106 protein-coding genes, 4 pseudogenes and 1 riboswitch (2 of these 111 cut by a window edge) are annotated in these 113,149 nt (G+C 71.7%); of the genes and pseudogenes, 62 read left to right on the top strand and 48 right to left on the bottom strand.

Annotation, left to right across the window (positions count from 1 at the left end; all coding sequences use genetic code 11):
- From FB157_RS00850 to FB157_RS00835, 4 genes are all read right to left on the bottom strand, one after another.
- Positions 1-953 carry the 5' portion of a heme A synthase gene (locus FB157_RS00850; RefSeq protein ID WP_145874914.1) on the bottom strand. 67 nt of this gene lie to the left of the window's left edge, so 953 of the gene's 1,020 nt are visible here — the first part of the coding sequence; the start codon lies at positions 951-953; its stop codon lies off the left edge, out of view.
- A gap of 47 nt (positions 954-1,000) precedes the next feature.
- The gene (locus FB157_RS00845; protein ID WP_261386139.1) at positions 1,001-1,717 is read right to left on the bottom strand and encodes an ABC transporter permease; all 717 of its coding nucleotides are present in this window, start codon (positions 1,715-1,717) and stop codon (positions 1,001-1,003) included.
- 145 nt (positions 1,718-1,862) lie between these two features.
- A complete protein-coding gene (locus FB157_RS00840; protein ID WP_261386119.1) occupies positions 1,863-2,840 on the bottom strand; it encodes an ABC transporter ATP-binding protein in 978 nt (325 codons plus the stop codon).
- Between the two features lie 31 nt (positions 2,841-2,871).
- Positions 2,872-3,687, bottom strand: coding sequence for an aminoglycoside N(3)-acetyltransferase (locus FB157_RS00835; protein WP_145874912.1), 816 nt, complete (start codon positions 3,685-3,687; stop codon positions 2,872-2,874).
- A gap of 206 nt (positions 3,688-3,893) precedes the next feature.
- Between FB157_RS00835 and FB157_RS00830 the strand changes: the two genes are divergently transcribed.
- The 8 genes from FB157_RS00830 to FB157_RS00795 are packed head-to-tail and all read left to right on the top strand — an operon-like array spanning position 3,894 to position 10,490.
- Complete coding sequence (locus FB157_RS00830; RefSeq protein ID WP_145874910.1) at positions 3,894-4,637, top strand: metalloregulator ArsR/SmtB family transcription factor; 744 nt, start codon at positions 3,894-3,896, stop codon at positions 4,635-4,637.
- Positions 4,634-6,055 (top strand): Fe-S cluster assembly protein SufB, encoded by a 1,422-nt coding sequence (gene sufB / locus FB157_RS00825; RefSeq protein WP_145874908.1) that lies wholly within the window; start codon positions 4,634-4,636, stop codon positions 6,053-6,055. The genes FB157_RS00830 and sufB overlap by 4 nt, the downstream gene beginning before the upstream one ends.
- A 59-nt stretch (positions 6,056-6,114) precedes the next feature.
- On the top strand, positions 6,115-7,338 hold the full coding sequence (sufD, locus tag FB157_RS00820) for a Fe-S cluster assembly protein SufD (protein WP_145874906.1): 1,224 nt from the start codon (positions 6,115-6,117) through the stop codon (positions 7,336-7,338).
- Positions 7,335-7,652: a non-heme iron oxygenase ferredoxin subunit gene (locus FB157_RS00815; protein ID WP_145874904.1), complete on the top strand. Its 318-nt coding sequence runs from the start codon at positions 7,335-7,337 to the stop codon at positions 7,650-7,652. Before sufD ends, FB157_RS00815 begins: the two co-directional genes overlap by 4 nt.
- A gap of 7 nt (positions 7,653-7,659) precedes the next feature.
- On the top strand, positions 7,660-8,424 hold the full coding sequence (sufC, locus tag FB157_RS00810) for a Fe-S cluster assembly ATPase SufC (protein ID WP_145874902.1): 765 nt from the start codon (positions 7,660-7,662) through the stop codon (positions 8,422-8,424).
- A complete protein-coding gene (locus tag FB157_RS00805) occupies positions 8,421-9,677 on the top strand; it encodes a cysteine desulfurase (RefSeq protein WP_145874900.1) in 1,257 nt (418 codons plus the stop codon). Before sufC ends, FB157_RS00805 begins: the two co-directional genes overlap by 4 nt.
- A gap of 16 nt (positions 9,678-9,693) precedes the next feature.
- On the top strand, positions 9,694-10,161 hold the full coding sequence (gene sufU, locus FB157_RS00800; protein WP_145874898.1) for a Fe-S cluster assembly sulfur transfer protein SufU: 468 nt from the start codon (positions 9,694-9,696) through the stop codon (positions 10,159-10,161).
- A complete protein-coding gene (locus tag FB157_RS00795; protein ID WP_145874896.1) occupies positions 10,158-10,490 on the top strand; it encodes a metal-sulfur cluster assembly factor in 333 nt (110 codons plus the stop codon). Before sufU ends, FB157_RS00795 begins: the two co-directional genes overlap by 4 nt.
- A 55-nt stretch (positions 10,491-10,545) precedes the next feature.
- On the opposite strand, the gene FB157_RS00790 is transcribed toward FB157_RS00795, so the two are convergent.
- Positions 10,546-11,361, bottom strand: coding sequence for an AbfB domain-containing protein (locus FB157_RS00790; RefSeq protein WP_145874895.1), 816 nt, complete (start codon positions 11,359-11,361; stop codon positions 10,546-10,548).
- Between the two features lie 187 nt (positions 11,362-11,548).
- Here FB157_RS00790 and FB157_RS00785 point away from each other — a divergent pair, with 187 nt between their 5' ends.
- The 5 genes from FB157_RS00785 to dapD all read left to right on the top strand — a co-directional run bounded on the left by FB157_RS00785 (position 11,549) and on the right by dapD (position 15,232).
- Positions 11,549-11,869, top strand: coding sequence for a multidrug efflux SMR transporter (locus FB157_RS00785; protein WP_145874893.1), 321 nt, complete (start codon positions 11,549-11,551; stop codon positions 11,867-11,869).
- Positions 11,869-12,405 (top strand): TetR/AcrR family transcriptional regulator, encoded by a 537-nt coding sequence (locus FB157_RS00780; protein ID WP_145874891.1) that lies wholly within the window; start codon positions 11,869-11,871, stop codon positions 12,403-12,405. The genes FB157_RS00785 and FB157_RS00780 overlap by 1 nt, the downstream gene beginning before the upstream one ends.
- Positions 12,406-12,517: 112 nt before the next feature.
- On the top strand, positions 12,518-13,123 hold the full coding sequence (locus FB157_RS00775) for an RNA polymerase sigma factor (protein ID WP_145874889.1): 606 nt from the start codon (positions 12,518-12,520) through the stop codon (positions 13,121-13,123).
- Positions 13,124-13,125: 2 nt separating this feature from the next.
- Complete coding sequence (locus FB157_RS00770) at positions 13,126-14,088, top strand: CU044_5270 family protein (RefSeq protein ID WP_145874887.1); 963 nt, start codon at positions 13,126-13,128, stop codon at positions 14,086-14,088.
- A gap of 157 nt (positions 14,089-14,245) precedes the next feature.
- Complete coding sequence (dapD, locus tag FB157_RS00765; RefSeq protein WP_145874885.1) at positions 14,246-15,232, top strand: 2,3,4,5-tetrahydropyridine-2,6-dicarboxylate N-succinyltransferase; 987 nt, start codon at positions 14,246-14,248, stop codon at positions 15,230-15,232.
- Between the two features lie 66 nt (positions 15,233-15,298).
- Here the strand turns inward: dapD and FB157_RS00760 are convergent, their stop codons facing one another.
- A complete protein-coding gene (locus tag FB157_RS00760) occupies positions 15,299-15,529 on the bottom strand; it encodes a response regulator transcription factor (RefSeq protein WP_145874883.1) in 231 nt (76 codons plus the stop codon).
- Positions 15,530-15,665: 136 nt separating this feature from the next.
- Positions 15,666-16,174 (bottom strand): annotated as a pseudogene (locus FB157_RS00755) (hypothetical protein).
- Between the two features lie 138 nt (positions 16,175-16,312).
- Here FB157_RS00755 and FB157_RS00750 point away from each other — a divergent pair.
- Positions 16,313-16,870: a SigE family RNA polymerase sigma factor gene (locus tag FB157_RS00750; RefSeq protein WP_145874881.1), complete on the top strand. Its 558-nt coding sequence runs from the start codon at positions 16,313-16,315 to the stop codon at positions 16,868-16,870.
- Positions 16,867-18,078, top strand: a complete 1,212-nt coding sequence (locus FB157_RS00745; protein WP_145874879.1) for a PD40 domain-containing protein — start codon at positions 16,867-16,869, stop codon at positions 18,076-18,078. The genes FB157_RS00750 and FB157_RS00745 overlap by 4 nt, the downstream gene beginning before the upstream one ends.
- On the opposite strand, the gene dapA is transcribed toward FB157_RS00745, so the two are convergent.
- Positions 18,065-18,961, bottom strand: coding sequence for a 4-hydroxy-tetrahydrodipicolinate synthase (gene dapA / locus FB157_RS00740; RefSeq protein WP_145874877.1), 897 nt, complete (start codon positions 18,959-18,961; stop codon positions 18,065-18,067). The genes FB157_RS00745 and dapA overlap by 14 nt on opposite strands.
- Before the next feature lie 161 nt (positions 18,962-19,122).
- Between dapA and FB157_RS47040 the strand changes: the two genes are divergently transcribed.
- The 5 genes from FB157_RS47040 to FB157_RS00720 all read left to right on the top strand — a co-directional run bounded on the left by FB157_RS47040 (position 19,123) and on the right by FB157_RS00720 (position 21,810).
- On the top strand, positions 19,123-19,275 hold the full coding sequence (locus FB157_RS47040) for a hypothetical protein (RefSeq protein ID WP_186581322.1): 153 nt from the start codon (positions 19,123-19,125) through the stop codon (positions 19,273-19,275).
- Entirely contained in the window at positions 19,272-19,970 is a 699-nt protein-coding gene (locus FB157_RS00735; protein ID WP_145874876.1) for a hypothetical protein, read from the top strand. Before FB157_RS47040 ends, FB157_RS00735 begins: the two co-directional genes overlap by 4 nt.
- 87 nt (positions 19,971-20,057) lie before the next feature.
- Positions 20,058-20,348 carry a DUF3618 domain-containing protein gene (locus tag FB157_RS00730; protein ID WP_145874874.1) on the top strand — a complete coding sequence of 97 codons (291 nt, stop codon included), beginning with the start codon at positions 20,058-20,060 and terminating at the stop codon, positions 20,346-20,348.
- Between the two features lie 98 nt (positions 20,349-20,446).
- Entirely contained in the window at positions 20,447-21,055 is a 609-nt protein-coding gene (locus FB157_RS00725; protein ID WP_145874872.1) for a winged helix-turn-helix domain-containing protein, read from the top strand.
- A 17-nt stretch (positions 21,056-21,072) separates the two neighbouring features.
- The gene (locus FB157_RS00720) at positions 21,073-21,810 is read left to right on the top strand and encodes an SRPBCC domain-containing protein (RefSeq protein WP_145874870.1); all 738 of its coding nucleotides are present in this window, start codon (positions 21,073-21,075) and stop codon (positions 21,808-21,810) included.
- A 15-nt stretch (positions 21,811-21,825) separates the two neighbouring features.
- On the opposite strand, the gene FB157_RS00715 is transcribed toward FB157_RS00720, so the two are convergent.
- Positions 21,826-23,652, bottom strand: a complete 1,827-nt coding sequence (locus tag FB157_RS00715; protein WP_145874868.1) for an endonuclease/exonuclease/phosphatase family protein — start codon at positions 23,650-23,652, stop codon at positions 21,826-21,828.
- 266 nt (positions 23,653-23,918) lie between these two features.
- Here FB157_RS00715 and FB157_RS00710 point away from each other — a divergent pair, with 266 nt between their 5' ends.
- The 8 genes and pseudogenes from FB157_RS00710 (at position 23,919) to FB157_RS00675 (ending at position 32,096) form a co-directional block, all read left to right on the top strand.
- Positions 23,919-25,346 (top strand): hypothetical protein, encoded by a 1,428-nt coding sequence (locus FB157_RS00710; RefSeq protein WP_145874866.1) that lies wholly within the window; start codon positions 23,919-23,921, stop codon positions 25,344-25,346.
- A 223-nt stretch (positions 25,347-25,569) separates the two neighbouring features.
- Positions 25,570-27,018, top strand: a complete 1,449-nt coding sequence (locus FB157_RS00705; protein WP_145874864.1) for an alkaline phosphatase PhoX — start codon at positions 25,570-25,572, stop codon at positions 27,016-27,018.
- Between the two features lie 76 nt (positions 27,019-27,094).
- The gene (locus FB157_RS00700) at positions 27,095-28,231 is read left to right on the top strand and encodes an LAGLIDADG family homing endonuclease (protein ID WP_145874862.1); all 1,137 of its coding nucleotides are present in this window, start codon (positions 27,095-27,097) and stop codon (positions 28,229-28,231) included.
- A 5-nt stretch (positions 28,232-28,236) separates the two neighbouring features.
- A pseudogene (locus FB157_RS00695) lies at positions 28,237-28,980 on the top strand (TROVE domain-containing protein); the annotation flags it as partial.
- A gap of 88 nt (positions 28,981-29,068) precedes the next feature.
- Positions 29,069-29,716 carry a GntR family transcriptional regulator gene (locus FB157_RS00690; protein WP_145874860.1) on the top strand — a complete coding sequence of 216 codons (648 nt, stop codon included), beginning with the start codon at positions 29,069-29,071 and terminating at the stop codon, positions 29,714-29,716.
- Between the two features lie 13 nt (positions 29,717-29,729).
- A complete protein-coding gene (locus tag FB157_RS00685; protein ID WP_145874858.1) occupies positions 29,730-30,737 on the top strand; it encodes a 1-aminocyclopropane-1-carboxylate deaminase in 1,008 nt (335 codons plus the stop codon).
- A 68-nt stretch (positions 30,738-30,805) separates the two neighbouring features.
- Positions 30,806-31,444 carry a 2'-5' RNA ligase family protein gene (locus FB157_RS00680; RefSeq protein ID WP_145874857.1) on the top strand — a complete coding sequence of 213 codons (639 nt, stop codon included), beginning with the start codon at positions 30,806-30,808 and terminating at the stop codon, positions 31,442-31,444.
- A gap of 73 nt (positions 31,445-31,517) precedes the next feature.
- Complete coding sequence (locus FB157_RS00675; RefSeq protein WP_145874855.1) at positions 31,518-32,096, top strand: TetR/AcrR family transcriptional regulator; 579 nt, start codon at positions 31,518-31,520, stop codon at positions 32,094-32,096.
- Between the two features lie 54 nt (positions 32,097-32,150).
- On the opposite strand, the gene FB157_RS00670 is transcribed toward FB157_RS00675, so the two are convergent.
- The 3 genes from FB157_RS00670 to FB157_RS00660 form a co-directional block, all read right to left on the bottom strand.
- Positions 32,151-33,338, bottom strand: a complete 1,188-nt coding sequence (locus tag FB157_RS00670; RefSeq protein WP_145874854.1) for a TerD family protein — start codon at positions 33,336-33,338, stop codon at positions 32,151-32,153.
- A 65-nt stretch (positions 33,339-33,403) separates the two neighbouring features.
- Positions 33,404-34,540, bottom strand: coding sequence for a KamA family radical SAM protein (locus FB157_RS00665; protein WP_145874852.1), 1,137 nt, complete (start codon positions 34,538-34,540; stop codon positions 33,404-33,406).
- On the bottom strand, positions 34,530-35,312 hold the full coding sequence (locus FB157_RS00660) for a DUF6338 family protein (protein WP_145874850.1): 783 nt from the start codon (positions 35,310-35,312) through the stop codon (positions 34,530-34,532). Before FB157_RS00660 ends, FB157_RS00665 begins: the two co-directional genes overlap by 11 nt.
- 186 nt (positions 35,313-35,498) lie before the next feature.
- Here FB157_RS00660 and FB157_RS00655 point away from each other — a divergent pair, with 186 nt between their 5' ends.
- Positions 35,499-35,702 carry a hypothetical protein gene (locus FB157_RS00655; protein WP_145874849.1) on the top strand — a complete coding sequence of 68 codons (204 nt, stop codon included), beginning with the start codon at positions 35,499-35,501 and terminating at the stop codon, positions 35,700-35,702.
- A gap of 12 nt (positions 35,703-35,714) precedes the next feature.
- A complete protein-coding gene (locus tag FB157_RS00650; RefSeq protein WP_145874847.1) occupies positions 35,715-38,867 on the top strand; it encodes a CHAT domain-containing protein in 3,153 nt (1,050 codons plus the stop codon).
- A gap of 207 nt (positions 38,868-39,074) precedes the next feature.
- On the opposite strand, the gene FB157_RS00640 is transcribed toward FB157_RS00650, so the two are convergent.
- The 6 genes from FB157_RS00640 to FB157_RS00615 form a co-directional block, all read right to left on the bottom strand.
- Positions 39,075-40,064, bottom strand: a complete 990-nt coding sequence (locus tag FB157_RS00640) for a zinc-dependent alcohol dehydrogenase family protein (RefSeq protein WP_145874845.1) — start codon at positions 40,062-40,064, stop codon at positions 39,075-39,077.
- On the bottom strand, positions 40,061-40,906 hold the full coding sequence (locus FB157_RS00635) for a carbohydrate ABC transporter permease (RefSeq protein ID WP_145874843.1): 846 nt from the start codon (positions 40,904-40,906) through the stop codon (positions 40,061-40,063). The genes FB157_RS00640 and FB157_RS00635 overlap by 4 nt, the downstream gene beginning before the upstream one ends.
- Positions 40,903-41,844 (bottom strand): carbohydrate ABC transporter permease, encoded by a 942-nt coding sequence (locus FB157_RS00630; RefSeq protein ID WP_145874841.1) that lies wholly within the window; start codon positions 41,842-41,844, stop codon positions 40,903-40,905. The genes FB157_RS00635 and FB157_RS00630 overlap by 4 nt, the downstream gene beginning before the upstream one ends.
- On the bottom strand, positions 41,841-43,214 hold the full coding sequence (locus FB157_RS00625; RefSeq protein WP_145874840.1) for a sugar ABC transporter substrate-binding protein: 1,374 nt from the start codon (positions 43,212-43,214) through the stop codon (positions 41,841-41,843). Before FB157_RS00625 ends, FB157_RS00630 begins: the two co-directional genes overlap by 4 nt.
- A 77-nt stretch (positions 43,215-43,291) precedes the next feature.
- Positions 43,292-44,062, bottom strand: coding sequence for a DeoR/GlpR family DNA-binding transcription regulator (locus FB157_RS00620; RefSeq protein ID WP_145874838.1), 771 nt, complete (start codon positions 44,060-44,062; stop codon positions 43,292-43,294).
- Positions 44,063-44,345: 283 nt separating this feature from the next.
- Entirely contained in the window at positions 44,346-45,170 is an 825-nt protein-coding gene (locus FB157_RS00615; RefSeq protein WP_145874836.1) for an NAD(P)-dependent oxidoreductase, read from the bottom strand.
- A gap of 222 nt (positions 45,171-45,392) precedes the next feature.
- Between FB157_RS00615 and FB157_RS00610 the strand changes: the two genes are divergently transcribed.
- Both FB157_RS00610 and FB157_RS00605 read left to right on the top strand, forming a co-directional pair.
- On the top strand, positions 45,393-46,334 hold the full coding sequence (locus FB157_RS00610; RefSeq protein WP_145874834.1) for a 5-dehydro-4-deoxyglucarate dehydratase: 942 nt from the start codon (positions 45,393-45,395) through the stop codon (positions 46,332-46,334).
- On the top strand, positions 46,331-47,494 hold the full coding sequence (locus FB157_RS00605) for a hypothetical protein (RefSeq protein WP_145874832.1): 1,164 nt from the start codon (positions 46,331-46,333) through the stop codon (positions 47,492-47,494). Before FB157_RS00610 ends, FB157_RS00605 begins: the two co-directional genes overlap by 4 nt.
- Here the strand turns inward: FB157_RS00605 and FB157_RS00600 are convergent.
- On the bottom strand, positions 47,431-48,666 hold the full coding sequence (locus tag FB157_RS00600; protein WP_145874830.1) for an MFS transporter: 1,236 nt from the start codon (positions 48,664-48,666) through the stop codon (positions 47,431-47,433). The two genes, FB157_RS00605 and FB157_RS00600, sit on opposite strands and share 64 nt — an antisense overlap.
- Before the next feature lie 223 nt (positions 48,667-48,889).
- Here FB157_RS00600 and FB157_RS00595 point away from each other — a divergent pair, with 223 nt between their 5' ends.
- The 10 genes from FB157_RS00595 (at position 48,890) to FB157_RS00540 (ending at position 60,628) form a co-directional block, all read left to right on the top strand.
- The gene (locus FB157_RS00595; protein WP_145874828.1) at positions 48,890-49,477 is read left to right on the top strand and encodes a TIGR03086 family metal-binding protein; all 588 of its coding nucleotides are present in this window, start codon (positions 48,890-48,892) and stop codon (positions 49,475-49,477) included.
- A gap of 278 nt (positions 49,478-49,755) precedes the next feature.
- The gene (locus FB157_RS00585) at positions 49,756-50,061 is read left to right on the top strand and encodes an antibiotic biosynthesis monooxygenase (protein WP_145874826.1); all 306 of its coding nucleotides are present in this window, start codon (positions 49,756-49,758) and stop codon (positions 50,059-50,061) included.
- Between the two features lie 11 nt (positions 50,062-50,072).
- Complete coding sequence (locus tag FB157_RS00580; RefSeq protein WP_145874824.1) at positions 50,073-50,354, top strand: hypothetical protein; 282 nt, start codon at positions 50,073-50,075, stop codon at positions 50,352-50,354.
- Positions 50,355-50,501: 147 nt separating this feature from the next.
- A complete protein-coding gene (locus tag FB157_RS00575; RefSeq protein ID WP_145874822.1) occupies positions 50,502-51,263 on the top strand; it encodes an MBL fold metallo-hydrolase in 762 nt (253 codons plus the stop codon).
- A gap of 130 nt (positions 51,264-51,393) precedes the next feature.
- Positions 51,394-52,059 carry a GntR family transcriptional regulator gene (locus tag FB157_RS00570; RefSeq protein ID WP_145874821.1) on the top strand — a complete coding sequence of 222 codons (666 nt, stop codon included), beginning with the start codon at positions 51,394-51,396 and terminating at the stop codon, positions 52,057-52,059.
- A complete protein-coding gene (locus tag FB157_RS00565) occupies positions 52,056-52,967 on the top strand; it encodes a dihydrodipicolinate synthase family protein (RefSeq protein WP_145874819.1) in 912 nt (303 codons plus the stop codon). The genes FB157_RS00570 and FB157_RS00565 overlap by 4 nt, the downstream gene beginning before the upstream one ends.
- Positions 52,955-54,685, top strand: a complete 1,731-nt coding sequence (gene araD, locus FB157_RS00560) for an L-arabinonate dehydratase (RefSeq protein WP_145874817.1) — start codon at positions 52,955-52,957, stop codon at positions 54,683-54,685. Before FB157_RS00565 ends, araD begins: the two co-directional genes overlap by 13 nt.
- Before the next feature lie 161 nt (positions 54,686-54,846).
- Positions 54,847-55,254 (top strand): effector-associated constant component EACC1, encoded by a 408-nt coding sequence (locus tag FB157_RS00555; RefSeq protein WP_186581271.1) that lies wholly within the window; start codon positions 54,847-54,849, stop codon positions 55,252-55,254.
- A 951-nt stretch (positions 55,255-56,205) separates the two neighbouring features.
- Positions 56,206-59,745, top strand: a complete 3,540-nt coding sequence (locus tag FB157_RS49360) for a WD40 repeat domain-containing protein (protein ID WP_145874812.1) — start codon at positions 56,206-56,208, stop codon at positions 59,743-59,745.
- 85 nt (positions 59,746-59,830) lie between these two features.
- Positions 59,831-60,628, top strand: coding sequence for an HAD family acid phosphatase (locus FB157_RS00540; protein ID WP_145874810.1), 798 nt, complete (start codon positions 59,831-59,833; stop codon positions 60,626-60,628).
- A gap of 9 nt (positions 60,629-60,637) precedes the next feature.
- Here FB157_RS00540 and FB157_RS00535 read toward each other — a convergent pair.
- Positions 60,638-61,681: pseudogene (locus tag FB157_RS00535) on the bottom strand (glycoside hydrolase family 43 protein); the annotation flags it as partial.
- Between the two features lie 201 nt (positions 61,682-61,882).
- Here FB157_RS00535 and FB157_RS00530 point away from each other — a divergent pair.
- Together FB157_RS00530 and FB157_RS00525 are read left to right on the top strand one after the other, a co-directional pair.
- Positions 61,883-62,023, top strand: a pseudogene (locus FB157_RS00530) (pectate lyase); the annotation flags it as partial.
- Between the two features lie 505 nt (positions 62,024-62,528).
- On the top strand, positions 62,529-63,980 hold the full coding sequence (locus FB157_RS00525) for an NCS2 family permease (protein WP_145874808.1): 1,452 nt from the start codon (positions 62,529-62,531) through the stop codon (positions 63,978-63,980).
- Between the two features lie 45 nt (positions 63,981-64,025).
- Here FB157_RS00525 and FB157_RS00520 read toward each other — a convergent pair whose 3' ends face one another.
- The 5 genes from FB157_RS00520 to FB157_RS00500 all read right to left on the bottom strand — a co-directional run bounded on the left by FB157_RS00520 (position 64,026) and on the right by FB157_RS00500 (position 69,258).
- On the bottom strand, positions 64,026-65,480 hold the full coding sequence (locus tag FB157_RS00520) for a penicillin-binding protein 2 (RefSeq protein WP_145874806.1): 1,455 nt from the start codon (positions 65,478-65,480) through the stop codon (positions 64,026-64,028).
- A gap of 55 nt (positions 65,481-65,535) precedes the next feature.
- On the bottom strand, positions 65,536-66,195 hold the full coding sequence (locus tag FB157_RS00515) for a response regulator transcription factor (RefSeq protein WP_145875658.1): 660 nt from the start codon (positions 66,193-66,195) through the stop codon (positions 65,536-65,538).
- 17 nt (positions 66,196-66,212) lie between these two features.
- Positions 66,213-67,457 carry a sensor histidine kinase gene (locus tag FB157_RS00510; RefSeq protein ID WP_261386118.1) on the bottom strand — a complete coding sequence of 415 codons (1,245 nt, stop codon included), beginning with the start codon at positions 67,455-67,457 and terminating at the stop codon, positions 66,213-66,215.
- Entirely contained in the window at positions 67,454-68,401 is a 948-nt protein-coding gene (locus FB157_RS00505) for a hypothetical protein (RefSeq protein ID WP_145874804.1), read from the bottom strand. Before FB157_RS00505 ends, FB157_RS00510 begins: the two co-directional genes overlap by 4 nt.
- 86 nt (positions 68,402-68,487) lie before the next feature.
- Entirely contained in the window at positions 68,488-69,258 is a 771-nt protein-coding gene (locus tag FB157_RS00500; RefSeq protein WP_145874802.1) for an IclR family transcriptional regulator, read from the bottom strand.
- A gap of 140 nt (positions 69,259-69,398) precedes the next feature.
- Here FB157_RS00500 and FB157_RS00495 point away from each other — a divergent pair, with 140 nt between their 5' ends.
- The 5 genes from FB157_RS00495 (at position 69,399) to FB157_RS00475 (ending at position 74,094) form a co-directional block, all read left to right on the top strand.
- Positions 69,399-70,928, top strand: a complete 1,530-nt coding sequence (locus tag FB157_RS00495) for an aldehyde dehydrogenase (NADP(+)) (RefSeq protein WP_145874801.1) — start codon at positions 69,399-69,401, stop codon at positions 70,926-70,928.
- A 45-nt stretch (positions 70,929-70,973) separates the two neighbouring features.
- A complete protein-coding gene (locus FB157_RS00490; protein WP_145874799.1) occupies positions 70,974-71,582 on the top strand; it encodes a DUF1349 domain-containing protein in 609 nt (202 codons plus the stop codon).
- A gap of 57 nt (positions 71,583-71,639) precedes the next feature.
- Complete coding sequence (locus FB157_RS00485) at positions 71,640-72,143, top strand: GNAT family N-acetyltransferase (RefSeq protein ID WP_186581270.1); 504 nt, start codon at positions 71,640-71,642, stop codon at positions 72,141-72,143.
- Between the two features lie 75 nt (positions 72,144-72,218).
- Positions 72,219-72,935: a DsbA family oxidoreductase gene (locus tag FB157_RS00480; RefSeq protein WP_145874798.1), complete on the top strand. Its 717-nt coding sequence runs from the start codon at positions 72,219-72,221 to the stop codon at positions 72,933-72,935.
- 97 nt (positions 72,936-73,032) lie between these two features.
- Complete coding sequence (locus FB157_RS00475) at positions 73,033-74,094, top strand: aminotransferase class V-fold PLP-dependent enzyme (RefSeq protein ID WP_145874796.1); 1,062 nt, start codon at positions 73,033-73,035, stop codon at positions 74,092-74,094.
- A gap of 61 nt (positions 74,095-74,155) precedes the next feature.
- Here FB157_RS00475 and thpD read toward each other — a convergent pair whose 3' ends face one another.
- The 5 genes from thpD to FB157_RS00450 form a co-directional block, all read right to left on the bottom strand.
- Entirely contained in the window at positions 74,156-75,043 is an 888-nt protein-coding gene (thpD, locus tag FB157_RS00470) for an ectoine hydroxylase (RefSeq protein ID WP_145874794.1), read from the bottom strand.
- 5 nt (positions 75,044-75,048) lie between these two features.
- Positions 75,049-75,453 (bottom strand): ectoine synthase, encoded by a 405-nt coding sequence (locus tag FB157_RS00465; RefSeq protein ID WP_145874792.1) that lies wholly within the window; start codon positions 75,451-75,453, stop codon positions 75,049-75,051.
- A gap of 20 nt (positions 75,454-75,473) precedes the next feature.
- Complete coding sequence (gene ectB / locus FB157_RS00460; protein ID WP_145874790.1) at positions 75,474-76,745, bottom strand: diaminobutyrate--2-oxoglutarate transaminase; 1,272 nt, start codon at positions 76,743-76,745, stop codon at positions 75,474-75,476.
- A gap of 13 nt (positions 76,746-76,758) precedes the next feature.
- Complete coding sequence (gene ectA / locus FB157_RS00455) at positions 76,759-77,274, bottom strand: diaminobutyrate acetyltransferase (RefSeq protein ID WP_145874789.1); 516 nt, start codon at positions 77,272-77,274, stop codon at positions 76,759-76,761.
- Between the two features lie 329 nt (positions 77,275-77,603).
- The gene (locus FB157_RS00450; RefSeq protein ID WP_145875653.1) at positions 77,604-78,710 is read right to left on the bottom strand and encodes an alanine--glyoxylate aminotransferase family protein; all 1,107 of its coding nucleotides are present in this window, start codon (positions 78,708-78,710) and stop codon (positions 77,604-77,606) included.
- Between the two features lie 149 nt (positions 78,711-78,859).
- On the opposite strand from FB157_RS00450, the gene FB157_RS00445 reads away from it, so the two are divergent.
- From FB157_RS00445 to FB157_RS00420, 6 genes are all read left to right on the top strand, one after another.
- Positions 78,860-79,705 carry a transporter substrate-binding domain-containing protein gene (locus FB157_RS00445; protein WP_145874787.1) on the top strand — a complete coding sequence of 282 codons (846 nt, stop codon included), beginning with the start codon at positions 78,860-78,862 and terminating at the stop codon, positions 79,703-79,705.
- A 4-nt stretch (positions 79,706-79,709) separates the two neighbouring features.
- On the top strand, positions 79,710-80,543 hold the full coding sequence (locus FB157_RS00440; RefSeq protein WP_145874785.1) for an amino acid ABC transporter permease: 834 nt from the start codon (positions 79,710-79,712) through the stop codon (positions 80,541-80,543).
- A complete protein-coding gene (locus FB157_RS00435) occupies positions 80,540-81,334 on the top strand; it encodes an amino acid ABC transporter ATP-binding protein (RefSeq protein WP_145874784.1) in 795 nt (264 codons plus the stop codon). Before FB157_RS00440 ends, FB157_RS00435 begins: the two co-directional genes overlap by 4 nt.
- A 42-nt stretch (positions 81,335-81,376) precedes the next feature.
- Positions 81,377-82,468 carry an amidohydrolase family protein gene (locus tag FB157_RS00430; RefSeq protein ID WP_145874783.1) on the top strand — a complete coding sequence of 364 codons (1,092 nt, stop codon included), beginning with the start codon at positions 81,377-81,379 and terminating at the stop codon, positions 82,466-82,468.
- 143 nt (positions 82,469-82,611) lie between these two features.
- A complete protein-coding gene (locus tag FB157_RS00425) occupies positions 82,612-83,514 on the top strand; it encodes an SCO1860 family LAETG-anchored protein (RefSeq protein ID WP_145874781.1) in 903 nt (300 codons plus the stop codon).
- Between the two features lie 180 nt (positions 83,515-83,694).
- Positions 83,695-83,961 carry a hypothetical protein gene (locus tag FB157_RS00420; protein WP_222440911.1) on the top strand — a complete coding sequence of 89 codons (267 nt, stop codon included), beginning with the start codon at positions 83,695-83,697 and terminating at the stop codon, positions 83,959-83,961.
- A 42-nt stretch (positions 83,962-84,003) separates the two neighbouring features.
- On the opposite strand, the gene cobC is transcribed toward FB157_RS00420, so the two are convergent.
- The 6 genes from cobC to cobM form a co-directional block, all read right to left on the bottom strand.
- Complete coding sequence (gene cobC / locus FB157_RS00415; protein ID WP_145874778.1) at positions 84,004-85,059, bottom strand: Rv2231c family pyridoxal phosphate-dependent protein CobC; 1,056 nt, start codon at positions 85,057-85,059, stop codon at positions 84,004-84,006.
- On the bottom strand, positions 85,049-85,984 hold the full coding sequence (locus FB157_RS00410; protein WP_145874776.1) for a sirohydrochlorin chelatase: 936 nt from the start codon (positions 85,982-85,984) through the stop codon (positions 85,049-85,051). The genes cobC and FB157_RS00410 overlap by 11 nt, the downstream gene beginning before the upstream one ends.
- Positions 85,981-86,568 carry a precorrin-8X methylmutase gene (locus tag FB157_RS00405; RefSeq protein WP_145875651.1) on the bottom strand — a complete coding sequence of 196 codons (588 nt, stop codon included), beginning with the start codon at positions 86,566-86,568 and terminating at the stop codon, positions 85,981-85,983. Before FB157_RS00405 ends, FB157_RS00410 begins: the two co-directional genes overlap by 4 nt.
- A gap of 5 nt (positions 86,569-86,573) precedes the next feature.
- A complete protein-coding gene (cobJ, locus tag FB157_RS00400) occupies positions 86,574-88,289 on the bottom strand; it encodes a precorrin-3B C(17)-methyltransferase (protein ID WP_145874775.1) in 1,716 nt (571 codons plus the stop codon).
- Between the two features lie 196 nt (positions 88,290-88,485).
- The gene (gene cbiE, locus FB157_RS00395) at positions 88,486-89,718 is read right to left on the bottom strand and encodes a precorrin-6y C5,15-methyltransferase (decarboxylating) subunit CbiE (protein WP_145874774.1); all 1,233 of its coding nucleotides are present in this window, start codon (positions 89,716-89,718) and stop codon (positions 88,486-88,488) included.
- On the bottom strand, positions 89,715-90,533 hold the full coding sequence (gene cobM / locus FB157_RS00390) for a precorrin-4 C(11)-methyltransferase (protein WP_145874772.1): 819 nt from the start codon (positions 90,531-90,533) through the stop codon (positions 89,715-89,717). The genes cbiE and cobM overlap by 4 nt, the downstream gene beginning before the upstream one ends.
- A gap of 118 nt (positions 90,534-90,651) precedes the next feature.
- On the opposite strand from cobM, the gene FB157_RS00385 reads away from it, so the two are divergent.
- Positions 90,652-91,383, top strand: coding sequence for a ZIP family metal transporter (locus tag FB157_RS00385; RefSeq protein WP_145874770.1), 732 nt, complete (start codon positions 90,652-90,654; stop codon positions 91,381-91,383).
- Positions 91,384-91,394: 11 nt separating this feature from the next.
- Here FB157_RS00385 and cobI read toward each other — a convergent pair whose 3' ends face one another.
- The 10 genes from cobI to FB157_RS00335 form a co-directional block, all read right to left on the bottom strand.
- A complete protein-coding gene (gene cobI, locus FB157_RS00380) occupies positions 91,395-92,144 on the bottom strand; it encodes a precorrin-2 C(20)-methyltransferase (protein WP_145874768.1) in 750 nt (249 codons plus the stop codon).
- On the bottom strand, positions 92,141-93,520 hold the full coding sequence (locus FB157_RS00375) for a cobyrinate a,c-diamide synthase (protein ID WP_145874767.1): 1,380 nt from the start codon (positions 93,518-93,520) through the stop codon (positions 92,141-92,143). Before FB157_RS00375 ends, cobI begins: the two co-directional genes overlap by 4 nt.
- Positions 93,514-94,113, bottom strand: coding sequence for a cob(I)yrinic acid a,c-diamide adenosyltransferase (gene cobO, locus FB157_RS00370; RefSeq protein ID WP_145874765.1), 600 nt, complete (start codon positions 94,111-94,113; stop codon positions 93,514-93,516). Before cobO ends, FB157_RS00375 begins: the two co-directional genes overlap by 7 nt.
- Positions 94,113-96,125, bottom strand: a complete 2,013-nt coding sequence (locus FB157_RS00365; protein ID WP_145874763.1) for a putative cobaltochelatase — start codon at positions 96,123-96,125, stop codon at positions 94,113-94,115. The genes cobO and FB157_RS00365 overlap by 1 nt, the downstream gene beginning before the upstream one ends.
- A complete protein-coding gene (gene cobN, locus FB157_RS00360) occupies positions 96,122-99,775 on the bottom strand; it encodes a cobaltochelatase subunit CobN (RefSeq protein ID WP_145874761.1) in 3,654 nt (1,217 codons plus the stop codon). The genes FB157_RS00365 and cobN overlap by 4 nt, the downstream gene beginning before the upstream one ends.
- Positions 99,772-101,280, bottom strand: coding sequence for a cobyric acid synthase (locus tag FB157_RS00355; protein WP_145874760.1), 1,509 nt, complete (start codon positions 101,278-101,280; stop codon positions 99,772-99,774). The genes cobN and FB157_RS00355 overlap by 4 nt, the downstream gene beginning before the upstream one ends.
- Positions 101,277-102,221 (bottom strand): cobalamin biosynthesis protein, encoded by a 945-nt coding sequence (locus FB157_RS00350; protein ID WP_145874758.1) that lies wholly within the window; start codon positions 102,219-102,221, stop codon positions 101,277-101,279. The genes FB157_RS00355 and FB157_RS00350 overlap by 4 nt, the downstream gene beginning before the upstream one ends.
- A gap of 100 nt (positions 102,222-102,321) precedes the next feature.
- A riboswitch (cobalamin riboswitch) is annotated at positions 102,322-102,461 on the bottom strand.
- A gap of 341 nt (positions 102,462-102,802) precedes the next feature.
- A complete protein-coding gene (locus FB157_RS00345) occupies positions 102,803-103,030 on the bottom strand; it encodes a hypothetical protein (protein WP_145874756.1) in 228 nt (75 codons plus the stop codon).
- A gap of 28 nt (positions 103,031-103,058) precedes the next feature.
- Positions 103,059-104,306 (bottom strand): inorganic phosphate transporter, encoded by a 1,248-nt coding sequence (locus FB157_RS00340; RefSeq protein WP_145874755.1) that lies wholly within the window; start codon positions 104,304-104,306, stop codon positions 103,059-103,061.
- A gap of 143 nt (positions 104,307-104,449) precedes the next feature.
- Positions 104,450-105,211, bottom strand: coding sequence for a lysozyme (locus tag FB157_RS00335; RefSeq protein ID WP_145874753.1), 762 nt, complete (start codon positions 105,209-105,211; stop codon positions 104,450-104,452).
- 187 nt (positions 105,212-105,398) lie between these two features.
- Here FB157_RS00335 and FB157_RS00330 point away from each other — a divergent pair, with 187 nt between their 5' ends.
- The 3 genes from FB157_RS00330 (at position 105,399) to FB157_RS00320 (ending at position 109,044) form a co-directional block, all read left to right on the top strand.
- On the top strand, positions 105,399-106,073 hold the full coding sequence (locus FB157_RS00330) for a class II aldolase/adducin family protein (protein WP_145874751.1): 675 nt from the start codon (positions 105,399-105,401) through the stop codon (positions 106,071-106,073).
- A gap of 245 nt (positions 106,074-106,318) precedes the next feature.
- On the top strand, positions 106,319-107,446 hold the full coding sequence (locus FB157_RS00325) for an alpha/beta hydrolase (protein WP_145874749.1): 1,128 nt from the start codon (positions 106,319-106,321) through the stop codon (positions 107,444-107,446).
- A 179-nt stretch (positions 107,447-107,625) separates the two neighbouring features.
- A complete protein-coding gene (locus FB157_RS00320) occupies positions 107,626-109,044 on the top strand; it encodes a hypothetical protein (protein ID WP_186581269.1) in 1,419 nt (472 codons plus the stop codon).
- A 30-nt stretch (positions 109,045-109,074) separates the two neighbouring features.
- Here the strand turns inward: FB157_RS00320 and FB157_RS00315 are convergent, their stop codons facing one another.
- Entirely contained in the window at positions 109,075-109,485 is a 411-nt protein-coding gene (locus FB157_RS00315; protein WP_145874747.1) for a VOC family protein, read from the bottom strand.
- A 282-nt stretch (positions 109,486-109,767) separates the two neighbouring features.
- Here FB157_RS00315 and FB157_RS00310 point away from each other — a divergent pair, with 282 nt between their 5' ends.
- The 3 genes from FB157_RS00310 to FB157_RS00300 all read left to right on the top strand — a co-directional run bounded on the left by FB157_RS00310 (position 109,768) and on the right by FB157_RS00300 (position 112,856).
- Positions 109,768-111,366 (top strand): ABC-F family ATP-binding cassette domain-containing protein, encoded by a 1,599-nt coding sequence (locus tag FB157_RS00310; protein WP_145874745.1) that lies wholly within the window; start codon positions 109,768-109,770, stop codon positions 111,364-111,366.
- 335 nt (positions 111,367-111,701) lie between these two features.
- The gene (locus FB157_RS00305) at positions 111,702-111,923 is read left to right on the top strand and encodes a helix-turn-helix domain-containing protein (RefSeq protein ID WP_004002281.1); all 222 of its coding nucleotides are present in this window, start codon (positions 111,702-111,704) and stop codon (positions 111,921-111,923) included.
- Between the two features lie 129 nt (positions 111,924-112,052).
- Positions 112,053-112,856, top strand: coding sequence for an enoyl-CoA hydratase/isomerase family protein (locus tag FB157_RS00300; protein ID WP_145874743.1), 804 nt, complete (start codon positions 112,053-112,055; stop codon positions 112,854-112,856).
- A 13-nt stretch (positions 112,857-112,869) separates the two neighbouring features.
- On the opposite strand, the gene FB157_RS00295 is transcribed toward FB157_RS00300, so the two are convergent.
- Positions 112,870-113,149, bottom strand: partial view of a nucleopolyhedrovirus P10 family protein gene (locus FB157_RS00295; RefSeq protein WP_145874741.1) — the 3' portion only. Its footprint extends 446 nt past the window's final position; the window shows 280 of its 726 coding nt (coding positions 447-726); the start codon falls outside the window, past its right edge — the gene reads right to left on this strand; the stop codon is at positions 112,870-112,872.

The following is a 113,149-nucleotide window of genomic DNA, read 5'->3' as shown; positions in this document are numbered from 1 at the left end:
CCGGGACGTTCCCGCAGCGACAGCAGGACGCGCAGGACACCGATCCACACCAGGCACGAGCCGAACATGTGCAGACCGACGAGCACCTCGGGCAGGTGCGTGAAGTACTGGACGTAGCCGATCACACCCTGCGAGAGCAGGATCAGGAACAGCTCGCGGGTGCGGTCCAGGGGGCCCTTGGGGGCGTCGACCGCCTTGAGCACGAACCACAGGGCGAAGGTGAGGGTCACCACGATCCAGGCGAGCACGGCGTGCAGCTTGCTGACCGTCTCCCAGTCGATCGGGATCCGGTTGATCTCCTTGGAGTCGCCCGCGTGCGGCCCGGCGCCGGTCACCACCGTGCCGACCGCGATGAGCAGCACGGACGCGGCCACCAGGAACCAGACCAGTTGCTGCACGGCCTTGCCGACCAGCGGCCGCGGCGCCGCGTCCCCCTCGCGGGTGCGCTGCCACATCACGGTGGCGACGGTGATCAGGCCCGTCGAGAGCAGGAAGTGCGCGGCGACCGTGTAGGGGTTCAGGCCCACCAGGACCACGATGCCGCCGAGCACCGCGTTGCCCATGACCACCCAGAACTGCGTCCAGCCGAGCCGGGTGAGGCTGCGCCGGTACGGCTTCTCGGAGCGTGCCGCGATGATCGCCCAGCCGATGGCGGCGCACAGCACGTACGTCAGCATCCGGTTGCCGAACTCGATGGCACCGTGGAAGCCCATCGCGCTGGTGGTGGTCAGCGAGTCCTCGGTGCACGTGGGCCAGGTCGGGCAGCCCAGGCCCGAGCCGGTCAGGCGTACGGCACCGCCGGTGACGACGATGACGACCGACATCACGAGCGCGGCGAGCGCCGCCCGCCGGACCGTCCGGGGATCCGGGGTCCAGCGTGCGGCGATGAGGGCGAGCGGGTTGCGCAGGGCCGCTACGGCGTCGGCGCGGGTCAGCTTTGGCACGTGCACCATCGTAGGCCGCCGCTTGTGCACGCTTTCACGAGGGTCCCGTCCCGCGACTACTCCCAGCGGAAGAAACGCCCGGCCGCCGCGAGCCCCACGACCGCCCACACCGCGAGGATGCCCAGGTCGCCCCACGGCATCCCGGCACCGTGCTGGAGCACGTCCCGCAGGCCGTCCGAGAGGGCCGAGATGGGCAGCAGGCCGAGGACGTGCTGACCGGCCGAGCCGAACTTGTCCAGCGGCACGATCACGCCGCCGCCGACGAGCAGCAGCAGGAAGACCAGGTTGGCGGCGGCCAGCGTCGCCTCCGCCTTGAGGGTGCCCGCCATCAGCAGGCCGAGCCCCGAGAAGGCGGCCGTACCGAGGACCAGCAGGAGCACGACGGCGAGTGGGCCGCCCTGCGGGGACCAGCCCAGCGCGAAGGCGATCACCGTCAGCAGGATCACCTGGAGGACCTCGGTGACCAGGACGGACGCCGTCTTCGCCGTCATCAGGCCCCAGCGCGGCAACGGGGAGGAGGCGAGCCGCTTCAGCACGCCGTAGCGGCGCTCGAAGCCGGTCGCGATGGCCTGCCCGGTGAACGCCGTCGACATCACGGCGAGGGCCAGGATGCCCGGGGCGAGGAAGTCCACCGCCTTGCCCTTGCCGGTGTCGACGACGTCCACGGAGCTGAAGAGCACCAGCAGCAGGGTCGGGATCACGACCGTCAGCAGCAGCTGCTCGCCGTTGCGCAGCAGCATCTTCGTCTCCAGCGCCGCCTGGGCCGCGATCATGCGGGGGAGGGGCGCCGCACCCGGCTTCGGGGCGTACGTACCGGTCGCGGTCGTCACGAGCGCAGCTCCTTGCCTGTGAGCTCCAGGCTGTGCGTTTCCGGGGGACAACCCCCGGACCCCCGGCCGATCTCGGCGTGACCCGGACTCATGAGCGCAGCTCCTTGCCTGTGAGCTCCAGAAAAACGTCTTCCAAAGTGTGCCGTTCGACCGAGATCCGGTCCGGCATCACCCCGTGCTGGGCGCACCACGAGGTCACCGTGGCCAGCAGCTGCGGGTCGACCTTGCCGACGACCCGGTAGCTGCCCGGGGTCAGCTCGGCGGCCGTGCAGTCGGCCGGGAGCGCCTTGAGCAGGGAGGCCACGTCGAGGCCGGGACGGCCGGTGAAGCGCAGGGTGTTCTCGGCGCCGCCCTTGCACAGCTCCTCCGGGGAGCCCTGGGCTATGACCCGGCCGCCGTCGATGATCGCGACGTCGTCGGCGAGCTGCTCGGCCTCGTCCATGTAGTGCGTGGTGAGGATCACGGAGACGCCGTCGGCGCGCAGGTCCTTGACCAGGTCCCAGGTGGCGCGGCGGGCCTGCGGGTCGAGGCCGGCGGTCGGCTCGTCCAGGAAGACCAGCTCCGGGCGTCCGACGACGGCCATGGCGAGCGCCAGGCGCTGCTGCTGGCCGCCGGACAGCCGCCGGTAGCTCGTGCGGCCGCACGAGCCGAGCCCGAGGCGCTCCATCAGTGCGTCCACGTCCAGCGGCTGCGCGTGCAGCCTGGCCACGTGGCGCAGCATCTCGTCCGCCCGGGCGCCGGAGTACACGCCCCCGGACTGGAGCATCACGCCGATCCGCGGACGCAGCTCGGCGGCCTGCCGCACCGGGTCGAGGCCCAGGACGCGCACCGTGCCGGAATCCGGCCTCCGGTACCCCTCGCAGGTCTCGATCGTGGTCGTCTTCCCCGCCCCGTTGGGGCCGAGTACGGCGGTCACCCCCGCCTGGGCCGCCAGGTCGAGGCCGTTCACCGCGGTCTTCGTGCCGTACCGCTTCACCAGGGCCCGGACCTCGATGAGCGGGTGCGGCGCGAAGCGTCTCGTCGAGGAGTGGTGGTCGGGAGACGGGCGGGCGGGCTCACTTCGCATGGGTCCAGAGTCTAGGGAGGCGCCGCACCGCTCAGGTGCGGGGGTGCGGGAACTCCTCCTCACGGGGGCGGTGAAGGGCCAGCCACCGCTCGGCGTAGGCCACCGCGTCCGCCACCGGGAACAGCCGGGCGTCGGCCGCGCCGACCCGGCCGCGTACGACGGGACGGTCCCGTTCGAAGTCGTGGCCCAGCTCGTCGAAGCGGTCCGAGGTGATCGACACCTCGGTCACCGTCTCCCAGCCCCCGCCCGGTGCCGGCCGGCCGACCGGCACCAGCGGGGACGGTATGCGGTACTCGGCCAGGTGGAAGCTGGTGCAGGCGTCGTAGCCCGCGCCGAGCAGCAGGACCCGGGCGCCCAGCCGCTCCAGCCGGGCCAGCGGACTGCGCTCGCCCAGCCGGCAGTCGGGGGCGTGAGCGTCGACGATCTCCGCGGCGCGGGGCCCGAGCGCGGCGAAGGAGGTCTGCGGGTGGGCGCTGCGCAGGGCACCCGGCCAGGTGCGGACGGTCTCCGGGATCACCCCGACCCCGCGCGACGGGGTGATCAGCGGGTCGTAGGCGGGCATCGTGGCCCGGATCCTGTCCCACCACTCGTCGGGCACCGGAGGATTGCCCCACACGGCCGGGTCGGACAGGTCGCCCGACTGGGTGGGCACGACGAGTGTGCCGGCTGGTCCGAGCGCGTCGAGGAGTCCCTGGACGGCCGCGACGGCGCCTCCGTTGACCCAGCCGAGGGAACTCAGCGAGGAATGCACGAGGAGGGTCTCGCCGGTCTCGACGCCCAGCAGACGCAGCTGCGTGGAAACCGTGTCGCGAGTGACAAGAGGGCCGGTCGGAGGGGGTGTGGGCATGGTTCGGGAGTCTTCCCGACGGGCGTGCGGGACGCCACCTCTTTGCTGTTCCGGCCCTGCTCGGCCGATCACCGGGCGGTCGGTGAATGATCGATCAGAAGATCATTTCCGCAGGTCAGATTAGGTATGCCTAAGTGACGCAGGGCACCGCCCGATGATCCGGACCGCGCTTGTCAGGCTCTGAAGAATTACGCAACAATGGCGTTGTGAAAAACGTCGGTGAGGCTCGGGAGACCCCGATGGGTACCCCGCAGGAGGAGCTCGCGACCGGAGAGCGCTCCACGCGCAACCGGGTCGCGCGGTCCATCCTGGACCACGGCCCGTCGACCGTCACCGAACTCGCCGGGCGCCTGGGCCTGACCCAGGCGGCCGTACGGCGGCACCTGGACGCGCTGGTCGCGGACGACGTCGTGGAGGCGCGCGAGCAGCGGGTGTACGGCACGCGCACGCGCGGTCGGCCCGCGAAGGTCTTTGCGCTGACGGACTGCGGCCGGGACGCCTTCGACCAGTCGTACGACAAGCTCGCCGCCGACGCCCTGCGCTGGATCGCGGAGCGGGAGGGCGGGGCCGAGGCGGTCGCCGCCTTCGCCCGCGCCCGGATCGCCGCCCAGGCGGGCGCGTACCGCAAGGCGATCGAGAGCGTCAGCCCCGACGAGCGCACCGAAGCGCTGGCCAAGGCCCTGAGCGTGGACGGGTACGCTGCTACGGCGCGCAGCGCACCGGTCGGCGAGCAGCTGTGCCAGCACCACTGCCCGGTCGCCCACGTGGCGGAACAGTTCCCGCAGCTGTGCGAGGCGGAGACGGAGATCTTCGCCGAGCTGCTCGGGACCCACGTCCAGCGACTGGCGACGATCGCGCACGGCGACGGCGTCTGCACGACGTTCATCCCCAAGATTTCCAAGACCAGCGACAACGCATCTGCAAGCACGGCCGGGAGGAACCCCGCATGACTCTCCCCACGGAGACTGCCCACCCCGAACTCGAGGGTCTGGGCAAGTACGAATACGGTTGGGCCGACTCCGACGAGGCCGGCGCCTCTGCGAAGCGTGGTCTGAACGAGGACGTGGTCCGGGACATCTCGGCGAAGAAGTCCGAGCCGGAGTGGATGACCAAGCTCCGCCTCAAGGGCCTGCGCCTCTTCGAGAAGAAGCCCATGCCGAACTGGGGCTCGGACCTCTCGGGCATCGACTTCGACAACATCAAGTACTTCGTGCGCTCCACGGAGAAGCAGGCGGAGTCCTGGGAGGACCTGCCCGAGGACATCAAGAACACCTACGACAAGCTGGGCATCCCGGAGGCCGAGAAGCAGCGCCTCGTCGCCGGTGTCGCCGCCCAGTACGAGTCGGAGGTCGTCTACCACCAGATCCGCGAGGACCTGGAGGAGCAGGGCGTCATCTTCCTCGACACCGACACCGCTCTGAAGGAGCACCCGGAGCTCTTCAAGGAGTACTTCGGCACGGTCATCCCGGTCGGTGACAACAAGTTCGCCTCCCTGAACACCGCCGTGTGGTCGGGCGGCTCCTTCATCTACGTCCCGCCGGGCGTCCACGTGGAGATCCCGCTCCAGGCCTACTTCCGTATCAACACGGAGAACATGGGCCAGTTCGAGCGGACCCTGATCATCGTCGACGAGGGTGCCTACGTGCACTACGTCGAGGGCTGCACCGCCCCGATCTACAAGTCGGACTCGCTGCACTCCGCGGTCGTCGAGATCATCGTCAAGAAGAACGCCCGCTGCCGCTACACGACCATCCAGAACTGGTCGAACAACGTCTACAACCTGGTCACCAAGCGCGCCGTGGCGTACGAGGGCGCGACCATGGAGTGGATCGACGGCAACATCGGCTCCAAGGTGACGATGAAGTACCCGGCCGTCTACCTGATGGGCGAGCACGCCAAGGGCGAGACCCTGTCCATCGCCTTCGCGGGCGAGGGCCAGCACCAGGACGCCGGTTCCAAGATGGTCCACATGGCGCCGAACACCTCGTCCAACATCGTCTCCAAGTCGGTGGCGCGCGGTGGCGGCCGTACCTCATACCGCGGCCTGGTCGAGATCGGCGAGGGCGCCGCCGGCTCCAAGTCGAACGTGCTCTGCGACGCGCTGCTGGTCGACACGATCTCCCGCTCCGACACCTACCCCTACGTGGACGTCCGCGAGGACGACGTGTCCATGGGCCACGAGGCGACGGTCTCCAAGGTCTCCGAGGACCAGCTCTTCTACCTGATGAGCCGCGGTCTGACCGAGTTCGAGGCGATGGCGATGATCGTGCGCGGCTTCGTCGAGCCGATCGCCAAGGAACTGCCGATGGAGTACGCGCTGGAGCTCAACCGGCTGATCGAGCTGCAGATGGAGGGCTCGGTCGGTTGATCACCGGCCCGTAGTCCCCGTCAAGCCACTTACGCAAGAAAGCGAGCATTACGACAGCCATGGCTGAGGCTCAGAACTCCCCCAAGCCCTCGACTCCGCTCGGGCAGGGGGGATCCCCACCGTTGGGCTCGACCACCGCGGGCCAGATCGCGGTGGCCGCCGAGTCGACCGTCGCCACGCGCATGAGCGCGCCCCCGTCCTTCGACGTCGCGGACTTCCCGGTCCCGCACGGCCGCGAGGAGGAGTGGCGGTTCACCCCGCTGGAGCGCCTGCGCGGGCTGCACGACGGCACCGCCGTCGCGAACGGCGAGGGCGTGAAGGTCACCGTCGAGGCCCCCGAGGGCGTCACCGTCGAGACCGTCGGCCGCGACGACGCGCGCGTCGGCAAGGCGGGCACCCCGGTGGACCGCGTGGCCGCCCAGGCGTTCTCGGCGTTCGAGCAGGCCGGCGTGGTCACCGTCCCCAAGGAGACCGTGCTCGCCGAGCCGATCCGCATCGCCGTGCACGGTGCGGGCGGGGTCGCCTTCGGCCACCAGGTCGTCGAGCTGGGCGCCTTCGCCGAGGCCGTCGTCGTCATCGACCACACCGGTGACGCGGTGCTCGCCGCCAACGTCGACTACATCCTGGGCGACGGCGCCAAGCTGACCGTCGTCTCCGTCCAGGACTGGGACGACAAGGCCGTGCACGTGGCCCAGCACAACGCCCTGATCGGCCGCGACGCGTCCTTCAAGTCGGTCGTCGTGACCTTCGGCGGCGACCTGGTCCGCCTGCACCCGCGCGTCAGCTACGCGGGCACCGGAGGCGAGGCCGAGCTGCTCGGCCTGTACTTCACCGACGCCGGGCAGCACCAGGAGCACCGCCTCCTGGTCGACCACAACACCCCGCACTGCAAGTCGAACGTCGTCTACAAGGGCGCGCTCCAGGGCGACGCGGCGCACGCGGTGTGGATCGGTGACGTGCTCATCGAGGCCAAGGCCGAGGGCACCGACACCTACGAGATGAACCGCAACCTGGTGCTGACCGACGGCGCGCGGGTCGACTCGGTGCCGAACCTGGAGATCGAGACCGGCGAGATCGTCGGCGCCGGCCACGCCTCCGCGACCGGCCGCTTCGACGACGAGCAGCTCTTCTACCTGATGGCCCGCGGCATTCCGGAGCACGAGGCCCGCCGTCTCGTCGTCCGCGGCTTCTTCGCCGGGCTGGTCCAGCAGATCGGTGTCCCGGACATCGAGGAGCGCCTGCTGGCGAAGATCGAGGAGGAGCTGGAGGCTTCGGTCGCATGACCTTCGTACGCGCCTGTGGGCTGAGCGAGCTGGCCGAGGACACCCCGAAGCGGGTGGAACTCGACGGCACGCCCGTGTCCATCGTGCAGACCGAGGGCGAGGTCTTCGCGATCCACGACATCTGCTCCCACGCGAACGTCTCGCTCTCCGAGGGCGAGGTGGAGGACTGTCAGATCGAGTGCTGGCTGCACGGCTCCAGCTTCGACCTCCGCACCGGCAAGCCGTCCGGCCTTCCCGCGACGCGCCCCGTCCCCGTTTACCCCGTAAAGATCGAAGGGGACGACGTGCTCGTCTCCCTCACCCAGGAGTCCTGAGGCACCCATGGCAACGCTTGAAATCCGAGACCTGCACGTCACCGTCGAGGCCGACAACGCCACGAAGGAGATCCTCAAGGGCGTCGACCTCACCGTGAAGCAGGGCGAGACGCACGCCATCATGGGCCCCAACGGCTCCGGCAAGTCGACCCTCGCCTACTCGCTCGCGGGTCACCCGAAGTACACGATCACCGGCGGCACCGTGCTGCTCGACGGCGAGGACGTCCTGGAGATGTCCGTCGACGAGCGCGCCCGCGCGGGCCTGTTCCTGGCGATGCAGTACCCCGTCGAGGTCCCCGGCGTCTCGGTCTCCAACTTCCTGCGCACCTCCGCCACCGCCGTCCGCGGCGAGGCCCCCAAGCTGCGCACCTGGGTGAAGGAGGTCAAGGAGGCCATGGAGCGCCTCAACATGGACCCGTCCTTCGCCGAGCGCAACGTCAACGAGGGCTTCTCCGGCGGTGAGAAGAAGCGCCACGAGATCCTCCAGCTCGAGCTGCTCAAGCCGAAGGTCGCGATCCTCGACGAGACCGACTCCGGCCTCGACGTCGACGCGCTCCGCATCGTCTCCGAGGGCGTCAACCGCGTCCGCGAGACCGGCGAGGTCGGCACCCTGCTGATCACGCACTACACGCGCATCCTGCGCTACATCAAGCCCGACTTCGTCCACGTCTTCTCCGCCGGCCGGATCGTCGAGTCCGGCGGCGCCGAGCTTGCCGACAAGCTGGAGGACGAGGGCTACGAGGCATACACGAAGGGTGGCGTATCCGCGTGACACAGCTGCCGGGCCTCCTCGACACCGAGGCGATCCGCAAGGACTTCCCCGTCCTGGACCGACTGATCCACGACGGCAAGAAGCTCGTGTACCTGGACAACGCGGCGACCTCGCAGAAGCCGCGCCAGGTGCTGGACGCCCTGAGCGAGTACTACGAGCGCTACAACGCCAACGTCCACCGCGGTGTGCATGTGCTCGCCGAGGAGGCCACGGCGCTGTACGAGGGCGCGCGCGACAAGGTCGCGGCGTTCGTCAACGCGCCGAGCCGCGACGAGGTGATCTTCACCAAGAACGCCTCCGAGTCGCTGAACCTCGTGGCGAACATGCTGGGCTGGGCCGACGAGCCCTACCGCGTGGACCACGAGACCGAGATCGTCATCACGGAGATGGAGCACCACTCCAACATCGTGCCGTGGCAGCTGCTGGCGCAGCGCACGGGCGCGAAGCTGAAGTGGTTCGGCCTCACCGACGACGGCCGGCTGGACCTGTCCAACATCGACGAGATCATCACCGAGAAGACGAAGATCGTCTCCTTCGTGCTGGTGTCGAACATCCTGGGCACGGTCAACCCGGTCGACGCGATAGTCCGTCGCGCCCAGGAGGTCGGTGCGCTGGTCTGCATCGACGCCTCGCAGGCCGCCCCGCACATGCCGCTGGACGTGCAGGCCCTGCAGGCCGACTTCGTGGCCTTCACCGGCCACAAGATGTGCGGCCCGACCGGCATCGGCGTTCTCTGGGGCCGCCAGGAGCTGCTGGAGGACCTGCCTCCCTTCCTGGGCGGTGGCGAGATGATCGAGACGGTGTCGATGCACTCCTCGACGTACGCCCCGGCTCCGCACAAGTTCGAGGCGGGCACGCCCCCGATCGCCCAGGCGGTCGGTCTCGGTGCCGCGATCGACTATCTGGACTCGATCGGCATGGAGAAGATCCTCGCCCACGAGCACGCGCTCACCGAGTACGCGGTGAAGCGCCTGGCAGAGGTCCCGGACCTGCGGATCATCGGCCCGACCACGGCCGAGGACCGCGGGGCGGCGATCTCGTTCACGCTGGGCGACATCCACCCGCACGACGTGGGCCAGGTTCTCGACGAGCAGGGCATCGCGGTCCGCGTCGGCCACCACTGCGCGCGGCCCGTCTGCCTCCGCTACGGAATTCCTGCGACCACGCGAGCGTCGTTCTATCTGTACTCCACGCCGGCCGAGATCGACGCACTGGTCGACGGCCTGGAGCACGTACGGAACTTCTTCGGCTGAAGGGCGTGCTGAAAAGGTGAAGCTGGACTCCATGTACCAGGAAGTCATCCTGGACCACTACAAGAACCCGCACGGGCGTGGTCTGAGGGATGGCGACGCCGAGGTGCACCATGTGAACCCGACGTGCGGCGACGAGATCACCCTTCGCGTGAAGTACGACGGAACCACGATCAGGGACGTCTCGTACGAGGGCCAGGGCTGCTCCATCAGCCAGGCCTCGGCCTCCGTGCTGAACGAGCTCCTCGTCGGCAAGGAACTGGCCGACGCGCAGAAGATCCAGGAGACCTTCCTGGAGCTGATGCAGTCCAAGGGGAAGCTCGAGCCCGACGACACGATGGAGGAGGTGCTGGAGGACGCGGTCGCGTTCGCCGGTGTCTCCAAGTACCCGGCCCGGGTCAAGTGCGCCCTCCTCAGCTGGATGGCGTGGAAGGACGCGACGGCCCAGGCCCTGGGCGGGGCCGACGCCGAAAGGAAGACGGCATGAGCGACACCGTGGAGACGAAGCCGGCCTCGGAGGAGGAACTCCGCGAGGCCCTGTACGACGTCGTGGACCCCGAGCTGGGCATCGACGTCGTCAACCTCGGCCTGATCTACGGCATCCACATCGACGACGCGAACATCGCGACGATCGACATGACCCTGACCTCGGCGGCCTGCCCGCTGACCGATGTCATCGAGGACCAGGCCAAGTCCGCCACCGACGGCCTGGTGAACGAGCTGCGCATCAACTGGGTCTGGATGCCCCCGTGGGGCCCCGACAAGATCACGGACGACGGCCGGGAGCAGCTTCGGGCGCTCGGGTTCAACGTCTGAGACAAGCGCGTACGTGAAGCGGCGGCACCTGCGGGGTGCCGCCGCTTTCGTGTGTTCAGGCGAGCCCGTCCACCAGCAGGAACGCCGAGTCGGCCCGGTACAGGTCGGTGTTCTGGTACGGGTCCAGCCTCAGCTGGAAGTTCTGGTGGCGCAGGAAGCGGCCCGGGTAGTTGACCGACTCCAGCATGGTCGCGCCGGTGAAGGGCGATGTGCGGGGGCAGAACGTGGCGTCCTGCTCGAACAGGCGGGAGCCGTCGTCGTGTTCGGCTCGCAGGAGGAAGTTGCGGTGGCGCAGGTAGCCGCCGTCCGCCGTGGCGAAGGAGTAACAGCGGGCGTCGGACAGGCCCTTGACGAGTTCGAAGGTTGCGGCGCGGCGGGCGGCGGGTGAGCCGGCCGGATCGAGCTTCACGTAGTCGCCGACGACGTGCCAGTAGCGGTCGGGGTAGTTCAGGGCGCGGACGGAGCGCCGGTCGGTGGTCGGCTTCGGGGAACTTCCCTGGTGGACGGGGGACTTGCGGGGGGCGGGCTTCGAGCCGGCCGGTCGGGTGGGTGCGGGGGACCCGGTCGTGGCGGGCGAAGCCGAGGCCATGCTCGTCCTGCCCTTCGGCGCGGCGGGCGTACTCGCCGAAGGGGAGGAGAAGGTGAGCAGGCCGGGGCCGCTGTCCGTGGAGGCTCCGGCCGCAGGCCGGGCGGCCCGCGGCTCGCGGGTCTGGCCGGTCACGGCTGTCGCCGTCACACAGGCCGCGATGGTGGCCACGACAAGTGCGCCTGCCAGCCAGAGTCTTCGGGTGCCGGGGGCCCGGGAGGAGTCCGGGTTCCAGCCGTTCTCCCAGGACTGGCGCTGCGGGGGGTGGGGGGTGTTCTCAGGCATGCGGTTCTCCACCGCCGCCCGGGGCGGCGGCCGGGGTGTGTGTGGGTGAGGTGGGTGAAGCGTGAAGACGAAGTGGTGCCGAGGGGCTGCACATTAGTGGAGCGCGGTGCCGTGGTGAGCGGTTTCTATGAAACTGAAACTTTCTCGTTGTGTACGGCCGTACACAACGCTGGGTACGCTTGTCCTCATGGGATACCTGTTGCTCGCCGGCGCCATCGCCGCCGAGGTCGCCGCCACGACGGCGATGAAGTACAGCGAGGGCTTCAGCAGGCTCGGGCCCTCGCTCGTGACGGCTCTGGGCTACCTCGTCTCCTTCGCGCTGCTCGCCCGGACGCTGAAGACCGTGTCGATCGGCACGGCGTACGCGATCTGGGCCGGGGTGGGCACCGCGACCATCGCCGTCATCGGCCTGATGCTCTTCGGGGAGGGGCTGAGCGTGACCAAGGCCGCCGGGATCCTGCTGATCGTCGGGGGAGTGGTGGTGCTGAACCTGGGCGGGGCGCACTGATGCCCCGCCGCTACGACCCCGAGCGGCGGCAGCGGATCATCGACGCGGCGATCCGGGTCGTGGGGGACAAGGGCATCGCCGGGCTGAGCCACCGCACGGTCGCCGCCGAGGCGGACGTGCCGCTCGGCTCCACGACCTACCACTTCGCCACCCTGGACGACCTCCTGGTGGCCGCCCTGTGCCAGGCCAACGAGGGCTTCGCCAAGGTGCTCGACGCCAGTGAGGTGCTGGCCGACGCCGACGGTGATCTCGCGGCGGGCCTCGCCCGGATCCTCGGCGAGTGGCTGGGCGGCGACCGGCCGGGCGTCGAGCTGGAGTACGAGCTGTATCTCGCGGCCCTCAGGCGCCCCGCGCTGCGTCCCGTCGCCGCCCAGTGGACCGAGGAGACGGCCGCGCGGCTCGGCGCACGCACCGATCCGGTGACGGCGCGGGCGCTGCTCGCGCTGATGGACGGAATCTGTCTGCAGGTGCTGCTGACGGGCGGTTCGTACGACGAGGAGTACGCGCGCGAGGTGCTGAAGCGGGTGATTCCCTGATCACCCGCGTATTCAGCGGTCGAACGAAGACTTCCGGAAAACCGTGAACTCTCCGATGCCCATCGGGGAACAGGAGGTGACACGCACTCACCGACGAATCAGGGGGAGCCTTGTGAGCGGACCACCGCCGTCCACGATACGGACGGAGGACGACGCGGACGTGGTCGCGCAGTCGCTGGAGCAGCCGGAGCTGTTCGCCCTGCTCTACGACCGCTACGCCCCCGACATCCACCGCTACGCGGCTCGCCGCCTGGGCGACGCCGCTGCCGACGACATCACTGCCGACACCTTCCTGGTCGCGTTCCGGATCCGGTCCCGCTACGACCCTACGCGCCCCAACGCGCGTCCCTGGCTGTACGGCATCGCCGGAAACCTCATCGGCAAGCAGCGCCGCGCCGAGGTGCGGGCGCTCAGGGCACTCGCCCGCACCGGCCACGACCCGGTCGCCGCGTCCTGGGGCGAGTCCTGGGTCGAGGACACCGACAGCCGGATCGCGGCGCAGGGCCCGCTGGCCGGCGCCCTCGCCGGGCTGTCGGCGCCCGACCGGCACGTCCTGCTGCTCGTCGCCTGGGCCGAACTCACGTACCAGGAGGTCGCGGAGGCATTGGACATACCGGTGGGCACAGTTCGCTCGCGGCTCAACCGGGCGCGACGCAAGGTACGTACGGCGCTGGGCGCCGATCCCGCATTCGTGACCGACGCGGCGGAGGTGGCGTAGCTATGGACGAGATGACCGAGGTGCGTGAGCTGCGCGCCCACGCGCCGGTGCCCGACCGGGCCCGGCTCGCGCCGGGACGGGCGCGGCTCACCGAGGCCGCGCGGGCCGGGGAGCTGCGCCGCGCGTTGTGGCGACGGCGGGAGTTCGTGATCGTCGCGGTCGTGGCCGCGGTGACGGCCGTCGCCGTCACCGCCACCCTGCTGGTGGGCGGGACGGGCACGGGACGCAAGGTGCGGCCCGCGGCCACGCCGAGCGTGCGCTTCAAGGGGGTGAGCGCCGCCGAGTTCCTGCGGCAGGCTGCCGACGCGGTCGAGGCACAGCCGGACGGCTCCGTCCCGACGGCGAAGCAGTGGATCTACACCAAGTCGGCGCAGGAGCCCGAGGACAAGTCCCACAGCTTCCCGGGCGAGCAGGAGGTCTGGATGCGCTACGACGGCTCCGCCAGGGCCTCCCGGATGCGGGACGAACCGCTCCACATCGCCAAGCTGCACCTGGAGAACGGCGGCGAGGGCGACGACCGCTCGCCGCGCGAGATGTACCGGGTCCTCGTCGCCCTGCCGGCCGACGGCGAGGGGGCGCTGAAGGCGCTCCGTGCGCAGAACGCCATCGCCGACAGCAAGGGAGTCTCCCAGGCGCGCAACGACTACGTCGAGATCAGCGTCCTGCTGTCGGCCGACGTGATGCCGGCCAAGGGCCTGGCCTCTCTCTACCGCGCCCTCGCGCTCGTGCCGGGCGGGAAGGTCGTCGGCCACCTCGTCGAGACCGCCGCCGGACGCCGGGTGATCGCCCTGGACTACGGCCGCGAGGACAACCCCAAGACCGGTGGGTCGATGCGTGACCAGTGGCTGATCGACCCGAATACCTACCGGATCGTCGGCATGCGGCTGGTAGGCGGCGGCAAGGTCATGGGCGGCAACTCGGTCGTCACGACGGCTGTGGTGGACCGGGCGGGCGACCGCGGCTGACCACCCGCGATCCCGGGCGGCCCGCACCACAGGGGAGTGCGGGCCGCCCGGGACCCGTCCCGGCGGGAGAGACACCGCAGAGACGATTCCGCCCGGCACATGAGACGCCCTGGGCACGGGTTCGCCCGCACGACCTCCCCCACGTTAGGTTTCCTACATGACCGACACTGCTTCCCGCACCACCGGCGCCGTCGCCGCCGGCCTCGCCACCCTCGCCTCCGACGGCACCGTTCTCGACACCTGGTTCCCGGCCCCCGAGCTCGTCGCCGAGCCCGGCCCCGCCGGCACCGAGCGGCTCTCCGCCGAGCAGGCCGTGGAGCTGCTCGGCAGCGGCGCCGCCGCGGCGATCGGCCCGGACGCCCGCCGGGGCGTCGAGGTGGTCGCGGTCCGTACGGTCATCGCCTCCCTCGACGACAAGCCGCTCGACGCGCACGACGTCTACCTGCGCCTCCACCTGCTCTCGCACCGCCTGGTCAAGCCGCACGGCCAGAACCTGGAGGGCATCTTCGGGCACCTCGCCAACGTCGCCTGGACCTCGCTCGGCCCGGTCGCCGTGGACGACGTCGAGAAGGTGCGGCTGAACGCCCGCGCCGAGGGCCAGCACCTCCAGGTGACCTCGATCGACAAGTTCCCGCGCATGACGGACTACGTCGCCCCCAAGGGTGTCCGTATCGCCGACGCCGACCGGGTCCGGCTCGGCGCGCACCTCGCCGAGGGCACCACGGTCATGCACGAGGGCTTCGTGAACTTCAACGCCGGCACGCTCGGTACCTCCATGGTCGAGGGCCGTATCTCCGCGGGGGTCGTGGTCGGCAACGGTTCGGACATCGGCGGCGGCGCCTCCACGATGGGCACGCTGTCCGGCGGCGGCAACGTGATCATCTCCATCGGCGAGCGCTGCCTGATCGGCGCCGAGGCGGGTGTCGGCATCGCGCTGGGAGACGAGTGCGTGATCGAGGCCGGCCTGTACGTCACCGCGGGCACCCGGGTGACGATGCCCGACGGCCAGATCGTCAAGGCCCGCGAGCTCAACGGCGCCTCCAACATCCTCTTCCGCCGCAACTCGGTCACCGGTGTCGTCGAGGCCCGTCCGAACAACGCGGTCTGGGGCGGTCTGAACGACATCCTGCACAGCCACAACTGACGCAGACGACAGGAACGGGAGACGGCGGCCGCGGATGCGGCCGCCGTCGCTGTTCGTGTGTGTCCGTCACAGGCCCATGGAGATCGCCAGCCGGGTCAGCTCGGCCGTGCTGTTGATGTCGAGCTTGGCCCGGATGCGGCGCAGGTAGGCGTCGACCGTGTGCTTGGAGAGTCCCATGTGGCGGGCGGTCTGCAGGTAGGTGCGGCCGGCCGCGATGTGCCGCAGGGTCTCCCGCTCACGCGGAGCCAGCTCGGGGGCGGGGGCTTCGGCGATGGTCGTGGTGAGAGTGGGGCTCATGGGATTTCCTTCGGCGGGTCGACTCGGTCGTCGCTGCTCGCGTCCTCGGAAGCAGTGGGCAATTGTCCGAATCTCGGCTTTTCGCCCTCTTTCTTCGAGTTTGGGATGGTGACGTCATGGCCGTGTCCGCCGACTGTCACAGCCGTGTCACGAGCCCGCCCAGAGCGTTTGCCAGCGCCGTGAAGTCCTCCTCGCGCAGTCCGAGCCGCGGATCGACGTGGTGCAGCAGCGCAGGTCCGGGGTGGTGGGCCGCCGTGTAGGCGGTGTCCTCCGGGCTCTGCTCGTCGTCCACCCAGACGAAGGGGCGCCCCGCCGCGTACGCCACGATCGCCGCCGTCTTCCAGTGGACCCCGTCCGGCCGCTCGGCGAACAGATCGGCGCCGAAGTCGACGTACGGCAGCTCGGGCAGGCCGACGACCGGCGCGATCCAGCGGTTGGCCTCCGCCATCCAGGCCGTCGCCCAGCACAGGCCGTAGCCGAGCGACAGCAGCGCCGGGCCGTGGGACGGGTTCAGCCAGATCCGCGGGGGGTGGCCCGGGCGCAGGGACGCCCTGATCGTCGTGTATCCCCGGGGCGGCGTTCCGGCTTGGCCGCGTACGGGTTGAGGGGGCCGTCGACGTCCAGGAACAGCAGGGGGCGGGTCATGGGGGCACCGTACGGCGGCGGGGCCGGGTGATCTTCTGATTTTTCTGGGGCGGGCAGGCATAGCGGCGGGCCGCCCCGCACGTCACATGGGGTACAGGGTCCGGACAGCAGGTCGGCCCGGGGGAAGAGAAGGTGACGATGGATGCCCAAGCGCAGGAGAGTTTTCGACAGTTCGTGGCCGGCAGGTCCTCGGCGCTGCTGAAGACGGCCGTCCTGCTGAGCGGCGGCGATCAGCACGCGGCGGAGGATCTGCTGCAGAACGCGCTGGTCAAGGCGGCCGGGCGGTGGCAGCGGATCGACGAACCGGAGGCGTACGTACGGCGGATCCTCTACCGGCAGCAGGTCAGCCGCTGGCGGCTGAAGTGGCGGCGCCGGGAGGTCACGGTCGCCGAGCTGCCGGAGGCCGCCGCGGCCCCGGACGCGTCCGGCACCGCCGAGCTGCGGCTCGTGCTGCGCACCGCCCTGTCCCGGCTCACCGCCCGCCAGCGCACCGTGCTGGTGCTGCGCTACTTCGAGGACCTGCCCGAGGCCGACGTGGCCCGGCTGCTCGGCTGCTCCGTCGGCACCGTACGGTCCACCACCCACCGCTCCCTGGCCCGGCTGCGCACCCTCGCGCCCGAGCTGGCCGCGCTCGGCCCGGACGGCGACGACCAGCGGCCGTCCCGTGACTTCTCGCCCGTGGAGGTGCGTCCGTGAACGTCGAAGAACTGGTGCGCGACTCCCTGAAGGAGATGGCGGGACGGACGCAGCCCGCGTCCGCGAACCTCGCCGACCGGGTGTTCGTGCTGCGCCGCACGCGTCGTACCCGCCGGATCGCCGTGGTCGCCGCGTCCGCCGCGGCCGTGGTCGCCGTCGCCGTGGGTGTGCCGCTGCTGGACGCCGGCGGCCGGGACGTACGGCCCGCGGCCGTCTCCGACGGCCGGGTCGTGGCCCACCCCGACCAGTCGCCGCCGCGCGACCTGATCGGCGCCGGGGACACCGTCATGGCCGGGTACCGCACGGTGAAGACCGTGAAGCTGGCGAACAAGGACTGGATCTACACCCCGACCTACCGGCTGCTGGATCCCGGGTCCGGCACCTACAAGAAGGACGACCGCTGGTCCTTCGTGACCGTCGCGCCGGGCGCGCGCACGGCCGCCGTGCTGGAGCGCGAGCTGCCCGCCACCCGGGTGGGGCTGCTCGACCTGGCCAGCGGCGAGGTCAAGCGGTGGATCCCGGTGCCACAGGGGGCCGGCGGAGCCGCATTCTCGCCGGACGGGACCAAGCTGGCCGTCACCACCTACGCCAAGAACCCCGACCGCGCCTTCTGGAGCGCCAAGGTCGACGTCAACAACAAGATGGAGCCGCAAGGGGTGCCCAGCCGGACCGGGTTCACCCTGATCGACGTCGCCTCGGGTACGGGTCGGTGGCACAAGCTGCCCTTCTGGAAGGACAAATATGGGATGGGCGACAACGCACGCACGGATCTGGAGTTCAGTCACGACGGGAAGTACCTCTGGGAACCCATGAGCCAGAAGCCGTTCCGCCAGTACCACGCCTTCGACGGCACCGACGTCCGGACGCCCGCAGCGGAGAAGTACGTGTCGCCCTACGTCGACGCCGGCCTCTCGCCCGACGGGAAGTACGCGGCTGGTGACTTCGCCGGGCACGGCAAGGTGATCGCCTCCGCCATCGTCGACCCCGTCACCGGCAAGATGATCACCAAGGTTCCCGGTCAGCAGCTGCTGGCCTGGGCCGACGGCAAGCGGCTGATCGCCTGGGGCATCGGCGGCGACGGCAACGAGTTCCACCAGCGGCTGGTCCTCGTCACCGTGGGCAGCGACAAGGTGCAGCCGATCAGCGGCTTCCGCTCGCCGAAGTTCGAGGGCGCCGGCCGCTGGGAACCGCTGTTCACGACCCGCTGACCAGTTCCTCGTACCGTGCCAGCAGCCCGTCGGCCGTCTCCCGGCCGGCGGGCAGCAGCGGTGCCCGCACCGGGCCCGCGGGCAGGCCGAGTTCACCGAGGAGCGCCTTGGCGGTGACCGTGCCGGGCAGGCCCGCGCCCATCATCGCCTCGATCAACGGCATGGCCCGCAGCTGGAGTTCGGTCGCGCGGGCCGTGTCGCCCGCGTCGAACGCGTCGAGGACGGCCGCGATGTGGCCGGGCACGGCGTTGGCGACCGTGCTCACGCACCCGGCCGCACCCACCGCGTACAGCGCGAGGACGTGCTCGTCGCAGCCCGCGTAGTACGCCAGCTCCGTCTGCGCCAGCACCATCTGGGTGCCGAGGAAGTCGTAGGAGCAGTCCTTGACCGCCACGATCCGCGGATGCCCCGCGAGACGGATCATCGTCTCCGGCTCGATCCGGGTGCCCGTGCGGCCCGGGATGTCGTAGAGCATCACCGGCAGCCCGCTCGCGTCGGCGACCTGGCGGAAGTGCGCCTCCAGCGCCTCCTGCGGCGGCCTGCTGTAGTACGGCGTCACCACCAGCACGCCGTCCGCGCCCGCCTTCTCGGCGGCCAGGGCCAGCTCGATCGTGTGCCGGGTGTCGGCGGTGCCGACACCGGCGACCAGCGAGATGCCGTCGCCGGCCGCCTCCCGCACGGCCGCGATCAGCTCCGCCTTCTCCGCGTCCGTGGTGGTCGGCGACTCGCCCGTGGTGCCGTTAAGCACCAGACCGTCGCAGCCCTCGGCCACCAGCCGGCCGGCCAGCCGCCGCGCCCCCTCCACGTCGAGCGTGCCCGCCTCGGTGAACGGGGTGATCATCGCGCAGAGCGTGCGTCCGAAGGGTCGGCCTCGATTCGTCATGGGAGTAGTCTCGGCGGGGCGACGGTGAAGCTCTACTTAATTCTCCTACGAGATATCGCTAAGCAATGCTGATGGATCGGAGAGGTGGGCGGTCGAAGTCCCTATGGGCAATTCGGTCCTCCATGCGTCACCATGGGCCGGGACGGTCATCGATGTCGGTCATGGGAGGCACCATGAAGCTCGGCAAGGCACTGGCCACCGGGGTCGCCGAAGAGCGGCCGCTCGTCCACGAGGAGGAGCCCCCGCTCCCCGAGGAGACCACCCTCAGCGCACCGGCCGAGCCGGACCGCGAAGAGGTACCGGCGGCCCGATGAGGCTGCGGCTCCCGGCCGAACGCCCGACGGAGCCGCCGACCGGATACAAGATCGCCCGCCCGGTGCTGTCCCAGGACGGCACCCGGGCCGGGTTCACCGGCGTGTCGCTGGGCAGCGCGCTGCCGTACGGCGTGCTCGACGACGCCTCCTGCGTCTATGGGCGCAGACACCGCGCACCCGCGCGGCTGTGCGACTGCGGCTTCCACTGCGTGCACGACCGGGCGGCCGCCGAGGCCCTGCTGTGCGCGGCGGAACACCGGGCCGCCGTCCTGCTGGAAGTCTCCGTGCTCGGCTCGTACATCCGCTTCGAGCGCGGCTTCCGCTACGCCCGCCAACGGGTGCGCACGGCGACCGTCGGTCCCTGCGCCTGCGGTGTCACCGCGGTCGCGCTCGCCGCCGACGACGAGTGGGGCAGGCCCGGCTGGCGGGGTCTCGCCCCCGCGTGCGCCGGCTGTGTACGGGGGCGCACCTCCGTCTCGCTCGCCGGATTCGCCCGGCTGGCCGGGGAGGGGCTGCGGGTGCTGGCGGGCGGTGCCGGTACGGCGGCTCCGGACACCGGGTTGACGGCCGACGGCGAACTGGGCGTGCCCGAACTCGTCGCGGAGGCAGCCCTGTTGCAGGCCCGGCTCGACTGGTTCCAGGCCCAACTCGCACGGCTCGGCAACCGCGGGGCCCGGGGAGCGGAGTACGACTGACGGTCTTCGGTGGGGGTACTCGGGTGTTTCGCAGGGAGAGGATGCGGAACTGCCTGCCGGCGATGTGATCAGGGAAAGGGCACACCGATGAAGCACAACATCCCGCACGGCTCGGGCGCCAAGGGCCCCGACGAGCTGCGGCACCAGTTCGAACAGACCCGCAGCCGGCTCGGCCACAGCGTCGCCCAGTGGAAGGACAGGGCCGACGTGAAGGGCCGGGCGTCCACCCGGGCCGCCGACCTGAGGGACAAGGCCGGCGCCATGACCGTCCAGTTGCGTACGAGCGCCGCCGCACACCCGGGCCCCCTGCTGATCGCGGGCGCGGCGGGCGCCGCCGCCCTGGCCACGGCAGGCGTGCTGCGTCGTCGGCACCACTGACCGCGCCCCGCCCACGGCGGCGCGAGGGTTCCGTGCACCCTCTCACCGAAAACTCTGCCCACCTGGACAAAAAAAGTTTTCGGTGGGAGGGTGGGCCCATGCTGGACGTGACCGTGATCGAGGACCCCGAGGCGGCGGCCGTATCGCTCGACCCGATACGAGCCCGGCTGCTCGCCGAGCTGGCCGCCGGACCCGCGTCGGCGGCGATGCTGGCCGGGAAGGTCGGACTGCCCCGGCAGAAGGTGAACTACCACCTCAAGGCGCTGGAGCGGCACGGCCTGGTCGAGCTGGCCGGGGAGCGCCGCAAGGGCAATGTCACCGAGCGGCTGATGCGCGCGACCGCCGCGTCGTACGTCATCTCGCCCGCCGCGCTCGCCCCCGTGCAGCCGGACCCGGAGCGCTTCCGGGACCAGCTCTCCGCGCGCTGGCTGCTGGCGCTCGGCGCCCGCCTGGTGCGGGACGTCGGCGCGCTGATCACCGGCGCCGAAAGGGCCCGCAAACGGCTGGCGACCTACGCCCTGGACGGCGAGGTCCGCTTCGCCTCCGCCGCCGACCGCGCGGCCTTCGTGCAGGAGCTGACGGCGGGCGTGAGCGCCCTGATCCGCAAGTACGACGCCCCCGACGCCGGGGGCGGCCGCGACCACCGGATCGTCGTCGCCCTCCACCCCACGGTCAAGGACCAGCCGACCCCCGAACCGGATCGGTAAGCAGCAGGAGCCCCACCATGTCCAAGGAATTCGAGATCGTCCGCGAGTTCGAGGTCGACGTCCCGCCCGAGAAGGTGTGGGAGGCGATCACCACCGGCACGGGCGGCTACCTCTGGCCGATGGACCCGCCCGAGCCCCGGGTGGGCGGCAGCGGCCCCTTCGGGTCCACCGTCACCGCCTGGGATCCGCCCCACCACTACACGAACCGCAGTGAGGACGTCGGCTTCCCGGTCCAGTCGGCCAACCAGCTCGACTACACCATCGAGCCCCGGGACGAAGGCCGCCGCGCCTGGGTGCGCTACGTGCACAGCGGCATCTTCACCGACGACTGGAACAACCAGTACGACGGCGCGAGCAAGCACACCAACTTCTACCTGCACACCCTGTGCGAGTACCTCACGCACTTCGCGCCCCGCCCGGTCGCCTTCGCCCAGCTGCAGGGGCCCGCGGCCTCGCAGTCCCCGCGGGCGCTCGCCGCCGTCGGACACGCGCTCGGCCTGGCGGACGAGACGGCCGCGGGCACGAAGGTCGGCATCCAGGGGCCCGGCGGGCAGACCCTGGACGCCGTACTCGACTACCGCAACCCGTACTTCATCGGGCTGCGCACCGACAACGCCCTCATCCGTTTCTTCGGACGCGGCCACTGGGGCGCGCCGCTCGGCATCAGCATCCACGACTTCGCGCCGGACGCCGACGCCCGGGCGAACGAGACCGCCTGGCAGGACTGGCTGAACGGCGTGTTCGGCCAGTCCTGAGGCCCCCGGACCGGGTTACGGGCGGAACCGCAGCACCTGCGGGTCGTGGTCGGAGATCTGGTCGTTGAACTCCGAGTTGATGTGCACGCTGTCGTACTCGAAGTCGCAGCCGCGCCGGATCGACGGGCTGATCAGGATCTGGTCCAGGACCTGCTGGTTGCCCTGGTAGTCGTAGGTGTAACGCTCGCTCCGCGGCAGCGACTTGATCGCCGACCACAGCTCGCCGTCACCCTCGAGGATCTTCGCGGTCTCGGAGAACTCGAAGTCGTTCATGTCGCCGAGCGCGATGACGTTCGCGTTCTTCTGCACGGACAGGATGTCCTTGACGAACGCGTTCACCTCGGTCGCCTGCGCGTGGCGCTGGATCTCCGAGCTGCGCACCGGCGGCTGGTACTGCGAGGTCAGGCCCTGGTCGCCACCCTTGGAGTTGAGGTGGTTGGCGATCACGAACACGGTCTTGCCGCGGAAGACGAACTCGCCGGCCAGCGGCTTGCGGCTGCTGTTCCAGGCCGCGTTGGCCGGGTCGATGCGACCCGGGGAGGCCGTCAGCTGGGCCTTGCCGTTCACCTTGGTGACGCCGACGGCGGTGGTGGAGTCGCCGCCCGCGCGGTCCACGAAGGACACCCGCTCGGGGTTGAACAGGAACACCTGGCGGATGTTGCCGCCGGGCTCGCCGCCGTCCTGGTCGTTGACCGGGTTGATCGAGCGCCAGTCGTACTTCGGGCCGCCCGCCGCGACGATCGCGTCGATCAGCTTGTTCACGGTCTGGCTCGCGTCGACCGTGCCGTCGTCCTTGGCGCCGTTGTTGTCCTGGATCTCCTCCAGGGACACGACGTCGGGCGACTGCAGGTTGTTCACGATCGCGGCGGCGTGCTTGTCGAAGGTGGCGTCCGACGGGTCGAGGTTCTCGACGTTGTAGGTCGCCACCGCCAGCTCGCGGTGCGACTGCTTCTGCGTGGTCTCGCGCTCAAGGCCGCCGCTCTCCAGCGTGCCGAGCTTGCTCGCGACCAGGGTGTAGCCGCCGAACTGGTTGAAGTCCAGCGGGCCGGTGGTGGCGCCCTCCAGGGTGTCGCCGACGTTCGCCTTGGGGAAGTCGGCGGTCGGGCCCAGCGACTGGATCTGCAGCCGGCCGGTGTTCTGGGAGGCGTAGGAGCCGTAGACCGTGCCGCCGCGGCGGTTGTGGTGCTCCCACGGCTTCACCGTGACCCACAGCTCGCTGTACGGATCGGTCGCGGTGACCACGCGGGTGTCCTCGACCTGGACGTTCATGCCCTCGAGGGACTCGTAGTAGTCCAGGGCGTACGCCGACGGGTCGAGGGTCAGGCCGTTGATCGAGCCGGCGGCGGCGGTGTCGCCCTGCGGGGCGTACACGTCCGGCACCGAGTCCTCGTCGACCACGACCGGCGCGGGAACCGCGTTGCCCGTGGAGACGGTGGTGACCGTCGGCTTGGTGATCTCCGTCACCGACTGGTTGCCCGAGGAGGCACCGCCCGGGACGTACTCGGAGACCGTGCCGGTCACCGTGACCGAGTCGCCGACGGCGACCTTCGGCGTGGAGCTGGTGAAGACGAACACGCCCTCACTGGTGGCCGGGTTGTCGTCCGGGGTCGGGTCCTGGATCCAGAAACCTCTGGAGGAGCCGTAGGTGCGCGTGGCCGTGACGATGCCGGGCACGTCCGTGACCTTCTGGCCCGCGAACGGCGATATCCGGGTGCTGCCCTGGATGTCGTGGATGCGCACCGAGTCGGCGTGCGCGGGCGAGGTGAGGACGACGGCCGACGCGGCGGAACAGACGGCGGCGACGGTGAGCGCGGCGAGGCGCGCGGAAGACCTGCTCGGCAAGGGAATCCCTCCGGGGGCGTACATGAGCGCCGGGACGAGGTGGTGACGGAAGCGTGCGAGGCATGTAGCCCTGCGTGACACGCGTAGAGCAGAGTGAACAGTTGTCCCCCCAACTTCTACGCGCGTCAATCTCCTGCCTGCGCCCGGGAGTTGTCAAGGTTTCGGCCACGTACGAGATCTGACGGAGACATGAACCGGGCGGCATGGGTGGAAATCCGTCTAGGCTGAGCGGCCGAGTCATTTCACGGCCCGAGGAGAACCAGCCGATGTCAGACAGCTCCCCCCTGCCGCCCGTACGGCTGCACCCCGAAGCGGAGCTGGCGCGCGCCGCGCTGTCCACGCCGTTGCTCTCCCGCGCCGCCCGCCTCGCCCGCTGGGCCGGACCCGACACCCGGGTGGACGCCGGCGGCGGGCTGGTGGAGGAACAGCTTCCGGCCGCCGCCGAGCTGCTCGGGCTGAGCGGGGACGACGCCGCCGCGTACGCCAGCGAGGCCTGGCGGGTGGCCGTGGACGCCGGACTGGTCGAGATCACCGACGAGGAAGCCGGGACCGTGGCGGCCGGGGAGGAGCTGGCGCTGCTCACCGGAGGCTCCCCGCACGACGTGCTCACCGTCTGGCTCTCCGCCCTGGAGACCGTCGTCGCCGACGCGAGCGTGCCCGACCTGGACGGTCTGGTCGACGCGATGGACGAGGGCGGCGAGGTCGATTTCTCGTCACTCGACTGGGACCCGGAGGCCGAGGCGGAGTTCCTCGACGGCGTCCTCGGCAACCTCTACCTGCTGACCGTCAGTGAGGACGGCTCCGGCGGCGCCCCGGTGCCGCTGCCCGCCCTCGCCGCCTCGATGATCGTCCCGAGCGACATGGGCGAGCCCACCAATGACGTCCTGGAACAGGTCTCCGACGCGATGATGCGCCTCGACGACCAGTTCCGGCTGCTGGAGCCGGTCGGTCTGGTCGAGTACCAGCCGGTGGACGAGACGCTGATGGCCGACGGGGAGGAAGAGCCCGCGGCCCCGGTGGACGACACCGACGTCTCCCGCTACGGCATGGTCCGGCTGACCCCGCTCGGCGCCTACGGGCTGCGGGCGCGGCTGCTGGAGGCCGGGTTCGAGGCGCCCGCGGTCGGTGAACTCGCCGACAAGGGCGCCGACGTGCTGCTCGACGGCACCGCCCACTTCGGGCCGTCCGCCGCCCAGGCCGAGACCGAGGAGTGGGTGGCCGGACGGGAACCGCTCGCCGCGGCACGGGAGTTGCTGGCCGCGGCCCGGGGCGCCGACGCAGGGGCGCCGTTGCGCAGACTGCGCTGCCAGCAGGCGCTGTCCCTCGTCGGCCTGGAGGCCGAGGCCGCGCTGCGGGAGGTGCTGGACGATCCCGAGCTGGGCGGGCTCGCCCGGGTGTGGCTGAGCGAGCGCGGCGCCTCCGACGTGCCCGCGCCCTCGCAGGAGCTGGTGTTCTGGCTGACCGTCGACACCCTGGCCGCGCAGCTCCAGGCCGAGGGGAACTCGGAGGAACTGCGCGCGCTGGTGGAGGGGCTGGCCGAACAGCACAGCGGGTTCTTCGCGGCGGCCTGGCGCGTGGAGCACCCCGCCACCGCCGACGTGCTGGAGGCGATGGGACGGCTGCACCCGGACAAGAAGGTGGCGAAGGAGGCGCGCAAGGCGGCCTTCAAGGCACGGTCGGCACAAGGGGGTTGAGCGTCCCCGCCGATCGCTGTCGCGGCGGAGAAGGGCTGGTGGCACCGGGGAAGAACGTGACCGGTGTTTTGGCGGGCCATGGGTCTGTGCATACGGATTCATGGAACAGGGGTCTCTGAAGCAGCCCGGTGTTCAACCGCCGTTCAAAAGACGGCGGGAGCGTGAGCGCCGCAACGAGGCCGCCCCCCCTCCACCCGGCACGCCCACCGTCACAGGAGACACCATGTCGCTCAGCCGTAGGGACTTCGCCAGGAAATCCGCGATCACCGGTGCCGGAGTCGCACTGGCGGGCAGCGTCGGCGCCCTCGCCACCGCCCCGAACGCCCTCGCCGCCACGGACGACGTCGAGACCGTGGACGGCGAGTCGGCGCACGGACACCACGGCGTCGGCTACGGCCCGCTGATCCCGGACCCGGACGGCATCCTCGCGCTGCCCGAGGGCTTCACGTACCGGGTCATCACCTACAGCGGCAGGACCAGGCTGGAGTCGGGCGAGTTCACCCCGTCCAACCACGACGGCACCTCCACCTTCGACGGTCCCCGCGGCGCCACCCTCCTCGTCAACAACCACGAGCTGAAGGGCCCGCGCACCGGCTGGAAGTACCCGGTCCCGCTCACCGAGGGCCTCGTCTACGACCCCGCCGCCTCCGGTGGCTGCACGGTGGTCGAGGTGCGCCGCGACCACGTCGCCGAGTGGGTCGGCATCGCCGGCACCTCCACCAACTGCGCGGGCGGCAACACCCCGTGGGGCACCTGGCTGACCTGCGAGGAGACCGAGGACAAGGCCGGCCAGAACGGCATGACCAAGGACCACGGCTACGTCTTCGAGGTCGACCCCGAGGACCGCCGGGCCAACCGCGACCCCAAGCCCGTCAAGGCGCTCGGCCGCTACGCCCACGAGGCCGTCGTCGTCGACCCCAAGCGCGGCCACCTGTACCTCACCGAGGACGCGGCCGGCCCCAACGGCCTGCTCTACCGCTGGACCCCGCCGGAGGGCTACCGCCACGGCCGTGGCAAGCTGCGCACCCTCGCCGACGACGCCGGTGTCCTGCAGGCCTTCAAGTGCTTCGACTCCGGCGGCAAGTTCATCGACGACCTCTCCCGCGCGACGAAGATCGGCACCGTCTACGGCGTCGACTGGGTGGACGTCCCGGACCGTGACGCGCGGACGACCTCCGTCCGCAAGCAGTTCACCGAGGGCCAGGTCACCCGCGCCCGCAAGCTGGAGGGCATGTGGTGGGGTGACGGCGGCACCTACATCGTCTCCTCCTACGCCCGCACCGAGAGCCCCGTCCAGCACGACGGCGCCGTCTGGTTCTACGACCCGAAGCGCCGCACCCTGACCCTCAAGGTCCTCCTCGGCGTCAACCCCGACCCGTCCGCCGACAACGGCAACTTCGACGGCCCCGACAACATCACCGTCTCCCCGTACGGCGGACTGGTCATCGCCGAGGACGGCGAGGGTGTCCAGCACCTGTTCGGCGCCACCGAGAGCGGCCGCACCTACCCGATCGCCCGCAACGACCTGAACATCGGCACCGCGGAGAAGCCCGAGTACAGCGAGTTCACCGGCGTCACCTTCTCGCCCGACGGCCGCACCCTGTTCGCCAACATCCAGGAGCCCGGCATCATGCTCGCCATCACGGGGCCCTGGAAGCGGCAGCAGCGTTAAGAACGCCGAGCCACTCGAACGGGTGAGGCTGTCCGATTCGGCAGTCGGCCGGTGGGCCTGGACATACGGTTCACTTATGTCCAACTTTGAGGGGCTCGCCGAGGGAACCCCGGTCTGGCTGCCGGATGGCACAGTCGTGCCTGTGGAGCGTGTCGTCACGGAAAAGCTTCCGGTACTCGCGTTCGACAAGGAGTGGGACCTTCGGGAAGCCAAGCCCGGGCGCCCGTATCCGCCTCGGGACAATACTGTCGGCAACCTGGTTCCTGTCCTCCCCGTGCGCTGGATCAGTAACGGCACCCAGCCCGTCTTCGCCGTACGGCTCGCTTCAGGCCGGATGATCGAAGCCACAGCAAACCATCGGTGGGCGGTGCGGAGTCGTGAGGGCTCGCGCCGCCCGACGTGGAAGGCGACGACACACCTGGTGCCGGGATGTGCCGTCCCCGCGCCGCTGACTGCGGACTTCTTCGGGGCTCTCGGTGACGAGTGGGATGGTTGGTTCGTCGGTTCGATGCTCGGAGATGGCAACATGACCGGACGGACTCCGACCTGGGTGGGACATGACGACGGAACTCTCCAGCAGATCCGTGACTACGCCACCAAGCGCGGTTGTCAGGCCCGGGTGGAGGACAACGGCACATGGCTGCGAGTTCGTCTCACCGATCCCGAGTGGCATCGCAACGCGTTGCGCGACCTGTTGATCGAACACCAGGTATGGGGCCTGAAGGGTGAAGAGAAGCGAGTAGCGACCTTGCCGTACAGTCGCGCGTTTGTCTGCGGCCTCGTCGCCGGACTGTTCGACAGCGATGGCTCGGTGGAGGCGCGCCAAATCGAGTTCGCCAATACCTCGGAGGCTCTTGTTCGCCAGCTTGGGGACGCGCTACTTCGACTCGGTGTCCAGAGCAACATCAGCAGCAAGAGGAACAACCACAGCCCAAAGCCACTCTGGCGGCTGCGTGTAGCCGATGGGCGTTCTGTCGTGCGGTTGAGTGAAACCGTGAGGCTTCGGGCGGAGCACAAAGCTGCCGCGCTGGAGTCGTTGGCAGCACGGAGACGACCGTCCCGTCGATCCGCGACCGGTTCCCGTGGTTACGCGGATGCCATCGTGTGGGACCGGATCGTCTCCCTCTCGGCTACTGGCGTGAAGAAGGCCTACTGCGTCGAGGGCCAGCCGTCTGATCTGTGGATTGCGAACGGCGTTGTGACCGGCAATTGAGTCATCCCCTGCGTGGTGCGACGGCGCTGGTCCGTAAACGTGCGCGCCTTGAGGAGGCCGGAGTCTCCTGGGAGAACGCCGCCAAGGCCTCGGCGAAGATCAGCGACCCGGAGCAGGTGGCACGCTCGCGGCAGTTCCCCTTCCGCTACCTGGCCGCCTACCGGCACGCGCCCTCGCTGCGCTGGGCGTACCCGCTGGAGCAGGCGCTCGGCCACTCGCTGGCCCACGTGCCCGCGCTGCCGGGCCGGACGCTGGTGCTGGTCGACCGGTCGGGCTCGATGTTCTGGTCGCAGGTGTCCGAGCGCGACCGGCTCACCCGGGCCGACGCGGCGGCGATCTTCGGTACCGCGCTCGCGCTGCGGGCGGCGGACGCCGACCTGGTCGAGTTCGGCTCGACCAGCGCGCCGGTGGAGTTCCGCAAGGGCGAGTCGGTGCTGAAGATCCTGGAGCGCTTCGGCAACCTCGGTGGCACCGACACCACGGAGGCGGTGCGCCGGCACTACCGCAAGCACGACCGGGTGCTGATCGTCACCGACGAGCAGTACGCCCCGCACCAGCAGGGCGACCCGACCGCCCAGATCCCGTCCCGTGTCCCGGTCTACACCTGGAACCTGGAGGGCTACCGGGCGGGCCACGGTCCGTCGGGCACGGGCAACAGGCACACCTTCGGCGGACTTTCGGACGCGGCCTTCCGGATGGTGTCCCTGCTGGAGGACGCTCGTGATTCCCGCTGGCCGTGGCAGGCCTGACGGCGGCCGGTCCGATCGTGGCCCGCACCCCACGGGGGTGCGGGCCACACCCTTGTCTGCCCTCACACTGATATCTAACATTTCAGTTGTGGAGACCCTGCGACCCGTTCCCCGCACCCTGCTCCGGGACCGCGCCTACGCGGCGATCCGGGACGCCATCGTGGCCGGGGAGATCGAGCCCGGCGCGGTGGTGCGCGACGCCGACCTCGCCCAGCGGCTGGGGCTGTCCCGGGCGCCCGTGCGCGAGGCCTTCGCGCGGCTCGTGGACGAGGGGCTGCTGGAGAGCAAGCCGCAGAGCTACACCCGGGTCACCCCGCTCCTCGCCGCCGACGTACGGGACGCGGCGGCGGTGGTCGGTGCCATGCACGAACTGGTGACCCGGATCGCGGTACCCCGGCTGGGCCCGGCGGACCTCGACCGGATGCGTGCGGCGGGCGACCGGTTCGCCGCGGCCGTACGCGCCGGTGACGTGGACGAGGCCCTGCGTGCCGACGACGAGCTGCACGACGTCCTGGTCCGGGTCAGCGGCAACCGCGCGGCCGCCGCGACCGTCGCCCGCTACACCCCGCTCATCCGCCGCCTGGAGCGGCAGCGCTTCGGCGAGGGCGGCTCGTGCCGTTCGACCGGACTGCACGAGCGGCTGACAGAGGCCTGCGCCGACGGCGACGTCGACGGCGCGGTCCGGGTCACGGCGGACATCTGGCGCACCCTCGCAGACCTGGCCGACCCCGACTGATCCTGGAGGTCCCGTGTCCCTGTCTTCCTACGCCCGCTATCCGCTGCTCTTCGGCCCCTCGCCCGTGCACCCCCTGGAGCGCCTGACCGCCCACCTCGGCGGCGCCGCGCTGTGGGCCAAGCGGGAGGACTGCAACTCCGGGATCGCCTACGGCGGGAACAAGACCCGCAAGCTGGAGTACCTGGTCGCCGACGCGCTCGCGCAGGGCTGCGACACCCTCGTCTCGATCGGCGGGGTGCAGTCCAACCACACCCGCCAGGTCGCCGCCGTCGCGGCCCGTGCCGGGCTGGGGTGCGTGCTGGTGCAGGAGAGCTGGGTGGAGTGGCCGGACTCCGTGTACGACAAGGTCGGCAACATCCTGATCAGCCGGCTGGCCGGGGCCGAGGTGCGGCTGGTGCGGGCCGGGTTCGGGATCGGGTTCAAGGAGAGCTGGGAGCAGGCGCTGAGAGACGTGGAGGAGGCGGGCGGGAAGCCGTACGCCATCCCGGCCGGCGCCTCCGACCATCCGCTCGGCGGCCTCGGCTTCGCCCGCTGGGCCCATGAAGTCGCCGAGCAGGAGGAGGAGTCGGGCGTCTTCTTCGACACGGTGGTCGTGTGCTCGGTCACCGGCTCGACCCAGGCGGGCATGATCGCCGGATTCCGTGCCCTGGAGGAGGCGGGCGGACGGCCGCGCCGGGTGCTCGGCATCGACGCCTCGGCCGAGCCCGCCCGCACCCGCGGGCAGATCGCCCGGATCGCCGACGCCACCGGCCGACTCATCGGCGTCAAGGGAGAGTTGACCGTCGAGCTGGACGAGCGGTACCACGCGGGGACGTACGGCATCCCCGACGAGTCCACCCTGGACGCGATGCGGCTCGCCGCGCGGACCGAGGGCATGGTCACCGACCCCGTCTACGAGGGCAAGTCGATGGCCGGTCTCGTCGACCTCGTCCGGCGCGGCGAGATCGGCGCGGACTCGACGGTGCTCTACGCCCACCTGGGCGGTCAGCCCGCGCTCAACGCCTACAGCGCGCTGTTCTAGGCGGTGCACGGGGACGGCCCGGGTGCGGACGGGCAGCGGCCGGCGGTGGGCGGGGCCATGATGGCGGTGTGCCCTGCCCCTCGACGCCCGGCCCGGGCGACGCCCTCGGCCGCCTGAAGTCGGCCCCCACGCCCCGGACCGCCGTGGCCTGGCTTCCCCCGGCCGGACTGTGGCCGGCCATCCAGCGCATCCGAGCCGAGCACGACCCGCAGATCCGCCGCTGGCCGCCCCATGTGAACCTGGTCTTCGGCTTCGTACCGGAGGAGGACTTCCCGGCGGCGCTCCCGCTGCTGGCCGAGGCGGCCGCCGGATGCGAGCCCTTCGACATCCGGCTCTGCGGGGTCCGCTTCTTCCGCCACCGGTCCTACGCCACCGTGTGGCTCGACCCCGCCGCGGCCGGTGCGGCGCCCTGGACGGAGCTGCAGCGCGCGCTCGCGGAGCCCTTCCCGTACTGCGCGGACCGTTTCCCGCGTTTCACCCCGCACCTCTCGCTCGGGCGCACCCGGGCCCCGCGCGTCCTCGCGGCCGAATGCGCCGCCCGGCTCGACGTGCTGCACGCGCGCGTGGCCGAGATCGAACTGCTCTCCCGCCGTGGTGACGGCCCCATGCGGACGCGCGCCACGATCGGCCTGGGCACCGGCGGGATACGCCGCACTCCTGGACCGGACCCGGCAGACGGCGGGTACGAGCCACCGGAGCGCGCCTGACCGGACGGCGGTGCGCCCTTCGTGGTGCTCGATAATCTGCGCAGAGGATCCCCGGTCGGCAAGGAGCATCTGGATGGCGCAGGTCAGACCCATGCGTGCGGACGCCCGGCGCAACCACGAGCGGTTGCTGAGGGTGGCGGCCGAGGCCTTCGCCGAGCACGGGGAGAACGCGTCGCTGGACGACATCGCCAAGCGCGCCGGCGTCGGCTCCGGCACGCTCTACCGGCACTTCCCGACCCGGCAGGCGCTGCTGGAGGCCGCGTACGTGGACCGGATCCAGGCCATGGCGGCCCGGGCCGACGCGTACGCGGCGCACCTTCCGCCGGGCGAGGCACTGGTGGAGTGGCTCAACGAGGTGTGCGTCGGGACGATCCAGGTGCGCGGTATGAAGACGCTCCTGGGCTCGGCCGTCACCGACGGCAGCTCCGTGGCGGCCACGGCCTGCGGTACGCATCTGCACGAGGCGGTGCGGCGGCTGGTGGAGGCGGCGCAGCGGGAGGGCAGCCTGCGCGGGGATGTCGAGCCGGTCGAGGTGCTGCGGCTGGCGCACGGCGTGGCGTCGGCGTCGGAGCTGGCGAGCGGGCAGGGGGAGCAGATACGCCGCTATCTCGCGCTGCTGACGGAGGGACTGCGCCCGCGCGGGGCGGCCTGACAACCGGGCGCCCCCTGACCGACGGGGGCGCCGATGGCTGTGTCGTACGACCGCTTACAGGGCGCGGGCCCCCGGCTCGACCATGTTGCGCACCGTGCGTGCCTTCACGAAGTCACCCATCGCCGTCATGTCCCACTCACCGGAGAACTGGCGGATCAGCTTGGCCATCATGACGCCCGTCTGCGGCTCGGCGCCGGTGAGGTCGAAGCGGACCAGCTCCTCTCCCGTGGCCGCGTCCACGAGGCGGCAGTAGGCCTTGGCGACCTCCGTGAACTTCTGGCCGGAGAAGGAGTTGACCGTGAAGACCAGGCCGGTGACCTCCTGGGGGATGCGGCCGAGGTCGACCATGATCACCTCGTCGTCGCCGCCGCCCTCCCCGGTGAGGTTGTCACCGGAGTGCTTGATCGCGCCGTTCAGGATCGTCAGCTTGCCGAAGTAGCAGCTGTCGACGGCGTTGCGCTGCGGGCCGTAGGCGATGACCGAGGCGTCCAGGTCGATGTCCCTGCCGCGGAACGCGGGCTCCCAGCCGAGACCCATCTGCACCACGGAGAGCAGCGGGCGGCCGCCCTTGACCAGGGACACGGTCTGGTTCTTCTGGAGGCTGACCCGGCCCTTGTCCAGGTTGATCTTCCCGGCGCCGGCCACCGGGGCGGGCGGGGCGGGCGGTGCCGCGGGAACGGGCGGTGCGAGCGGTGCCTGCGCGGCGGGTGCCGGCGGTGCGGCCGGTGCTGCCGCCGGCGCCGCGGCGGGCTCCTCCACCGTCACACCGAAGTCCGTCGCGATACCGGCCAGGCCGTTGGCGTACCCCTGGCCGACGGCGCGGGCCTTCCACTGGCCGTTGCGCCGGTAGATCTCCACGATCACCAGCGCCGTCTCCGTGCCGAGCTGCGGCGGGGTGAACGTGGCCAGGACCGAGCCGCCGTCCGCGTCCCGGATCGTGGCCGTCGGCTCGATGCCCTGGAAGGTCTGGCCGGCCGCGTCCGGGCTGGCCGTGACCACGATCTTCTCGATGTCCGGCGGCACGGCACCGGTGTCGACCGTGATCGCGTCGGGCGCCGCGCCACCACCGGACGTGTATGTCACGCCCGGGCCGGCGGGCTGGTTGTAGAAGATGAAGTCGTCGTCGGAGCGCACCTTGCCGTCGCCGGTGAGCAGCAGGCCCGACACGTCGAGCCGCACCGGCGCGGAGACGTCCACCGTCACGCGGGCGGCCGACAGGGAGATGTTCGAGCCTGGGGTCATAGCTGTCATGCCTGAGGTAACGAGCGGAAGCGCTTTACCGTTCCCTTACCCGGCGAAGCGTCCGCTCAGTTGGCGGCGACGACCTCGTCCAGCCAGGTCAGCGGCCGCTCGGCGGGCCACGTCAGGAGCCGGTCCTGGTCGGCGGGGTCACGGGCTTCGTGATAACGGAAGACGAGGTCGTGGGCGTGGCGGCCGAGGATCTCGATCTTGCCGGTGGCGTGCGAGGCGACGAGGCGGAAGCGCTTGGCCAGGCCGTTGAGGCGCACGCGCGTGGCCGTGATGATGTCCACGGCCTCCGCGAGCGGCACGGCGTAGCGCTCGTTGCCGTGGGTCGGCCGGCACAGGAACACGTAGTAGGGCGCCAGGCCGGCCGAGGCCAGGCGGTGTTGCAGCCGGGCGAGTTCCTCGGGGTCGTCGTTGACGCCGCGCAGGAGGGGGGTCTGGTTGGTCAGGACGAGGCCCGCGTCCTGGAGCCGGGTCGTGGCGGCCAGGGCCTCGGGGGTGAGCTCCCGGCTGTGGGTGAAGTGGCACATCACATGGGTGCGGGCGTCGGCGCGGGCGGCCGAGGCGAGGGTGCCGGCCAGCTCCGGAGTGATCCGCGCGGGGTCGAAGGCGGGCACCTTGGTGCCGATGCGGATGACGTCGACGTGGGGCACGGAGCGTACCTCGGCCAGCGCCGAGGCCAGCCGGGACGGCGCGAGCATCAGGGGATCGCCGCCGGTGAGCAGGACGTTGTCGATCTCCGGATGGGCGTGGATGTAGCGCACGCCCTCGCTGATGTCGAAGGTCGTCTCGCGTTCCGCGCTGTCCAGTTCGCCCTCCGGACGCAGCTGGTGCGCGGGGTCGGTGGCGAGGGTGAAACGCTTGCGGAAGCAGAAGCGGCAGTAGGTCGCGCAGACGTCGGTGAGCAGCAGCAGGGCTGTCGGCGGGTACTTGTGCTGCAGACCGCGCACCCGGGTGTTGGCGGCCTCGTCACTCGGATCGAAGTCGAGGGTGTCGGACAGTTCCTCGACCTCCGGCATGACGATCAGCCGCAGCGGATCACGCGGATCGCTCCAGTCGATGAGGCCGGCGTAGTAGGGGGTGATACGGAACTCGAATTCGCGAACGACCGCCGCGCGCGCCCGGGCCTCGTCCGGCGGCAGGCCCTCGACCCGGGACAGGTCCCTGATCACCGTGGTCGGACGGTGCTCACGCGCCATTGCTCCCACTCCCCTGTCCGTCGCCGCCCGCCGTGATCGTGGCCGCCGGGGCCTGTGCCGGCGCGGTTCCGGAGCCGGGCCCGGACGCCGAAGCGGGTGGCGGAACACCGTTCTTCAGGACCGTGCCCCGGCTGTAGGTCACCGTCATCCACACGATGTCCCGGGCGCTCACGATCATCACGTGGGCCTCGGGCAGTGCCGTCTCCTCCGTCGCGCCGCCGGATCTCAGCCTGATCTCGCCGCGCAGCAGCAGATCACGGTCCCCGGTCTCGGCCGACAGCCGGCTGTGGCTGAGCAGCGTTCCGGCCACGTGCGAACCGTCCCGCAGCTGGCAGCCCACATAGATCCTCGAATCGACGTAGTCGTGGATACGGTGCCGGGCCGGGTACGCCTGGAAGGCCCACCACCACCCCGGCCGATCGGCACGGTCGTCGCCCCGCCGGACCACGGCGAGTCCATGGCCCAGCGCGGTCGCGAGTCCCAGGAGTCCGGCTCCCCACAGGGCCACGGACAGGGTGTTCCCGCTCAGGTGGGCGGGATCGCCACGCAGTGCCCGCACATCGGGGACGGCGTGCGGCGCGAGGTGCGCGAACAGCAGGAACGCGACGCCGACGACCCAGTCCGCCAGGACGCTCACGAGCACGATCGCGGCGGTCTCGGCCAGGGCCGAGCGATCGTAGGCCGGCACGTCACGGGCATGGCGGCGCTGGTACACGAATCCGGGGGCCAGCAACGTGAGGAACAGGGCCAGGCCGGTCAGGTTGGTCGGCATCGAATCCTCTCGGAGCTTGGTCGACCGGGCGTGGACGAGGTGCCGAAATCAGGATCGCTGTGACGGGGCCGGGGCCGTTTTCCGGGCCGGTGTCGATGACCGTGACACTGGGTACAAGGCCTGGCGCCCACGGTAGTGGCTCGGTGTCGAGACTGTCACCGGGCCTTCAGGTGCGGAGGTTTGTCCATGGCCGACGAAGCCGACGACAGTTTGAACTCCGATCCGTCCGACTTCGAGGGGGACGTCCCCGAGCTGCCCGAAAGCGACCTGCGCGGCGGCCATGCCACGGTCGGCGAGGAGGCGTTGCCGGACTTCGCGGTCGGCATCCCCCTGCCTCAGGCGCCCCCGGCGCCACCGGCGCAGCCGTCCGGCCCGGCGACCACGGACTGAGGGCGGGGTCCGATGGGGGGCGAGGGGGAAGTACGGCGCCTGACCGAGCGGGCGCTGGCCGAACTGCGTACGGCACTGGCCCGGTTCGGCCTGCTCAGCGACGAGGCGGAGGCCGCAGCAGTGCGGTTGATGGCGGTGACGGACCTGCGTCAGGAGTCGCAGGAGCGGACCGAACTGCTGCGCTACTACTACAACAGGGCCTTCGACGACGGCCCGGCAGGCACCGCGGCGCTGGAAGTCTGGCGACGGCTGCTGGAGGTGGTGTCTCCGGGGTGGAACGACGACCTCGACCCGAGCGACGACAGCACGGTCGTCTTCGACATGAGCACCGGAAGGATCGTCGGGCCGGACGGCTCACCGCTGATGCCGGACGAGCCGGACGAGGCGGAGGCGACCGGAGACGCCCTGCTCGGTCAGGTCCAGGAACTGATCAACGCCCACTCCGTCGAGGGCGATCCCTCGCTCCTGGAGCAGGCCGTGGCCAAGCTGCTGGAGTCCGACGGCACCGACCCCGCCCACCTGCGCGCGGCGGTGGAGTTCGGCGGCTGGCTGGGCGGGAACGCCAAGACCGAGCACGACCTGCGGATGGCCGTGCTGTCGGTCGCTCTGCTGGAGTGGGCCTGCGACCGGGACCCGGAACCGGAACCCCGGAACCTGGTCCAGCTCGGCAGCCACCTGGACACCCTCTACGACCTGACTCTCGACCAGGACACGATCCTGCGGGCCATCGAGGTGCGCCGCGCCGCCCTGGACGTGGTGGACGAGGACTCGCCGGCCCACCCGAACATCGAGGGCGAACTCTGTGCCGGGCTGTGGACCTACGGCCGGAACACGGACGTCACGGCGCTCGACGAGGCGCTGGCGCGACTGCCGCACGTCATCGCGCACCCCGCGCTGAACCCCTCGATCCGGCCGGGATGGATATGGAACCTGGGCACGGTTCTGCGCGATCGCGGAGTGCTGGCCTCGGACGGGGGATCGATCTCCGAAGCGATGGGTGTGCACGAGTGGGCCCTGCGCGAGGCCGAGGAGCAGGGCTGGCCGCAACAGCAGATGTTCGAGATCCGCTGGTCGCAGGCCACCACGATCCACAGCTGGTGGCGGTACTCGCACAATCCCGACGCGGGGAACGACTCCGTCCGGATGTTCCGGGACCTCCTGGACGAGATCCCGCCGCACAGCCCGCGGCTGGCCCCGGCGCTCAACGACTTCGGTATCGCCCTGCAGTCCATGCCCTACGGCGACGGCTCGGCCGCCCGCGAGTCCGCGACCGTGCTGCGGCACGCGCTGACCCTGATCGGACCCGGCGACGCGATACGGCCGCGCGTGCTGGCCAACCTGGTGGCCTCGCTGTGGGCGCCGGCCGACCACGGCACCGTCCTGTCCGCGGCCGAGGCCGACGAGCTGACGGCTCTGGCCACCGAGTCGGTGGAGACGACCCCCGAGGGCAGCCCCGAGCTCGGGCACCGGCTCAACCATCTGGGCCGGGCCCACTCCCTCAGATTCGAGCGGTACCACGCCACCGCGGATCTGGACGCCGCCGTCGATGCCTACCGCCGCTCGGCCGAGTACGAGGCCTCACCCCTGTGGGTACGGTGGAACTCCGCCTACAGCTGGGTGGAAACCGCGACGGCGGCGGCGGCCTGGGAGTCGGCGGCGCAGGGCTGTGTCCGCCTGGTCGGGCTGATCCCGCTGGCCGGCGGCGAGTTGGTGCGGCGCCGGGACCGCGAGCTCCAGCTGATCAGGCTGGGCGATGCACTGCGCGACGGGGCTGCGGCCGCTCTCCATGCCGGGCAGGCCGAACTCGCGCTGGAACTGCTGGAATCGGGGCGGGGCGTGCTGCTGCGCCATGCGATGCTCCGGGCAGCCGCGGTCGAGGAGCTGCGCGAGAAGGCGCCCGGCCTTGTCGGCACGTATGTGGCCCTGCGCAGGACCCTCGACCAGGACGACGGCTCGCTGCAGTTGGTCCGCTCCATCGGGGACACGGCACGCCGTATCGAGGCCGCGGAGGAATTCCGGGACCTGATCGAACACATCAGGACCCTGCCCGGTCTCGGGGACTTCCCGGCGGCCGGAGCGCCCCGCGCGACGGACACGCCGGCCCGGACCGCCGTGGTGCTGAACCTGAGCCGCTACCGCAGCGACGCGATCATCGTGGGGGCCGGTGGCGGCCAACCGGTCGTGGTGCCCCTGCCGTTGGTGACGCCGGACAGCGTGGCGGAACAGGTCCGTGCCCTCTACGCCGCGCTGCGCCGCCGTGGGTCCGCCAAGGCCGGTGCGGGAGGCCGGGAGGAGCCCGAGCGCGCCGTGGCGTCCGTCCTCGCATGGACCTGGGACGCCGTTGTCGCGCCCGTCCTGGCCGCGCTCGGGTGGGACCACCGGTCGCCCGCGGCGTCGCGCCCGCGCCTGTGGTGGTCACCGACCGGCGCGTTGACGCTGCTTCCGCTGCATGCGGCGCTGCGGCCCGCCGACGGCCCCGCCGCGAGGCTGTGCGCGCTGGAGTGCGTCGTCTCCTCCTACACCCCCACCCTCGCGGCGCTGCGGAAACCCGCGATGCCGGCCGTGCCGGCCCGGTCGGCGTGCGTGGTGGCGATGCCGGTGACGCCGGGAGAGGCGGACCTGCCGGGCGTGACGGCCGAGGCGAAGACGGTGGCCGACTGCTATCCCGGCTCGGTTCCGCTCGTCGGGAAGGACGCGACACACGCCGCGGTGGCCTCGGCGCTCTCGCGTGCGGCGATCGCGCACTTCGCCTGCCATGCCGGCAACGTGCCGGACGACCCCTCCCGAAGCGGCCTGCTGCTCGCCGACGGCACGTTGTCCGTGGCCGAGCTGTCGGTCCAGGACCTGGAGGGGCACGCCTTCCTGGCGTATCTGTCGGCCTGCGACACGGCCCGGGGCGGCACCGTCCTCACGGACGAGGCCATCACGCTCTGCGCCGGTCTGGTGCTGGCCGGATTCAGGCATGCGGTCGGGACGCTGTGGCCGGTCGACGACGCGGCGGCCACGTATCTCGCGGGCAGGTTCCACCGGGCGTTGGCCCGGCGGCTGAGCCGGGGCGAAGCCGTGGAGCCCGCCGAGTTGCTGAACCAGCTGGCGGAGTGGACCTCGGGCGGCTGGCCGGACCGGCCCAGCCGCTGGGCGACGCTGATCCACTTCGGCGGCTGAGCGGTCGCGGGGGGGGGGGGGGGCGGCCCCCCCCCCCCCCCCCCCCCCCCCCCCCCCCCCCCCCCCCCCCCCCCCCCCCCCCCCCCCCCCCCCCCCCCGCTGCCCGGCCCGGGGGGGGGGGGCCCGCCCCCCCCCCCCGGGGGGGGGGGGGGGGGGGGGTGGGGGGGGGGGGGGGGGGGGGGGGGGCGCCCCCCCCCCCGCGACCCGCTACGGCACGACCACGATCTTCCGCCCCACGCCCGCCGCGAACTGTTCCAGCGCCTCGGGGTACCGCTCCAGCGGGATCCGGTCGCTGATGAACACCTCGGGGTCCAGCACACCGTTCGCGAACAGTTCCGCGGCCCGTTCGAAGCTGTGCAGGACCGCCATCGAACCGGTGATGGTGATCTCCTGGTTGTAGATGCGGTACGGATCTATCGTCACGCGCGCCGCGTAGTCGGCCACCCCGAACTGCAGGAATGTGCCCGCCTTCGCCACCCGGTCCAGGCCGTCCTGGATGGCCGCGGCGTTGCCGGTCGCGTCGACGACCACGTCCCAGCCCTGCGGGCGGTCCAGTTCGTCCGCGCCGGCGGCGGCCGCCGAGACACCGAGTCGGCGGGCCGTCGCCAGGCGGGACGGGTTGAGGTCCACGACGTCCACGCTCGCCGCGCCGGTGCGTTTGGCCAGTTCCAGCATCATCAGACCCATGGTCCCGGAGCCGTAGATCAGGACGTGGGCGCCGAGGCGGGCGCGGAGGACGTCGTAGCCGCGTACCGCGCAGGACAGGGGTTCGACGAGGGCCGCGTCCTGGGTGCGGACGTGTTCGGGGAGCTTCACGCAGTTCGCCACCGGGGCCACCGCGTACCGGGCCGCGCCGCCTGCCGCCGTCACGCCGATCGCCGCCCAGCGCTCGCACAGGTTGTTGTGGCCGGTACGGCAGTAGCGGCACTCGTAGCAGTACAGGGAGGGGTCCACGGCCACGCGGTCGCCGACCGTGACCTCGGTGACCTGGGTGCCGACCCCGACCACCTCGCCCGCGAACTCGTGCCCGGGGACGATCGGCAGCTTGGGCGCGAACTCGCCCTGGAGGATGTGCAGATCGGTGCCGCACAGGCCGCAGGCGGCGACCTCGACGACGACCTCGCGGGGGCCCGGCGTCGGGTCCGGGACCTCGGTGACGACGGCCCGGCCCACGGACTCGATGACGGCGGCCTTCATTTCACGGCTCCCAACGACAGGCCCTGGACCAGCTTGTCCTGGGCGGCGAACCCCGCGGCGAGCACCGGCAGGGAGATGACGAGCGACGCGGCGCACACCTTCGCCAGGAACAGGCCCTGGCTGGTGATGAAGCCGGTCAGGAAGACCGGGGCGGTCTCGGCGACCACGCCCGTCAGGACCCGGGCGAAGAGCAGTTCGTTCCAGCTGAAGATGAAGCAGATCAGGGCGGTGGCGGCGATGCCGGGCAGGGCGATGGGGGCCACCACGCGGGCGAGGATCGTCGGCAGGCGGGCGCCGTCGATCTGCGCCGCCTCGATCACCGCCACCGGGACCTCGGCGAGGAAGGACTGCATCATCCACACCGCGATCGGCAGGTTCATGGAGGTGTAGAGGATGACGAGCAGCCAGATGTTGTCGAGCATCCCGGTGTTCTTGGCGAACAGGTAGACGGGCAGCAGGCCCGCCACCACCGGCAGCATCTTGGTGGACAGGAAGAAGAACAGGACGTCCGTCCACTTCCTCACCCGGCGGATGGACAGCGCGTACGCCGCCGGGAAGGCCAGCAGGAGCACGAACAGTGTCGAGGCCACCGATGCCATGGTCGAGTTGATCAACGCCGGCCAGGGGCTCGCGCCCCCGCCCGTGCCGAAGAAGTCGCGGTAGCCGTCCAGGGTCAGGGCCGCACCGAAGGACGGGGGATTCGTGGCGGCGTCGGCCTCCGAGTGGAACGAGGTCAGGACCATCCAGGCGATGGGCAGGAAGAACAGCAGCCCGACCAGCCAGGCCAGCAGGCCGAGACCTACTCGGCGGCGGCCGCGGACGCGTACGGCGACTGCGCTCATGCGCGGGACACCTCCTCGCGGAACAGGGACGACACCACGCGCAGGGCGAAGGTCGCGATGACGATCGAGCCGATGACGACCAGGACGCCGGCCGCCGAGGCGAGGCCGTTCTCATGGGCCTGGTAGAAGCTCTGGTAGACGGTGTAGGGAAGGTTCGCGGTACCCAGGCCGCCGGAGGTGATCGTGAAGACCGCGTCGAAGTTCTGGACGATGTAGATCGAGCCCAGCAGGGCGCCCAGTTCGAGATAGCGGCGCAGATGCGGGAGCGTGAGGTGACGGAAGATCTGCCAGTCGCTCGCGCCGTCCACCCGCGCCGCCTCCAGCTGCTCGGGGTCGCGGCTCTGCAGTCCAGCCAGCAGGATCAGCATCATGAACGGCGTCCACTGCCAGATCAGGGAGGCCTCGACCGCGAGCAGCGGGGTGTTCGAGATCCAGTCCGGCTGGGGGCCGCCCACATAGTGCAACAACCCGTTGAACAGGCCGTATTCGGGGTTGTAGAGCACGTGCTTCCACAGCAGGGCCGCGGCGACCGGGACCAGCAGGAACGGGGCGATCAGCAGGGTGCGGAGCAGGCTGCGGCCCCGGAACCTCCGGTTGAGCAGCAGTGCGATGCCGAGGCCCAGGACCAGGCTGACCAGGACCACCGTGACCGTCAGCAGGATCGTCGTCCACACCGAGGCGCGCAGGTCCGGGTCGGTCAGGACCTGGCGGTAGTTGTCGGTGCCGGCGAAGTGACGGGCGTTCGGATAGAGGGCGTTCCAGTGGAAGAACGAGATCACCACGGTCGCCACGAACGGCAGCTGGGTCACCACGATCATGAAGACCAGGGCGGGCAGCAGAGGGGCCCGGACGGCCCAGGCTCGCATGCGGTTCGGCGGCCGGGTCGCCGGCCGCGCGGTGGCGGCGGCGACCCGGGCGGAGGAGGTCGTGACGGTCATGATCCCTCGTGCTTCTTGGCGACGGCCTCGGCGAGCTGCTGCGACTTCTGCAGCGCGCTGTCGACGGACTCCCGGCCGGCTATGGCGGAGCTGATCTCCTGGGAGACCTTGGTGCCGAGGTCGGTGAACTCGGGGATGCCGACGAACTGGATGCCGGGCGCGGGGCGGGGCTGCACACCCGGGTCGTTCGGCTTGGCACCGGCTATGGCGTTCCGGGTGACGTCCGCGAAGGCGGCCGCCTCCTTGCGGTACTCCGGGATGTCGTACGTCGAAGAGCGCTTGCCGGCGGGCACGTCGGACCAGCCCGCCGTCCTGCCCACCAGGTTCTCGTAGCCCTTGCCGGAAGCCCACGAGATGAACTTCCAGGCGTCGTCGGGGTTCTTGGACGCCTTCTGGATGCCCCACGCCCAGGTGTAGAGCCAGCCGGAGCTGTCGGTCTTCTCGACCGGGGCCTGGACGTAGCCGATCTTGCCCTTGACCGGGGAACCGGAGGCCTCCAGCGAACCCGCGCCGGACGTGGCGTCGTACCACATGGCCGTCTTGCCCTGCGTCATGTCGTTCAGGCACTCGGCGAAGCCGGACTGCGCGGCGCCGGACTCGCCGTGCTTGCGGACCAGGTCGACGTAGAACTGCGTGGCCTGCTTGAACTCCGGGGAGTCCACCTGTGCCTTCCAGTCCTTGTCGAACCAGGTGCCGCCGAAGGTGTTGACGACGGTGGTCAGCGGAGCCATCACCTCGCCCCAGCCCGGCAGCCCGCGCAGACAGATGCCCTTCATCCCGGACTCGGCGCCGTCCGCCTTGGCGGCCAGGCCGGCGACCTGCTTCCAGGTGGGCTTGGCCGGCATGGTCAGGCCCTTCTTCCGGAAGACGTCCTTGCGGTACATCAGGAAGGAGGACTCGCCGTAGAAGGGCTCGCCGTAGAGCTTGCCGTCCGCGGCGGTGAGGGCCTGCCGCATCGGGGCGAGGATGTCCTGCTGGTCGAAGGCGGTGTCGCTCCTGACGTACGAGTCGATCGGGTGGAGCCAGCCGTTCTTGGCGTAGATGGGGATCTCGTAGTTGCTGAGCGTGGCGACGTCGTACTGGCCCGCCTGGTTGGCGAAGTCCTGGCTGATCTTGTCTCTGACGTCGTTCTCCGGCAGGACGGTGAAGTTCACCTTGATCCCGGTGTCCTTGGTGAAGTTGTCGGCGGTGAGCTTCTGCAACTCCACCATCTGCGGGTTGTTCACCATCAGGACGTTGACGGAGTGGGCGGAGGACCCGCCGCCGGCGCCTCCGGCGCCCGAGCAGCCGGCGAGCAGTGGGGTGATCAGCGTTCCTGCGGCGGCCACGGCATACAGGGCGCGGGGCGTTCGGCGGCTCTGGGTTCGCATGGAGGGCTCCTGAACGTATGGGGAGATAACGGGCGTCTACGGGTGTGGGTGTGCCCCTGGGGACGGTGTTCGGTTCTTCAGACCCGGATGACCTGCGGGCCCAGCAGGGAGTAGCGGTGGGCCTCGGCCGCCGGGAGCAGCGTGCTCGTCACGATCGCCTCCAGCGCGCCGACCTCGGCGAACCGGCAGAAGCTGACCGCCCCGAACTTGGTGTGCACGCCCGCGAAGACCGTCCTGCGCGCGGCGCGGATGGCCTGGGCCTTGACCTCGCTGACGGCGGGGTCGGGGGTGGTCAGGCCGTGTTCGCGGGAGATGCCGTTGGCGCCGATGAAGGCGAGGTCGAGCACGAAGCCGGACAGCATCCTGGTCGTCCAGTGGTCGACGGTCGCCAGGGTGCCGGCGCGGACCCGTCCGCCGAGGAGCAGGACCGACATGTTCTCGGCCTCGGCGAGGGCGCCCGCGACGGGCAGGGACGCGGTGACCACGGTCAGCGGCCGGTCCGTCGGCAGGGCCTCGGCGATGAGCTGCGGGGTGAAGCCCTCGTCGACGAAGACCGTCTCCGCGTCCCCCAGCAGCTCGGCCGCGGCGGCCGCGATCCGGCGTTTCTCGGGGACGTGGCTGGTGGCGCGGAAGGCGAGTGTCGTCTCGAAGCCGGCGCTCTCGACCGGGTAGGCGCCGCCGTGGGTGCGACGGACCAGCCCGTGGTCCTCCAGGGCGCGCAGATCACGCCGGATGGTCTCCTTGGCCACGCCCAGCCGGGTGGCGAGTGCGGTGACGTCGACCGAGCCCGTGGCGCGCGCGGCCAGCACGATCTCGCGCTGGCGTTCTTCCGCCGTCCTCGTGCTCATGCCGTCACCCACTTCCCTGTGGAGCTGCCCGTTCGGGCCCATGGGGGAAGTTCTACAGCGGGTGTGCGGCGCTGACCAGGTCTGTTGCGGGTTCGATACTGCCCGTGTGTGCCCGTTTGCGAAGCGGTGTGCCCGCCTCGGACCTGCGCTGCTGCCGGGTGAGGAGTGGGATCGGGCGGCCCGGATGCCCGAACACGGCGGCGGGCGGGCCCGTTCGGTGCCCGCCCGCCGCGATGAGCGATCGTTTTCCGCCGTCACAGCGGTCCCCGGTCCCGCCCGGGGCTCAGTGCGGCCAGATGGGCGGGTCGTTCACGAAGTGCCCGCCCAGGTGGCTGTGGGCCGGGTTCTCCGGGTCCAGTTCGCCCTGCTCCGCGATCAGCTTCTCGGCGTACGGCTCCGAGTCGTCCTGCGGTTCGTAGCCGAGCGACCGCGCGGACGTGAGGTCCCACCACAGGCGGGTGTTGGCCGAGGAGCCGTAGACCACGGTGTGGCCGACGTCCTCGGCGGTGAGCGCCGCGTGGAAGAGGCGGGCGCCGTCGGCCGGGCTCATCCAGACCGAGAGCATGCGCACGCCGGTCGGCTCCGGGAAGCAGGAGCCGATGCGCACCGAGACGGTCTCCAGGCCGTGCCGGTCCCAGTAGAGCTGGGCGAGGTCCTCGCCGAAGGCCTTGGACAGGCCGTAGAAGGTGTCGGGGCGGTGTGGGGTGTCGATCGGGATCAGCGCTCTTGGATCAAGAGGTGTGCCCGGGCGCGGGGCCGGCGTGAAGCCGACGGCGTGGTTGGAGGAGGCGAAGACGATCCGCGGCACGCCTTCCAGGCGGGCGGCCTCGTACAGGTTGTAGGTGCCCTCGATGTTCGACCTGAGGATCTTCTCGAAGGGCGCCTCGAGGGAGATGCCCGCGAGGTGCAGGACTGCGTCCACGCCCCGCACCGCCTCGCGCAGCGCCTCCTTGTCGGTGAGGTCCGCGGTGACGGCGTCCGGCGCGCCCTCGACGGGGCGCACGTCGAACAGGCGCAGCGTGTAGCCGTACTCCGGCAGCAGGGACCGCATCAGGGTGCCGAGCCCGCCGGCGGCGCCGGTGAGCAGCACGGTGCGGGGAGCGGGCATCCTCGGTCTCCTTGACGACGGCGGCCGCGTGCATGGACGGGATTCACATTCATGGACACGCTAGGGAGCGGCGGCGGATCACGTCAAGTGTGCCGCGGGGTGGGGAAATCCGTTGCCGTGTCGCGGGATTGCCCGCTTGACCCGGGCCGAGACCGGCCCGTAGCGTGAAGTTGTTCAGAAATATGGACGCTGATCAGAAACGTGTACCGACAGGGAGCGCCCGTGACGCCAGCCCCTCTCGCCGCCCGGCTCCGCGACCCGAGCGGGCCGCTGTTCTTCCCCGTCACGGCCTACGGCCCGGACGGCGCCCTCGACCTCGACGTCCACCGCACCCACGTGCGCCGGGGCGTCGCGGCCGGTGCCGCCGCCGTGTTCGCCTGCTGCGGCACCGGGGAGTTCCACGCGCTGCTGCCGGAGGAGTTCGAGGCCTGCGTGCGGGCGGCCGTCGAGGCGGCCGAGGGGCGCGTCCCGGTGATCGCGGGGGCGGGCTACGGCACCGCGCTGGCCGTCCGCTACGCGCGTCTCGCCGAGGACGCGGGCGCCGACGGGCTCCTCGCCATGCCGCCGTACCTCGTGTCGGCCGGCCAGGAGGGCCTGCTGCGGCACTACCGGGAGGTCGCCGCCGCCACCGCCCTGCCGGTGATCGTCTACCAGCGCGACAACGCCGTCTTCACCCCGCACACCGTGGTCGCGCTGGCCCGCACCGAGGGGGTCATCGGTCTCAAGGACGGCCTCGGCGACCTGGACCTGATGCAGCGGATCGTCAGCGCCGTGCGCACCGAGGTCCACGGCGACTTCCTCTACTTCAACGGCCTGCCCACCGCCGAGCAGACCCAGCTCGCCTACCAGGCCCTCGGCATCACCCTGTACTCCTCGGCCGTGTTCTGCTTCGCCCCGGAGATCGCCCTCGCCTTCCACCGGGCCCTTCGCACGGGCGACCGGGACACCGTGCGCCGCCTCCTGGACGGTTTCTACCACCCGTTCGTGGAGCTGCGCGCCCAGGGCCGCGGCTACGCCGTCTCGCTCGTCAAGGCGGGCGTGCGGCTGCGCGGCCTGGACGTCGGCGAGGTCCGGCCCCCGCTGGACGAGCCCGGCGAGGACCACGTCAAGCAGCTCGCCCGGCTGATCGAGCGCGGCCACGCGCTGCTGGAGGAGGACGCGTGAAGGCGTCGGCGTTCGTCTACCCCTGGGACGTCAACGGCGACCCCGAGGCCCCCGCCCGCATCGCCGCACTCGGCGTACGGCAGGCGACCCTCGCCTCCGCCTACCACTCCACCCGCGCCCTGACCCCCCGCCACCCGCGCCACCGCATCGTCACCGCCGAGTACGCGGCCGTCCTGTACCCGGCCGGCAACCGCTGGGCCGGCCGCGGCCTGCGCCCGTACACCGCCGGGCGCTGGGCCCCGTCGGACGCCTACGGAGAGGCCGCCGGGGCGCTCGCCGCGGCCGGGGTCGAGGTGCACACCTGGGTCGTCCTCGCGCACAACTCCCGCCTGGGCGCCGAACATCCGGACACCTCGGTCGTCAACGCCTATGGCGACCGCTACCCGTGGGCCCCCTGCATCGCCCAGCCCGCAACCCGCGCGTACCTGGTCGACCTGGCGGCCGAGGCCGCCGTACGCCCCGGCGCGCACGGCACCGAACTGGAGTCCCTCGGCTGGTACGGGATCCAGCATCTGCACGCCCACGACAAGACCGCCGGGGTCGCTCTCGGGGACGCCGGGCAGTACCTGATGTCGCTCTGCTTCTGTCCCGCCTGCCGCGCCGGGTACGGCGAACAGGGCCTGGACGCCGACGCGTTGGCGGTCGCCGTACGGGACGCCCTGGAGCCGCTGTGGCGGGGCGCGGCCGACGACGGGGGCTGGCCGACGGTCGACAAGCTCCTCGGCCAGGACACCGCTGCCGCCACGCGCGCGTGGCGCGACACCACCGCCCGCACCCTCCAGGAGCAGGCCGTCGGCGCCGTACGCGCCGCCGCTCCCGACGGCTTCCAGGTCCTGCTGCACGCCGACCCGGTGCCGTACCACTGCGGTGCCAACGCCGGCGTCGATCCCGCCCACGTCCTCTCCGTCGCGGACGGTGTGGTGGTGCCGTGCACGGGCGGTACCGACCTGCTGGCGCCCTTCGCCGAGCAGGCGCGCGAGAAGGCGGTACTGGCCGCCAACTTCACGGTGGTCTCCGGGATGGGCGGCAGCCCCGGCACCCTCGCGGCCGACGCGGCACGCGCGCGTGCCCGGGGTGCGACGGAACTGCGCCTGTATCACGCCGGGTTGGCGTCGGACCGGGACCTCGCGGCGGTGCGCGAGGCACTCGGCGCGCGCTGAGCCGCGAGCGCGACGGCCGTCAGGAGCAGTCCCAGGCCGTACACGGGCAGCAGCAGCCCGGGGCCGGCCAGTCCGACCAGGCCCGCCCCGACGGCCAGTCCGGCCACGTTCGGAGTGAACATCAGCGTGTGGGCGGTGGCGGTCACCCGGCCCAGCAGCGGACCCGGGGTCTCGTCCTGCACGGCGGTGAGCGCGGCGATCAGCACACAGGGCAGACCGAGACCGACGGCGGCCCCGGCCACCAGGGCCACCGGATCCGACGGCACGGCCCGCGCGGCCACCCCGGCCGCCGTCAGCGCGATCCCGGCCGCCGCGAACCGGCGCCCGCCCAGCCGCCGCAGCGCCGGCCCGGACACCAGTCCGGCCACCACCGAGCCCGCACCCTGGACGGCGTAGAGCACACCCGCGTAGGCGGGGGAGTGCCCGAGACGGTCCACGACGGCGTACACCGTGGTGCTGCCCAGCGAGGCCAGGAGCATCGTCGTACCGCCCGCCCGGACCAGCGGACGCAGCCCCGGATGCCCCCACAGATGACGGACGCCCTCGGTGGTCTCCCGCCACCAGCCCACGCCCGACCGGGCGGGCCGCTCCTCGGGGACGCGTACGAGGGCGCACAGCCCGGCCGCGAGCACGAAGGTGACCGCGTCGAGACAGGCGACGGCCGGCCCGCCGAAGGCCGCGTACAGGCCCGCCCCGGTCAGCGGGGCGACCAGCTTCATGCCCTCGTTGGCGGACATGCGCAGCCCGTTGAAGTCGCCCCGCAGGTCCGGGCCGACGGCGGCGGTGACCAGCGCCGACTCGGCCGCGTCATGGACGACGCCGGCGGCGCCGTACCCGCACAGCACGGCGAACAGCAGCCACAGGCGGCCGGGGGAGTCCACCGCGAACAGGGTGGGCAGGAGGGCGGCCAGGGCGAGGCTGACCGTGATGAGCAGGGGTTTGCGGCGGAACCGGTCGGCGAGGGTACCGAGCGCCGGGCCGGCCAGGGTGGGTGCCCACATGGCGAGCATGCACAGGGCGGCCAGACCGTCGGAACCGGTGAGGTCCTTGACCCACACGCCCGACGCCAGCCACAGCGAGGACGTGCCGAAACCGGACACGACCACACCCGTCAGAAGCAGCCCCGCAGTGCGGTCCCGCAGCACGCGGAGCACGGTCCAGGAAGTCGTCATGCCAGGTCATCGTGGCCCTAAGGGGGGTGCGCGCGGATCGGTCACCTGCCCTATCCGGACCCGGGACCACGGCGGCGGCAAGCGGGGGCCCCGGCGGCGATGACCGGGTGGCCCTTGAGACGGTGCACGACGTCCCACGCGCCTGGCGCAGGGCACCGATGAGTTCCGCGGAGCCGGCCGGTCACCCCTCCGTACGGGCAGAGCGACCCCCAAGGAGCAGGACATGACCGACCCGATCCTCGACCTCGGACCACAGACCCGGATCCTCGCACGGCTCGCGGAATCCGTGACCGACGAGCAGCTGCCGGGCCCCACCCCGTGCCCCGACCTGGCGGTACGCAATCTGCTCGGCCATCTGCTGGGCCTGTCCGCCGCCTTCCGTGACGCCGCCCGCAAGGACCTGGGCCCCCACACCGACACACCCCCGAACACCGTCGTCCCGGACATCGGCCCCGGCTGGCGCGAGGAGCTGCCCAAGGTGCTGGACGAACTCGCCGACGCCTGGCGCGACCCGGCCGCCTGGACCGGCATGACCCGCGCGGGCGGGGTGGACCTGCCCGGGGCGGTCGCGGGTGCGGTCGCCGCCGACGAGCTGGTGATCCACGGCTGGGACCTGGCCCGCGCCACCGGCAGCCCCTACGCCCCCGACCCCGCGGCCCTCACCTCCGCCCACGGCTTCCTCCTCGCGGCGGCCGACGACCCGAACCGCGGCAAGGGCCCCTTCGGGCCGGTCGTCCCCGTCCCGGCCGAGGCGCCGCTGCTGGACCGGGCGGTGGGGCTGAGCGGGCGGGATCCGGGGTGGCGCCGCTAGGTCCTGTCGTCAAATTCCCGTCGTCGCCCGAAGGGCGGCCTCGCGGCGTCTGGTGCGTGCTCTCGGCGTGCCGGGCGGAAGTCCTCGTACTGGACGTACTTGGGCTTTCGCCCGGTGCGGCGAGAGTGCGTGCCAGGCGTCGTGGGGCAGACGGGAATTTGACGACAGGGCCTAGTGCCCCGGGCGCGCCGGCGATCTCCGGGCGGCGGAAGCGGCGCATCGGCCCTACGGTGACCTGAGGGGGGGCAGGCCGTACAGGTACTACGGAGGATGCCGCCATGCAGGAGCACTACGTGTGGGTGACGACGCGCCGCCTTCAGCCGGGGGCGTTGCAGGAGTTCGAGCGGGCATGGCGCCCGGCCCCCGCCCCGCCGGGCCTGCACCGCGCCTACGCGTACTGGTCCGAGGACGGGCAGGAGATCACCGGCGTGTCGTTCTGGGACACCCAGGAGTCGTGCGACGCGTGGCGGGGCTCCGACCCGGAGGCACAGCGGCGGGCGGCCATGGCTCCGTACGTCGTCTCGGAGAGCGAGGGCTTCTACCGCGGCCGCGAACTCACCCTCCCCGGCGTCGGCCACGGGTGAGCGCGGCCGACATGAGCGGGATCGTCGTCGTGTACGAGCTCGACCGCCCGGCGGCCGCCCACACCTCCCCGCCCGGGCCGTCCGGCGCGGAACGCCTGCCGCGCCGGGTGCACGCGGTGCCCACCGCGCCCGGCAGGCCGGACGCCGCCGGGCCGCGGACACTCTGCGGCAAGGACACCTTCGCCATGGAACCGGCCCGGTGGACGCCCTCCGAGCACGCCGGAGCGCCGTGGTACCCCGCCGAGTACGCGTCCGTGGTCTGCCCCGAATGCGATGCCGTGATGGAGGTCTGAGCAGGCTCCCGGTCCGGACGGGGAGCGGCGGCGCCACGGCGGGTCCCCGCCGGCGCCGGGTTCCTCGCCGCCCGGCCGCGGCCACCCCCCGGCCCCCACTTGGCGAAATGAGCCGGAGCCGGGCGAAAGGCGTCGTACCCTCCTGCCATGCCGCTCTCCCTCACCGTCCTCGGTACCGCCTCGCCGCACCCGGGCCCCGACCGGCCCTGCTCCGGCTATCTGGTGTCCGGCGGCGGCGCCGAGGTGTGGGTGGACGCGGGGCCCGGTACGTTCGCCGCGTTGCAGCGGCACACGGATCCCGCCCGGCTCACCGCGATCTGGATCTCGCATCTGCACGCCGACCACAGCGCCGACCTGCTCGCCGCCGCCTACGCCTTCGCCTTCGGCGGCATGACCCCGAACGCCCCGATCCCGGTGTACGCGCCCCAGGACTGCGCGCGCCGGCTGGCCGGCTTCTTCGGCCGTCCCGACATCGAGTTCCTGAAGGGCGTCTTCGACTTCCGGGCCCTGTACGACGGCCACGACGTCCGGCACTGGAACCTGCGTCTGACCGCCCGCGCCGTCGCCCACGACACCGAGGCGTACGGGCTGCGCGCCGAGGCCCAGGGCAGTGTCCTCGCCTACTCGGGAGACAGCGGACCCTGCTCCGCGCTCGTCGAACTCGCCTCCCGCGCCGACCTGTTCCTGTGCGAGGCGGACCTCGACGAGCATCGCGTAGGCGAACACCCCCGGCAGGTCCACCTGACACCCGAGGACGCCGGCCGTATCGCGCGGGACGCACATGTGCGCGAGCTGCTCGTCACCCATGTCGGCCCCACGCTCACCCGCGAGGCGGCCACCGCGCGAGCCACCGCGGTCTCCGGCCGGCCCACGTACACCGCCGTCGAGGGCGACACCCGCACCGTCTGAGCCGGTCGCCCAGGCACCCCGACTTCCTTTGTCAGAAGCATTGACGAATCACGGGCCCCCTCCTACCTTCAACGCGTCGTACTTCGTACGTCATATATGAGACGCGATATGTGAGATCCGAGAGGGCCGTATGACCTCTGTGCCCACCCCGATCCCGTCCCGCACGCAGTACGTGCTGGACGCGATCAGACACCGCATCCTGACCGGCCTGCTGACGCCCGGCCAGGCCCTGGTCGAGACGGAGCTGGCCGCACAGTTCGGGGTGTCCAAGACCCCGGTGCGGGAGGCACTGAAGACCCTCGCCGGGACCGGGCTCGTCGTGATGAGCCAGTACAAGGGCGTCACGGTGCGCATGGTGGACGCGGACATGGCGCGCGAGGTCTACGACGTGCGGCTGCTGCTGGAGCCCGAGGCGCTGCGCCGGGCGGTGCGGCGCGAAGCCTCCCTCGACGCCGCCCGTGAGGCGCTCGCCCGGGCCGACGCCGCCGGCGACACCGCCGAACGCTCCCTGGCCAACCGCGAGTTCCACCGCGCCCTCTACCTGCCGTGCGGCAACCCGCTGCTCGGCAGGATGCTGGACGAGGTCCGCGACCAGGCCGCCCTCGTCTCCGCCGTCGCCTGGGCGGCCGACCCCTCCTGGGAGCGCGAGGCCGCCGAGCACCGGGAGATCCTGCGGCTCGCGCTGGACGGCGACGCGGATGGCGCGGCGAGCGCCCTGCACTCCCACATCGCCTCGTTCGTACGGCGCGCTTTCCCCTCGGACACCGAGTCCGACCCGGCGGAAGGCCATCGATGAGCAGCGTGACGTTCGAGAGCCAACGGGCGGCCCTGGCCGACGTGGTGGCCATCCCGGTGACCCCCTTCGCCGAGGACGGCTCCGTCGCGCGGGACACCCACCGGGCCCTGCTGCGCCGGCTGCTCGACGGCGGGATCCGCACCCTCACCCCGAACGGCAACACCGGCGAGTTCTACGCCCTCACCCCCGAAGAGCGCCGCCTGGTCGCCGAGTCGACCGTCGACGAGGCCGGCGACCGCGCCGTGATCCTGGCCGGCGTCGGCCACGACCTGCCCACCGCGACCGCCTCCGCCCGGCACGCCCGCGCACTCGGCGCGCAGATGGTGATGGTCCACCAGCCCGTCCACCCGTACGTATCGGCGGCCGGCTGGGTCGACTACCACCGCGCCATCGCCGAGGCCGTGCCCGAACTGGGCGTGGTCCCCTACATCCGCAACGCCCGGCTGCCCGGCGCCCGCCTCGCCGAACTCGCCGGCCACTGCCCCAACGTCATCGGCGTGAAGTACGCCGTCCCGGACGCCGCACGCTTCGCGGCCTTCGCGCGGGACGCCGGCCTGGACCGCTTCGTCTGGGTGGCGGGCCTGGCCGAACCGTACGCACCCTCCTACTTCTCCGCGGGCGCCACCGGCTTCACCTCGGGGCTCGTGAACGTCGCCCCGGCCGTTTCGCTGCACATGATCGAAGCGCTTCGATCCGGTGACTACCCGGCCGCCATGAAGGTCTGGGAGCAGATCCGCCGGTTCGAGGAACTGCGTGCCGCCCACGGCTCCGCCGACAACGTCACCGTCGTCAAGGAGGCCCTCGCCGCGCTCGGCCTGTGCCGCCGGGACGTCCGTCCGCCGAGCAGGCAGCTGCCCGAGGACGAGCGCGCCGAGGTCGCCGCCATCGCCGCCGGATGGCCGGTGTGAAGCAGCCGCACGAGCTGAGAAGCCACCAGTGGTACGGCACCGACGGCCTGCGCTCCTTCAGTCACCGCGCCCGTACCCGCCAGCTCGGCTACCTGCCCGAGGAGCACCTGGGCAAGCCGGTCGTCGCGATCCTCAACACCTGGTCGGACATCAACCCCTGCCATGTGCACCTGCGGGACCGGGCGCAGGCCGTGAAGCGCGGGGTCTGGCAGGCCGGGGGCTTCCCGCTCGAGTTCCCGGTCTCCACACTCAGCGAGACCTTCCAGAAGCCGACCCCGATGCTCTACCGGAACCTGCTCGCGATGGAGACCGAGGAGCTGCTGCGGTCGTACCCGGTCGACGGCGCCGTCCTGATGGGCGGCTGCGACAAGTCCACGCCCGCCCTGCTGATGGGCGCCGCCTCGGTGGACCTGCCCGCCGTCTTCGTGCCGGCCGGGCCCATGCTCCCGGGCCACTGGCGGGGCGAGGTCCTCGGCTCCGGCACCGACATGTGGAAGTACTGGGACCAGAAGCGGGCCGGCCTCGTCGGGGACTGCGAGATGACCGAGCTGGAGAGTGGCCTGGCCCGCTCGCCGGGCCACTGCATGACCATGGGAACGGCGTCCACGCTGACCGCGGCCGCCGAGGCGCTCGGCGTCACCGTGCCCGGCGCGTCCAGCATCCCGGCGGTGGACTCCGCACACGACCGGATGGCCGCCAGGGCGGGCCTGACGATCGTCGAACTGGTCCGCAGGGACCGCAGGCTGAGCGAGGTCCTCACCCGGGAGGCCTTCGCGGACGCGGTCACCACCGTGCTCGGCCTCGGTGGCTCCACCAATGCCGTGATCCACCTGATCGCCATGGCGGGCCGGGCCGGAGTGGAACTGACGCTGGACGACTTCGACCGCATCGCCCGCACGGTCCCGGTCCTCGCCGACGTCCGCCCCGGCGGACAGCGCCACCTCATGGAGGACTTCCACTTCGCGGGCGGCCTGCCCGGCTTCCTCTCCCGCATCCCGGACCTGCTCCACCTGGACCGGCCGACGGTGTCGTACGACACCCTGCGCGAGCAGCTGGACGGCGCGCGGGTGCACGACGACGACGTCATCCGCCCCCGCGGCAACCCGGTCGCGAGCGAGGGCGGGGTCGCGGTGCTGCGCGGCAACCTCTGCCCCGACGGCGCCGTCATCAAGCACATCGCCGCCGAGCCCCGGCTGCTCAGGCACACCGGCCCGGCCGTCGTCTTCGACGACTACCGGACCATGCAGCGCACCATCGACGACCCGTCCCTCGGCATCACCGCCGACAGCGTGCTCGTGCTGCGCAACGCCGGCCCCAGGGGCGGCCCCGGCATGCCCGAGTACGGCATGCTCCCGATCCCGGAGCACCTGCTCAGGCAGGGCGTGCGGGACATGGTGCGGATCTCCGACGCCCGGATGAGCGGCACGAGTTACGGCGCCTGCGTGCTGCACGTGGCACCGGAGTCGTACGTCGGCGGTCCGCTGGCGCTGGTGCGCACCGGGGACCCCATCACCCTGGACGTCGAGGCACGCACCCTCCAGCTCCACGTGGACGACGAGGAGCTGGAGCGCAGGCGCGCCGAGTGGACGCCGCCGCCCGCCCGTTACGAGCGCGGCTACGGCGCCCTCTACAACGAACAGATCACCCAGGCCGACACCGGCTGCGACTTCGAGTTCCTGGCCCGCCCGGGCAAGGTGCCGGACCCGTACGCCGGTTGAACCCCCGCGACCCCTGGCGAAGCACTCATGAATCAGGAGGCGTGTTCGAGGTGAAGCGGAAGGCGGACCAGTGACCGGAATTCCCGGGTCAGGTTCCTCCCGGTCCCCCTACGCTGTTGCCTGACGGACTGTTGGGACAGGATGCAGGATCGGGGGAGCCTGTGGACGTACACGTGGATGTCCATCTCGCGGACGGTGCCGAAGACAGCACAGCCGCGGACGAGACGCGGTCACTGCTCGCCTGGCTCACCGAGGCCGACGAGCTGCGCGGCAGAGTCGCTCCACAGGAGGGACCACCGGTGCCCGGCACACTGGGCCCGGTCCTGGACGGCCTGGTGGTCGCGCTCGGCTCCGGCGGCGCGGTCACCGGACTCACCACCGCCCTGGTGGCCTGGATCCGCAGCCGGCACAGCGACGTCACCGTCAAGGCGACCCGGCCCGACGGCGCCTCGCTGGAGATCTCCACGAAGCTCGTCGGGCCGATGACCCCCCGGGAACTGCGCACCTTCGTGACCGACACCTCCCGGATCCTGGAGAGCGGCCGGGAAGCGGACGGAGGCGCGTTATGACCACCGGGTCCGCCGAGTCACCGGCCCTCCCCACGCCCGGCACCGCGCTGGCGTCCTCCGGCGCCCGGGTGCTGCTCATCGGCACCGGCACCCATCACGGCCCCACGCTGACCTCCGTACCGGCGGTGCCACGCAGCGTGGAGGCCCTGGCGGCCGCCCTGACCGAACGCTGCGGAGTGACCCCCGACCGGCTGCGCACGCTCGTCGACCCGGCGGACGCCCGCACGATGGCCCTGGCCGTCGCCGAAGCGGCGCAGGAGGCCGACAGCACCCTGCTCGTGTACTACGTGGGACACGGCCTCATCGGCCCCGGCGACGAGCTGTACCTCGCCGCGAGCGCCACCGACCGGCTGACCCCGGGCCTCGCGGCACACCAGGCGCTCTCGTTCTCGGCCCTGCGCGAGGCACTCACCCTGTGCCGCGCCGCGTCCGTGATCGTCATTCTGGACTGCTGCTTCTCCGGGCGCGCCCGGCTGGGCAACGGCACACCCCAGCCCGCGGCCTTCAGCCTGCCCGCCGGGCACGGGATGTACCTGCTGGGATCCGCCGAGCAGTTGGCGCTGGCCCCCGACGACGCCGAACACACCGCCCTCACCGGCGAGTTGATCACCCTCCTGCGGCACGGCGATCCACGCGCACCGCGCCTGCTCACCCTGGACGACGTCTACGACCACCTCTTCCGCGCGTTACGGGCCCGGGGCGGGCCGCTGCCGCGCCGCCAGGCCGGCGACCGCTCGGGCGGGCTGGTCGTCGCCGTCAACGCGGCCGCACCGACGACCGACGAGCCGGACGCCACCGCGGCCGAGGAACCCGCACCGGGTCCCTGCCCGTACCCGGGCCTCGACGCGTTCACCGTGGACGACGCCGAGTTCTTCCACGGCCGGGAGAAGCTGGTCGACGAGCTGCTCCGCGGCTGCCACCAGGCAGTCGAGCAGGGCCGGGCCACTGGCGGTGGTCGGGCCGTCCGGCGCCGGCAAGACCTCACTGCTGCACGCCGGACTCCTCGCGGCGTTACGGGCCGGAACCCCGCTGCTGCCCGGCTCGGCCGCCTGGCCCGGCCTTGTCCTGACCCCCGGCGAACACCCCCTCCGCAGTCTGACCACCGCCCTGCGGGGTGACACCGTCCTGTCGGCAGAGGACCCGGAAGCCGCCGTCGGCTGGGTCCACGGCCTCGTCCCGGACCGGCGGCGCCTGGTGCTGGTGGTGGACCAGCTGGAGGAGCTGTTCACCCTCTGCCGCAGCCGGACCGAACGCAGCGCGTTCCTCGCCGCGTTGACGGCCCTGGCCGAGGCCGGAACGCTCGTCGTCGTCGCCCTGCGCGCCGACTTCTACGGCCACGCCCAGGCCCTGCCCGAGCTGGACGCGGTGCTGCGGTCCGACCAGGTGCTCGTCAGCCCGATGCAACAGGAGGAGCTGAGGGCCGCGATCGAGCGCCCGGCCGGTGCCGTCGGCCTGGAACTCGACGAGGGCCTTGCCGACCTGCTCATCCACGAACTGGGCGCCGCCCGGCTGACCCGGTCCCGGACCGGCACCCTGCCGCTGCTCTCCCACGCACTCTGGTCCACCTGGCGGCACCGCCAGGGCAGACGGCTGACCGTCGCCGGCTACCGCGAGAGCGGAGGCATCGACGAAGCCATCAAACAGACCGCCGACGACACCTACGACCACCTGGACGCCGCGGGCCGCGCAGCCGCACGCCGCATGCTGCCGCGTCTCGTGCACATCGACGACGACGCCCCGGACACCAGCCGCCCCGTCGACCGCACCGTACTGCTGGACGGCCTCCCGGACCCACAGGCCGCCGAGCGGGCCCTGAACCGACTGGCCGCGGCACGACTGCTGGTCCTCGACGAGCGGACGGTCCGCATCAGCCACAACGCCCTGCTGCACGCCTGGCCCCGGCTGCGCGAATGGATCGACGCGGACCGGGACTGGCTGCGCACGCGTCAGCAGGTCGCCGTCGACGCCGCCGTCTGGTGGGAGGCGGACCGGCATCCCTCGCTGCTCTATCGGGGCCCACGGCTCGCTGCCACCCGTGAACGCCTGGAGGGCGCGGGTCTGACCGCTGCCGCCGAGGGCAAGGGGCATGCCGGTGAACTCGAACCACGGCTCGCGGAGTTCCTGAACCAGTCGTGGCGCCAGGAACGGCGCGGGGTGCACATCCGCAGGGCTGTGATCGCCTGCATGTGTGTGCTGACACTGCTGGCCGGGGCGGGCGGGGGCCTGGCCTGGTGGTCGGGGCAGAAGGAGGCGGCCCAGCGGCGGCAGGCTGTCGCACGGCTGGTCACCGAGGAGGCGGACCGTCTGAGGGACAGCCGCCCGGGGCTGGCCAAACAGCTCAGCCTGGTCGCGAACCGGCTGGACCCGCAGATCGGGACGGCTTCGATGCTCGCTGGCATGGACACGCCGGGCGTCTTCATGTCCGATGCCTCCGCCGACGACATCTCCCTGGACGCCAAGGGCGAACGGATGGCCGTCTCGACCGGTTCCGACGTCGTCCTGTGGGACACGACGCACGGCAAGCGGTTGGGGAACCTGGGCCAGATGCGTACCGGTGCGGTGGCGCTCAGCCCCGACGGGCGGCTCGTGGCCGTCGTACGGGCGGGCAGCACGCCAAGTGGGTCATGGGGGTTGTGGGACGTCACCGCACCGAAGACCCCGCACCGCATCGCCGTCCCCGAGCGACAACAGGTCAGGACCCTGTCCCTGACGATCAGCCCCGACGGCCGCACCCTCGCCCTCGGCCGCGTCGACGGAACCGTCCAGCTGTGGGACATCGCCCACCGGTCCGCCCCACGCCCGCTGCGCACCCTGAGGGGCCACACCGGGGACGTCGACTCGCTCGCCTTCGCGCCGAAGGGCCGGTTCCTGGCGAGCGCAGGCAGTGACGGAAAGGTCCGGCTCTGGGACATGACGGACCAGCGGCGCACCTCGGCGTCGGCGGTTCTTCCCGGTCTCAAGCTGGGCTCCCAGACCTACGACCTGAACGGAAAGCCGCTGCACCGCGTGGCGTTCAGCCCGGACGGCCGGCTGCTGGCCGGGCCGGGGGACGGGGACAAGACCCGGGTCCGTCTGTGGCGGCTGGGGGGCCGGGGGCAGCCGGCGTCGGCGGGCACGGCGAAGGACACGTACGGGGCCGACTGTGCGGCGAACCTGGCCTCCGTCGCGTTCAGTCCGGACGGGAAGGCCCTCGCCACCGGCTGTGATGCCAACACCTACCTCTGGGACGTCCCTCCGGGTTCCCGTCTGCAACAGTCCGCCCAGCTCAACGAAAACGGAATCGGAAACGGAAGCGCGACCGGGCCGGTGCTCTTCACACCACACGGCCACCGGTTGCTGCGCGCCACGGACCGCGGCGTTCTGTTGTGGTACGTGGAGAACACGGCCCAGCCAACCGCTGCAGCCAGCTTCGGCTCGCCACCGTCCGGCTTCCATGTGACCACGAAGTTCAGTAGAGGTGTGCGGCGGCTGTTGGTCATTCACGGTGCCAACGGCGGTGCTCTGTGGGACCTGACCGGTACGGCCACGCTTCACAAGAGCCTGGCACGGCTGCCGGGCAGCGGTGACATCGGCGCGGAGGGGGCGGCCTTCAGCCCCGACGGGAAGATCCTCGCACTCAGCGAGCTGAGCGGTGACAGGCATGTCGTCCGGCTGCGGGACACCGGCCGGTCCGGCGCACCCGTCATCGCCACCATCACGGACATCGCCAACGGCATCGAGGACCTCTCCTTCAGCGCGGACGGACATCTGCTGGCCGTGGCCGACAACAACGACAACACCGCTGCCCGGACCCAGCCCGCCTCGGTGAAGGTGTTCGACGTCTCGACCGTCTCGCACCCCCGGCAGACCGCATCGGTGAAGGGCAACGTCTTCGTCGTCACCTTCGCCCCGAAGGGCCGGCTCCTGGTCGCCAACACCGCCGACAGGCTGCTCTCCTGGACGGTGGCGAACGCACACCGTCCGGTACCCCAGCAGACCCGGTGGCTGACCCCGGGCGCCGGTGTGTCGAATGCCGCCTTCCGTCCCGACGGCGAACTGCTCGCCGCCACAGACGCCAAGAACACCACTCGCCTCTGGAGGATCAAGAACGGCCGAATCGCAGGTGCCCCTTCCGTGCTGCGCACGGTCGGCTCGGGCGGAGGCATCACCTTCAGCCGGGACGGCAGGACCCTCGCCTGGGGAAGCTCCGGCGATCCGAGCAGCGTGTACGCGCAGAACCACATTGAACTGTGGGACGTCAGCAACTGGAAGACTCCGGTGTACGAGGGCGAGTTCGCCCTCGGTCGAGGAAGCCTCACCGGCTTCGGAAGCCTGTCGTACAGCTCCCACGGCAAGCCCCTGCTGGCCGCGGCCGGGGAGAAGATCGACGTCTGGGCCACCAACACCCCGGACCTGAAGTACCTGATCTGCAAGAGCTACGGCGACGTGATCACCAGGGACGAATGGAAGGTGTACGTCCCCGGCGAGCCCTACGACCCGCCCTGCCACTGACTGCCCCCGCCTTGAACCGAATTGGTGTGTATCGATCAGGCAACGGATGTCGCATTCGACTGGGTGACGCGCGTAGAAACCTGTCATGCATAAATCACAGCGGATCGCGGCGATCGCTGCCGCCTGCGCGCTCGCCGGTGGCGCCCTGTACGGCGCCGGCGCGGCCACGGCCGGTCAGTCGACGGCGAACTCGACCCACGAGCCCTACAACATCGGGCTCCTGGTGAAGGACATCGACACCTACTACGGCACCACCGCCGACAGCAACGGCGTCTACCAGGCGTCCCCGGACAGCCCGTACGCCAAGGACCTGGCGCGCATCGACGCCGACGCCAGGCGCTACATCGACAAGGCGGCCCGCAAGGCGCACCGCCACGGCGAGAAGCCGGCCGTCGTCTTCGACATCGACGACACGCTGCTGCTCAGCCTCGACTACGAGAAGCGCTACAACTACACGTACAACTCGACCACTTGGGCCGACTACGTGAACAAGGCCGACCGTCCGGCCGTGTTCGGCAGCCCGGAGCTGGTCCAGTACGCCGAGTCCAAGGGCGTCGAGGTCTTCTACAACTCCGGTCTCAGCGAGGCGCAGCGCACCGCCGCCGTCGAGAACCTGAAGAAGATCGGCGCCGATGTGAACCTCGACGCCGACCACATGTTCCTCAAGGACAAGGCCAACCCGCCGGCCTACCTGGGCGACTGCGCCACCCCGGGCGCCTGGAACTGCACGACGGTGCAGTACAAGTCCGGTACCCGCAAGCACATCGAGGACGACCTGGGGTACGAGGTCATCGCCAACTTCGGCGACCAGTACTCGGACCTGGACGGCGGCTACGCCGACCGTACCTACAAGCTGCCGAACCCGACCTACTTCGTCTCCTGACGGTCATCCGTAGGTCCTGAGCAGCCGCTCGTACTCGGCCCCCGTCACCGGCAGAACCGTGCCGTGGCGGGGGCTGGCGGGCAGCGCGTAGTCCGTGGACGGGGTCCACCTGCCCGAGGCCAGGTCGGTGGTCTCGAAGGGCACGTAGCCGCGCAGGCCGTACTCGTCGATGAACAGGTACCACTTCTTCTCGGTGTTGGACCTGAACACGGTCGGTCCCTCGCCCCGCTGGACGGAGCCGCTGCCGATGCAGTCGGAGACGAAGTCGTACGACGTGTCGGTCAGGTTCCGCGACTTCTCCGCCGTGATGAACTTCGAGCAGGGCGAGCTGGAGCTCGAGTCCCGCTCGTCCTTGGTGAAGCGGTAGTAGGTCCCCTTGTCCTTGATCACCGTCGAGTCGATGACCGAGTAGCCCGGGTCGTCCCAGACCTTCGGTTCGCTGAAGGTGCGGAAGTCCCTGGTCGTCGCGTAGAGCATCCGGTTGTACGCCGAGCCCGTGTGGCCGGGGTCGTCGGCGGCGTACAGCTTCGACGCCCAGAAGAGCACGTACTCGTGCAGCCGGGCGTCCCAGTAGGCCTCCGGGGCCCAGGTGTTGCCCGCGTTGTCCGGGGCCACCTGGACCAGCCGCTGGTCGGTCCAGTGCACCAGGTCGGTGGACTCCCAGACCATCACCGACTTGCTGCCGTGCCGCTGGACGTAGTCCCAGCTGCCACTGCTGTTCCGGTACATCCGCAGGTCGGTGGCGATCAGATAGAACCTGTCGCCCTCGGGGGAGCGGATCACGAACGGATCGCGCAGGCCCTTCTCGCCGATGGTCGACGTCAGCACCGGTTCACCCGCGTTCAACTCCCGCCAGTGCAGCGGGTCGTTGCCCTGACTGAGGGCGTAGCGGATCTGCTCGCCGTCGGCGGTGCCCTCGCCGGTGAAGTAGGCGAAGAGATAGCCCGCGTACCTGGGGGGCCGTGGCTGCGCGGAGCCCGGCGGGGCGGTCAGCAGGGTGAGGAAGAGGGCGGCCAGAAGGGGGACCAGCAGGTTTCTGGTTCTGAGGCGCATGACAATCCTGTGTGGGTTTGGGGGTTTCTGTTGATCGGTGCGCGCTCTCGGAGTGTGGCCAGTGAGGAACAGCGCGTCAACCGGTGTGCGGGCGACCAGGGCGGCCGAAAGTTTCGGTTGTTTTCGCGCGGGGCGCGGCAACCTGTTCCGGCCACGGTGGCGACTGGCGGGCGTCCCAACTCCCTGGGAAAGGAACGGCCGGTGCGGCAGAGCACCGGACGTCACCGCAGGACGCGCACCCTCTCCGTCGCCGCCGCCGTGGCCGTCGCGGCGGGGGCCGGTGGCGTCCGCCTCGGCCTGTCGAACGGCAGCGCGCAGGCCGCCCCGACCACGGTCACCGTGTGACTCCGCCTTCGAGGGCAACGGCAACGGGTTCAAACAACGGCAGCGAGCCTTGTCTGAACTCGTTCATCGATTTCACCGGTCCTGATTTCGGCACGGGATCCCCCCCCCCGCGTGACGTGCGGGCATCACAAGGGCCAGCACGCCGAGTTCTGACAGAGCCGCACGTCGCCGTACGAACGCCCCCGCCGGTCGTCACCGGCGGGGGCGTTCCACTGCCGGCCGAGGGGGGCTCAGGCCGGCAGGTCCATGTGGTCGGACGACGCGCCTTCCACGCACTGGAAGAGACGTCGGACACGAACGTGTGGTTGTCTCCCCGGTGCGAGTGCGAGTACGAACCCCTTCGAGATCTTCTACGAGTCGCCCGCGCCGGGTACGGGTGGCCGGACGCCGTATGGAACACCGAACCGGATTCCGTAACACGTCGAAAACCTGAAGAGGGTTCAACACGGGAACAATCCAGCCAGCATCCGCACACGCTCATCAGGCAACGAGGAGTGGGACCATGTCTGAGACGCAGAAGGTGGACCAGCGGCAGGATGCCGCGCCACCTGCCGGGAACAGCGTCGACCGGTACTTCAGAATCTCCGAGCGGGGATCGACCTTCGGCCGGGAGATACGCGGCGGCTTCGCCACGTTCTTCACCATGGCCTACATCCTTGTCCTGAATCCGATCATCCTGGGCAGCGCCAAGGACAAGTTCGGCCACTCCCTCGACACCGGGCAACTCGTCACCGCCACCGCGCTGGTGGCCTGCGTGATGACGATCATCATGGGTGTCGGCGGCAACCTCCCGCTCGCGATCGCCGCCGGCCTCGGCCTCAACGCCGTCGTCGCCTTCCAACTCGCCCCGCTGATGAGCTGGTCCGATGCGATGGGCCTGGTGGTCCTCGAAGGCCTCGTGATCTGCCTGCTGGTCCTCACCGGGCTCCGGGAAGCGATCATGAACGCGATCCCGCAGCAGCTGAAGCAGGCCATCGGCGTCGGCATCGGCCTGTTCATCGCCTTCATCGGCTTCGTCGACGCCGGGTTCGTCAGCCGCATCCCGGACGCCGCGCACACCACGGTCCCGGTGCAGCTCGGCGCCGTGGGCCGCCTCACCGGCTGGCCCGTCCTGGTCTTCTGCCTCGGCGTCCTGCTGACCATCGCGCTGCTCGCCCGCAAGGTGAAGGGCGCGATCCTCATCAGCATCGTGACGATGACGGTCGTCGCGATCGTCATCAACGCCGTTGCCGACATCAAGAACTGGGGCCTGACCACCCCGAAGGTCCCGGACAAGCTCGTCGCCACCCCGGACTTCGGGCTCGTCGGTCACTTCAGCCTGTTCGGCGGCTTCGCCAAGGCCGGCGCCCTCACCGCCGTCCTGCTGGTCTTCACCCTCATCCTGTCCGACTTCTTCGACGCCATGGGCACCATCGTCGGCATCAGCGCGGAGGCCGGCCTGCTCGACGAGAAGGGGCAGGTGCCCGGCATCGGCCGCGTGCTGTTCATCGACGGCGCCGCCGCCGTCGCCGGCGGTGTCGGCTCCGCCTCCTCCAACACCGCCTACATCGAGTCCGCGGCCGGTGTCGGAGAGGGCGCCCGCACCGGCTTCGCCAACCTGGTCACCGGCGGCCTCTTCGGCCTCGCGCTCTTCCTCACCCCGCTGCTGACGATCGTCCCGCTGCAGGCGGCGGCGCCCGCGCTGATCGCGGTGGGCTTCCTGATGATGACCCACGTCAAGCACATCGACTGGGACAAGCACGAGATCGGCATCCCGGCGTTCCTCACCATCGCCGTGATGCCGTTCACCTACTCGATAACCGACGGCATCGGCGCGGGCTTCCTGTCCTACGTGGTCATCAAGACGGTCCTCGGCAGGGCGAAGGAGGTCAACTGGCTGCTCTGGGGCGTCTCGGCACTGTTCCTGGTCTACTTCGCGATCGATCCGGTGGAGCAGATCCTGGGCGTGAAGTAGAACGGAGGCGGGGGCGGTCGTGCCGGGTCGCCCCCGTCCCGTCGGCTACTTGAGCGCCGCCTGCATCATCGCCTTCGCCACCGGCGCCGCCAGCCCGTTACCGCTCACCTCGGACCGAGCCGCGTCCGACTGCTCCACCATCACCGCGACAGCGACCTCCTTGCCGCTGCGGTCCGACTTGCCGTACGACGTGAACCAGGCGTACGGCGTCTTGCTGTTGTTCTCGCCGTGCTGGGCGGTACCGGTCTTGCCGCCGACGGTCACCCCGTCGATCAGCGCGTTGGTGCCGGTGCCGTCCTTCACCACCGTCTCCATCGCCGACTGCAGCTGCTCGGCGGTGGAGGAGCTCACGATCTCCTTGGTGTCCGCACCGTCGTCATAGTCCTTGAGCACATCGCCGCCGCTGTCGGTGATCTGCGAGACCATGTGCGGCGAGACCAGCTTGCCGCCGTTGGCTATGGCCGCGGACACCATGGCCATCTGGAGCGGGGTGGCGGTGACGTCGAACTGGCCGATGCCCGAAAGGGCCGTCTGCGCCTTGTCCAGGTTCGAGGGGTAGACGCTGGCGTAGGCCCGCACCGGCACGTCCTGCTCGTCGTCGTTGAAGCCGAACTTCTCGGCCATCGCCTTCACCTTGTCCTGGCCGAGGTCGACGGCCATCTTGCCGAAGACGTTGTTGCAGGAGTAGCGCAGCGCGACCCGGATGGACGCGTTCTTGCACGGGGCCGACTTGTTCTCGTTCTCCAGCACCCGTGTGGTGCCCGGCAGGGTGTACGGGTCCGGGCTGACGGTGGGGGCGTCCACGTTCTTGTACAGCCCGTCCTCCAGCGCGGCGGCCGCCACGACCAGCTTGAACGTCGAGCCCGGTGGCAGCGGCTGGCGCAGCGCCCGGTTGGTGAGCGGCTTGTCCTTGTCCGCGTTGAGCTTCTTCCAGGCCACCCCCGCCGTGTTCGCGTCGGTGAGCTGCGCGGGGTCGTAGGACGGGGTCGACACCACGGCGAGGATCCTGCCGGTCTTCGGGTCGACGGCGACCGCCGCTCCCTTGTTGCCGCCGAGGGCGCCGTAGGCCGCCTTCTGGACGGCCGGATCGATCGTGGTGAGCACGTCGCCCGGGTCGGCACGCTCACCGGTGACCGTGTCCATCACGCTCTTGAGCCGGTTGTCAGTGCCGTTGAGGAGGTCCTGGTAGATGCCTTCAAGCTGGGTCGGGGCGTAGGCCTGCGAGGCGTAGCCCGTCACCGGCGCGTACAGCCTGCCGTTCTTGTACGTCCGTTTGTACGCGAGGTCGCTGCCCTTCGTCCGCGCCGAGCCGGTGATCGCGTCCCCGGCCACGATGATGTTCCCGAGCGGCTGTGAGTACGTCTCGATGACGTTGCGCCGGTTGTCGTTGTCGTCCGCGAGGGCCTTGCCGTCGTAGAACTGCACCCAGGTCGCCCTGACCAGCAGGGCGAGCACGAGCAGCAGAGCGAAGACGGACGCCCGCCTGATCGTCTTGTTCATGCCGTTCGTGAAGACGACCGAGACCGGGGCGATCGTTCCCGTACGTCCTTTTTTCTCATCGCACGTTCAGAAAACCGGCCTCGTACGCGGCGATCACCGCCTGGGTCCGGTCCCGGGCTCCCGTCTTGGCCAGCACCGCCGCGACGTGCGACTTGACGGTGGCGGGGCCGACGTCCATGCGCCGGGCGATCTCCGCGTTGGTCAGCCCGGCGGCCAGGTGCCGCAGCACCTCGCTCTCCCGTCCGGTGAGCCTGCTCACCCATGCCGCAGGTGCGGGCGCCGTGCGCGCGTGCTCGGCCGCGAGGGCGCGTACGGCCGACGGGAACAGCAGGCTGTCGGTGTGCGCGACCAGCCGTACCGCCTGGACGAGCGCGTCGGCGTCCGCCCGCTTCAGCAGGAACCCGGCGGCTCCGGCACGCAGCGCGTCGTACACATAGGAGTCGTTCTCGAAAGTGGTCACGACCACGACCCGGGGCGGCTCGTCGAGGGTGGCGAGGATCTGCTCGGTGGCCCGGATGCCGTCCACCTCCGGCATCCGCACGTCCATGAGGACGACGTCGGGGCGCAGCTCCCGGACCACGGACACCGCCTCGGCGCCGGTCGCCGCCTCGCCGACCACCTCCAGGCCGGGCTCGGCGGAGAGGATGGCGCGCAGCGCGGTGCGGACCATGCGCTCGTCGTCGGCGAGGACGATCCGGATGGCGGGCCGGGTCATGCCCGCCCTTTCGTCGGTCACGTGGATCCCTTCAGTGGCAGTCGGACGTGCAGGTGCCAGGTGCCGTTCTCGGCCACCGCCCGGGAGGTGCCGCCGAGCAGCCGTACCCGGTCGGCGATGCCGCGCAGGCCGTGGCCGCCGCCGGGGCGGGGAGCGGGGCAGGCGCCGAGGGGGTTCTCGACGGAGATGTGCAGGTGGCCGTCGGCGGTGGCGATGCGGAGGGCGACCGGTTCGCCGGCGTGCTTGAGGGCGTTGTTCAGGCCCTCCTGGACGATCCGGTACGCCTCCCGGGAGACCATCGGGGGCAGGGCGGCGGGCCCGGTGTCCACCGTGGCGGTGACCTGCTGCCCGGCCGCCCGGGTCCGGCGCAGCAGCACGTCCAGGTCCGTTACCAGGGTCGGGGCGGGAGCGGTGCCCGGTGCGTCACCGTCCCGCAACACGCCCAGTACGGCGTCCAGTTCGCCGACCGTGCGCCGGGTGGTGTCCTCGATGGCGGCCAGGGCCTCGCGGACGAAGTCCGGGTCGGTGTCCAGGACCCGGCGGGCGGCGCTCGCCTGCAGGGTGACGGCGCTCAGCGCGTGTCCGACGGAGTCGTGCAGCTCGCGGGCGAGCCGGTTGCGTACGGCGAGGTCGGCGGCCCGGGCCTCGGCCGCGGCGAGCCGGTCGGCGGGGCCGGGCCCGAGAAGGGCGGGCGCCCAGTGGGCGAGCAGCGCGCCGCAGGCGGCGACGCAGCCGGCGAGGGCGATCAGCAGGGCGAGTCCGGCGACCGGGCAGAGCGCCGACGCCCAGCCGTGCTCGAGGACTTCGGGCGTGCCGAGCCGGGTGTCGCGCAGTTCCTGGAACAGGGGCAGCAGCATGAGGAACACCGCGAACGGCGGTACGGCCAGCGACATCCCGGAGATGATCCCGCCGAGGCCCAGGTGCAGTGTGAACCAGGCGGCCGTACGCCCCCGTTCGGACCGTGTCCGGGCCGGTCCGTGGGCGAGGGCGTCCCCCTCGATACCGCACAGGGCGCGGGCGGCGCCGGCCTCCAGCGGGCGGGTCAGCGGAAACAGCGAGGTCACGGTGGCGATCGGCAACCCGACCACGAACGAGCCGAGTTGCAGGGGCAGGGACCCGAACACGTCGTCCACACCGGTGAGCGGACCGACGATCACCGAGCCGACGAGGACGTACGGCATCGCGAGCGCGCCGCCGAGGATCAGATGGATCCAGCGGCGCCGGGCCCGCCCGCCGAAGAGGAGTCCGGGCGCCCGGTTCACCGTGGGGTCCTGGCCGAACGGTCCGCGAAGTGGTGGGCGGCGACGGTCGCCACGAGCAGGCCGACGATCATCTGCACAGCGTAGGTGAGGCTCATCGCCGGTGTCGGGCGGTGGGCGAGATCGTGGAAGGTCACCAGGGCGCCGAGCGCCATCCAGCCGCCCCAGCAGGCGACCGCCCCGGAGCCGACCCAGGCCAGGGCGAGCGGCACGGTGACCGGCAGGCCGCGGCCGCGGCGGAAGGCGAGCTGCCAGGCGCCGGTGACGGCGGCGGCGAGGAACCCGGCGTAGACGGCCTCCAGGAGCCGGCCGCCGCCGATGTTCCGACCGGAGGTGACCCCGCAGGCCCACAGCAGCCGCAGCGTGCCCGGGACGAGCGCGAGCAGCGCCGCCGTCACGACGGTGGTCCGCTGCGCGGCCGCCGTGCCGTGCGCGGGCAGCTCCCGCACCCGTCCCCGCCACAGGTGGCTCCACCGCTCGCGGGCGTACCCGACGAACAGCACCCCGAGAGCGAGCCCCTGCACGATGAACCCCCCGTACACGACCCCGAACACCCACCCGTCGAGGAACGGCCGGTCGGCACCGCTGTCCGAGCCCCCCTGCACGACCATCTGGAGCGGAAAGCCCACCATGATCGGTGCGAGCAGCCCCGTGGCGATCCACATCGGCACCGCGAGCACCCAGGCGGGCACCCGCCGCCCCCACTCCTGGGTGAGCAGCAGCGCCAGCACGATGACAGCGGCGTCCATCAGCACGGTGAGCCCGTTGGCCAGCGCCATGACCAGGCGGTGCTCCAGCAGCGGACTCCCGTCCGGGATACCGAGACGACTCCCGGCGATCCAGGCGAGCTTGAGCGACAGGTAGGGCAGACAGGAGACGATGGCCACGAGCCGCAGCACGGGGCGGAGCCGCAGGCCGGCGGTGTCGGTGGTGGTCGAGGAAGTCATGCCTCAACGCTCCCGCGGACACGAGCCGGCCCACTTCCTGCGTGGCGACGATCCGTCTCCGCCGCCCGGCGGAGACGCCGTCCTCCTCACAGCCTCCGGGTGGCCAGCGTCAGGCGGTCCCGCGCGTCGAACAGGGCGTCCTTGATCATCTGTTCGTGGGCGGGGGTCAGGCGGGCCACCGGGACCGAGCAGCTGATGGCGTCGCGGGCGGGGGTGCGGTACGGGATGGCCACGCCGAAGCAGCGCAGGCCCAGCGTGTTCTCCTCGCGGTCCACGGCGAAGCCCTGCTCGCGGACCTGGTGCAGTTCCTCGATCAGCTTCTCGCGGTCGGTGATCGTGTGCTCGGTCAGGGCGGGGAGGGTCTCCGGGAGGAGCTTGCGGACCTGCTCGTCGGTGTGGGTGGCGAGCAGCGCCTTGCCGAGCGAGGTGGAGTGGGCGGGCAGCCGGCGGCCGACGCGGGTGAAGGGGCGCAGGTAGTGCTGGGACTGGCGGGTGGCCAGATAGACGACGTTCGTGCCGTCCAGGCGGGCCAGGTGGATGGTCTCCGTGGTGTCGTCGGAGAGGCGGTCCAGGGTCGGGCGGGCCGCCGCCACCACCTCGTCGCCGTCGATGTAGGAGGTGCCCACGAGCAGTGCCCGCACCCCGATGCCGTACCGCGTCCCCGTCGCGTCCGTCTCCACCCAGCCCAGCTCCACGAGCGTGCGCAGCAGCATGTACAGGCTGGACTTGGGGTAGCCCACGGCCTCCTGGACGGCCGCGAGGGAGTGCATACCGGGCTTGCCGGCGAAGTACTCGAGCAATTCAACGGTCCGCACCGCGGACTTGACCTGCGCCCCGCCTGTCTCGCCTGCCGACATCGCCGTTGACCCCTTCGTTCGACGAGGACCTGGATATATAGTCTCCGAGCAGCGTATTCATCATCAGAGACAGCGTTCAGTATATCGAACGCGGCTGATGGTTGACCCAGGAAGTGCGGCCTTACTTGGAGGGACCCGCGGTGGCAGCAGCACCAGTCTGGAGTGTCGACCCGCGCACCGGGAAGCAGCGTGAACAGGTTGCGGTGGAGGCCACAGCCCAGGAGGTGGACGCGGCCGTCCGGGCGGCACACGCCGTGCGCGGTGCCCTCGCCGACCGCACCGTCCGCTCCGCCTTCCTGCGCTCGGCCGCCGCGGGCCTGAACGCGGCGAAGGACGGCCTGATCGAGACCGCCGACGCCGAGACCGCCCTCGGCCCGGTCCGGCTGACCGGTGAACTCGCCCGTACGGCGTACCAGTTGCGGGCCTTCGCCGACATCGTCGACGAGGGCGCCTTCCTGGACGTCATCATCGACCACCCCGACGACACCGCCACCCCGCCCGTACCGGACCTGCGCCGCTACAAGGTCCCGCTGGGCGTCGTGGCCGTCTACTCCGCCTCCAACTTCCCCTTCGCCTTCTCCGTGGCGGGCGGCGACACCGCGAGCGCGCTCGCCGCCGGCTGCCCGGTGGTCGTCAAGGCCCACCCGGACCACCCGGCCCTGTCCGAGCTGGTCGCCAAGGTGCTGCGCCGGGCCGCCGCCGAGCACGGCATCCCCGCGGGGGTCGTCGGCCTGGTGCACGGCTTCGAGGCGGGCGTCGAGCTGATCGGGCACCCGCTGGTGGCCGCCGCGGGCTTCACCGGCTCCGTACGCGGTGGGCGTGCCCTGTTCGACGCGGCCGCCGCGCGCCCGGTGCCGATCCCGTTCCACGGTGAGCTGGGCTCGCTGAACCCGGTCCTGGTGACCGAGGCGGCGGCGGCCGAGCGGGCGGAGGCGATCGGGTCCGGTCTCGCCGGGTCCATGACGCTGGGCGTCGGCCAGTTCTGCGTCAAGCCGGGCCTGGTGCTGGTGCCGTCCGGTGCGGCGGGCGACGGCCTGGTCAAGGCGCTCACGGACGCCGTCAGCGACACCGACGCGGGTGTCCTCCTCGACCACCGCATGCGGGACAACTTCGTCGCGGGCGTCGCCGAGCGGGCGCAGCTGCCCGAGGTGGACTCGCCCGTCACGCCGGGCGCGGGCGGCGAGCACACCGTCAGCGCGGGGTTCCTCACGGTGCCCGCGAGCAGGCTGGCCGAGCAGGGCACCCACGACCTGCTGCTGGAGGAGTGCTTCGGACCGGTGACCGTGGTGGCCCGGTACGAGGACGAGGGCGAGGCAACGGCGGTCCTGTCCCGGCTGCCGGGCAACCTCACGGCGACCGTCCAGCTGTCGGCCGAGGAGGCCGCCGGCGAGGGCCGGGGCCCCGAGCTGCTCGCCGAGCTGACTCCGCTGGCCGGGCGCGTGCTGGTGAACGGATGGCCGACGGGCGTGGCCGTGGCTCCGGCCCAGCACCACGGCGGTCCGTACCCGGCGACCACCTCCACGTCCACGTCCGTGGGCGGCACGGCCGTCGAGCGGTGGCTGCGGCCCGTCACCTACCAGGGCGCGCCCAGGGCCCTGCTGCCGCCGGAGCTGCGGGACGACAACCCGCTGGGTCTCCCGCGGCGGTTCAACGGCGGCCTCGAGCGCTGAACGTGTTCATGAGACGGGTAAAAGGGAACCTGCGAGACTCACGGAATGGACGTGGAACTTCCCGAACTCCCTTTCCCTCTTCGGACCTACGGGCCCGACGGCAACTGGTCCTACGAGGGAGGTGTGCTCACCGGATGGGCCGGGCCCCGGCAGGACCGGTTCGTCACGCCCACCGGTGAGGCCCTGGAGCCCGCCTCCGACGCGCCCCGGCTGCTCGGGGCGCCCGAGGGCGACTTCCAGCTGATAGCCCGGGTCACCGTCGGGTTCGGCGCCGCCTTCGACGCCGGAGTGCTCTACGTCCACGTCGGCGAACGCGCCTGGGCCAAGCTCTGCCTGGAGTACTCCCCGGACGTGCCCGCTGTCTGCACGGTGGTCACCCGCGGACACTCCGACGACGCGAACTCCTTCACCGTGGACGGCAGTTCGGTCTGGCTGCGGGTCAGCCGGACCGGACGGGCCTTCGCCTTCCACGCCTCCCGGGACGGCGAGCGCTGGACCTTCGTCCGGCTCTTCACCCTCGGCGAGGAGAAGGAGACCGGCGCGGCGCTGATCGGCTTCATGACCCAGTCGCCGATGGGCGAGGGCTGTGTGGTGACCTACGACCACATCGAGTTCCGGCTCGGCTGGCCGGACGATCTGCGGGACGGCAGCTGAGGGTGAGGGGCGGGGCCGGCGTGGAACCGGGGCCGGTGCCCCTACGTCCTCCGTTGCATGATCAGTGAACGCGTGAACGGCGCTCTGGTGATCCGCACCGCCCTGCCCGTGGAAGCCGAGACCATCGCCGATCTGCACTTCCGGGCCAGGTCGACGTACTACCCGGACGGCGTCCCGCAGGGCGACGTCGACTGGGCCGAGGCCTGGCGCGGCTCCATCCGGCGGCCCGACGGCCATGTGCTGTGCGCCGTCGAACAGGGCCGGATCGTCGGCGTCGCCTCCTTCCGCACCGATGACGGCGCACCGGCGGAAACGGTCAAGCTGTTCCAGTTCCATGTCGACCCCGGCCACTGGCGCGCCGGTATCGGCACGGCCCTGCACGCGGCCTGCGTGGAGGAGTGGCGGGCCGACGGCAAGCGGACCGCCGTGCTCGACGTCCATGTGGACAACGCCCGGGCCCAGGCCTTCTACGCCCGGCAGGGCTGGATCCCCGACCCGGAGAACCCGCCCGCCGAGGACGATCACCACCTCTACCTGCGCTTCTCCGTGGCCGGGGAATGAACGGCGCTGCTTGAACGTTCACGTACTGGGCGGAGAGAGTCTCCGTGCCCGTACGACCTGGAGAGAGCCGAAGACATGCGCGTCGAGATCTGGAGCGACATCGCCTGCCCCTGGTGCTACGTGGGCAAGGCCCGCTTCGAGAAGGCGCTGGCTGCCTTCCCGCACCGCGACGACGTCGAGGTGGTGCACCGCTCCTTCGAGCTGGACCCGGGCCGCGCCAAGGGCGACGTCCAGCCGGTGATCACCATGCTCACCAGGAAGTACGGCATGAGCGAGGCGCAGGCCCAGGCCGGCGAGGACAACCTGGGCACCCAGGCCGCCGCGGAGGGCCTGGACTACCGCACCCGGGACCGCGACCACGGCAACACCTTCGACATGCACCGTCTGCTGCACTTCGCCAAGGAGCGGGGCAGGCAGGACGAGCTGATCCAGATCCTGTACCGGGCGAACTTCGCCGAGGAGCGGTCCGTGTTCACCGAGGGCGACGAGCGCCTGGTGGAGCTGGCCGCCGAGGCCGGACTGGACGCCGAGGCCGCCCGCACGGTGCTCGCCGACCCGGACGCGTACGCCGACGAGGTCCGCGCCGACGAGCGCGAGGCCGCCCAGCTCGGCGCGAACGGCGTCCCCTTCTTCGTCCTGGACCGCACGTACGGCGTCTCCGGCGCCCAGCCCGCCGAGGTCTTCACCCAGGCGCTCACCCAGGCCTGGGGCGAGCGCTCCCCGCTGAAGCTGGTCGATCAGGGTGACGCCGAAGCCTGCGGCCCGGACGGGTGCGCGGTTCCGCAGCACTGAGAAACCGCAGGTCGGCGCGGACGTATAAGCGCCGCTAAGCGGATCCACGTAAAAATCGGCAATGGACTACGACTTCATCCGGCCGCAGAGTGGACCCATGGAGACCACGGAGACGTTCGAGAGCCTCGTCCGCGCCGAGTTCACCCCGAAGACCACCTACCTCAACACGGCCAGCAACGGCCTGCTGCCGGCCCGTACCGTCGCCGCCCTCCACGAGGCGGCGCTGCTGCGGGCCGAGGGCCGTCCGCTGACCCCGCTGTTCGAGGACGTCGAGGCCTGCCGGGCCGCATACGCCCGGATCGCCGGAGTCCCGGTCACCCGGGTCGCGGCGGGCGCCTCGGTCGCCGCGCACTCCGGCGTGATCGCCGCCTCGCTGCCCGCCGGGGCCGAAGTCCTCACCGCCGAGGACGACTTCACCTCCGTGCTGAACCCCTTCCACGTCCGCGGCGACCTCAAGGTCCGCGCGGTGCCGCTGGAGCGCGTCGCCGAGTCCGTCCGCCCGGACACCGCGCTGGTCGCGGTGAGCGCCGCCCAGTCCGCCGACGGCCGCGTGGCCGACCTTGCCGCTCTGCGGGAGGCCGCCCGCGCGCACGGGGCGCGCACCTACGTCGACTTCTCCCAGGCCGCCGGCTGGCTGCCGATGGACGCGGACGCCTACGACTTCACCGCCACGGTCTCCTTCAAGTGGCTGCTCGGCCCGCACGGCGCTGCCTTCCTCACGGTCCCCGAGGACCTCGGCGGCCTCACCCCGCTGCTCGCGGGCTGGGTCGCGGCCGAGCGGCCGTGGGACAGCTGCTACGGGCCGGTCGGCGAACTCGCCCACTCCGCCCGGCGGTTCGACCTCACCCACGCCCTGTTCACCTACGCCGGGCTGCGCCGCTCCCTCGAACTCATCGAGGAACTCGGCGTGGCCGCCGTCCACGCCCACGACGTGGCCCTCGCCGAGCGGTTCCGGGCCGGGCTCGCCACTCTCGGCCACGCACCGGTGTCCGCCCCCGGATCGGCGATCGTCTCGGTCCCCGGGCTCGGCGGCCGCCAGCCCGGGCTGAGCCGTGCCGGCATCGAGGTCTCCGACCGCGCGGGCAACCTGCGCGCGTCCTTCCACCTGTTCAACACGTCCGCGGACGTGGACCGCCTGCTGGACGCGCTGTCCGGCTGACACGACCGGACCGGGACCTCCCGTCCCACACGAGGAGGCCCCGGCCCGGTGCTCTCGGGGGTTACTTCACCGGCGTGAAGTCCCGTGCGCCAATGAACTCGGGGCGGCGCACCGGCGCGGCGAACGGCTCCACCGCCGCGTTCTCCACGCTGTTGAACACGATGAAGACGTTGCTGCGCGGGAACGGCGTGATGTTGTCGCCGGACCCGTGCATGCAGTTGCAGTCGAACCAGGTCGCCGAGCCGGCCCTGCCGGTGAACAGCCGGATGCCGTACTCGCTCGCCATCTTGGTCAGCGCCTCGTCGGACGGGGTGCCCGCGTCCTGCATCTGCAGCGACTTCTTGTAGTTGTCCTCGGGCGTGGCCCCGGCGCAGCCCAGGAACGTCCGGTGCGAGCCCGGCATGATCATCAGGCCGCCGTTGGTGTCGTGGTTCTCGGTCAGCGCGATCGAGACGGACACCGTGCGCATGTTCGGCAGACCGTCCTCGGCGTGCCAGGTCTCGAAGTCCGAGTGCCAGTAGAAGCCGCTCGCCCCGAAGCCCGGCTTGACGTTGATCCGGGACTGGTGGACGTAGACGTCGGAGCCGAGGATCTGCCGGGCACGGCCGACCACCCGCTCGTCGCGGACCAGGTTCGCGAACACCTGGCTGATCCGGTGCACCTCGAAGACGGAGCGGATCTCCTGCGACTTCGGTTCGACGATCGAGCGCTCGTCGGCCCGGGTCGCCGGGTCCGCGATCAGCCGGTCCAGCTCGGCCTTGTAGACCTCGACCTCGCCGGGGGTGATCAGCTGGTCGATGGCGAGGAACCCGTCACGCTCGTACGACTGGAGGTCGGCGGTCGCGATCGGGCCGGGCGTCTCCGGGGAGCCCCAGACGACCGGGTCCTGGCGGGGGACGGTCACCTCGGCGGGGCCCCGGCTGGGGTACAGGTCGGTGCCGGCGGTCATGGGAGTCACACCTCCTCGGGCTCGGTGAGCAGGGGATAGACCCCGTTCTCGTCGTGGTCCTCCCGTCCGGTGACGGGCGGGTTGAAGACGCAGATGCAGCGGAAGTCCTCCTTGACGCGCAGCGTGTGCCGCTCGTGCCCGTCGAGGAGGTACATGGTGCCGGGAGTGATCGTGTACGTCTTCCCGGTCTCACGGTCGGTGAGTTCGGCCTCGCCCTCGACGCAGACGACGGCCTCGATGTGGTTGGCGTACCACATCGACGTCTCGGTCCCGGCGTACAGGACGGTCTCGTGCAGGGAGAAGCCGACGCGCTCCTTGGCGAGGACGATCCGCTTGCTCTCCCAGGTGCCGGACTTCGCCCGCACATGCCGGTCGGTGCCTTCGATGTCCTTGAAAGATCGGACGATCACGGTGGTGCACAGCCTCCTTGCTAGATGGTTTCCCGGACGGCACGGGCGAGGGTGCTCAGCCCCTCGTCCAGTTCGTCGGCGCTGACGGTGAGGGCGGGCAGCAGCTTGACGACCTCGCCCTCCGGGCCGGACGTCTCGATGAGCAGCCCGAGTTCGAAGGCCCGCCGGGCGACCCGCCCGGCCCGTTCCTTCTCGTGGAACTCCAGGCCCCAGACGAGACCGCGCCCGCGGTACTCCTTCACGTCGGCGAGGTTCTCCTCGGTGATGGAGATCAGCGCCTGTTCGAGCTGCTCGCCGCGGGTGCGGGTCTGCTTCTCCATCGCGGAGCCGTCGGTCCAGTACGTCTCCAGGGCCGCGGTGGCGGTGACGAACGCGGGGTTGTTGCCGCGGAAGGTGCCGTTGTGCTCGCCCGGCTCCCAGACGTCGAGTTCGGGCTTGAACAGGCACAGCGACATCGGCAGTCCGTACCCGCTGATCGACTTGGACACCGTGACGATGTCGGGTGTGATGCCCGCCTCCTCGAAGGAGAAGAACGCGCCCGTACGGCCGCAGCCCATCTGGATGTCGTCGACGATGAGCAGCATGTCCTGCCGCTCGCACAGCTCGGCGAGCGCCCGCAGCCACTCCGGGCGGGCGACGTTGATGCCGCCCTCGCCCTGCACGGTCTCCACGATCACGGCCGCGGGCTTGTTGAGGCCGGACCCCTGGTCCTCCAGCAGCCGCTCGAACCACAGGAAGTCCGGGACCGTGCCGTCGAAGTAGTTGTCGAACGGCATCGGCGTGCCGTGCACCAGCGGGATGCCGGCGCCGGCCCGCTTGAAGGCGTTGCCGGTGACGGCGAGGGAGCCCAGCGACATGCCGTGGAAGGCGTTCGTGAACGACACGATCGCCTCCCGCCCCTTCACCTTCCGGGCGAGCTTCAGCGCGGACTCGACGGCGTTGGTGCCGGTCGGGCCCGGGAACATGACCTTGTACGGCAGGTCGCGCGGGCGCAGCACCAGATTCTGGAAGGTCTGCAGGAAGCTCCGCTTGGCCGTGGTCGACATGTCCAGGCCGTGGGTGACGCCGTCCCGGGACAGATAGTCGATCAACGCCCGTTTCAGGACCGGGTTGTTGTGGCCGTAGTTGAGTGAGCCGGCCCCGGCGAAGAAGTCGAGGTACGCGTGGCCGTCCTCGTCGTACATCCGGCTGCCCTGCGCACGGTCGAACACGGTGGGCCAGCCGCGGCAGTAGCTGCGCACCTCGGACTCGACTGTCTCGAAGACGCTGAGGTCGGGCTGGGTGATGGTCACTGTGAATCGCTCCTCAGTGCGTGGTGGGGGTCAGCGGGCCGATGCGGTACAGCACTTCGGGGTCGTGCGGGCCGTCCGGGAACAGGTCGGCGGGGAACAGCACCTCGCGGGTCAGGTCCGCTCCGTGACGGGCGGCGAACGAGGTGAACAGCCGCTCGGAGGCGGTGTTCCCGGGGGTGATGGTGGTCTCGACGCGGGTGATGCCGAGCTCGTCGGCGAGCCGGGCGGTCAGCCCGTCCAGCAGGGCGGCGGCGATGCCCAGACCCCGGTGGGCGGAGTCGACGGCGACCTGCCAGACGAGCAGGGTGCCGGGGCGGTCCGGCCGCACGTACCCGGTGACGAAACCGACGGGCTCGCCGTCCGCGCCGCGCGCCACCACCGAGGTGCCGGCGAAGTCCCGGCACCACAGCAGATAGCTGTACGAGGAGTTCAGGTCGAGGGTTTTCGATTCCTTGGCGAGACGCCAGAGTGCGGCTCCGTCGGACACCGTCGGTCGGTCGATGAGTAGGTCTGCTGGTCGGGCAGTCATGCCGCAGGAATTTAGCGAGGCAAATTCAAAATTGCACGGCAGGGTTGGCCGAGGCGGTCGCCGAGGCCGGAGAAATGTCCGAGTTATCCCGCATCAAACTATGACAAAACGCCCCCGATGTGGAGTGTGTCACAGCCCGGAAATCCCTACGGAATCTTGTTGTTTAGTCTTGCGAAAAGCGGGCAGGAGAATACGGGAAGCTGCTCTCGAATGAATTCTGGAAGCAGTAGTCGTAATTTATGTGGGTCGTGTGAATTGAGCGGGAATTCGGCGCGGTGAGGGGCGGGGCGGAGGTGAAGGGGGGTATGCGCATCACCGGAGCCGAGGGTTCACGCGGCCGGCTCGGCCCGTTCGGCCGCCCGCAGGGCACCCGGCACGTCCACGTCCAGCCCCCGCTCGGCCAGTGCGGCGCCCAGTGCCGTGAGGCAGCTGCGCACCGCGCCCGGCGTGGCGTCCGCGCCGTAGTGGTTGACCCGGATCATCTCCTTGGCCAGGGCCCCGCCACCCGCGGCCAGCGGCAGTGCCGGGTCGGCCGCCAGCGCCCGTGCCACCAGCTCCGAGGCCACCACACCCGCCCGTGTCCGCAGCGTCGTCGCCACCGGCGCCGCGTCCTTCGCCTCGTGCACGTACGGCTCCAGGCCTCCGCCGAGGGCCGTCACACCGGCGCGCACGGCCAGCGCGGCGTCGCGGTGCCGGGCCATCACCGTCCCGAGGCCCACCGACTCGATCCGCTCCAGGCACGCCTCCAGCGCCAGCATCTCCAGCTGGGCGGGTGCGTGCAGCAGCGCCTTGCGGCCGCCGTCGATCCAGCGCTCCTTCCAGTCGAGGAGGGAGAGGTAGGAGCGGCGCGGCGCGTTCGGGTTGGCCGCCATGCGGGCCCACGCCCGCTCGCTCACCGAGATCGCCGACACACCCGCCGGGCCGCCCATCGCCTTCTGCGCGCCGATCACGCACAGGTCCACGCCCCACGCGTCCGGCAGTACCGGCTCCGCCCCGACGGAGGCGACCGCGTCCAGGTAGAACAGCGCGCCGTGCTCCCGTACCACCTCGCCGATCTCCGCGACCGGGTTCGTGTTGCCGGTCGCCGCCTCCGCGTGGACGAGGGACACGAAGTCGATCTCCGGGTGGGCGGCGAAGGCCTCCCGGACCAGCTCGGCCGTCACCGCTGTGTGGAAGGGCACCGAGAGGTCGTGCACCGTCGCGCCCGCGTCCCGGAGCCAGTCGCCGAACGTCCGGCCGTACGGGCCCGTGATCACGTTCAGTGCCGTCGTGCCGGGGCCGGCGGCCGCGCGGATGGCGCCCTCCAGCGGCAGCAGCGCCTCGCCCTGGGTGATCACGACGTCCTGCCGGGTGTCCAGCAGCCGGGCCACCCGGTCCTCGACGGCGGCGAACCGCCCGGCGCTCAGCGGGGGCAGATCGAGGAAGGGGTGGCTCACGGCGCTGCTCTCTTCGTTCGGGGGGGCGCTCAACGGCTGCGACTCCATCGATCTTAAGTCGAAAGGCTCCGTAACCATCGGTTTGGTTTGAGAGGCTCAAACTCTTCCTTATAATCGGAACCCACAGTTCCCCCACAGGGAGATCCCCCATGAAAACGCTCCTCGGACGCCGGACCCGCATCCTGGCCGCCACCACCGCGACGGCCGGGCTCGTGCTCGTGGCCGGCTGCTCCTCCGGCGGCTCGGAGAGCGGCAAGACCACCGTCAAGGGCGTCCACCTCGTCAAGGCCGGTCAGCTGACCACCTGCACCCACCTGCCGTACCCGCCGTTCCAGTCGGAGATCAACGGCAAGGTGCAGGGCTTCGACGTCTCCCTGATCGACCTCGTCGCCAAGGACCTGGGCGTCAAGCAGCAGATCCTCGACACGCCGTTCGAGAACTTCAAGACCGGCGCCTTCCTCAACTCCGGGCAGTGCGACCTCGCCGCCGCCGGCATGACCATCACCGCCGAGCGCAAGAAGAACGTCGACTTCTCCGACCCGTACTTCGAGGCCACCCAGGCCGTCCTCGTCGACAAGAAGGCCGGCGTGAACTCGCTCGCCGACGTCAAGGCCAAGAGCAGGAAGCTCGGCGCCCAGGCCCAGACCACCGGCGAGGACTACGCCAGGAGCAAGGGCTTCGACCCGGTCTCCTTCCACTCCTCCGACGCGGTCCTCAACGGTCTGCGCACCGGCCAGGTCCAGGCCGTCATCATCGACTACCCGGTCGTCCAGGGCTGGCTGAAGGACAAGGCCAACGCCGACGCCTTCAAGGTCGTCGACAACCTCAACACCGGTGAGCAGTACGGCTTCACGGTGAAGAAGGGCAACACCGCGCTGCGCGAGGCCATCAACAAGGCGCTCAAGCAGGCCAAGGCCGACGGCACCTACAAGAAGCTCTACGAGCAGTGGATCGGCCCGTACAACCCCTCCGCCGCCTCGCCGTCCGCCTCCTGACCCCATGACCGAGACGGACACGCAGATCCAGCCGAGGAAGACGGGCCTGACGCGCCGCCAGAAGCGCAGGCTTTCGCGCGCGACGCAGTACGCCGTCTTCGTCGCCGCCGTGGCCGCGTTCGCGGCCACGGCGGACTGGGGACGGCTGAAGAACCAGTTCGCGCAGGCCCACATCGCCGAGCAGATGTTCCCGGACGTCATCACGGTGGCGCTCAAGAACACCGTGCTGTACACCCTGTCCGGCTTCGTCGTGGGCCTCGCCCTCGGCATGGTCGTCGCCCTGATGCGGCTGTCCTCCGTGGGGCCGTACCGCTGGGTCGCCGGCATCTACATCGAGATCTTCCGCGGCCTGCCCGCCCTGCTGATCTTCATCTTCGTCGGCGTCGGCGTGCCGCTGGCCTTCCCGGACATCCAGTACCCCGGCGGCACCTACGGCAAGGTCGCGGTCGCCCTCGGCCTGGTCTCCGCCGCGTACATGGCGGAGACGATCCGCGCCGGAATCCAGGCGGTGCCCAAGGGGCAGATGGAGGCGGCCCGTTCCCTGGGCTTCTCGCCCACCCGGGCCATGATCTCCATCATCATCCCGCAGGCCTTCCGGATCATCCTGCCGCCGCTGACCAACGAGCTGGTCCTGCTCTTCAAGGACTCCTCGCTGGTGCTGTTCCTCGGCGTCACCCTGGAGGAGCGCGAGCTGTCCAAGTTCGGCAACGACCTGGCCAGCACGACCGCCAACTCCACCCCGATCCTGGTCGCGGGCCTGTGCTACCTGCTCATCACCATCCCGCTCGGCTTCGTCGTGCGCCGCATGGAGTCCGGTTCCAAGGAGGCGATCCGATGAGCCGCCCGGAGATCCGCGTCCAGGGCCTGCACAAGTCCTTCGGCGACAACCACGTCCTGCGCGGCATCGACCTGGAGATCGGCCAGGGCGAGGTCGTCTGCGTCATCGGCCCCTCCGGGTCCGGCAAGTCGACGCTGCTGCGGTGTGTGAACCTCCTGGAGGAGCCCACCCAGGGCCAGGTCTTCGTCGGCGGCACCGAGATCACCGACCCGGACGTCGACATCGACGCCGCGCGCCGCCGCATCGGCATGGTCTTCCAGCAGTTCAACCTCTTCCCGCACCTGACCGTCACCGAGAACCTCACGCTCCCGCAGCGCCGGGTCCTCAAGCGGGACAAGGCCGCGGCCGCGAGGACCGCCGCCGAGAACCTCGCCCGGGTCGGCCTGTCCGAGAAGGCGGACGCCTACCCGTCCTCCCTCTCCGGCGGCCAGCAGCAGCGCGTGGCCATCGCCCGCGCACTGGCGATGGGCCCCGAGGTGATGCTCTTCGACGAGCCGACCTCGGCGCTCGACCCGGAGCTGGTCGGCGACGTCCTCGCCGTCATGCGCATGCTCGCCACCGAGGGCATGACCATGATGGTCGTCACCCACGAGATGACCTTCGCCCGCGAGGTCGCCGACCGGGTCGTCTTCATGGACGGCGGCGTGATCGTCGAGGACGGCAGCCCCGACCAGGTCATCGGCAGCCCGCGTCACGAGCGCACCCGCCACTTCCTCTCCCGTCTGCTCGACCCGGCGATGGCCGAGGTGGAGGAGGCGGCCCCGGACCGGGCGGGCAAGGCCGAGTCGTAGGTCACTGTCAGGACCGGGTCCCGGCTCACTAAGGTGCGGTGCATGAGCGATCACGCGGTGCTGCACGTGAAGGGCCGGGTCCTGGTGGGCCCCGAGGACGTCCGCGACGAGCTGTGGGTGGTCGGCGGGCGCGTCTGCTACGACCGCCCCGCCGGAGCCCGTGACGTCCGGACCGTCGAGGGCTGGGCACTGCCCGGGCTGGTCGACGCGCACTGTCACGTCGGACTCGGCGCGCACGGCCCGGTGGACGCGGACACCGCCGAGAAGCAGGCGCTGACCGACCGGGAGGCCGGCACCCTGCTGATCCGTGACGCGGGCTCGCCCTCCGACACCCGCTGGGTCGACGACCGCGACGACCTCCCGAAGATCATCCGGGCCGGCCGGCACATCGCCCGCACCCGCCGGTACATGAGGAACTACGCCCACGAGATCGAGCCGGACGAACTCGTCGCGTACGTCGCGCAGGAGGCCCGGCGCGGCGACGGCTGGGTCAAGCTGGTCGGCGACTGGATCGACCGCGACCTCGGTGACCTCTCCGCCTGCTGGCCGCGCGAGGCGGTGCAGGCGGCCATCGCCGAGGCCCACCGGCTCGGCGCCCGCGTCACCGCGCACTGCTTCGCCGAGAGTTCGCTGCGCGACCTGGTGGAGGCGGGCATCGACTGCATCGAGCACGCCACGGGCCTCACCGAGGACCTGATCCCGCTCTTCGCCGAGCGCGGTGTGGCGATCGTCCCGACCCTCGTCAACATCGCCACCTTCCCGCAGCTCGCGGCGGGCGGCGAGACCAAGTACCCGCGCTGGTCGGCCCATATGCGCCGGCTGCACGAGCGCCGCTACGACACCGTGCGCGGCGCCTACGACGCCGGTGTCCCGGTGTACGTCGGCACGGACGCGGGCGGCTCTCTGGCCCACGGCCTGGTGGCGGGCGAGGTCGCCGAACTCGTCACCGCGGGCATCCCGCCGGTCGCGGCGCTGTCGGCCACCAGCTGGGGGGCCCGGGCCTGGCTGGGCCGCCCCGGTCTGGAGGAGGGCGCACCGGCGGACCTGGTGGTGTACGAGTCCGACCCGCGGGCGGACGTACGGGTGCTGGCGGCGCCGCGCCGGGTGGTGCTCAACGGGGCCGTGGTCGAGTAAGGGAACGCGTGTGCCCGGTGATTCGAAGAGGTGTGCGGAATATCCACGTTTGAGTGAAGTGACTCAGGATAGCTGACCGTTCACCCACAGTGCGTACAAGGTTGACGGGTCCCAAGCAAGTTCCGTCTGGGGGTCCCACCGCCTTGAACAGCAACAACTTCCGTATGCCCGCACGCCGTCTCGCCACGGTCGCGACGGTCACCGCCCTGGCCGCAGGTCCCGCGGTCCTGGGCGCGGGCGCCGCGCACGCGACCACCGGCCACGGTCGCGCCTCCGCCGTCGTGCTCCGCACCGGGCTCGACGTGTCCCTGCTCAACAAGACCGTGAACGTCCCGCTCGCGGTCACCCTCAACGAGGTCCAGGCGCCCCGGAGCGCCGACAGAACCGTGCTCTCAGCCCGGCTCGACGGCGTGAACGGCGGCAAGCCGTTCACGGTCCTCGGCGCGGACGTCGCCGCGGCGAGGGCCACGGTGGACAAGAAGCTCGCCGAGGGCTCGGTCCGCGTCGTCCACGCCAAGGTGCACGTCCCGGGCCTGCCCCTGCTCTCCCTCCTGGAGGTCGGCACGGTCACCGCGAAGGCGACCTGCGCGGTCGGCAAGCGGCCCGTCGCCTCCGTCGACGTCCTCGGCGCCGTCACGGTCCTCGGCAAGCGCGTCACGCTGACCGCGGGCGGCACTACCGAGGTGAAGGTGCCCGGCGTCGGCGAGGTCCGCCTCGACCTCTCCCGGCACACGACCACGACCCGCACGGCGGCCGCGACGGCCCTCGAACTCAAGGTCTCCGTCAACCCGCTGAAGCTCAACGTGGCCGACGTGGCAGGAACGATCACTCTGGCCAAGGCCACCTGCGAGTCCCCGATGGCCCCGCCCACCGGACACTCGGCCCCGAACCACGACCCGGCGACCGACGTGAAGCCCCAGGGCGCCCGCGCCGACCTGGCCGAGACGGGCGGCAACGCGACGACGCCGTACATCGCGGGCGGCGCGCTGGCGCTGCTGCTGGTGGGCGGGGGAGCCGTGACGGTGGCCCGGCGCCGGCGCGGGTGACAGCCGGTCCGGGCCGACAGCAGCCGACGAGCGCTGCCGGCCCGGCGGCCGGAGTCAGATCGCCCTTGCGGGCGCGGCCTGCTGCGGCAGCCCGCTGCGGCCGGCGCGAAAGGACACCGCCACAGCGTCGCGGTACACGGCTTCCGCGCCGCGGCGGAGCAGTACGGGGCCCTGGCCGGGTTGGGCCCGGCGGACACCGCAGGCACCCCCGACCCGATGTACGTGGACGCGTTGCTGTCCGCCCTCACCGGCCTGACCGGGGCACAGGTGAGGCGCAGTGACGTGACGGCGGCACGGCTCACCTGGGACGAACTGGGCACGGTAGTGCGGGCAGTCCGTTCGGAGCGGACAGACCTCTGGAGGATGTCGGCGGCCCGGAGCTGGAACGAGGGATGGGGCAGGGCATGGCTCGACCACCATGACGGCCCGGCGGCGGCCGTTCTCTGACCGCCTCCCGTGCCGACCGGGACGGGCGGGCGAGTACGAGAACTACGGCAGTACAGCCGACAGCGCCCGCAGGAACCCGCTCACCGTGGCCCGGTCCCGCACAGCCACCCGTATCCACTCCGCACCGAGCCCGGGAAACGTGTCCCCGCGCCGCACCGCGTATCCCAGCTCACGCAGTCGCCGGCGTACCGCGGCGGCGTCCGGCACATGCACCAGCACGAACGGTCCTTCGGCGGGGCCGGCCACGCGCACACCCCGGTCGGCGAAGGCGGACAGCCCCGCCACCAGATGGGCCCGGTCCGCCGAGATCCGGTGGGCCGCGTGTGCCGCCTCCGCCAGTGCCCGCGGCGCCACGCACGCCTGCGCCGCGGCCAGTGCCGGTGTCGACACCGGCCACAGCGGCTGGGCCCGCTCCAGCTCGGCGATCGTCTCCGGTGCGGCCAGTACGTAGCCGATGCGCAGCCCGGCCAGACCCCAGGTCTTGGTCAGGCTGCGCAGCACGACCAGGCCGGGTACGTCGGTCCGCCCGGCCAGCGCCTCGCGCTCGCCGGGCACTGCGTCCATGAACGCCTCGTCGACGACCAGCGTCCGCCCCGGGCGGGCGAGTCCGGCGATCGTGGCGGCCGGGTGCAGGACCGACGTCGGATTGGTCGGGTTCCCGATCACGACCAGGTCGGCGTCCTCGGGGACGGCCGCCGGGTCCAGCCGGAAGCCGTCGCTCTCGCGCAGCAGCACCCGGTCCACGGTGTGCCCCGCGTCCCGCAGCGCCGCCTCCGGCTCCGTGAACTGCGGGTGCACGACGACCGGCCGGCGCACCTTCAGCGCCCGCGCCAGCAGCACGAACGCCTCCGCCGCCCCGGCCGTCAGCAGCACCCGCTCCTCCGGCAGCCCGTGCCGGGCCGCCACCGCCGCCCGCGCGGCCCGCCCGTCCGGGTAGGCCGCGAGCGACGACAGCGACCCGGCGATCCGCTCCCGCAGCCACGTCGGAGGCGTGTCCGCGCGGACGTTGACCGCGAGGTCGACCAGCGCGGCCCCGTCGTCACGGACCTCGGCGTCCCCGTGATGCCGCAGATCGTGCCCGGTGTCGTCAGTGTGCATGGCTGTGCGTGTGCCCCCCGTGATGGTGGTGCCCGTGCCCGTGGTGGTGGCCGTCGTCGTCCGGGTGGAAGTGCGGCTGCTGCGGCAGCCCCACCTTGTCCTCGAAGCCCGGCAGCGCGATCCGGTACACGCAGGAGTCGCAGTTCATCCGGAGGTCCCCCTTGACGGCCTCCTCGTACCGCTCCATCACCAGATCCAGCAGTTCGGGCTCGGGCCCGATGACGTCCGCCGAGCGCACCTCGACCTCCGGGTGCGCGGCCGCCCAGCCCTCGGTCTGCTGCCGCACCCGGTCCGGCAGGATGCCGGTGAACAGGAAGTAGGGGAGGACGACGATCCGCTTCGCTCCCAGCTTCGCGCACCGGTCGAGACCGCTCGGCACGTCCGGCGCCGCCAGCGACACGAACGCCGTCTCCACACCGGCGTAGCCGCGCCCCTCCCACAGCAGCCGGGCCGCCTTGCACACCTCGGCGTTGGCGTCCGGGTCGGTGGAGCCCCGGCCCACCAGCAGCACGGTCACGCCGGCCCGGTCCTCGGGCGTACGGGCCGTGCCCCCGAGGGCCTCGTCCAGCCGCCGCTCCAGCACGTTCAGCAGCGACGGGTGCGGTCCGAGCGGGCGGCCGTAGGTGTACGAGATCCCGGGGTGCCGCTCCTTCTCACGGGCCAGTGCGGCCGGGATGTCTCCCTTGGCGTGGCCGGCGGACACCAGCATCAGCGGCACGGCAGCGAACCGGCGCACGCCTCGCTCGACCAGGTCGGTGACGGCCTCGCCCAGCGGCGGCGGGGACAGCTCGATGAAACCGCCCGCGACGGGCAGTTCGGGGTGGCGGCGGCCCAGTTCGCGTACGAAGTCGCGGAACGCCTCGGCTCCGGCCTCGTCCCGGGTGCCGTGGCCGGCGATGAGCAGGGCGGGCGGCGGGGTGGTCACGGCTTCTCCTCGGTGGAAATCGGGTGGTACAGCAGGGCGTTGAGCGCGGCGGCGGCGACCGCCGAGCCGCCCTTCTCGGACACGTTGCTCACGGCGGGCAGCCCGCTCGCCCGCAACGCCTCCTTGGACTCGGCCGCGCCGACGAAGCCGACGGGCAGGCCGATGACGAGCGCGGGCGAGGCGTCCAGGGTCAGCAGCTCCTCCAGGGCGGTCGGCGCACAGCCGATCACCCACAGGGCGCCGGGCCCGACCTCCTCGTACGCGAGCCGGATCGCGTGGGCGGAACGGGTCAGACCCGGCCCGGCCGCGGCGTCCTTCAGCCGGCACACGGTCTCCCGGCGGGTGATGCCGGCCGCGACCATCTCCACGTCCACGACGACGGGCGCCCCGGCGTGCAGCGCGGCATGCGCCTTCACCAGGTCGCTCTCGTCCGTGACGAGGTCGGTCGCGTACTCCAGGTCGGCGGCGGAGTGGATGACCCGCTCCACCACCGCCCGGGTCAGCGGCGGGAAGTGCGAGGTGTCCAGCCGGGCGCGCAGCCGGCGGAAGGACTCCTGCTCGATGGGATGGACCACACGGGCCACGGGGTTCACCGGGCGCCCTCCTCCGTGCTCACCTGAGTGCTCTCCTGCCAGCGGTAGCCGCGCGGGGTCACCATGCGCCCCGCGATGTCCCGGGTCGCGGTGTTGCCCACGGTCACGACCGTCATCATGTCGACCGTCGCCGGGTCGAGCGCGGCCAGCGTCGTCAGCCGGCTCGACTCGTCCGGCCGCGAGGCGTTGCGTACGACACCGACGGGCGTCGTCGGCTCCCGGTGCCCGGCGAGGATCGCGAGCGCCGTGGGCAGCTGCCAGTCGCGGCCCCGGGAGCGCGGGTTGTAGAAGGTGACCACGATGTCCGCCTCGGCCGCAGCCCGCACCCGCCGCTCGATGACCTCCCACGGCGTGTGCAGGTCGGACAGGCTGATCGACACGTGGTCGTGGCCCAGCGGCGCACCCAGGACGGCCCCGGCGGCCAGCGCGGCCGTCACACCGGGCACACCGACCACGTCGATGTCGTCGGACGCCTCGGCGAGCGCGGGGGAGGCCATGGCGTACACACCCGCGTCCCCGCTGCCGATCAGCGCCACCGCATGCCCCTTGCGGGCCTCGGCGACCGCCGTGCGTGCCCGCTCCTCCTCGGCGCCGAGCCCCGACTCCAGCACCCGGGTGCCGGGCCGCAGCAGGTCCCTGATCTGGTCGACGTACTGGTCGAGGCCCACCAGCACGGACGCCCGCCGCAGCTCCGCCGCCGCGCGCGGGGTGAGCAGGTCCCGGGCGCCGGGGCCGAGCCCGACCACCGCGAGCCGCCCACGCCCGGGGCGTCGTACGACGGCACAGGTCGCCATGGCCGGCTGCCCGTCGGCACGCTCGGACTTCCGCTTGGGCACGAGGAGTTCACCGCCGCGCACCAGCGCCGCCGCCTCGGCGACGGACGGGGTGCCGACGGCCGCGAGCGGGGCGTCCGACGGGTTGGGCACCCGCACGGCCGCCAGCTCCTCGGCCGGGTACGTCACCAGTGGCACCCCCAGCCGCCCGGCGGCCGCGACGATGCCGGGCTCCTGCGACTTGGCGTCCACGGTGGCGAGTTCGGCCACCGACTCCGGCGACAGACCCGCCTCCCGCAGCGCGTCCTCGACCAGCCCGAGCACCTCCTCGACCGGCGCTCCCTTGGCGGCGCCGACCCCGACCACCAGGGACGGCGGCCGGAGCAGCACCTCGCGCTCGCCCGGTTCGACGGCGCGGTCCGTGAGCCGGACGGTGTACGACCCCTGCGGCGAGGTCGGCAGCGGGGGCAGCGGCCACGGCACCTCGGCCTCCAGGGCGACGGGTTCGCCGTCCAGCAGAGCCCGGGACACCGTGGCGACCGAGCCCTCGAACGGGAACCCGAGGGTGTCGAGACCCGGCAGTCCCACGGCGTCCGTCGCGGTCGTCACCACCGGCTCCGCGCCCAGCAACGCACCCACCTCACGGGCGAGTTCGTTGGCGCCGCCGCCGTGCCCGCCGACCAGCGACACCGCGAAGCGGCCGCCCTCGTCCACGCACACCACACCCGGGTCCGCCGCCTTGTCGTCGAGCAGCGGCGCGAGCAGCCGTACCGTCGCACCCGTCGCCAGGAAGCACACCAGCTGCCCGCACTCCGCGAACGCGGCCCGGACGGCCTCCCCGACGGGACCGTCGTACACCCGCGTACGGTCCGGCCAGGCCGCGGCCAGCCGGTCCTGCGCGACCTTTCCGGCCGCCGTGGTGGAAATGAGTCCAATCACCGGGTGCCCCCGAATGGTGACTGGTAGAGTCGCGAATCGCTGAGCGAGAACCAAGCCAGCACAGCAGTAACCTCCAACAACTTCATATACCGGGCTGGTTTCAACCCGGCTGGTGTCGATCGCGTCAGACTCGGCGGCTCATTGAGCCGACGGGCAGCGTGAGCCAGGAATCGCCCCCGTTCGCGGGGGCGAGGATTCAATGAGCAACTCCTTCGCTAGTTGCTGGCGCTCTGACGCCCCACAGCAGGAAAACGGGATTGGCCGCCGCGAGCCGGGTCACGTCACCCGGCAGCGGCGCCAGCCGCGACGACTGCAACAGCACCCCGTCGCAGGTGAAACCGGCACCCGTCAGCGCCTGACGCGCCGCCGGCACCCGGTCCAGCGCCGCCAGGGCGACGACGACGGTCCGCCGCGCCCGCCGCGCGCACGCGCCGACGACGGCGGGCAACTCACGCCCGCCCCCGCCGACGAACACCGCGTCGGGATCGTCGAGTTCGGCCAGCGCGTCCGGCGCCGAGCCGTGCACCACACGGACGTCGACACCGTGCGCCCGCGCGTTGGCACGGATCCGCTCGACCCCGTCCGGGCTCTTCTCGACGGCCACGACGGCCGCGCCGAGCCGCGCGCACTCCACGGCGACCGAACCCGAACCCGCGCCGACGTCCCACACCAGGTCGCCCAGGCGCGGCCCGAGCCGGGCCAGCGCCAGCGCCCGCACCTCGAACTTGGTGATCATCGAGTCGCGGTGTGCGAAGTCGCTCTCGTCCAGCGCCCACCGGTCCGGCTGAACGGGCATCCCGGCGACGGTGCGCAGCCCGCCCGGCGTCCGGGTCTCGTCCAGGCACAGCACCACGCTCACCGCCGTACCCCAGTCCCGGGCCGCGGCCTCGGCGGGCGTCACCCGCTCCACCCGCTCGTGCTCCGGATCGCCGAGCGCGCTCGCCACGACGAGGACCCGGCCGTCGCCGAGCGCGGCGCCGATCTCGGCGGGCCCGGCACCGGGCCCGGTCAGCACGGCCACCTTCGGGTGCGCCCGGCACACGTTGACGGCCGTGCGCAGGTCACGGCCGTGCGCGCTCACCACGACCGCGTCGTCCCACGGCAGCCCGATCCGCGCGAACGCCGTCGCCACCGACGACACCCCGGGCCGCACGTCCAGCAGCCCGGTCCCGAACCGCTCGGCCAGCACCCGCACGATCCCGAAGAACCCGGGATCCCCGGAGGCCAGCACGACCACCGGCAGCTCCTTGCCGACGTACTCCGCGATCGTCTCCAGGGCAGGCGCCAGCGGCCCGAGCACGATCCGCTCCGCACCCCCGGGCAGCCGTACGGTGTCCAGGTGGCGCCGCCCGCCGACGACCAGAGCGGCACCGGTGAGGACGTCCGCGGGAACCGGCGCCCCCGTCCCCGTACCGACGACCGTGATCAACTGTTCGCACCCCGCTCGCGCAGCGCCCGCCGCGCCTCGGGGTCCGCCTTGCGGTACCCGTGGAAGTGACCGGGGTGGTACAGGTGCGAACGCGTCCCGTGGGCGTCCAGCGCCGGGCCGACCAGGAAGAGCGTGTGCTTCCAGAGCCTGTGCTCCTTGACCGTCTCCTCCAGCGTGCCGATCGTGCACTTCACGACCAGCTCCTCCGGCCAGGTCGCCTGGTAGGCGATGACCACGGGGGTGTCCGTCGGGTAGCCGCCCTCCAGCAGTTCCCGCACCAGCTGGCCGCTGCGCGCCGCCGACAGGAAGATCGCCATGGTGGTGCCGTGCCGGGCAAACTCGCGCACCTCCTCGCCGGGCGGCATCGGCGTCTTGCCGCCGCCGAGCCGGGTCAGCACCACGGACTGGGCGACCTCCGGGATGGTCAGCTCGCGCTGTGCGAGGGCGGCGACGGCGGAGAAGGACGAGACGCCCGGCACGATCTCGGTCTCGATCCCGATCTCGGCGCACCGGTCCAGCTGCTCCTGCGTGCCGCCCCACAGCGCCGGGTCGCCGGAGTGGATCCGCGCGACCTTCAGGCCTTCGGTCAGGGCCCGCCGGTAGACGGCCACGACGTCCTCCAGGGACATGGTCGCCGAGTCCAGGATCTCCGCGTCCGCGCGCGCGTGCTCGAGCACCTCCGCCTGGACCAGGCTCGCCGCCCAGATCACCACGTCGGCCTCGGCGATCGCGCGTGCGGCGCGGAACGTCAGCAGGTCGGCGGCGCCGGGGCCGGCACCGACGAACGTCACCTTGCCGGTGGGGGCATCGGCCATGGGAAGGGGTCCTCTCGTGCGGGAGTGCGAGTCGAAATCAGGGGATATGTCAGAGTCTGGGAGCATGTGGAAGACGCCGGATGTGCGCGAAGGCGCCTCCATCGGATAGCAAGGGCCTATGGCGGTCTTTGTCGCGCTCGGCGCGTTCCTGATGACGCTGGCCGGCGGCTGGACGGCACAGCGCGTGACCGACCGTCGCCACCTGGTCCTGGGCCTGGCCGGCGGTCTGATGCTGGGTGTGGTCGGCCTGGACCTGCTGCCGGAGGCGCTGCGCGCCGCCGACCGCGAGATCTTCGGCGTACCCGCGGCCCTGCTGCTGTTCGTGGCCGGTTTCCTGCTGGCCCACCTGGTGGAGCGCACCCTGGCGGCGCGCCAGGCGTCGCACGGGGGCGACGAGCACAACCACCGCGCGCCCGAGGTGGGCCTGACGGCCGCCGCCGCGATGGTCGGCCACAGCGCGATGGACGGGGTGGCGATCGGCGCGGCCTTCCAGGTGGGCGGCGGCATGGGTGCCTCCGTCGCGCTCGCCGTGATCGCGCACGACTTCGCCGACGGCTTCAACACCTTCACCATCACGAGCCTGTACGGCAACGCGCGGCGCCGGGCGATAGGCATGCTCGTCGCCGACGCCTTCGCACCCGTCGTGGGCGCGCTGTCGACCGCGTTCTTCCACATCCCCGAACCGCTGCTCGGCGGCTATCTCGGCCTCTTCGGCGGCGTCCTGCTCTATCTCGCCGCGGCCGAGATCCTTCCCGAGGCCCACCACGAGCACCCCGCCCGCTCCACCCTGCTGTGCACGGTGGCCGGCGTGGCCTTCATCTGGCTGGTGGTCGGCATCTCCGGCGGCTGACCGCAGCGTCCTCACAGCTTTCCGCCCCGCCCGCCGTCCCGCCGCGGCGGCGCGATCAGCGTCGACAGGTACGGCAACGGCTCCCCGTCCAGCTCGGCCGCCGCCCGCACCGACTCCTCCGGCAGCCCGAGCGCCGAGCCCCACACGGCGTCCCCGATCCGCCCGGTCTCCCGCAGCACCTCGGCGACCTCGGCGGCCTGCCGCCCGAACTTGTACGCCACGACGGTCCCCGGCCCGGCCAGCGCCTCCTTGAGCACCGCCGAACCCGCCGTCACCGGCACGAGCGTCAGCGGTTCGGTGCCCTCGGTCAGCACCGCCCCGGACCTGGCCGCCAGATCCTGCATGGCGGTGATCCCGGGCACGGTCTCCACCACGACACCCGGCACCAGCTCCGTGATCGTCTGCGCGAGATACGTGAACGTCGAGTACACGTTCGGATCCCCGATGGTGGCGAAGGCGACGGACCCGTGCCGCCGCAGCAGCCCGGCGACCTGCTCGCCCGCCGCGTCCCAGGCGGCCTCCCGCCGGGCCCGGTCGGTCCGCTCGTTCAGCGCGAACACCACCCGGACGACCTTCTCCGCGGGCACGTAGTGCAACACGGTCGCCTCGGCCCGCCCGGGCTCCCCGCCGTCCTTCCCGTCGGCCGCGGCCATCACGGGTACGACGACGACGTCCGCCGCGCGCAGCGCGTTGACCCCCTTGACGGTCACCAGCTCCGGATCACCGGGACCGACCCCGACACCGACCAGCCTGCTGCTCATGACGTCCGGCACCTCTCGACGAACCGACGGGCCACACCGGGCTCGGACGCCCAGTGCGTGTGCAGGTAACTCGCGTGCACGCCCTGCTGTACGAAACCTTCGACCCGCCGCACCGGGGTGCGCACCCCCCAGGCGGGCGCGGGCCCCGCCCCGGGCTCGACGAGAGTGCGGTGGAACTCGTGCCCCCGCATCCGCGTCCCCGCGACGGCCAGCACACTGTCCCCGACGGCGACCGCGTCCCGGTACCCCAGAGTGAGCCGTTCACTCATCCGCGCGGTGGCGTCCAGCACCCCGCACATGGGCTTCCCGTCCAACTCCCGGCAGAGATAGAGCAGCCCGGCACACTCGGCGGCGACGGGAGCACCCCGCTCCGCGAGTGCGGCGACGGCCTTGCGAAGGGGCTCGTTGGCGGACAGCTCGGCGGCGTACACCTCCGGGAAGCCGCCGCCGATGACCAGACCTGCGGTGCCGTCGGGCAGTTGCTCGTCCCGAAGCGGATCGAAGGTGACCACTTCGGCACCGGCTGCGGTCAGCAGCTCGGTGTGCTCGGCGTAGGAGAAGGTGAACGCCTCACCACCGGCAACAGCAACGACCGGACCAGGCCGTTCCGCCAACCGAGTCGGGCGGTGGGTGGGCATGGGTTCGGGGGTCCAGGGGGCGGAGCCCCCTGGTACGGGACCGGCACCCCGGGCAAGTGCTTCCAGCGCGGCCAAGTCGCAACCACGGGCCACCTGCTCACCCATCGCGGCAACAGCCTCGACCGCCGCGGAGTGCCGCTCGGCAACCGGCACCAGCCCCAGATGGCGAGAAGGCGTGTCCACTTGAGCAGCCCGCCGCAGCACACCCAGCACCGGCACCCCGGCCGCGTCCAACGCGTCCCGCAGCAGTTCCTCGTGCCGGTCGGAGCCCACCTTGTTCAGGATCACGCCGCCGACCCGCACCTCCGGATCCCAGGAGGCGAACCCGTGCACCAGCGCAGCCACCGACCGCGACTGCGACGACGCGTCCACGACCAGCACCACCGGCGCCCGCAACAACTTCGCGACATGAGCCGTGGACGCGAGTTCCCCCTCGCCCGCGGCCCCGTCGTACAGCCCCATCACACCCTCGACGACCGCGAGGTCACACCCGGACGCCCCGTGCAGGAACAGCGGAGCCACCAGCTCGGGGCCGCACAGGTACGCGTCCAGGTTGCGCCCCACCCGCCCGGTCGCGAGCGCGTGATACCCGGGGTCGATGTAGTCGGGCCCGACCTTGTGCGCGGACACGGCGAGCCCCCGCGCGGCGAACGCGGCCATCAGCCCCGTGGCGACGGTGGTCTTGCCGCTGCCGGACGACGGCGCGGCAATGACCAGCCGGGGAACGGAACTCACCACTCGATGCCCTTCTGGCCCTTCTGCCCCGCGTCCATCGGGTGCTTGACCTTGGACATGTCGGTGACGAGGTCGGCGAAGTCCACCAGCTTCTCGGGCGCGTTACGACCGGTGATCACCACATGCTGGGTACCCGGCCGGTTCCGCAGGACGTCCACGACCTCGTCCGTGTCCACCCACCCCCAGTGCATCGGGTAGGCGAACTCGTCCAGCACGTACAGCCGGTAGGTCTCGGCCGCCAGGTCCCGCTTGACCTGCTCCCAGCCCTCCCGGGCCTTCTCCTCGTTGTCCATCTGGGCGTCCCGCTGGACCCAGGACCAGCCCTCGCCCATCTTGTGCCAGTCGACGGTGCCGCCCTCACCGGAGGCACCGAGCACGCGCAGCGCGTTCTCCTCGCCGACCTTCCACTTCGCCGACTTGACGAACTGGAACACCCCGATCGGCCACCCCTGGTTCCAGGCGCGCAGCGCGAGCCCGAAGGCGGCGGTCGACTTGCCCTTGCCGATGCCCGTGTGCACGACGACCAGCGGACGGTTGCGCCGCTGCCGGGTCGTCAGCCCGTCGTCCGGCACCACATTCGGCTGCCCCTGCGGCATTACGCGGCCCTCCTCGAAGTCCCGTGCGTCCCCTGCACATCCCTGACCAGCCCGGCGATCGAGTCGGCCCGCAGCTCGTCCAGCGTGACGGCCGTACCGCCCAGCTCACCCGCGAGCTGCCCGGCGAGCCCGAGCCGCACCGGCCCCGACTCGCAGTCCACGACCACCGAGGCGACACCCCCGGCCGCGAACAGCCGGGCCGCCCGCCCCGCCAGCGCGACCGGCTCCGGGCCACCGGTGGCCCGCCCGTCGGTCACGACCACGACCAGCGCCCGCCGCGCCGGATCCCGCAGCCGCTCCACCCGCAGCACCTCGTGCGCCTTGAGCAGCCCCGCCGCCAGCGGCGTACGGCCGCCCGTCGGCAGCGACTCCAGCCGGGCCGCCGCGGCGTCCACCGACGAGGTCGGCGGCAGGGCCACATCCGCCGCCGCGCCCCGGAAGGTCACCAGGCCCACCTTGTCCCGCCGCTGGTAGGCGTCCAGCAGCAGGGACAGCACGGCACCCTTCACGGCGCTCATCCGCTGCCGTGCCGCCATCGACCCGGACGCGTCGACCACGAACAGCACGAGGTTCCCCTCGCGCCCCTCCCGCGTCGCCTGCCGCAGATCGTCCCGGCGCAGCACCAGCCCGGGCCCGGACCGCCCGCGCGCCCGCTGGTGCGGGGCCGCGGCCAGCACGGTCGCCGCCAGGTGCAGCTTGGTGAGCGTGCCACGCGGCCGCCGGGCCCCGGTGGTCCGCCCGTGCTCGGTCCGCGCGCGCGAGCGCCGCCCGGCGGCACCCTCGCCGAGGCCGGGCACGCTCAGCACCTTCGTACGGAACGGCTCGGCGGCCCGTACGGCCTGCTGCTCCTGTGCGCCGGAGGCCTGCGGCTGCCCGCCCTCACCGGCCTCGGGCCGCGCTGCGGTGTCGCCGCCGCCCTGCGGACCGCCGTCGGACTGCGGCGGCTGCCCACCGCCCCCGCCGGGGCCGTCGGGATCGGGGTCGGGGTCCTCGTCGTCCGAGCCGCCGAACTCCTCCAGGGTCTCGTCCAGCTTGTCCTCGTCGAGACCCGGCGCGTCGAACGGATTGCGCCGGCGCCGGTGCGGCAGCGCCAGCAGCGCCGCCTGCCGCACGTCCTCGGCGAGCACGTCCGTCCGCCCGGCCCAGGCGGCCAGCGCGGTCGCCGTACGCGCCATGACGATGTCGGCACGCATGCCGTCCACCTCGAAGGCCGCGCAGGTCGCCGCGATCTGCCGCAGCGCCCCGTCGCCCAGCCGCACCTGCGGCAGCAGCTCGCGCGCGGCCACGATCCGGGACCGTACGGCGGCCTCCTCGTCGGCCCACCGGGCGGCGAAGCCCGCCGGGTCGTCGTCGTAGGCGAGCCGCCGCCGTACGACCTCCACCCGCTGGTCGGGCTCCCGCGAGGCCGCGACCTCCACGGTCAGCCCGAACCGGTCGAGCAGCTGCGGCCGCAGCTCGCCCTCCTCCGGGTTCATGGTGCCGACGAGCAGGAACCGGGCCGCGTGCCGCACCGAGACGCCCTCGCGCTCGACGTAGGACGCGCCCATCGCCGCCGCGTCCAGCAGCAGGTCGACCAGGTGGTCGTGGAGCAGGTTGACCTCGTCGACGTAGAGGATCCCGCGGTGCGCGTCGGCCAGCAGGCCCGGCTCGAACGCCTTCACGCCCTCCGCCAGCGCCCGCTCGATGTCCAGCGCGCCCACCAGCCGGTCCTCGGAGGCGCCGACGGGCAGCTCGACCATCCGCGCGGGCCGCGCCGCACCGGCCCCGGCCTCGTGCGGGCCGTCCGGGCAGGACGGGTCCGGCGCCGCCGGGTCACAGGAGAAACGGCACCCGGCGACCACGGACACCGCGGGCAGCAGTGCCGAAAGGGCCCGTACGGCCGTCGACTTGGCGGTGCCCTTCTCGCCGCGCACCAGCACACCGCCGACCGCCGGCGACACGGCGTTCAGCAGCAGCGCGAGCCGCAGGTCGTCCTGGCCGACGACGGCCGTGAACGGAAACGGGGTACTCACTTCTCGTCGCCCTCCAAGTCGCCTTCCAGCTCCAGGTAGGTGGCGCGCAGCCGCTCCAGGGTCTCCGCGTCCGGCTCGGCCCACAGCCCGCGGTCCGCCGCCTCGAGCAGCCGCTCGGTGATCCCGCGCAGTGCCCACGGGTTGGACTTCTTCATGAAGTCCCGGTTCTCCGGGTCGAAGACGTACTCCGCGCTGAGCTTCTCGTACATCCAGTCGTCGACCACGCCCGCCGTCGCGTCGTAGCCGAACAGGTAGTCCACGGTCGCCGCCATCTCGAAGGCGCCCTTGTAGCCGTGCCGGCGCATCGCCGCCATCCAGCGCGGGTTGACCACCCGCGCACGGAAGACGCGGTGCGTCTCCTCGCCGAGCGTGCGGGTCTTCACCTGGTCGGGCACGGCGCTGTCACCCACGTAGGCCTCGGGGTTGGCGCCGGTCAGGTGACGGACCATGGCGACCATGCCGCCGTGGTACTGGAAGTAGTCGTCGGCGTCGACCAGGTCGTGCTCGCGGGTGTCGACGTTCTTCGCCGCGACCGCGATCCGCTTGAACGCGGTCTCCATGTCCCCGCGCGCCGCCCGCCCGTCGAGCCCGCGCCCGTACGCGTAGCCGCCCCACACCGCGTACACCTCGGCGAGGTCGGCGTCGGAGCGCCAGTTGCGCGCGTCGATCAGCGGCAGCAGACCGGCGCCGTACGCGCCCGGCTTGGAGCCGAAGACCCGGGCCGTGGCGCGCCGCCGGTCACCGTGCTCGGCGGTGTCCTCGTCGGCGTGGGCCTTCACGAAGTTCTGCCCGGCGGGCTCGTCCAGCTCGGCCACCGCCCGCACCGCGTCGTCGATCAGCCCGACCACATGCGGGAACGCGTCCCGGAAGAAGCCGGAGATGCGGACCGTGACGTCGATGCGCGGCCGCCCCAGCTCGGCCAGGGGAATCACCTCGAACCCCGTCACCCGGCGCGAGGCCTCGTCCCACACCGGACGGCAGCCCAGCAGCGCCAGGATCTCGGCGATGTCGTCGCCCTGGGTGCGCATCGCCGAGGTGCCCCACACCGTGAGGCCGACGGACTTCGGGTACTCGCCCGTGTCCTGCAGATACCGCTGCACCAGCGAGTCGGCGAGCGACTGGCCGACCTCCCAGCTCAGCCGGGAGGGAATGGCCTTGGGGTCGACCGAGTAGAAGTTGCGGCCGGTCGGCAGTACGTTGACCAGACCGCGGGTGGGGGAGCCGGAGGGCCCCGCGGGCACGTAACCGCCGTCCAGCGCCCGCAGGATGTGGCCGATCTCGTCGGTCGTGCGGGCGAGCCTGGGGACCACCTCGGTGCACGCGAACTCCAGCACCGCGACCGCGTCCGGGAGTTCGGTGCCGAGGACCTCACGGATGAGCGGCACACTCTCGGCGACCGCCCAGTCGCGGGCCTCCATGCCCTCCGCGATCCGCCGGCACAGCTGCTCCAGCAGGTCGATCGCGTCGGCGGCCGTACGGGACGGGCCTTCCACGAGGTCCGTCAGCTCGGCCGGCACCTTCACCGGCGCGCCCGGTTCGGCAAGCAACTCCTTCTCCACGAGCCCGAAGTACTCGGCCAGCGAGGCCCGCAGCCCCGGCAGCGCGTTCGCCTGCCCGCCCCACACCTGCGAGGCGCGCAGCACGGCGAGGACCAGGTTCACGCGCGGCTCGCCGACCGGACCGCCGCCCAGGATGTGCAGCCCGTCCCTGATCTGCACGTCCTTGATCTCGCACAGATAGCCGTCGATGTGCATGACGAACTCGTCGAAGTCGTCGTCCTCCGGCTGCTCGTCCACATGCAGGTCGTGGTGCAGCTCGGCCGCCTTGACCAGCGTCCAGATCTGGGCCCGCACGGCCGGTGCCTTCGCCGGGTCCAGGTCGGAGACGAGCGCGTACTCGTCCAGCAGCTGCTCCAGCTTGGCCAGGTCGCCGTAGGTGTCGGCACGGGCCATCGGCGGCACCAGGTGGTCGACCACCGTGGCGTGCCCGCGCCGCTTGGCCTGCGTGCCCTCGCCGGGGTCGTTGACGATGAACGGGTAGATGAGGGGCAGCTCGCCGAGGACGGCGTCCGGGGCGCAACGGGCGCTCAGTCCGAGCCCCTTGCCCGGCAGCCACTCCATCGTGCCGTGCTTGCCCATGTGCACGATCGCGTCGGCGCCGAAGCTGTTCTCGAGCCAGCGGTAGGCCGCCATGTAGTGGTGCGACGGCGGCATGTCGGGGTCGTGGTAGATCGCGATCGGGTTCTCGCCGAAGCCGCGCGGCGGCTGGATCATCACGACGACGTTCCCGAACTGCAGGGACGCGAGCACGATCTCGTCCCCGTCGACGTACAGGCCGCCCGGCGGCTCCCCCCACGCCTCCAGCATCGCGCCCCGCAGCTCAGGGTCGAGCTTGTCGAACCACGCCCGGTAGTCGGCGAGCGGCACCCGCGCCGGGGCGGCGGCCAGCTGCTCCTCGGTGAGCCACTCGACGTCGTGCCCGCCGGCCTCGATCAGCCGGTGGATCAACTCGTCGCCGTTGTCCGGGTATGCGGTGAGCCCGTACCCGGCTTCCTTCAGGGCGTCCAGGACGCGCACCGCCGACGCGGGCGTGTCCAGGCCGACCGCGTTGCCGACCCGGGAGTGCTTGGTCGGGTAGGCGGTGAAGACCAGCGCGATCTTCTTGTCCGCGTTCGGCCTGTGCTTCAACTGCGCGTGCCGTACGGCGATCCCGGCCACCCGCGACGCCCGCTCGGGGTCGGCGACGTACACCGGGACCTCGTCCGGCCCCTGCTCCTTGAAGGAGAACGGCACCGTGACGAGCCGGCCGTCGAACTCCGGGATCGCGACCTGCATCGCCGCGTCCATGGGGGAGAGGGCGGCGTCCGACTCGTCCCAGGCGGCCCGCGAGGAGGTGAGGCAGAGGCCCTGCAGCACCGGGACGTTCAGGTCGGCGAGCGCCCCGATGTCCCAGGACTCCTCGTCGCCGCCCGCCGAGGCCTGCGAGGCGTGCGTACCGCCGGCCGCCAGGACGGTGGCGACCAGGGCGTCGGCCTGCCCCAGCAGCTCGTACAGGCCGGCGTCCGCGCCGCGCAGCGAACCGCAGTACACGGGCAGGGCGTTGGCCCCCCGCGCCTCGATCGCCTCGCACAGCGTGTCCACGAAGGCGGTGTTGCCGCTCAGTTCGTGCGCCCGGTAGAAGAGGACGCCCACGGTCGGCCGGCCGTCCCGGATCTCGTACGAACCGTGCAGGCCGTACTCGGGCATCTTCCGCGGCTCTTCGAAGCCCTCACCGGTCAGCAGCACGGTGTCGGACAGGAACCGGGCCAGCTCGGTCAGGTTCGCGGGCCCGCCCTCGACCAGGTACTTCAGGGCCTCCGCCACGACACCCGCCGGTACGGACGACTCGGCCATCAGCTCGGCGTCCGGCACGGTCTCGCCGCCCAGCAGCACGGTCGGCACGCCGGACGCCCGGAGTGCGGCCAGCCCGTCCTCCCAGGCGCGCTTGCCGCCCAGCAGCCGTACGACGGCGATGTCCGCGCCCTCGACGAGGCCCGGCAGCTCCTCCGCGACGTCCACCCGGGTCGGGTTCCCGATCCGGTAGCCGGCGCCGGAGGCCCGGGCCGCCAGCAGATCGGTGTCGGCGGTCGACAACAACAACACTGTGCTCATGCGGGCGCTCCCGGTGGAATGAAAGGCAGTCCTTGCGGCGCGCCCGACTCGATGAGCCGCCAGAGCGCGTCCGTGTCCGCGTGCTGTTCGATCAGGTCGCCGAGCCGGTCGAGCTGCTCCTCGCGCAGCGCGGCGAACGAGGTGTCGGGGGCCGGTACGAAGCGGCGTCCCGCGGCGGCCGCCACCTCGCGCAGGAAGGCCCGCCGGAAACCGTCCGACTCCAGCGAGCCGTGCCAGTGCGTGCCCCAGGTCTGACCGACCCGGCAGCCGTCCATGAAGGCTTCCCCGCCCTCTATGGAGGCGACCCCGTGATGGATCTCGTAGCCCTCGACCCGCTCCCCGAGGGCTTCCCCGGTCGGCCGGGTGAGGGTCTTCTCGCGGGCGAACCGCACCCGCACGGGCAGCAGGCCGAGTCCGGGAACGGCCCCGGCGCGCGACTCGACCTCGTCCTCGATGTGCTCGCCGAGCACCTGGAAGCCGCCGCAGATGCCGAGAATCGGGCGCTGCTCGGCGGCCCTGCGCACCAGTGCGTCCGCGAGGCCCCGCTCCCGCAGCCACTCCAGCGCCCGTACGGTCCCGCGTGTGCCCGGGACCACGACCAGGTCCGCGTCCGCCAGCTCCTCCGGCCGGTCCACGAACCGCACGACGACGCCCGGTTCGGCGGCCAGCGCGTCCACGTCCGTGAAGTTGGACATGAGCGGGACCGCGCAGACGGCGACCCGCAGCACGTCCTCGCCGACGGGCGGGGCGGTGTTCGACTCCCGCACGGTCCCGCGCAGGGAGACACGGAGCCCGTCCTCCTCGTCGATGCCGAGCCCGTGCCGGAACGGCAGCACGCCGTAGGTGTGCCGCCCGGTGAGCCCGTGCAGCATGTCCAGCCCCGGTTCCAGCAGGCCGACGTCACCCCGGAACTTGTTGACCAGGAACCCGGCGACCAGCTCCTGGTCCTCCCGGGACAGCAGCGCCACGGTCCCGAAGAAGGAGGCGAACACGCCCCCGCGGTCGATGTCGCCCACCACCAGCACGGGCAGCCGCGCGTTCCGCGCGATCCCCATGTTCACGATGTCGGTGCGCCGCAGATTGATCTCCGCGGGCGAACCGGCCCCCTCACAGATCACCGCGTCATACGTGCCCCGCAACTCGGCAAGACAGTCCAGCACCGTGCCGAGCAGCCGCTGCTGGCGCCCCCCGTGGTACCCGCGCGCGCTCAGCTCGCCCACCGGCTTGCCGAGCAGCACGACCTGGCTGCTCTGCTCGCCACCGGGCTTGAGCAGCACGGGATTCATCAGCGCGGTCGGCTCGACACGGCAGGCCTGGGCCTGCATGGCCTGAGCCCGTCCGATCTCGGCGCCCTCCCGGGTCACGAACGAGTTGAGGGACATGTTCTGCGCCTTGAAGGGCGCGACCTTGACGCCCCGGCGCACCAGCCACCGGCAGATCCCGGCCGTCACGACGCTCTTGCCGGCGTCGGAGGTGGTGCCGGCCACGAGCAGACCACCGTTCACTTCCCACGTCCCTTCACGAGTCGGCGCGCGGCGACCGTGACGCCGAGCGCGAGCAGGCCGACCCGGCGGGAGAGCCGTACGGCCCGGTCGATGTCGGTGACCCGGACGGCCCGCCCGGTGTCCCCGCCCAGCACGGGCCGGTGTTCGACCCGCCCGCCGTAGGAGAGCGTCCCGCCCAGCCGCACGCCGAGGGCACCCGCGAACGAGGCCTCGACGGGCCCGGCGTTGGGGCTCGGGTGCCTGTGGGCGTCGGCCCGCCAGGCCCGCACGGCGCCGCGGGGGTCCGGTCCGGCCGCGGCGGCGAGCACGGCGGTCAGCCGCGCCCCCGGCCAGCCGGCGAGGTCGTCGAGCCGGGCGGAGGCCCAGCCGTAGCGCCGGAAGCGGGCCGACCTGTGGCCCACCATCGCGTCCAGGGTGTTGACGGCCCGGAACCCGAGCAGCCCCGGTACCCCGCCCACCGCACCCCAGACGAGCGCGCCCACGACGGCGTCCGAGGTGTTCTCGGCGACGGACTCGACCACGGCCCGGGCGATCCCGTCGGCGTCGAGGGCCTGCGGGTCCCGTCCGCACAGATGCGGCAGCCGCGCCCGCGCCGCCTCGACGTCCCCGGCCTCCAGCGCACGACCGACGGTCCGTGCCTCCCGGGCGAGCGAAGTACCCCCGACCACGGCCCAGGTGGCGGCGGCGGTCAGCGCGACGGAAGCGACGGTGGAACGGCGCACGGCCCGCTCGGCCACGGCACCCAGCGCGACGGCACCTCCGGCGCACACGGCGGTGTGCAGCGCACCCCAGCCGCGGTGGTCGTGCCACAGCGCGCGCTCCACGGCGGCGGCAGCCCGCCCGAACGCGGCGACCGGATGACCACGGCGCGGATCACCGAGGACCAGGTCGCCGACGAGGCCGGCGGCGGCGCCGTACGCGTAGAAGCGATCGGCACCCATCGGCTCAGCCGGCCGTGGGGGCAGGCAGGGCCTGGTTACTGAACCTCAATCGGCAGCCGCGCATGGCGATATGTCCTCACTCAGGGTGTCCGCGCCCTGGTTCGACTAGACCGGCGGTGAGAGTTCCTGGCTCCCGGGGTGTTCTTCCCCGGTGACAGTGGCGGGACCGCGCCGGATTCGCACCGGCTTCCTCTCTGCCGCCGTACATGGCCCGGGCAGTCCACCACGCGCCCGGAAGGGCCGTCAACTTGCCTTTGACCTGGGATGCCGGACTGTGCTGAGGCCCACATCGCCGGCGTGACGGGCGGCGCCGCGCGGCCGGGTCGCGGTGAATTCGGTTCCCTCGGGCGGCAATCGGGGATCCCGCCCGTGCTCACGGACCGTCATCACCCGTACGGGTGCATAGGTCTTATACGGGGTCCAACGGCCGTCGGAGGGGACACACGGTGGCGTACATGGGCGAGATGCTGCCGGACGGCAGCCGGGTGGCGCTGCCGGAGCCTGCGGACATGCGGACATGCGTCCGCCCTGTCGTTCCGGCTGAAGCGGTACCGACAGGGCGGACGATGTGGACTACGGCGTCAGGGCTTCGCCACGATCAGATAGATCCCGTACGCCACCGCAGCGGCACAGGCCGCGAAGCACACGTACGCACCGGTCACGGCCAGCGCGGCGGACCCGCCCTGCTCCGTGGCCTTCTCGCGGCGCGACAGGCCGTTGACGCCGAGGGTGAACAGGGCCACCAGGCCCACCGTGAACGCGAGGCTGACGCCGAAGACGGAGCCGAGGGCCGCCCAGTCGATCTTCATGGGGATGCTTCCTTCAGTTTCCGGGCGGTCAGACTGCGGCGGCCGGCGGAGCCGCCGGGGCCGGTTCGGTGGTGGCCTGAGCCGGGATCGTGGCCGACAGGTCCTCGGCGACGGTGCCCGTGGGCGGCGGGATCACCGCGGCGATGGCGGTGGTCACCACACCGGCCGGCTCCGCCGTGTCGTCGACGACGTTGGTGTGGTCGACGACCTCGCGGCGGGAGATCTTCCAGATCGCGGCGCTGGCGCCGACCAGGAAGACGGCGACGGCGGCGGTGCCCCAGTCACCCAGGTCCGTGACGGACTCGGCGCCCGCGCCGACCAGCGCGGCGGCCGGCAGGGTCAGCGCCCAGGCGATGAACATGCGGGTCGCGGTGGACCAGCGGACCACACCGCCCTTGCGGCCCAGACCCGCACCCATCACCGAGCCGGAGACGACGTGGGTGGTGGAGAGGGAGAAGCCGAGGTGCGAGGAGGCCAGGATGGCCGTGGCCGCGCTGGTCTGGGCGGCGAAGCCCTGTCGCGGCTCGAGGTCGGTCAGGCCCTTGCCCATGGTGCGGATGATGCGCCAGCCGCCGATGTAGGTGCCGAGCGCGATGGCCAGACCCGCGGAGAGGATGACCCAGGTGGGAGGGTTGGAGCCGGGGGCGATGGCACCGCCCGCGATGAGGGCGAGGGTGATGATGCCCATCGTCTTCTGCGCGTCGTTGGTGCCGTGGGCGAGGGAGACCAGACCGGCGGAGGCGATCTGACCGGCGCGGTAGCCCTTGCGGGTGGCCTCGCCTTCGGCGTTCTTGCCGATGCCGTAGGAGAAGCGGGTGGCCAGCGTCGCGGCGAGACCCGCGACGATCGGCGCGGCGACCGCCGGGAGCAGCACCTTGGTGACCAGTACGTCACTGTGGACGGCACCGAAGCCCGCGGAGGCGACGGTGGCGCCGATCAGGCCGCCCATCAGGGCGTGCGAGGAGCTGGACGGCAGTCCCACCAGCCAGGTCAGCAGGTTCCAGAGGATCGCGCCGACCAGGGCGGCGAATATGACCTCGGGACGGATGCCGTTCTCATCGACAAGGCCCTTGGAGATCGTGTTGGCGACCTCCACGGAGAGGAAAGCGCCTACAAGGTTGAGGGCGGCGGACATGACCACCGCGACCTTGGGCTTGAGTGCACCGGTCGAGATGGTGGTGGCCATCGCGTTGGCGGTGTCATGAAAACCGTTCGTGAAATCGAACGCGAGTGCGGTTACCACCACAATCGCGAGGATCAGCGAGAAGTTTTCCATTTACCCAGGCAATCGTTCGAGGTCGTTGGCTGTTGGACCGTAGGCAACCTGGGTGAACGGAAGGTGAACTGGGGCGGGCGTCAGGGTGTCGTCATGGGGTGGCTGGAATTCCGTTCGAGTCCGGCACTCCAGGCGCCCCTTGGCTACCAACCCCGCGCGAAGGCCCGCAGCCGGCTCGGCGGCCCGTTGAAGAGATTCTGGTCACCCGGCAGGCCGCCCTCCGTGCCGAACTGCCAGAAGGTCCAGTGCGTCCAGCCGCCCGGCAGTTCTCCCGGGTCCGACGTGCCGTGCCGGGCGATCCACAGGGGGTGGTCGGCCGCGAAGGCGCGACTGTCGCCGGTGCAGGCCTCCCACCAGTGGGCGGTGGTGTAGATGACCGGGCGCCGGCCGGTCTCCCGCTCGACCTCGTCGCTGAAGGAGTGGATCCAGTCGACCATCCGCTCCGGGTCCAGCCCGTAGCACTTGTGCTCGTCGTCGTACGGGTTGTACTCGATGTCGAGCGCGGGCGGCAGCGTCCAGCCGTCCGCGCTCCAGTCCCCGCCGTGCTGCACGAAGTACGCGGCCTGCTCGGCGCCCGAGGAGCGGTCCGGCCGGGCGAAGTGGTACGCGCCCCGGACCAGGCCCGCCTCGCGCGCGCCCTCGTACTGCCGGTCGAAGTAGGGGTTGCGGTAGCTCGTGGCCTCGGTCGCCTTGATGTAGGTGAACCGTGCGCCGTCCGACCGGGCCGCGGGGAAGTCGACGTGCTTCTGGTGGGACGACACGTCGTGGCCCCGGAGGGGGCCCACGGCGGACGCCGGTGACCCGGCTGCCACGGCCTGGGTGCCCGAGAGGGCGAGCGCGGCGGTGGCGGCCGCGAGAACGCCCGCGCGGCGACGGGAGCGGGAGGCGGTGCGAGCACGAGGCATGTGTCCCCCTGGAGTGGCGGTGGAACGTCGGCCGGCGGGTAGGAGGATCATTGAATGCCTGATGATCACTTGAATCATGATGTTTTCGGGTGTTTCGCGGCGGTCTTCACCCGTTCGGCGGTGCGGGTTCCGGCCTGAAGCACGCCGACGGGCAGCTCCGGGCCGGGCCGGCTGGCAGGATCGCGGCATGGCTGAACAGCGGCGGGAAGCGGAACGGGAAGCGGAAGCGGCGCGCGTCTGGGAGGCGCTGGTCGCCACGGCCCGCCGGACGGTAGCCGACGGACTGGTCGTCGGCACCTCGGGAAACGTCTCGGCACGCGTCGGGGACGTCGTGCTGGTCACCCCTTCGGGTGTGCCCTACGACCGGCTGGGCCCGGACGACATCACCGGCGTCGACCTCGACGGGCGGCAGGTGCTCGGCACGCTCGCGCCGACCAGCGAACTGCCCATGCACCTCGCCGTCTACCGCACCACCGACGCCCGGGCCGTGGTCCACACCCACGCCGTGCACGCCACGGCCGTCTCCACCCTCGTGGCCGAGCTGCCGCCGATCCACTACATGGCCGGCGCCCTCGGCGGCCGCGTGCGCGTCGCCCGCTACGCGACCTACGGCACCGACGAGCTGGCCGCGAACATGCTCGACGCCCTCGCCGACCGCTCCGGCTGCCTTCTGCAGAACCACGGCGCGATCACCTACGGCACCAGCCTCGACCAGGCCTACGACCGCACCGCCCAGCTGGAGTGGATGTGCCGCGTGTGGCTGACGGCATCGTCCGCGCCGGGCCTGACGCCCTCCCTGCTGACGGACGGACAGATGGAGGAGGCCGGCGCACGTCTGAAGGGCTACGGCCAACGCGGCTGACCCGGCGGCTCGTCCGCCTCCGTCGCCTCGCAGCTCGCAGCTCGCAGCTCGCAGCTCACTGCGCCGGCCCGGCCCGTCGGCTCTCTTCGCCGCGGCGGCGTTCGGCCACGGCGCACGTTTCCGGGACGGAGCCCGGCCGCCGCGCACGCCCGCGGCGGTGCCACGCCCCCCCGCACCCCGCCGGATCCCGGCCACCCTCGCCGTTCCGCTGGCCCGTATCGAGAACCCGCACGACACTGGAACCCGTGGGCACCGTCAGAGCGACCGCCGCCGCACTCACCGCGGTTCTGGCCGCCGGCGCGGCCTCAGTGGCCGCCGGGCGGCTCGCCAGTGACGCTGCGCTGAAGGCGCCCCCGGGCCGCCCGCTGCCCACCGAACCCCGGCTGACCGTGCACGGCACGGCCGCGGGACAGATCATCCTCACCCGCGACCTGGCCTCGCTGCGCCCCGGCACCTACGGCCTGGCCGGCGACGGGTCCCACGCGGTCGTCGGTCCCGTCCTGGCCGCGGCCGCGCACACCGCCGACACCGTCGTACGCCGGCTCGTACGCGTCACGCACGGCACCCTCGCCGCCGGCGACTCCGTGTGGTTCACCCCGAACGTGCACGTCGGCAACCCGGACGCCGCCCTCGGCCTCGAACACGCCGACATCGACGTGCCCGGCGAACTCGGGAACCTGCCCGCCTGGTTCGTGCCCGGCCACCGGGACACCTGGGTGATCGCCGTGCACGGCCTCGGCACCACCCGCGAGCACGCCATGAACGTCATGGAGTTCCTGCACGGCCGCCGCCTGCCGATCCTCGCGCTCGCCTACCGCGGCGACCTCGGCGCCCCACGCCCGCCGGACGGCCTGAGCCACCTCGGCGAGACCGAGTGGCGCGATGTGGACGCCGCGATCCGCTACGCCGTCCGCTACGGCGCCCGCCGGGTCATCCTGCTCGGCTGGTCCACCGGCGCCACCATGGCCCTGCGCGCCGCCGAGCACTCCGTCGTGCGCGAGCGGGTCGCCGGGCTGGTCCTCGACTCGCCGGTGCTCAGCTGGCCGGCCACCCTGCGCGCCCTCGCCCAGGCCCGCCACACCCCCGAACCCCTGCTGCCGCTCGCCGTGTGGGCCGCGCAGGGCCGGGCCGGTCTCAACGCCGACGGGGCGGGGGAGACCGCCGACCCCGGGCTGCTCGGCGTGCCGACCCTGATCATCCACGGCCCGGACGACACGGTCGCCCCGTGGGAGTACTCCCGGCGCCTGGCCGCCCGCCGTCCCGACCGCGTCGCCCTGCACACCGTGCCGCAGGCTCCGCACGGGGCGATGTGGAACGCGGACCCCAAGGAGTACGAGGAGCGTCTGCGCCGCTTCCTCACCCCGCTGATGTGAGGTCCCCCGCTCCGTCGGTACAAGTCGGAGGCCCCGGTTCCAGACGTTCCGTTCAAGGTCGAACGACTGGCCTGATCATGTCTCCTCGCCCGTCATCGCCCCCGGTGCGTTGGCCAGCCCCGTCGCCCCCCGTGACATTCCGTTTGGGTTTTCGGACCGTCAACCGGAAGACTGCACCCGTGACGTCCCGTATCCCGCGCGACTCCAGGCTTCGACTCGTCCGACCGCGACCCCTGGCCGCCGCCCCCAGAGCTGTGAACCAGCGGCGCCCACGCCGGCCCGCGCCCCGCCCGCCGGAGGGCACCCCGGCCCCCGCTGAACTGGCCAGAATGGCGCGCACCGGACTGGGCGGTGCGGTCCGCGTCGCCCGCTGGGCCGACGCCGCCCTCGGCCCCGGCCGCGACGGTGCCACCGCCGACGGCAAGGCCACCCTCTCCGACGCGAGCGCCGAGCGCGCCGCCGCCGACCTCGCCCTGAGCAGTGCGCAGGTCCGCGCCGAGTGGGACACCGCCCGCCTCGCCGGACTCGTCGAGGTGCACGGGGACAGCGCGCGCCCCGGCTGGCGCCTGCGCGCCTGGGACCGTGACGACAGTGCCGTGCTGCGCGGCTGGGTCGCCCTCTTCGACGCCTGGTCGCTGGCCAGCCCGGAACCCGCGGACCACGAGCCGGCCGCCGTCGCCGAGGTCGTCTCGGCCATGCCCCAGGTGCTCTCCTTCCTCCAGCTGTCCGCCGGTCCCGTCCCGGTCGAGCAGCTCCTCGACCTGCTCCAGCAGCGGGTCACCGAACTGCGCACCGAGCGCTGCGAGATCCCCTACGGGCCCGGCTCCGCAGGGCCCGCGGGGGCTCCGGGCCCGGCCGAACCCGCACCGGTCGGGGACACCCCGCTCGCCCCCCTGCTCGACTGGGCCCTGAGGGCCCTCGCCTCCGTCGGCGCCCTGACCTACGGCGACGGCCAGGCCACGCTCACCCCGCTGGGCAGCTGGGCGGTCTGGGTCAAGCTGGAGCAGATCTGCGTGGCCGCGCAGAGCCCGGCCGGCAACATCGAGCAGGCCGCCGAGGACATGCTCCGCGGCTGCGCACAGCTCCGCCCCAACGCGGCCCGCGCCGAGTACCGCGCCTGGCTCGCCGCACGCCCCGTCGGCAGCGCCGTCACCGAGCTGCTCGGTGCCGCCCGCGGCGAGGACGCCCTGCTGCGCGGCCTCGCCTTCGAGGCACTGCGCGTCGTCGGCGCCCCCGCCGAGCCCGATGTGCACGCCGTGCTCGACGACCCGGCCCTGCGGCCGTACGCCCTGCTGTGGCTCGCCGAGCACGACGGCGTCGACCCGGAGGACGCCCACGAGGTCCTCACCCGTGAGGAGGCCACCTGGCTGTGGGTCGACACCGCCGCCGCCGTCGCCGACCACGGCGAGACGGAGATGCTGGTACGGCACCTGGAGGCCGCCGTGCAGCCCACCGTCCCCACGCTGCTGGACGAGGTCCGCGCCGTCGGCCACCCGCGCACCGTGCAGGTCCTGGTCGCGCTGGCCGCCGCCCACCCCGACCCCGCCCTGGCCAAGGCCGTGCGCCGGGCCGCCTTCCAGGTGCACACCGGCGGATAGGTCTCCCGGCGGGCTGCGCGACCGGTCCGCTCAGCCGCCGATCTCGGGGGCGTACGTCCCGAAGCTCCAGATGTTGCCCTCGGCGTCCCGGGCCATGTAGTCCCGCGAGCCGTAGTCCTGGTCCGTCGGGGGCATCAGGATCTCCGCGCCGTGCTCCACGGCCCGCTGGTGGTGGACGTCGACATCGTCCACGACGACGTACACCCCCGCGGGCCCGGCGGCCTTCATCGCCGTGTCGAAGAGGCCGCCGCGGCCCTTGGAGCCGACCATCACCGCCCCGTTGCCCTGAACAAGCTCGGCGTGCATCACCGAGCCGTCCTCCGTCTCGTACACCGACAGCTCGGTGAAGCCGAAGGCCTCCGTGAGCTGTCGGATCGCCGCCTTCGCGTCCGCGTACAGCAGCGTCGGAAAGATGCTCGGCCGTCCGCCCGTGCCTGCCATGCCGATCACTCCTTGGTGCGTCGGTCTTCGTGCGTGGGTCCGGTCCTCGCATCGAGTCTTGCAGCCGCCACCGACAACGCCTCGGCGGACCCGAGTGTGGTGCATGTCACGGCATCGCCTCCCGGGCAACAGCCCCTGGACAGCGGCCCGAACGCGCGGTCGTAGAAAAACCGCTTGCACGGCCCCGTTAGACTTGGCCCATGGCCATTCTCCTCGCGCATTAGACGGCGGGAACGTCCTCAGCCGCCCACCGCCCAATCCCGTACGCCCTGGAGTCTGTCCGTGATCTCCGCCTCCGGTATCGAGCTGCGCGCCGGTGCGCGCGTCCTCATCGAGAACGCCACCTTCCGTGTCGCCAAGGGCGACCGCATCGGTCTCGTCGGCCGCAACGGCGCAGGCAAGACCACCCTCACCAAGGTCCTCGCCGGAGAAGGCATCCCGGCCGCCGGCAACGTCGCCCGCTCCGGCGAGGTCGGCTACCTCCCGCAGGACCCCCGCACCGGCGACCTCGACGTCCTCGCCCGTGACCGCATCCTCTCCGCGCGCGGCCTCGACGTGCTGATCCGCAAGATGCGCGACAACGAGCAGCGGATCGCCAACGGCCAGGGCGCGACCCGCGAGAAGGCCCTCAAGCAGTACGAGCGCCAGGAGACCGAGTTCCTCACCAAGGGCGGGTACGCCGCCGAGGCCGAGGCCGCCACCATCGCCGCCGCGCTCAACCTGCCCGACCGGGTGCTCGGCCAGCCCCTGCACACGCTCTCCGGCGGTCAGCGCCGCCGTGTCGAGCTGGCCCGGATCCTCTTCTCCGACGCCGACACGCTGCTGCTCGACGAGCCGACGAACCACCTCGACGCCGACTCGATCGTCTGGCTGCGCGACTACCTGAAGACCTACCGTGGCGGCTTCATCGTGATCTCCCACGACGTCGACCTGGTCGAGACGGTCGTCAACAAGGTGTTCTACCTGGACGCCAACCGCTCCCAGATCGACTTCTACAACATGGGCTGGAAGCTCTACCAGCAGCAGCGCGAGGCCGACGAGAAGCGCCGCAAGCGCGAGCGCGCCAACGCCGAGAAGAAGGCCGCCGCCCTCAACGCGCAGGCCGACAAGATGCGCGCCAAGGCCACCAAGACGGTCGCCGCGCAGAACATGGCCCGCCGGGCGGACAAGCTGCTGTCCGGCCTGGAGGCGGTCCGCCAGTCCGACAAGGTCGCCAAGCTCCGCTTCCCGGAGCCGGCGCCCTGCGGCAGGACCCCGCTGATGGCGGAGGGCCTGTCGAAGTCGTACGGCTCCCTGGAGATCTTCACCGACGTCGACCTGGCCATCGACAAGGGCTCGCGCGTCGTGATCCTCGGCCTCAACGGTGCCGGCAAGACCACCCTGCTGCGTCTGCTCGGCGGGGTGGAGCAGCCCGACACCGGCGAGGTCCGCCCCGGCCACGGCCTCAAGCTGGGCTACTACGCCCAGGAGCACGAGACCCTGGACCCCGACCGCACGGTCCTGGAGAACATGCGCTCGGCCGCCCCCGACATGGACCTCGTGGAGGTCCGCAAGGTGCTCGGCTCGTTCCTCTTCTCCGGCGACGACGTCGACAAGCCCGCCGGCGTCCTCTCCGGCGGCGAGAAGACCCGTCTCGCCCTCGCCACCCTGGTCGTCTCCTCCGCGAACGTCCTCCTCCTGGACGAGCCGACCAACAACCTCGACCCCGCCAGCCGCGAGGAGATCCTCGGCGCCCTGCGCACCTACAAGGGCGCGGTCGTCCTCGTCACCCACGACGAGGGCGCCGTCGAGGCGCTCCAGCCCGAGCGGATCATCCTGCTGCCCGACGGTGTCGAGGACCTGTGGGGCGCCGACTACGCGGATCTCGTGGCTCTCGCCTGATCCAAAGACTGATCCACTGTGTATGGATCATTCGGCCGATCCGTGATCCATCATCTGTGTGAGATCTCCTCGTATCGAGGTGTGTCGTACATCGATTTCGCGGCCGATCCCTTGGGCCTCAAGGGATCGGCCGCTTCGCGTCCCTGACCTGGCACTTCGTGAATCCACCCGTTCGGCCCCATGGCCGATCCACTGTGGAATCCCAGATTCCGCATGTGGGGATGTGCTCCTGTCGTCACGACGATGTCTCACGGACCTTGCCGAATGGGTGGCCATCGCGCCCTGGAGGGGTGATCATGAGGAGACCAGAGCGCACTTCCCATGAGGAGGCACGGGTGGCCGAGACTCTGAAGAAGGGCAGCCGGGTGACCGGCGCCGCGCGCGACAAGCTCGCGGCAGACCTGAAGAAGAAGTACGACTCCGGTGCGAGCATCCGGGCACTGGCCGAGGAAACCGGCCGCTCGTATGGCTTCGTACACCGGATGCTCAGCGAGTCGGGCGTCACGCTTCGTGGGCGTGGCGGAGCGACCCGGGGCAAGAAGGCCGCATCGTCCTGACTCCGGGCGGCCCATCGCCTTCGACGGTGGCCACCCGGTCGGTTGTCTGATCGGCCGGGTGGTTACTGTGCAGTCACTTAGCATGCCAGTACGGCAATGCGTGATGACCGCACCCATCGGAGGCGCCCCATGGCTTCGCCCGACCAGGACCTCGCTCCTGTACTCGACAAGGACGGCGTACGGCTCACCGTCGACGACGCGCTCGCCACGGTGACGCTGGCCAACCCGGCCAAGCGCAACGCGCAGAGCCCCGCCCTGTGGCGGGCGCTCACCGAGGCCGGTCGGCTGCTGCCGGGCTCTGTCCGTGTCGTGGTGCTGCGCGGCGAGGGCAAGTCCTTCTCCGCCGGGCTGGACCGACAGATGTTCACCCCGGAAGGGATCCCGGGCGAGCCGACCTTCACCGATCTCGCGCGTCGTGACGACGCCGGGCTCGACGCGTCCATCGCCGAATTCCAGGAGGCGTTCACCTGGTGGCGGCGGAACGACATCGTGTCCATCGCCGCCGTCCAGGGGCACGCCATCGGTGCCGGGTTCCAGCTCGCGCTCGCCTGCGACCTGCGGGTCGTCGCGGACGACGTGCAGTTCGCCATGCGCGAGACAGCCCTCGGCATCGTTCCCGACCTGACCGGCACGCATCCGCTGGTCGGCCTGGTCGGGTACGCCCGCGCGCTCGAGATCTGTGTGACCGGGCGGTTCGTCGGGGCGGCGGAAGCGGTGGCGTCGGGGCTGGCCAACCTTGCCGTGCCCGCCGTCGAACTGGACGGTGCGGTAGAGGACTTGGCCGCGGCGATGACGGCTGCGCCGCGGGATGCCGTGGTGGAGACCAAGGCGTTGCTGCGCGGTGCTGCCGGTCGTACGTACGACGAGCAGCGTGCGGCCGAGCGGGCCGCGCAGGGGCGGCGGCTGCGGGACCTGGCCGGCGTCGGCGAATGAGCGAGGGCGGTGGTCAGCCGACCGCCGTGACCAGCACCGCCACGGTCGGGTGATCGTCCAGCGCGTCCCGTACCGCCACGCGTACCTGCCGGGCCACGTCCACGGCCCGGTGGTCCGTGCCGGTCGCCAGCTCCACGCGTACGTGCCGGCCGGGCAGGGAGGTTCCTTCGGCGCGCCGTTCGACGTGCACCGCCCGGCCCAAGCCCGCGAGTGCGCCCGTCAGCCGGGTCACCCCGGGGACGGACAGCGCGGCTGCCGCCACCAGGGACTCGTCGGGGCTCGTCGTCCCGCGG

The organism is Streptomyces sp. BK340, assembly GCF_007827595.1.
In the GTDB taxonomy this organism is placed as follows: Bacteria; Actinomycetota; Actinomycetes; order Streptomycetales; family Streptomycetaceae; genus Streptomyces.
Note: the sequence above shows the minus strand (reverse complement) of the source record. Positions and strands in the feature narration are given on the sequence as shown.

What these genes read in the sequence shown, in the direction of transcription:
- FB157_RS00665 (WP_145874852.1), bottom strand. Translation starts at nt 34,540, where the DNA reads ATGGCGCGTGAGCACCGTCCGACCACGGTGATCAGGGACCTGTCCCGG.
- FB157_RS00480 (WP_145874798.1), top strand. Translation starts at nt 72,219, where the DNA reads ATGCGCGTCGAGATCTGGAGCGACATCGCCTGCCCCTGGTGCTACGTG.
- FB157_RS00445 (WP_145874787.1), top strand. Translation starts at nt 78,860, where the DNA reads ATGAAAACGCTCCTCGGACGCCGGACCCGCATCCTGGCCGCCACCACC.
- FB157_RS00725 (WP_145874872.1), top strand. Translation starts at nt 20,447, where the DNA reads ATGCTGGACGTGACCGTGATCGAGGACCCCGAGGCGGCGGCCGTATCG.
- FB157_RS00500 (WP_145874802.1), bottom strand. Translation starts at nt 69,258, where the DNA reads ATGTCGGCAGGCGAGACAGGCGGGGCGCAGGTCAAGTCCGCGGTGCGG.
- cobI (WP_145874768.1), bottom strand. Translation starts at nt 92,144, where the DNA reads ATGAGCAGCAGGCTGGTCGGTGTCGGGGTCGGTCCCGGTGATCCGGAG.
- FB157_RS00620 (WP_145874838.1), bottom strand. Translation starts at nt 44,062, where the DNA reads ATGAGCACGAGGACGGCGGAAGAACGCCAGCGCGAGATCGTGCTGGCC.
- FB157_RS00540 (WP_145874810.1), top strand. Translation starts at nt 59,831, where the DNA reads ATGCATAAATCACAGCGGATCGCGGCGATCGCTGCCGCCTGCGCGCTC.
- FB157_RS00585 (WP_145874826.1), top strand. Translation starts at nt 49,756, where the DNA reads ATGCAGGAGCACTACGTGTGGGTGACGACGCGCCGCCTTCAGCCGGGG.
- cobM (WP_145874772.1), bottom strand. Translation starts at nt 90,533, where the DNA reads ATGGCCGATGCCCCCACCGGCAAGGTGACGTTCGTCGGTGCCGGCCCC.
- FB157_RS00350 (WP_145874758.1), bottom strand. Translation starts at nt 102,221, where the DNA reads ATGGGTGCCGATCGCTTCTACGCGTACGGCGCCGCCGCCGGCCTCGTC.
- FB157_RS00340 (WP_145874755.1), bottom strand. Translation starts at nt 104,306, where the DNA reads ATGGAAAACTTCTCGCTGATCCTCGCGATTGTGGTGGTAACCGCACTC.
- dapA (WP_145874877.1), bottom strand. Translation starts at nt 18,961, where the DNA reads ATGACGAATCGAGGCCGACCCTTCGGACGCACGCTCTGCGCGATGATC.
- FB157_RS00750 (WP_145874881.1), top strand. Translation starts at nt 16,313, where the DNA reads ATGGATGCCCAAGCGCAGGAGAGTTTTCGACAGTTCGTGGCCGGCAGG.
- FB157_RS00345 (WP_145874756.1), bottom strand. Translation starts at nt 103,030, where the DNA reads ATGAAGATCGACTGGGCGGCCCTCGGCTCCGTCTTCGGCGTCAGCCTC.
- FB157_RS00525 (WP_145874808.1), top strand. Translation starts at nt 62,529, where the DNA reads ATGTCTGAGACGCAGAAGGTGGACCAGCGGCAGGATGCCGCGCCACCT.
- FB157_RS00330 (WP_145874751.1), top strand. Translation starts at nt 105,399, where the DNA reads ATGGCTGAACAGCGGCGGGAAGCGGAACGGGAAGCGGAAGCGGCGCGC.
- FB157_RS47040 (WP_186581322.1), top strand. Translation starts at nt 19,123, where the DNA reads ATGGGAGGCACCATGAAGCTCGGCAAGGCACTGGCCACCGGGGTCGCC.
- araD (WP_145874817.1), top strand. Translation starts at nt 52,955, where the DNA reads ATGGCCGGTGTGAAGCAGCCGCACGAGCTGAGAAGCCACCAGTGGTAC.
- FB157_RS00600 (WP_145874830.1), bottom strand. Translation starts at nt 48,666, where the DNA reads ATGACGACTTCCTGGACCGTGCTCCGCGTGCTGCGGGACCGCACTGCG.
- FB157_RS00705 (WP_145874864.1), top strand. Translation starts at nt 25,570, where the DNA reads ATGTCGCTCAGCCGTAGGGACTTCGCCAGGAAATCCGCGATCACCGGT.
- FB157_RS00675 (WP_145874855.1), top strand. Translation starts at nt 31,518, where the DNA reads ATGGCGCAGGTCAGACCCATGCGTGCGGACGCCCGGCGCAACCACGAG.
- FB157_RS00315 (WP_145874747.1), bottom strand. Translation starts at nt 109,485, where the DNA reads ATGGCAGGCACGGGCGGACGGCCGAGCATCTTTCCGACGCTGCTGTAC.
- sufC (WP_145874902.1), top strand. Translation starts at nt 7,660, where the DNA reads ATGGCAACGCTTGAAATCCGAGACCTGCACGTCACCGTCGAGGCCGAC.
- FB157_RS00595 (WP_145874828.1), top strand. Translation starts at nt 48,890, where the DNA reads ATGACCGACCCGATCCTCGACCTCGGACCACAGACCCGGATCCTCGCA.
- cobN (WP_145874761.1), bottom strand. Translation starts at nt 99,775, where the DNA reads ATGAGCACAGTGTTGTTGTTGTCGACCGCCGACACCGATCTGCTGGCG.
- sufB (WP_145874908.1), top strand. Translation starts at nt 4,634, where the DNA reads ATGACTCTCCCCACGGAGACTGCCCACCCCGAACTCGAGGGTCTGGGC.
- ectA (WP_145874789.1), bottom strand. Translation starts at nt 77,274, where the DNA reads ATGACTGCCCGACCAGCAGACCTACTCATCGACCGACCGACGGTGTCC.
- FB157_RS00335 (WP_145874753.1), bottom strand. Translation starts at nt 105,211, where the DNA reads ATGCCTCGTGCTCGCACCGCCTCCCGCTCCCGTCGCCGCGCGGGCGTT.
- FB157_RS00570 (WP_145874821.1), top strand. Translation starts at nt 51,394, where the DNA reads ATGACCTCTGTGCCCACCCCGATCCCGTCCCGCACGCAGTACGTGCTG.
- dapD (WP_145874885.1), top strand. Translation starts at nt 14,246, where the DNA reads ATGACCGACACTGCTTCCCGCACCACCGGCGCCGTCGCCGCCGGCCTC.
- FB157_RS00835 (WP_145874912.1), bottom strand. Translation starts at nt 3,687, where the DNA reads ATGCCCACACCCCCTCCGACCGGCCCTCTTGTCACTCGCGACACGGTT.
- FB157_RS00710 (WP_145874866.1), top strand. Translation starts at nt 23,919, where the DNA reads ATGTCAGACAGCTCCCCCCTGCCGCCCGTACGGCTGCACCCCGAAGCG.
- FB157_RS00660 (WP_145874850.1), bottom strand. Translation starts at nt 35,312, where the DNA reads ATGCCGACCAACCTGACCGGCCTGGCCCTGTTCCTCACGTTGCTGGCC.
- FB157_RS00580 (WP_145874824.1), top strand. Translation starts at nt 50,073, where the DNA reads ATGAGCGGGATCGTCGTCGTGTACGAGCTCGACCGCCCGGCGGCCGCC.
- FB157_RS00770 (WP_145874887.1), top strand. Translation starts at nt 13,126, where the DNA reads ATGGACGAGATGACCGAGGTGCGTGAGCTGCGCGCCCACGCGCCGGTG.
- FB157_RS00730 (WP_145874874.1), top strand. Translation starts at nt 20,058, where the DNA reads ATGAAGCACAACATCCCGCACGGCTCGGGCGCCAAGGGCCCCGACGAG.
- FB157_RS00630 (WP_145874841.1), bottom strand. Translation starts at nt 41,844, where the DNA reads ATGACCGTCACGACCTCCTCCGCCCGGGTCGCCGCCGCCACCGCGCGG.
- FB157_RS00430 (WP_145874783.1), top strand. Translation starts at nt 81,377, where the DNA reads ATGAGCGATCACGCGGTGCTGCACGTGAAGGGCCGGGTCCTGGTGGGC.
- FB157_RS00575 (WP_145874822.1), top strand. Translation starts at nt 50,502, where the DNA reads ATGCCGCTCTCCCTCACCGTCCTCGGTACCGCCTCGCCGCACCCGGGC.
- FB157_RS00490 (WP_145874799.1), top strand. Translation starts at nt 70,974, where the DNA reads ATGGACGTGGAACTTCCCGAACTCCCTTTCCCTCTTCGGACCTACGGG.
- FB157_RS00440 (WP_145874785.1), top strand. Translation starts at nt 79,710, where the DNA reads ATGACCGAGACGGACACGCAGATCCAGCCGAGGAAGACGGGCCTGACG.
- FB157_RS00520 (WP_145874806.1), bottom strand. Translation starts at nt 65,480, where the DNA reads ATGAACAAGACGATCAGGCGGGCGTCCGTCTTCGCTCTGCTGCTCGTG.
- FB157_RS00815 (WP_145874904.1), top strand. Translation starts at nt 7,335, where the DNA reads ATGACCTTCGTACGCGCCTGTGGGCTGAGCGAGCTGGCCGAGGACACC.
- FB157_RS00700 (WP_145874862.1), top strand. Translation starts at nt 27,095, where the DNA reads ATGTCCAACTTTGAGGGGCTCGCCGAGGGAACCCCGGTCTGGCTGCCG.
- cobC (WP_145874778.1), bottom strand. Translation starts at nt 85,059, where the DNA reads ATGCACACTGACGACACCGGGCACGATCTGCGGCATCACGGGGACGCC.
- FB157_RS00655 (WP_145874849.1), top strand. Translation starts at nt 35,499, where the DNA reads ATGGCCGACGAAGCCGACGACAGTTTGAACTCCGATCCGTCCGACTTC.
- FB157_RS00475 (WP_145874796.1), top strand. Translation starts at nt 73,033, where the DNA reads ATGGAGACCACGGAGACGTTCGAGAGCCTCGTCCGCGCCGAGTTCACC.
- FB157_RS00300 (WP_145874743.1), top strand. Translation starts at nt 112,053, where the DNA reads ATGGCTTCGCCCGACCAGGACCTCGCTCCTGTACTCGACAAGGACGGC.
- FB157_RS00635 (WP_145874843.1), bottom strand. Translation starts at nt 40,906, where the DNA reads ATGAGCGCAGTCGCCGTACGCGTCCGCGGCCGCCGCCGAGTAGGTCTC.
- FB157_RS00515 (WP_145875658.1), bottom strand. Translation starts at nt 66,195, where the DNA reads ATGACCCGGCCCGCCATCCGGATCGTCCTCGCCGACGACGAGCGCATG.
- FB157_RS00735 (WP_145874876.1), top strand. Translation starts at nt 19,272, where the DNA reads ATGAGGCTGCGGCTCCCGGCCGAACGCCCGACGGAGCCGCCGACCGGA.
- FB157_RS00650 (WP_145874847.1), top strand. Translation starts at nt 35,715, where the DNA reads ATGGGGGGCGAGGGGGAAGTACGGCGCCTGACCGAGCGGGCGCTGGCC.
- cobO (WP_145874765.1), bottom strand. Translation starts at nt 94,113, where the DNA reads ATGCCGCAGGGGCAGCCGAATGTGGTGCCGGACGACGGGCTGACGACC.
- FB157_RS00720 (WP_145874870.1), top strand. Translation starts at nt 21,073, where the DNA reads ATGTCCAAGGAATTCGAGATCGTCCGCGAGTTCGAGGTCGACGTCCCG.
- thpD (WP_145874794.1), bottom strand. Translation starts at nt 75,043, where the DNA reads ATGACCGCCGGCACCGACCTGTACCCCAGCCGGGGCCCCGCCGAGGTG.
- FB157_RS00780 (WP_145874891.1), top strand. Translation starts at nt 11,869, where the DNA reads ATGCCCCGCCGCTACGACCCCGAGCGGCGGCAGCGGATCATCGACGCG.
- sufD (WP_145874906.1), top strand. Translation starts at nt 6,115, where the DNA reads ATGGCTGAGGCTCAGAACTCCCCCAAGCCCTCGACTCCGCTCGGGCAG.
- FB157_RS00840 (WP_261386119.1), bottom strand. Translation starts at nt 2,840, where the DNA reads ATGCGAAGTGAGCCCGCCCGCCCGTCTCCCGACCACCACTCCTCGACG.
- FB157_RS00640 (WP_145874845.1), bottom strand. Translation starts at nt 40,064, where the DNA reads ATGAAGGCCGCCGTCATCGAGTCCGTGGGCCGGGCCGTCGTCACCGAG.
- FB157_RS00845 (WP_261386139.1), bottom strand. Translation starts at nt 1,717, where the DNA reads ATGATCGCGGCCCAGGCGGCGCTGGAGACGAAGATGCTGCTGCGCAAC.
- FB157_RS00385 (WP_145874770.1), top strand. Translation starts at nt 90,652, where the DNA reads ATGGCGGTCTTTGTCGCGCTCGGCGCGTTCCTGATGACGCTGGCCGGC.
- FB157_RS00435 (WP_145874784.1), top strand. Translation starts at nt 80,540, where the DNA reads ATGAGCCGCCCGGAGATCCGCGTCCAGGGCCTGCACAAGTCCTTCGGC.
- FB157_RS00615 (WP_145874836.1), bottom strand. Translation starts at nt 45,170, where the DNA reads ATGCCCGCTCCCCGCACCGTGCTGCTCACCGGCGCCGCCGGCGGGCTC.
- FB157_RS00505 (WP_145874804.1), bottom strand. Translation starts at nt 68,401, where the DNA reads ATGACTTCCTCGACCACCACCGACACCGCCGGCCTGCGGCTCCGCCCC.
- FB157_RS00785 (WP_145874893.1), top strand. Translation starts at nt 11,549, where the DNA reads ATGGGATACCTGTTGCTCGCCGGCGCCATCGCCGCCGAGGTCGCCGCC.
- FB157_RS00790 (WP_145874895.1), bottom strand. Translation starts at nt 11,361, where the DNA reads ATGCCTGAGAACACCCCCCACCCCCCGCAGCGCCAGTCCTGGGAGAAC.
- FB157_RS00565 (WP_145874819.1), top strand. Translation starts at nt 52,056, where the DNA reads ATGAGCAGCGTGACGTTCGAGAGCCAACGGGCGGCCCTGGCCGACGTG.
- FB157_RS00485 (WP_186581270.1), top strand. Translation starts at nt 71,640, where the DNA reads ATGATCAGTGAACGCGTGAACGGCGCTCTGGTGATCCGCACCGCCCTG.
- FB157_RS00795 (WP_145874896.1), top strand. Translation starts at nt 10,158, where the DNA reads ATGAGCGACACCGTGGAGACGAAGCCGGCCTCGGAGGAGGAACTCCGC.
- FB157_RS00625 (WP_145874840.1), bottom strand. Translation starts at nt 43,214, where the DNA reads ATGCGAACCCAGAGCCGCCGAACGCCCCGCGCCCTGTATGCCGTGGCC.
- FB157_RS00760 (WP_145874883.1), bottom strand. Translation starts at nt 15,529, where the DNA reads ATGAGCCCCACTCTCACCACGACCATCGCCGAAGCCCCCGCCCCCGAG.
- FB157_RS00670 (WP_145874854.1), bottom strand. Translation starts at nt 33,338, where the DNA reads ATGACCCCAGGCTCGAACATCTCCCTGTCGGCCGCCCGCGTGACGGTG.